The sequence below is a fragment of the Kitasatospora sp. NBC_01250 genome (assembly GCF_036226465.1).
Taxonomy (GTDB): Bacteria; Actinomycetota; Actinomycetes; order Streptomycetales; family Streptomycetaceae; genus Kitasatospora.
This window is the reverse complement of record NZ_CP108476.1, coordinates 1312055-1423705: the sequence shown is the minus strand read 5'-3', so window position 1 is coordinate 1423705 and position 111651 is coordinate 1312055. Positions and strand designations below refer to the sequence as shown.

Genomic DNA, 111651 nt, shown 5'->3' with positions numbered 1-111651 from the left:
CGCACTTCTGGCTCGGCGCGCCGCTGCCGCTGGCCGCGCTGCTGGGAGCGTTCGGCATCATCGCGGCGAACTCCTGGATGAACACCCCGCAGGGCTTCACCCTCGACGCCCAGGGCAATCCGGTCGACGTCACCGTGCGGCAGGCGATCTTCACGCCGATCTTCGGTCCGGAGTACTGGCACTTCGCGGTGGCGATGTTCCTGACCGCCGGCTACGTGGTCGCCGGGGTCTACGCGGTCGGCTGGCTGCGCGGACGCCGCGACCGTTACCACAGGCTCGGCTTCACCGTGCCGTTCACCGTCGCCGCGATCCTCACCCCCGTCCAGTTCTTCCTGGGCGACAACCTCGCCCGGCAGGTCTTCCACAAACAGCCGGTCAAGTTCGCCGCCGCCGAGATGGTCTGGAACACCGACACCCACGTGCCGGAGTACCTGTTCGGGCGCCTCAACGAGGACGGAACGATCTCCGGCGGCATCAAGATCCCCCAACTCGACTCGATCCTGGCCGGATTCAAGCCCAGCACCCAGGTCACCGGCCTGACCTCGGTGGCCGCCGACGACCGCCCCACCGCCACCCAGGCGACCATCGTCCACTGGACCTTCGACATCATGGCCACCATCGGCAGCCTGCTGATCCTGCTCGCCCTCTGGTACGCGTGGTGCTGGTGGCGCCGCCGTGACCTCCCCCGGTCCCGGTGGTTCTTCCGCTGCGCCGCCGTCGCCGGGGCCGCCAGTCTGCTGACCGTGGAGTGCGGCTGGATCACCACCGAGGTCGGCCGCCAACCCTGGATCGTCTACTTCAACATGCGGGTCTCCGACGCGGTCACCGCCACCCGCGCGAGTTCACTGTGGACGATGTTCGGCATCGTGGTGGCCGTGTACGTGCTCATTTTCGGCGCCTTCCTCGCCGTGCTGCTGAAGATGCGCACCCGCTGGCGGATCGCCGACGAGAGCCCGGCCGGGCGGGCCGGCGCGATCGGTCCGGAGGCCGGCACTCCGTACGGCCCAAGGGAAGCGACCGCGGCAACCACCGGAGCCGCGCCGGATCCCGGCACGCCGCGGCCACCTGGTGGCACGTCATGATGGCCGACGCGATCTCCTGGGTGCTGGTGCTGGCAATCGCCGCCTACGCCTGCGCCGGGGGCACCGACTACGGCGCCGGCTTCTGGGACCTGCTGTCCGGGGGAGCCGAGCGCGGCGAGCGCCCCCGCTGGCTGATCGACCATGCCATGGCACCCGTCTGGGAGGCCAACAACGTCTGGCTGATCTTCGTCTTCATCATCATGTGGACCGGCTTCCCCACGATGTTCCAGGCCGTTTTCGACGCCATGTGGCTGCCACTGGCCCTGGCCGCCATCGGCCTGGTCCTGCGCGGCGCAGGCTTCGCCCTGCGCAAGCCGACCCGGCGCCTGGCCGGACGGCGGATCTACGGCGCGGTCTTCGCGGTCTCCTCACTGCTCACCCCCTTCTTCTTCGGCGTGGTCATCGGCGGCATCGCCGCCGGCCGGGTCGCGCCCGGGACCACGGCCTCCTCCGACGCCTGGGCCAATCCCACCTCCATCGTTGCCGGGCTGCTCACTGTCGCGGCCACCGCGTACCTCGGCGCCGTCTTCCTCACCGCGGACGCGCGCCGCTTCGGAGCCGAGGACCTGGTCCGGTACTTCCGGCTCCGAGCGCTCTGCAGCCTCGGAGTCATCGTGGTGCTGGCGGTCATCGGCATCCCCGTCACCCACCACGACGCCGCCTACGTCCGGCACGGCCTCACCCATGGGGCCGGGTTGGCGCTCGTGATCCTCGCTGCCCTCGCCGCCGCCCTCACCGCGCTGCTGCTCGCGCGGCGGGAGTACCGCTGGTGCCGCTGCACCTCGGTGGCCGGCGTCGCCCTGACCGTGGGCGCCTGGGGCCTCGCCCAGCGCCCGTACCTGCTGCCCACCTCGTTGACGGTGGCACAGGCCGCTGGAGCCGCCCACACGTTGCGCTGGTTGGCGATCGTCACGGTGATCGCGGTCGTGGTGGTCGGGCCGGCCCTCGTCCTGCTCTACCGTCTCGACACGCTCGGAGAGCTGGAACCCCTCACCGACTCCGATACGCGAGGGGCTCAGGCACCGGGCGACAACCTCTAGCCCGACCGGGGCCCCTCCGGTTCGGCCGCTGTCCGGCGCGGACCAGTGGGCGTTCAGCGCAGCCGGTCGATCGGGTTGCCGTCGTGGTGGCGCAGCTCGCCGAAGTCCTGGGGGCGCAGCCGGAAGAGCGCCGCCCGTAGAACTTGGTGTTGCCATGGGCTCCCGTTCTCGGGTGTTCGCACGTCACAGGACCGCGATGGGATTGACCGGTGATCCGGTGGCGCCGGGAAGCCGGAGCGGGGCGATCACGCAGAGGAACGACCAGCGGCCCTGCTCCTCGCAGATCGGCACCAGATCCTCGAACTGCAGGTAGTCCAGCAGGTGCAGGCCCATGGCGTGGATGCCGAGAACGTGCACCGGGAAGGCCACCCCCTCCGTGGTGCTGGGAGCGGTGTCGCTGTTGCCGTCGCTGCCGAGCGCCGCGACCTGCCGGTCCGCCAGGAACCCCATGGCCGTGGGGTGGAGCCCGGCGCGAGCCTCGGCCGCGTTCCACGGCCCGAGTTCGCGCTGACGGCGGCGATGGCCGACCCGCACGAAGAGCAGGTCCCCCCGGGTGACCCGCAGATGCTGCGCGCTCTCGGCGGCGGCCAGTTCCTCTCCGGTCACGTGGTCGCCGGGTTCGAGCCACGGCACGCCGCGCAGACGAGGAATGTCGAGCAGCACGCCGCGGCCGACGATTCCGTCCCGCGCCACGTCGATGGACAGCTTCGTCGCCCCGGTCGCGGTCAGGCTGCTCGCGGCCACGCCGTTGTGCAGGGTGCCGTCGTAGACGACGTGGCACAGGGCGTCGATGTGGCCGTCGGCGTCGCCGTGCACGTTCATGGCGAAGCGGTCCGAGGCGAACTGCAGGGCGTTCGCCTCGCTGGTAGAGCGCGCGGAACTCGGCCGAACTCAGCGGTGGTGGGCCGGGGGATCCTGTGCGGGTCGCCATGGATGCTCAGCGAGCCTGTTCCCGGTCGAGTGCCGCGTCGAGGGTGGTGGCGGCCATGATCAGCGAGAGATGGGTGAACGCCTGGGGGAAGTTGCCCAGTTGCTCCCCGCTCGGCCCGATCTCCTCGGCGAAGAGACCGACGTGGTTGGCGTAGGTCTGCATCTTCTCGAAGGCGTAGCGCCCCTGCTCGGTCCGGCCGGCCCGGGCCATCGCATCGACGTAGAGGAAGGTGCAGAGGCTGAACGTGCCCTCGGAGCCTCGTAGACCGTCGGGCGAGGCGGCCGGGTCGTAGCGGTAGACGAGGCTGTCGGAGACGAGTTTGCGGTCGATGGCGTCCAGCGTGGACAGCCAGCCCGGGCCCTTGGGCGCGAGGAAGCCGACCCGGGGGATGAGCAGCAAGGACGCGTCCAGCACGTCCCCGTCGTAGTGCTGGACGAGAGCCTGCTCCTTGTCGCTCCACCCGCGGGTCATCACCTGCTCGAGGATGGCGTCGCGGGCGGTGGTCCAGCGCGCGAGGTCGGCGGGCCTGCTGAACTCGGTGGCCAGACGGAGCCCGGCGTCGAAGGCGGCCCAGCACATCACCCGGCTGTAGGTGAAGTCCTTGCGTCCGCCGCGGGTCTCCCAGATGCCCTCGTCGGGACGGTCCCAGGAGTCGGCGAGCCAGTCCAGGGCGGCGGCGAGCCCCTTCCACCCGTGATAGCCCGTGTGCTGGCCCACGGTGCCGCCCTCGGCCAGGGCGTAGAGCACCTCGCCGTAGATGTCGAGCTGCAACTGGTCCATGGCGGCGTTGCCGGCCCGGACCGGGGCCGAGCCGCGGTAGCCCTCGAAGTGGTCGAGGATCACCTCGGGGATGTCGGGATCGCCGTCGACCCGGTACATGATCTGCAGACGCTCGCCGTCGGACCCCGCTCGTTCGGCCAGGCGGTCGCGCAGCCAGTGGGTGAACCGGGTGGCCTCCTCGGCGAATCCGAGGTCGAGCAGCGCTCGGACGGACAGCGAGCCGTCACGGACCCAGGTGTAGCGGTAGTCCCAGTTGCGCTCGCCACCGATCTGCTCGGGAAGGCCCATGGTCGCCGCGGCGACCGGGGCGCCCGTGGGGTGGTAGGTGAGGAGTTTGAGCGTGATGGCGGAGCGGCCCACCATGTTCGGCCATCGGCCGCGGTAGGTGGAGGTGCGCAGCCAGCCCTGCCAGAAGTTGCCGATGTCGAAGAGCCGGTCACTGAGCTCCTCCACGGTGATCGGCGCGGGCGGGGCCCCGTCCGGGACGCAGACGGTGAAGGCGGCACCCGCCAGCTCCCCGGCGTTCAGCGTGACCTCTCCGCGCACGTCGTTCCCGTTGCGTTCCACGGGGAAGGTGCTCTGCAGGTATCCGGCCAGTTCCGGGGCGTGGAACACCGCGGTCTCGCCCTGGAGATCGAGTTCGTGAGGGGCACGGCCGTAGTCGAACCGCGGACGGCAGTCCAGGACGAACCGCACAGTGCCCCGCACCGCGCGCACGACGCGAATCAGCGTGTGCCGGTCGGTGGGCGTGCCCGTCCGGTCGGGTGGCATGCAGTCGATCACCTCGCCGACCCCGTCGGGGGACATGAACCGGGTCACCAGGACGGCGGTGTCGGGGTAGTAGAGCTGCTTGTACGTGACATCCGCCTCCTCCGGGGCGAAGAGGAAGTAGCCGCCCCGGTCGTGGTCGAGCAGGGCGGCGAAGATGCTGGGTGAGTCGAACCGAGGAGCTGCGAACCAGTCGACGACCCCTTGGGACGAGACCAGCGCGGCGGTCTGCAGGTCGCCCACCAGACCGTGGTCGGCGATAGGCGGATAGCGGTCCATGGTGTCTCCGCGATCTCGGGAAGATCCCCCGCGTCCCACTATCCGACCAGCCGCGAGCATGCGCTCCACGTCTGTTGCCGATGATCCCGGAATCCGCTGTGACCAGGCAGGACGTGCCTGCCCACCGGGTACTCCGGATGGACCAGTCACGTGCCTGCCAGGCATCGGCGGGCACGACCGGGACAGGCCGCGGCCTGTCCCGGTCGTGCCCGGAGAGCGGTACCGGACGAGCCGCTCGGCTTGCCGACGATCGTCCCCGCGGTGGGTGTCCTCACGCTCAGGTTCCAACGAGCGGTCTGGCGGCGGATCAGCATCCGAACCGGCCGCTGACACCCCCGGCGGCACTGCGGGAGGCGACAGCCCACGAGTGCTCGGAGGATCGTGGCATGGCAACGAAGCGCGCGGATCCACCGCGCCGGACGACGATCCTCGTGGTTCTGGGCGTTTCCGGGTCAGGCAAGAGCACGGTGGCGGCCATGCTGGCCGAACGGCTCGGGCTGTCCTTCCTGGAGACGGACGACCTCCACACCCCACAGGACCGGGCCAGGATGGCCGCCGGTCATCCGCTCGCCGATGCGGACCGGTGGCCGTGGCTCGGCCGGGTCACGCGGTGGATGGATGAACAGATCGCAAGCGGCGCGTCGGGCGTCGTGGCCTGCTCGGCGCTGAAGCGATCGTACCGGGACTATCTGCGGGACGGGCGGCCGGAGGTTCGGCTGCTGTACCTGCAGGGGAGCCGGGAGCTCATCGCGTCGCGGCTGGCCGCGCGGCGGGGCCACTTCTTCCCGGTCGAGCTGCTGGCGAGTCAGTTCGAGGACTTCGAGGAGCCGGCGGCGGACGAGCACCCGTACGTGGTGCCGCTCGCGGGTTCCCCGGAGCAGACCGTCGCCAGGGCGTTGGAGCTGCTCGGTGCCGACGGGCTCAGAACGTCACCGGACAGCTGAAGGGCGCCCGGCGCGCCAGGAATCGTCTCAAAGGGCGAACCCGCCGAGCTGTTCCGGAGGCGGGATCGTGTCTCGCTTGATTTGGACCCTGCGTGCCCGCACCCTGCCGATCGAGGGGCCCGGACTCGTCGGGCCGCCACGGCGCTCGGGCTCGTGGGTTGGATCCGCCCTCAGGCAGTGCGAGGAGGCCGCGTGCGCGAGAGCCGGACCGGACGGCAGCTGACACTGCGTCATGGGAGCCAGTCCGTGGTCGTCGTCGAGCTGGGCGGCGCCCTTCGGCACTACGCGATCGGCGAACGTCCGGTTCTCGACGGCTTCGCTGCCGACGGCCGGATCACGGGAGGACGCGGCCAACTCCTGGTGCCGTGGCCGAACCGGGTCGGGGGCGGCCGCTACCGGTGGCACGGGCAGGACCTGCAACTTCCGCTGACCGAGCCGGTGAACGGCAACGCGATCCACGGTCTGCTCCGCTGGACCTCGTGGCAGGTACTGGAGGTGGCGGACAGCCGAGCCGTGCTGGAAGTCACGTTGTGGCCGCAGCCCGGCTACCCCTTCCACCTGCGGATCCGAGCCGAGTACGTCCTGGGCGACGAGGGCCTCGAGGTGGCCGTGACCGCGCTGAACCAGGGCGCGAGCGTCGCGCCGTACGGCGTCGGCCAGCATCCTTACCTCACCGTCGGTACGGCCGCGGTCGACGAAGCGGTGCTGACCGTGCCGGCGCGGAGTTGGCTCCGTACCGACGACCTGGGCCTGCCCGTGGCCGCCGAACCGGTTGCGGGCACCCCGTACGACTTCCGCACACCGAGGGCGATCGGCGCCCAGCACCTGGACACCCCGTTCGGCGATCTCGACCGGGACGCCCGCGGTCGCGCCGTGGTACGCCTGGCCCACCCGTCGGGGGAACAGGGTACGGATGTCTGGCTCGGCGAGGGGGCGGACTTCCTGCAGGTGTACACCGGCGACACCCTGCCGGAGAGGGAACGTCGTCGGGCGGTCGCCATCGAACCGATGTCCTGCCCGCCGGACGCCTTCCGCAGCGGTACGTCGATCGTCGCCCTCGGACCGGGCGAGCGGCACACCGTCAGATGGGGCATCTCGCCATGGGAGAAGTGACTGCGGCCCATGCTCCTCGACCTCGTCCTCACCGGCCTGCCCACCTGAGGTACGCGGCCGCGCTCGTGACGTTGCTCTGCGCGACGTTCGCGCCCGCTCCGGCGGGAGCCGGCACGAGCCTCTATCAGCTCGTCCAGTGAATCGTCCTGGCCGGAGGGGACGTGAGGACGAACCGGATCCTCATCGGGGCGGTCCTGATCCTGGTGCTCGCCGTCGGCTCGCAGATCCTGGCGAGCCGGCTGCACAGCCCCGCCCTGATCGTCCTCCTGCCTGTCGGCTTCACCGCAGGCGCGCTGACCAGCGACGTCAATCCCCAGCGACTGGCCCCGAGCATCACGGCCGCTCCGTAGTCCAGGCTGAGCAGCGCACTCGTCTTCCACGCGGTCGACGCCAGTACCAGGGGTCGGTCCGGCAGGCGGGTTCAGCCCGTGCGGTCCGCCCGCGCGGCCTGAGGCCGGAAGGCGAACACGATGCCAGGGTGTTCGACGGCCCGAGGGTGACCAGCAGCGCTTCGGCCTCGTCCACGTCGACTTCGCGACGCGGCGGCGAACACCGAAGGCGTCGTACGCCTGGTGCCGGGACCTGATCGACCATCACCGACACCGGCACTCAAGGCAGCTCCGGGGTCCTTGGAGGGGCCGGGAGAGGATCTTGCTGTGCTCGCAGGCAGGGTGCATGCGCCGCACTCCCGACGGCTTCCGTCGCCCGTTCCCCGGATGGATACTTCTCGCCGTGACCTGATCACCCGGAGCCGGCAAGGCAGTTGAGCACTCCCGACGGAGCGGGAGGCGAGCGCCCCGCTCCGGACCCACCTGACCCGGCCGGAAGTGAGTACTGCTCATGATCAGTGGCGAGCCCGCGGGGCCCGGGAGAGCGACCGAGCCGGCCGTGCCGGTGCCGGTGGTGGCGGTGGCCGAGCTCCGGGGCCGGGTCGGCGGCGGCTGGATCGGTGCGCTGAGCCTGGCCAACCTGGCCGTCTTCCTGGGGTTCTTCACGCCGATCCAGATCCTGCTGCCGCTCCAGCTCGAACGCCTCGACGCCGCGCACAAGGCCGACTTGCTGTCGTGGGTCACCGGGGTCGGCGCGCTCGTCGCGATGCTCGTCAACCCGCTGGCCGGTGCGGTCTCGGACCGCACCACCTCCCGCTTCGGACGTCGTCGGCCGTGGATCGTGCTGGGTGCGCTGCTCGGCGCGGGCGGCCTGCTGTACACGGCGGGCCGGCACTCGCTGCCCGGTGTCATCGTCGGGTGGGCGCTGGCGCAGGCAGGGCTGAACGTCATGCTGGCGGGGGTCACCACGCCGGTCGTCGACCAAGTCCCGGTCGGGCAGCGGGCCGTGGTCTCCGGCTGGACGGGGATCAGCCAGTCGCTGGGGCTGGTGGCGGGCGCGGGGCTGGTGACGGTGCTCGGCGGCGGCGTCCTGGCCGGCTACGGCGGGACCGCGATCGCGGTCGTCGTGCTCGGGCTGCCCTTCGTCCTCTTCTGCCGCGACCCGGTTCTCCCGCCCGCGGCGCGTGCCCCGTTCCGCCTCCGGACGCTGGCCGCCGGCTACTGGGTCAGCCCCCGCCGGTACCCCGACTTCGGCTGGGCCTTCCTCACCCGTCTGCTGATCAATCTGGGCAACGCGATCGGCACCCTGTACCTGCTCTACTACCTGACCGACGCCGTGCACTACCCGTCGCCCGACAGCGGCGTCCTCGTCCTCACCGCCGTCTACACCGCGGCCGCGCTGCTCACCGCGATCCCCGCTGGTGCGATCTCGGACCGCACCGGCCGCCGCCGGGCGCTGGTCGTCGTCTCCTGCGTGGTGATGGCCGCCGCCGCGCTGCTCCTGGCGCTGTTCCACAGCTGGCCGGTCACCATCGTGGCGGCGTTCGTGCTCGGCGCGGGGTACGGCATCTATCTGGCCGTCGACCAGGCCCTGGTCACCCAGGTGCTGCCGGTGGCCGCCGACCACGCCAAGGACCTGGGCGTCATCAACATCGCCAACTCCGGTCCCCAGGTGCTCGCTCCGGCCCTGGCCGCTCCCGTCGTGTCCCACCTGGGCGGCTACGGCGGTCTCTACGCCCTCACCGCCGTGGTCACCCTGCTCGCCGCCCCGCTGGTCCACCGCATCCGCGGCGTCGCCTGAACTCCGGCCGCCGACGGCGTAATTCGCTTGCCGTCGGCGGACGACGGCATCGACAATCCGGCCATGAGCGAGCAACGGGCCGGTGCGAAGGCCGCTTTCAGTGAGAAGCCCACGCTGGTCGGCGAGCGGGTGCTGCTGCGTCCCTTCCAACTGGCAACGGACATCGACGTGCTGCGCGGCATGCTGGCCGACCCCGAGGTCGCCCGCTTCGCCAACGGGGACCCCGGCAACACCCCGCCCCCGCCCTGGGACGAGGACGCCGAGCGGCGGATGCGGGCGTGGTACGGCAGCCGCGCCGAGCAGGCCGACCGGCTGGACCTGGCGGTGGTCGACCGCGCCACCGGTCACTGTGTCGGCGAGGTGGTGCTCAACGAGTGGGAACCCGCCAACCGCAGTTGCAACTTCCGGATCGTCCTGGCCGAAGCCGGTCGCGACCGGGGCCTCGGCACCGAGGCGCTGCGCCTGATCGTCGGCCATGGCTTCGAGCGCCTGGGGCTGCACCGCATCTCGCTCGGTCTCTTCTCCTTCAATCCGCGCGCGCGACGCTGCTACGAGAAGGCCGGCTTCGTCCTGGAGGGCGTGCGTCGCCAGGCACACCGGTTCGGGGACGAGTGGGCGGACGATCTGGTGATGGCGATCCTGGCTCCCGAATGGGAGCAGCACCGCGGCCACCCGCAGGGGCGGTGACCGACGTGCTGGCCGGGCACCGTGCGGGAGCGTCGTCACCGCGCGGGCGCGCCTGGTCCGTAGGCTGACCGGCATGTCTGAGTCGTCGAACGCCGATCGGTCCACCACCGGGCAGGGCGCCGCCGAGCCGTCGGTCGCGTCCGCTGCCACCGGCGTCCTGCGCGGCGCCCGGGTGCTGCTGCGCCCGGCCACCGCCGAGGACGTCCCGGCGCTGGTCGCGATCCGCCGCACCCCCGAGGTGTACGAGCGCTGGCGCGGCGGCGAGGACCTGGCGGCGGCCGTGGCCGAGGACCTCGCCGAGCCGGGCAGCCACCCGCTCGCGATCCTCCACCGGGGCCGGGTGGCCGGGGCGATCCAGTGGTCGGAGGAGACCGAGCCGGAGTACCGCCATGCGAGCATCGACATCTACCTCGACCCGGCCCTGCACGGTCGCGGCCTCGGCACGGACGCCGTGCGCACGCTGGCCCGCCACTTGATCACCGACCGGGGCCACCACCGGCTGGTGATCGACCCGGCCGCGGACAACGCGCCGGCCATCCGCTGCTACACCAAGGTCGGCTTCCGCCCGGTCGGCGTGATGCGCCGCTACGAGCGTGGCGCGGACGGCAGTTGGCACGACGGCCTGCTGATGGATCTGCTCGCCGACGAGCTCACCCCCGACGAGCCGGACCGTGCCGAACCGGCCCCCGGCGAGCCGGTTCCCGGGGGAGCCGGCGGACAATGACCGGACCCACCCGGTGCCTCCCCGGCGGTCCGGGGCTAACCTGCACGGTCAGGGCCAACCGCAGTACCGGGGTTGGCCAATGGTCTAACAGGGGGTGGTGTGAGTGCAGGACGCGAACTCGGGCACCGTGGACGAGTGGCCCAGCGACGGCTCGACGTACCAGGCACCGACGGCCTGTCCGCTCTGCGCGGGCGAGCTGCGGCAGGTCGAGGTCGACGCGCACACCGACAGATCCGGCCGTCTGCTGGTGAAGGCCTTCGTGCCCGGGCGGGTCTTCGCGCGCAAGAGTTCCGTGGAGGCGCTGGCCTGCCGCGGTTGCGGGCACCTGATGCTCTTCATGGCGAACCCCGAGATCATGGACGGCCCGCCGCCGCGCACTCGTCGCTGGCGCTGACGGCCGGCAACGTGGGCTGCGGCTGCGGCTGCGGCTGCGGTGCCGGGGCCGGGTCGGGGCTGGGGTCGGGGCTGGGCGAGCGGATTTCCCGGACGCCCGACCGGTGATGCCTACCGGCCGGTAGGTTGTGCTGTGGTGATCGCACCATCAGGCATTCGATGGCCTGGAGCCCAGGCACGATCGAGAGCGAGACCGGGAGAGGTGGGCGTCGGATGGCGGAGGACCAGCAGCGCGCGGCAGGCCGGGACGCGGCAACGGCTCCCGGTGCCGCCCCGGGTACGGCGGCCGAGGCCGCCGGGGTCACCGCGTTCTGGCAGCGGCTCGGCCTGCCCGGCCTGATCGACGTGCACACCCACTTCATGCCCGAGAACGTGCTGGCCAAGGTGTGGGCCTACTTCGATGCGGCCGGTCCGCTGATCGGCCGGGAGTGGGGCATCACCTACCGCGAGGACGAGGCCGAACGCCTGGCTGTGCTGCGGGGCTTCGGCGTCCGCGCGTTCACCGCGATGCTCTACCCGCACAAGGCGGGGATGGCCGAGTGGCTCAACGGCTGGGCGGCCGGGTTCGCCGCGCGGACCCCGGACTGCCTGCACACCGCGACCTTCTTCCCGGAGCCGGGCGCCGAGCGCTACGTGGCCGAGGCGGTCGACGGCGGTGCCCGGGTCTTCAAGGCCCACCTCCAGGTGGGCGGCTACGACCCGACCGATCCGCTGTTGGACGGCGTCTGGGGTCTGCTCGCCGAGCGCGGGATCCCGGTGGTCACCCACTGCGGCTCCGGGCCGGCACCGGGCAAGCACACCGGGCCCGGCCCGATGGCCGAGGTGATGGCCCGCCATCCGGCGCTCCCGCTGATCGTGGCCCATCTCGGACTGCCCGAGTACGCCGAGTTCCTCGACCTGGCGGCCAGGTACCCGGCGGTCCACCTGGACACCACGATGGCCTTCACCGAGTTCACCGAGCGGCATTCGCCGTTCCCGCCCGACCTTCGGCCGCGCCTGCTGGAGTTGGGGGACCGGATCCTGCTCGGCACCGACTACCCGAACATCCCGTACCCCTACCTGCACGCGCTGGACTCGCTGGCCGGGCTCGACCTCGGCGACGACTGGCTCCGCGCGGTCTGCTATCAGAACGCCGCCCGGCTCTTCGGGAGGTGAGCCCCGGGCCCGGTGCGTCCCGGCCCGCCCTTTCAGCCCGCGAGGTGCCGTTCCAGCGAGGCCATCTTCCGGGTCAGCCCGTCGGTGACGCCGGCCCGGTCGTCGATCTTGATCACCGTGCTGACCCGGCTGGCGAAGGGCTTCACCGCCTCCACGGCCTCCTTGATCACGCTCATCACCTCGTCCCAGTCGCCCTCGATCGAGGTGAACATCGCGTCGGTCTGATTCGGCAGCCCACTGGCCCGGACGACCCGTACGGCGGCGGCCACGGCCTCGGCCACGTCCTCACCGATGCCGAGCGGGGTGACGCTGAACGCGGCGATCATGATTCCTCCAAAGCGACGAGTGAGTCCGGCCCTGGGCAGCGGCCTGACGATTCGAGCCGGTCGCCAGCATGCTGTCACACCCGGGACGGGCAACCGGTGTTCGCCCACGGGCCGTCAGCCACCGTAGACACCGCGGCAGATCCTGGCCTGATCGGAGTCGGCCGGCCACTGCCCGTAGGTCTGTGCCAAGCCGCAGACCCCGGTGCCGCCTGCCCCGCCTGCCCCGCCGGTCCCGCCGCCGACCGCGGGGCCGCCACCGGCCGGTGTGCCGGGCGCCGAGCCGCCCGCGGACCCGGGCCCGCTGTCGGACGGCCTGGGCGGCGGCGCCGGTGAGGGCGCCGGACGAGCCGCGGTCGGCGGCCCGCCACGCCCGGGACGGCTCGCATGTCCGGCCGGGCCCCGCGTCGCCCCCGAGCCCGACCCATCGGGGTGCGCGGGCCGGAGCGGTGGAGGTCCGGTCGGTCCGGGTGACTGGTCGTCCTCGGCCGTCGAACTGCTGCCCGGCGTCTCGGCCCGGTTCGGCTCGGCCGAACCGCCCGACGGGGCCGAGGGGGAGCCGGGGCTGTCGGCCGTCGACGACAGCCCGGTCCCAGCGCCGGGCGACACCGGCGCGCTGCCCGCCCGCTGCTCCTCGCGCAGCTCGAAGCTGTCGCTCGGCGCCACGTGCGACCGAACGGGCGGCGGCGCCCCGGCCGTGGCCGTCCCGCTCGGCCCGGGCGACCCGGCAAGGGACGACATCGGAGTCGCAGGGTCGTCGAGCCGGGCGGGCACCTGCTCCTCGCAGCCCGCCACGGTCAGCGCGACGGCGCAGCCCAGTCCGGCGACGACGGCCCGCAGCAGCGCGCGGCGCAGCGGCCGGGGCATGCGTCGGTCATCGCGGGCCGGACGGGGGAGAGAAGCGAGGTCATGGTCCATGCCGGTTCAACGAGCCGGCGGGCCGGCAGGAGACCGGCCGTCAACTCCCGTCCCCCGACGTCATCCGCCAGTCCCCGGGCCCGCCCAGGTTTCCCGGTGTTTCCCCGCGGTGTTTCCTGCCACCGGTCGCACGGTGTTTCCCACCGGGTTTCCCGCAGGGCCCGTTTCCCAGCCTCGACGGGAAACGGGAAACCCATCGACACCGCCTGCGGACTGCCGCATGTTGGTCGTGTCGGAACCACCGGCCCCGCAGAGACTCCCGGAGAGGCACCCACCATGAACGATCCCGCCGCCACCGTCAGCTCCAGCCTCCGGGCCCGGTCGCCTCGCCGCAGGTGACCGAGCTCGGCCCGATCCTCGATCCTTCTCAACTCCACAGCGGATTCCACCGGCCCGGGCGCTCCGCAGTCGAACGGGCACGTTGGTACCGGCCGCTCCGTTGTCAGGACGGGATGAACGCCGCCGAGGCGGCAGCAGTGGAGCAACCAGGCAGGCCGACATCTTCGGCAGGCGGCATCTTCAGTCGGAAGTGGGCGATGAACATATTCCTCGGGGTGGTGGCGGCGGTACCCGCGCTGCTCCTCATCGATCAGGCCTTGCTGTGGATGGAGCGGCACGGCTGGATCTACTGGCGAAAACGCGAGGCTGAAGTCGGCGCCGGGTCGATGTTCAGCGTGATCAACGAGATTCACACCCTGCTCTCCCCGAGCCAGCGGCACGTGGCCGAGGAGAAGGAGCGGCGACTGGTCCTTCGTGAGGACGCGGAGCCGGGCGCTCCGCTCGATCGCCGGATCGACCTCGGCTCCGGGCGTGTGGTCATCCGCCGGCCGCCGCCCGTTGTTGCGGACCGGCACGAGACACCCTGATCGGCCGTCCTGGTCGAGCCCACTGAACGACCGACCCCGGCTCCCACCCCGCCACCGGTCTGCGGCAGACTTCGACCGTGCGTACCGACTCCGAGGAGCCCAGGCGGCTACGGGCCATCCGTCACGTCGCTGCCCGGTCCACCGGAGTACCGGTCGATCCGCAGCTGCGGCTGACGCTGAACTTCCACCCCGACCGCTTGGTGGGCGGTCGGCCCATCCTGCGCGCGATGGCGGCCGACGGGGTGTACCGGTCGCAGTTCGTGACCGGGACCAGCAATGGCGGGTTGACCGCCCGTCAGGGCGGCGACCGCTGGCGGTGGGAGCAGCGGATCTTCGGCGGGGCCTATGACGACGCGCCCGCCGATGAGCGCCCGATCTACGGGGCGCTGAACTTCCGACGCCAAGTGGTGGGTGCGGCGCCGCGGTTCGGGTCGGCGCACTTCCGCCTGGCGTGCGAAGCACTCACCCGGGCCACCTTCTGCTACCCGGACAGCGCCGCCGAGCCCGAGGACTTCGGCGTCGCGTCGGCCATGTCACTGGTGGAGCTGGCCGCCGCCGACAGCAGGGACGCCCTGGACGACTACATCGAGGCCCAGGTGCACGGGCCCGTCCTGTTCGACCAGCATGTGGAGGCGCTGGTTCTGGACCCGTGCTACCAGGGGACGGAGGTCGAGGCCGCCGCTCGCCTGCTGCCCTGCCGGGTCGAGTGGCACGGCGGCTACCGGCTCGGAGTCGAGGAACTCCGGCGCCACCCGGAGTTCCGGGGGCAGGAGTTCGTGGACCTCGGGGCCGAGCTGGCCGAGGACGGGCTCCTCGACCCGGGCATCATCGGAGCAGCCGCACGCACCGGCCGCTACGACGAGCAGGCACTCAAGCGGGTCTGGCACTACCTGGCTCGCTTCGGCGCCGCACCCGCCGCGGCCGTCCCACCTGGCCCGGCCACCGAGGCTGCCCCCATCGTCCACGTGGCCTGAGCGGCCGGAGCCCTGGACCGGCGCCCCGGAGGCCTCAGCCGGCCGCGATGCCGAGGGCAGCGTGGATCGCGCGGACGATCCGCTCGTCCGTTCCGTTCATGGCCATCCGATTCTTCGTCAGCGCGAAGGAGAAGCGGTGCAGCGGATCGGCGTAGGCCCCGCTGCCCCCGGAGCCGCTCATGCCGAACGCCTGGTCACCGGTGCGGATGCCCGATCCTGGACCGCCGAGCATGAAGCCGTAGGACTTCGGTATCGGCAGTCCGAGTATCCGGTCGACCCCGAGGGTGCGCGGGGCGGTGGCCGTCTTCAGCGCGGCGTCGGAGAGCAGCCGGACGCCGTCGACCTCGCCACAGGCGAGCATCGCGTACATCCGGGCGGCGGCCCGGGCGGTCAGGGTGCTGTTGGCCGGCAGCGCGGTACGCCGGAAGTCGGCCCGGTTCGCGAGTTCGGCCACCGGGGAGACCGTCCGCGGCGCGCACACCAGGAAGGGCGAGTCGTCCGGCATGGCGGCCAGCCGGGCCGCCCAGGTGCCGTCGTAGCAGGTGGCCAGCCGGGGCAGCAGCTGGTCGGGGACCGAGAAGAGCAGGGTGTCGGCGACGCCGAGCGGGGCGGCGAGTTCGTCGCGGAGCAGCTGCTCACAGCTGCGGCCAGTACTCCGGTGCAGGATCTCGGCGAGCAGCACGCCAAAGGTCCATGCGTGGTAGCCCGTGGCGGTGCCCGGGGCCCACAGCGGTGGCTGCGCGGCCAGCCACGCGGCGACGGTCGGTGGGTCGAGCAGTTCCTCCGGGGACAGGTCGGGGCGCAGCTGCGGCACTCCGGCGGAGTGCGAGAGCAACTGGCCCAGGGTGATCTGCTGCTTGCCCTGCGCCCCGAACTCCGGCCAGTAGCTGCTGATCGGAGCGTCGTAGTCGAGTATCCGCTGGTCGACCAGGACGGCCACCAGCGTTGCGGCGACCCCCTTGCCGGTCGACCAGGAGGGCACCAGGGTCTCGCCCTCCATCAGCGCCCCGCTCGCCACGTCGGCGAGGCCCGACCAGGCGTCGACCACGAGCTCCCCGTCAAGGTAGGCGGCGACCTGGATGCCGGTCTCCTCGCCGGTGACGGTGAGTTCGTCGAGGATCTCCTGCACCCTGGTCTGTGCCGGGTTGCTCGGTGCTGTCACAGTCAAGTCCGCCTCCGGATCCGTGTGATCGGGTCTGCTGACGACCCGTCACGGATCCTAGCCCCCGGCCTTGCGCTCAGAACCGTGGGATCACAACTGTGCGCTCAGAACTGTGGGATCACAGCTGTGGGATCACCGCGCTGCCGTACAGGTCGATGGTCGTCTCGATCGCGTCGTGCATCGCGTAGACGGCGAACTGGTCGACGCCGAGCGAGCGCAACTGCTCCAGCCGGGCGAGGTGGGCGGCCGGCGGGCCGATCAGGCAGAACCGGTCCACGATCTCGTCCGGTACGAACCCGGTGTCGGGGTTGTCCGCGCGTCCGTGGTGGCTGTAGTCGTAGCCCTGCCGGTCCTTGATGTAGGCGGTGAGCGCCTCCGGGACCAGGTCCGAGTGCTCGCCGTAGTGGGTGACCAGGTCGGCGACGTGGTTGCCCACCATGCCCCCGAACCAGCGGCACTGTTCACGGGCGTGGGCCAGCGCGGCCGGAGAGTCGTCCGCCGTGACGTAGGCCGGGGCCGCGACGCAGATGCGCACCGAGTCCGGGTCTCGACCGGCGGCCGTCGCGGCCGACCGCACCGCCTTGATCATGTATTCGGTCAGATACGGGTCGGCCAGTTGCAGGATGAAGCCGTCCGCCTGGCGGCCGGTCAGCTCCAGGGCCCTGGGGCCGTAGGCGCCCATCCAGATCGGCAGGTGGCCGTCCCTGACCCAGGGCAGGCGCAGTTCGGTGCCGTCGACCACCACCGGGCGTCCCTCGGCCAGCTCCTTGATCGCGTGCATGGCCTCGCTGAGCCGGGCCAGGGTGGCCGGGCGCCGCCCGGCCACCCGCATCGCGGAGTCCCCGCGCCCGATGCCGCAGACGGTCCGGTTGCCGAACATGTCGTTGAGGGTCGCGAAGAGCGAGGCGGTCACCTCCCAGGTCCGGGTGGAGGGATTGGTGACCATCGGCCCCACTGTCAGCCGCTCGGTCCGAGCGAGGATCTGACTGTAGATCACGAAGGGTTCCTGCCAGAGCACACAGGAGTCGAAGGTCCAGCCATGGCTGAAGCCGGCCGCCTCGGCGCGTTGCATCCGCTCCACCAGCAGTCGGGCGGGCGGGTCGGTCTGCAGCACGAGTCCGATGTCCATGCACGGGGTCCGTTCGTCGAAGGGGTGGGCAACCCGGAGCGGGCACCCGGGTTCGGTGCGGGGACGTGGTGCGCGGGAAGGCCTGCCCGGGTCAGCCCAGGTACTGGCAGGTACCCCGTCGCAGGAAACCCCCGTGCCCGGCGCGGCCGAGCCAGCGGCCGTCCTCCAGGATCACGGTGCCGCGCGACAGCACGGTCTCCACCCGGCCGGTGACCTGCCGTCCCTCGTAGGCGGAGTAGTCGACGTTCATGTGGTGGGTGGCGGCCGAGATGGTCTGGGTCGCGGCGGGGTCGTAGATCACCACGTCGGCGTCGGCGCCGGGCGCGATGGTGCCCTTGCGCGGGTAGAGGCCGAACATCCGGGCGGGCGCGGCGCAGGCGATCTCGATCCAGCGCCGTCGGGAGATCCGGCCCTCCACCACCGCCTGGTGCAGCAGGTCCATCCGGTTCTCCACGCCGGGCAGCCCGTTGGGGATCTTCGAGAAGTCCCCGCGCCCCAGGTCCTTCTGGCCGACGAAGCAGAACGGGCAGTGGTCGGTCGAGACGACCTGGAGGTCGTCCGTGCGCAGGCCCTTCCACAGCTCCGCCTGGTGTTCGCGCGGGCGCAGCGGGGTGGAGCAGACGTACTTGGCGCCCTCGAAGTCGGGCTCGGCGAGGTTGTCGGTGGAGAGGAAGAGGTACTGCGGGCAGGTCTCGCCGAAGACCGGCAGCCCCTGGTCCCGGGCCGCGGTCAGCTCGGCCAGTGCGGAGGCGGCGGAGACGTGCACCACGTAGAGCGGTGAGCCGGCCACCTGGGCGAGCTTGATCGCCCGGTGGGTCGCTTCCGCCTCCAACAGCTCCCGGCGCACCTCGCCGTGATAGCGCGGGTCGGTGTGGCCGGCCGCCAGTGCCTGCGCGACCAGGACGTCGATCGCGATGCCGTTCTCGGCGTGCATCATGATCAGCCCGCCGTTTCCGGCGCAGCGCTGCATCGCCCGCAGGATCCTGCCGTCGTCGCTGTAGAAGACGCCGGGGTAGGCCATGAAGAGCTTGAAGGAGGTCGATTCACCGCTCTCGGTGAGCAGGTCCAGTTCCTTCAGCACGTCGTCGGTGACGTCCGAGACGATGGTGTGGAAGGCGTAGTCGATCGCGCAGTTGCCCTCGGCCTTGGCGTGCCAGCTGTCCAGTCCCGCCCGCAGCGAGCCGCCCACCTGCTGCACGGCGAAGTCCACGATGGTCGTGGTGCCGCCCCAGGCTGCCGCCCGGGTACCGGTCTCGAAGCTGTCCGACGCTTTGGTCCCGCCGAACGGCAATTCCATATGGGTGTGGGCATCCACCCCGCCGGGGATGACGTACCGCCCCTGGGCGTCGATCACCCGGTCCGCCTGCCAGCCGGCCGCCACCTCGCTGCCGGTGCTGGCGAGTGCCACGATCCGCTGGTCCTCGATCAGCACGTCCGCCGTGAGTTCCTCGGCGGCGGTGATCACCAGTCCGCCGCTGATCAGGGTGCGCGTCATGCTCCTGCCTCCGTTCCGGCGGCGGCCCGCCGCAGCGCCTCGATGAGCAGCTCCGCGCCCTCGCGGGCCTCGTCCTCGGTGAGGGAGAGCGGCGGGGCGATCCGCAGCGCGTCCCCGGCCCGGCCGCCCTTGCCGATCAGCAGCCCGAGGGACCGCGCGTGTTCGAGGACGGCGGTGGCTGCGGCGGCATCCGTCAGCGCGACGCCGAGCATCAGGCCGCGGCCCCGGATCTCGCGCACGATCGGTGACTCCAGCCGGGCGGCCTCCAGTTGGGCCCGCAGCAGTGCTCCGGTGCGGCGGGCGTTGGCCTGCAGGTCGTGCTCCAGCAGGTAGCGCAGGTTGGCCAGGGCGGCCACGCAGGTGATGGGGCTGCCGCCGAAGGTGGAGATGGAGTTGGCGCCCAGGCAGTCCATCACCTCCGCGCGGGCCACCACCCCGCCCATGGACATCCCGTTCGCGATGCCCTTGGCGAAGGTGAGGATGTCCGGTGGGCCTGCCTGGCCGTGCGCCTGCCAGCCCCAGAAGTGGTCACCGGTACGGCCCCAGCCGGTCTGCACCTCATCGCTGATCCACAGGATGCCGTGCTGGTCCAGGACCTCCTTGAAGGCGGCGAGCAGACCGTCCGGCCCGTGGGTGAAGCCGCCGACACCCTGGATCGGCTCGGCGATCAGCGCGGCCACCGTCCCCTCGGCCTGGCCCAGCATCTCCTTGAGGTCCGTCACGCAGGCCGCGATGAACTCGGCGTCGGTCAGCCGCGCGTAGGGCCCGCTGTCACGGACCCCGCCGTGCACGAAGAGGGTCTGCAGCGGCGAGAGGCTGGTGGGGGACCAGCTGGTGTTGCCGGTGATGCCCACGGTGGAGAAGGAGCGGCCGTGGTAGCTGTTGCGCAGCGCGAGGATCTGGTTGGAGCGCCGGAAGGTGGTGGCCAGCAGCAGTGCGGCGTCATTGGCCTCCGTGCCCGAGGAGGTGAAGAACACCTTGGCGTCCGGGATGCCGGACAACGCGGCGATCTCCTCGGCCAGTTCGACCATCGCCGAGGAGAGGTAGAGGGTGGATGTGTGCAGGATCCGGCCGGCCTGCTCGGCCACCGCCTTGGTCACCTCGGGCAGCGCGTGAGCCGTCATCGTGGTCAGGATGCCGCCGAAGAAGTCCAGGTAGCGGTTGCCCTCGGCATCCCAGACGTACCGGCCCTCGCCGTGCGTCAGCTCGATCGGCTCGCGGTAGTAGGTGGCCAGCCAGGCCGGCAGCACGGCTCGGTGCCGCGCCCGCAGGCCGGCGGTCGGGAGGTCGGTCGTGGTCATCGGATGGAGCCCTCCTCGGTCTGCGGGTTCGCATGCGTGCGGCGTCGCCGTCTGCGGGGGTCGAGTGCCTGCGCGGTCGACTGGCCTGGTCGAGTGCGCGGCGCCGGTCGCTCAGGCCTGGGTGAGCGGCCCGTACGCGTCGGGCCTGCGGTCGCGGTAGAACGCCCACTGCTGGCGGACCTCTTCGATCAGCCCGAGGTCCAGGTCCCGGACCAGCAGCTCCTCCTCCTTGTCGGAGGCCACCTCGCCGACGAACTGACCGCGCGGGTCCACGAAGTACGAGCTGCCGTAGAAGTCGTTGTCGCCGTACTCCTCCACGCCGACCCGGTTGATCGCCGCCACGAAGTACTCGTTGGCCACGGCCGCGGCCGGCTGTTCCAGCTGCCACAGATAGCCGGACAGGCCGCGGCTGGTCGCGGAGGGGTTGTAGACGATCTGCGCCCCGGCCAGCCCGAGCGCCCGCCAGCCCTCGGGGAAGTGCCGGTCGTAGCAGATGTAGACACCGACCTTGCCGACCGCGGTGTCGAAGACCGGCCAGCCGAGGTTGCCGGGCTTGAAGTAGTACTTCTCCCAGAAGCCCTTGACCTGCGGGATGTGGTGCTTGCGGTACTTGCCCAGGAAGGTGCCGTCGGCGTCGATCACGGCGGCGGTGTTGTAGTACACCCCGCTCTGCTCCACCTCGTAGACGGGCACGACCATGACCAGGCCCAGTTCGGCGGCCAACGCGCACATCCGGGTCACGGTGGGCCCGTCCGGGACGGGCTCGGCCCACCGGTAGTGCTCCGGCTCCTGGACCTGGCAGAAGTAGGGGGCGTTGAAGACCTCCTGGAACCCGATGATCCGCGCCCCCTGGGCGGCCGCCTCCCGGGCGTACCGCTCATGGAGATCCAGCATCGAGGACTGCTCGCCCGTCCAACGGGTCTGGACGAGGGCGGCGCGGACGATCTGGGACTGCGACATGGGAAGCGCTCCTGAATCAGTGAGAGCTGATGGGGCCTGGAGCTGTCGGGGCCGGGGCCGTCGGGACGGGTCGTTGACGTGCCAACGACCTGGACGTCCCCGCGTCACTCCGACGTTCGGGTGACAGTCGGCGATCGAGTGACCGACCGGGAACCGGGGGACGGCTGTGACGGGAGGCTGCGACGGGTGTCCTTGCAGACTCCCCAGTCGGCAGCGGACCGAACCCCGACAACCTGTCAGGTCTCCCCGCCTCTCGCTCCCACCCGGCTGACATCCCGCCAGTGGACGCGCCGGCGGGGCACCGGGTGCGAGCCGCCGGTCCCGGTCCCCGCTTCACGGGGAGGCCTTCTGCATCTCGGCGGTCCTGCTCCCACAGGCGTTCGGCAGCGAGGGATGGCGCCCGAGGACCACCACGCCTCCCAGCATCGCCAGCAGCCCGACCACCTCCCAGGCCAGCGCCCCCGGTGTGACCCGCAGCCGGTCGCCGAGGAACCCCACCGCGCAGACGATCCCGGCCAGCGGCTGCGCCGCGGTCAGCGCCGGCAGCGACATCCGCAGCGGTGCCACCTCGAAGGCGCTCTGCACCAGGAGCAGTCCGAAAGCCCCGAGGCCCACCACCGCGTACGGCTCCCAGTGGCCCAGCACCGCCGCCACCCCGCCGGCGTCGATCCGGCTGGCGGTGGCGCGGGTGAGCGCGTCCTGCAGGCCGTAGAGCAGCCCGGCCGCCAGGGCGAGGACGGTCGCCTCCTCGAAGCGCGGCAGGCGCCGCCCGAAGGAGACCAGCAGCAGGGCCAGACCCGCCACCACGCCGAAGACCAGCCAGTGCCGCAGCTCGCCCGCCTGCGGCCTGCCCTCCCGGGGATCACCGGCCAGGATGAACGCCGTCACCCCGAGGCCCAGCACCACCACCCCGCCCCAGCCCGAACGCCCCAGCCGCTGTCTGCTCAGCACGCTGGCCAGGGCCATGGCGAAGGCGAGATTGGTGGTGAGCAGCGGCTCCACCAGGGAGACCTCACCCAGGGCGAGCGCCCAGGCGCTGAGCACCAGGCCGGTCACCATGGCTGCGATGCCCGCCAGCCACTCGGGCATCTTCAGCAGGTCCAGCAGCAGCCGCCAACGCAGCAGGTCGGCGCGCGGGGCCCGCTGCGCCGCGTGCTGCTGGAGCACGAAGCCCAGGCCCAGGCAGCAGCCCGCGCCGATCGCCAACAGGAAGACCGTCACGCAGGATCACCCGGTCGTCGTGTGGTCCGAGCGCGTCGCGCCGGGACCGGCCGCAGCCGGTTCGGCACGACGCTCGATTGGCGGCCAGCCTACCGCCACCCCGATGGTGCGGCGCCGTGCGTGCGGGAGGGAGCACGCGTCGGGAGGCGGCGCCCAGTGGCCGGGCCGGGTGGGCGTCGATAATGGAGGTGGACTCTCCGTGGGTGGCCTCTGGGGCCGACGTTTCCGGGGGCTGCCGGCCTCCCGCCGGCCGGGCTGGTGGAGGAGGTAACGATGATCGTCCGGATCTGGGAGGCGCGGGTCGCGCCGAAGCTGGTGACCGAGTTCTGCGCGGTGATCCAGTCGGAGATGCTGCCGCAGTTGGCGGGACTCGACGGCTGTCTCGGCGGCGAACTGCTGTGCTCGCTCTCCGGAGGCCCGCACCGGGTGCTGGTGGTGACCAGGTGGCGGGACGAGGAGGCGCTGCGCGGCTACGCCGGTCCGGCATGGGCGAAGCGGCCGGTCTGGTCGGACGAGGAACGGACCTATCTGGAGCAGCCGCCCGAGGTGGCTCACTTCACGGTGCTCAGCAGCCCGTGACCGCGGGGCGATCGCGCCGGAGTCCCAGGGTCCGGACGCCGCCCGTGCAGCCCGAGCCATCGGCCACCAGCGCTCACCCCGTGCTCACCGGCCGGCGGACCGTAGGCTGAGCGCATGACCGCCCCTGACGCTCCTGCCGTCGCCACCCCAGTCACAGCCCCAACCCCAGCCCCTGCCGGTGTCGATGCCGCGCCCGTGCTCAGCGCGGAGTTCCTCGCCTTCTGGGCGGAGCGCCACCTCTGCACCCTGACCACGCTGCGGCCCAACGGCACCCCGCACGTTGTCCCGGTCGGCGCCACCTACGACCCGGCCACCGGCATCGCCCGGGTGATCACCAGCAGCGGCAGCCGCAAGGCGCGCAACGTCCTGGCGGCCGGGGAGGCGGGCGCGCGGGTGGCGCTCTGTCAGGTGGACGGCGCCCGGTGGGCGACCCTCGAAGGTCGGGCCGTGGTGCGCCAGGACGCCGAGTCGGTGGCCGATGCCGAGGAGCGCTACACACGGCGCTACCGCGCGCCGCGCCCCAACCCGGAGCGGGTGGTGATCGAGGTCAAGGTGACCCGGGTGCTCGGCCGCGGCACCGGCCCGGGTCCGGCGGCCTCCTGACCCGGCCGTCTCCTGCCCCGGCCGTCCTCGGCCGCCTCTTACCGATGCCCGAGCGACCGGGGCCCGGGCGATCGGACCCGACGCCTCACGGCCTCCCGGACGGGCCCTTGCCGGCCGGTCCGGCGGCGGCCTCCCGCAGGGCGCGCAGCACCGTCGCCTCGATGCCCAGCGTGCGGGCCCGGACCAGCACCGGGTGGGCCCGCACCGCTGCCCCGGCCCGCACATAGGCCTCCCAGCGGCGGTCGAACTCGGCCTGCTCGCCCGCCTCCCAGGTGCACCGCTGGACGGCCTGCCAGGTCGCGGGGAACGCCGCGCGCCGTCGGCCGCGCACGGCGAGTGCATGGTCGCCGACCGCCCGGTCGGCGCTGAGCACCTCCTGCTGAAGGGCTATCAGATCGGCTGGCAGCGAGAGGAGTTCGGTCGGCGCGGTGATCACGGCGGATACCTTAGACGCCGTCACTGACAATCAACTGACAATCGCTGGAGCCCCGCTGGAACCCGCCCCGCGGTGACGCCCTGGGCTCGATTGTCGGTGCGCTCTGGCACGATCGCGCGCATGAACGAGATCCCGCCGCAGAACCTCGCACCGAGCTGGCCCTCGAGCCTCGACACCCGCATGCCGCTGCCCCGGGTCGCCGATGAGCGCGAGATGCTGACCGCCTTCCTCGACTGGCACCGCGCCACCTTCGAACTGAAGTGTGCCGAGCTGGTGGCCGCCCAGCTGGCGGAGAAGAGCGTGGCGCCCTCCGGGCTGAGCCTGCACGGCATGGTGCGGCACCTGGCCGGCGTCGAGCGCTGGTGGTTCGGCCGCCAGTTCGCCGGCCAGGAGCTCCCGCACCTCTACTACGCGGATGACGACCCGGACCAGGACTTCGAGTTCACCGGAGCGGACGCGGCGCACGACTTCGCCGTCTGGCGGGCGGAGTGCGATCGTTCCCGCGCGATCGTGGCCACCGCGCCCTCGCTGGACGCGCTCGCCACCGCGCCGATGAGCGGCGAGCCGATCTCGCTGCGCCGCATCCTGGTGGGCATGGTCGCCGAGTACGCCCGGCACAACGGCCACGCCGACCTGCTGCGCGAGCGGTTGGACGGAGCGACCGGCTACTGACCCGCGCCGCCCGCCCCGCCCGCGCCGGTGCGCCCGGGGAACCGGCTCCCCGGGCGGTAGCCGGCGCGGATCACAGGCCGCTCGGCCAGGCGTAGCCGCTGGGCACGGAGACCTGGGCGTTCTCGGTGCTCGTGCCGTAGACGAGGGCGATCTCGTCGTGCGCGCCTAGCTTGATGGCGGCCGGATCCCCGGTCACCGGCCTGCCGTTGACGTAGGCCGTCAGCGTGTGGGCGGCATCGGTCCGGGCGCCGCCCAGATGGTCGGCGGCCAGCGACACCTGCCACTCGGTCATGAACTGGCCGAGGGTGAAGTCCGCCCGGACCGGGGACTCGATGTGGATCACCCCGCTGGTGTCGTGGGTATGCAGCGGGCTGATCCGCTGGGCGCCCTCGTCGATGCCCACCAGCGCGGGGACGGCGACCGCCCGGCCGTCCAGGTAGATGTCCAGATGGGCGTGGATGTGCTCGACGGTGCCCTCGGAGCCCAGCATCGGCAGACCCGCCGCCGTGACCGCCGCCGCCGGATCGGCGGGTGCCTCCCACGGCGGCGCGCCGGTGCGGCCCTCGGCGGTGGTACGCGGCTGGGGCGGTATCCCGGTGCCGGTGCCGGTGCCGGTGCCCGGACCCGGGTCCGTGCCCGTGGCCGTGGCGGTGCCGTTGCCGCGGTCGCTCACCACGACGGCGGCCAGGCCGCCGAGCATCGCGAGCCCGAGCACCCCGACCGCCGAGCGGAGCAGCAGCCGACGCCGCTGCTCCGCCCGCCGGGCCGCAGCCCGGGCCGTGGCAGCCCTTGTGCGACGGTCGGCGGGCTGCTGGGCGGGCCGGTCGATGGGGGAGCGGCGGGGCGGCGAGACCATGATCGGCGTCCTTTGCGTCGGCTGCTGGGAGCAGTGATTCGAATTTGAACTAAAGTCGACGGTACCTTGTGATTGAAGTGTGAACAAAAGGTGCGGGAGTGCCGTGTCCGAAATCCGCCGGTCCAGCCCGTCCGGAGGCGGCACAGTAGAGGGGTACAGCGCATCCAGCGAGAGAGGTCGGCTGCCGTGACCAGCACCGTTTACACCACCATCGAGAGCCCGCTCGGCGAGCTGCTGCTGGTCGGCGAGGAGTCCGCAACCGCGCCGGGCGGGACGGCGCTGTGCTCGCTGTCGATGACGGGGCAGCGTCGCGCGCCCACCGTCCAGCCGGACTGGCGGGCCGACCCGGCCGCTTTCGCGGAGATCACCGAGCAACTGCGCCGGTACTTCGCCGGGGACCTGAAGGACTTCGCGGTGGAGTTCCGCACCCGGGGCTCCGAGTTCCAGGAGCGGGTCTGGCAGGCGATCGACGCCATCCCCTACGGCGCCACCACCAGCTACGGCCGGCTGGCCGAGCAGCTCGGCCTGGCGCGCCCCGCGGTCCGCGCGGTCGGCACCGCGATCGGAGCCAACCCGCTGCTGATCCTGCGCCCCTGCCACCGGGTGATCGGCGCCAACGGCTCACTCACCGGGTATGCGGGCGGGCTGGAGCGCAAGGAGTACCTGCTGGCTCGCGAGGGCGCCTGGCCGACCGCGCTCGGCTGACCGGGCCCGAATCGGCCGGTTGGCGCCGATGCCTCGAACTTCCCCAGCATGTCTGCTGGTTCTCGGGTACGCAGGAGTGGGCTTTGCCAGATTCGGCTTCCCAGGGGTCGGATTCTCGGGACCGTGCGCCCCAGGACCGGACCACGCCCCCTGGGACGTCGGCACCCGCTACGCGGACACGCTCGCCGAACGGGTGCTGCTACCCCTCGGGTCGACACGGACGGGGTGCGGGCCCGACCTGGAAGCGTCGGCCGTCGGCCACTGGCACGGCCGGCTGCTGGCGCCCTGGCGGATTCCGGGGCTGCCCGGAGCGGGTGCCGTGCGCTCCACGGCCCGCGACCTGGCCCGGTGTCTGCGGGCCCACCTGGCTGCCGCCGGCGGCAGTTCGGGATGGGTGGAGCCGCAGACGCCGGGCCTCCCGCTCGCCCGGGCACTGCGGGAGGTCCAACGTCCGCGCCTGGTGCGGCCCAGGACTCCGAACCGTGACGAGCTCTGTCTGGTCTGGAACCTGCGCCGGGCCGGCGGACGCGCGTTGGTGCTCCACACCGGTGCCACCCGGGGCTTCACCGCGTTCGTCGGTTTCTGCCCGTCGACGGGAACCGGGCTCGCGGCACTGGCCAACAGCGGGCCGAGCCTGGACGGACGCTTCCTGCAGGCGGCGTACGACCAGTTGAAGGAGCTCGGAGGCGCCGGCACCTCAGCGGGGCCCGCGCCTCAGCCGGGACGGCCTAGCACCAGCCGGGACGGCCTACCACCAGTCGGTGCAGGTGATGACCTGGTCGAGGGTCAGGCCGCAGGCGCGGAAGCGGTAGTTGGGGTCGGCGCTGGTGGCCTGGGACGGGGAGGTCTTGGAGGAGTTGTCGCCGCGGTCGACGTTGAACGGGCCGCACTGCAGCCAGGTGTGCCCACCGTCGCGGGTCCAGTCCATCCAGACGCTCTCACCGGAGCGGGTCGTGCCCTCGATCTTGGCGAAACCACGACCGCCGGCGGACTGCAGGCTGATGGTGTCGCCATCGTGGGAGGCGGAGCGCTGGACGGTGCCGGTGGCGTTGTCGGAGACGTCGACGAAGCCGTTGGCCCCACCGGCGCAGTCACCGGCCGAGGCGGCGGCCGGACCGGCCGGCGCGGCGATCAGGAGGGCGGCGCCCAGGGCGATGGCGGCCCCGGCGGCGGCCGTGCGCAGCCAGGAGGTGCCGGTGGTGCTGACCGGGCAGGAGGTGTTGGTCATGGGAGTGCTCCTCAGCAGGTGGGGACGGAGTCGAGCCAGGCCGGACCCTGGAGGTAGATGTTGCTGATCCAGGCCTGGTAATCGGGGAGGAAGGACCAGGCGTCGTTGGTCAGGCCTTCGGCCGTGACGCTCTGGGCGTGCTTCTGGCAGGTGACCCGCACGGTGGTGGAGTCCGCGAAGGCGTAGACGCGCGGGCTGTCGGTGGACGCCTGGGCGTGGGTCCAGACGCCGGTGCCCCAGGTCTGGGCGGTGGGTCCGGTCACCGGGCCCGGGTCGATCCGCACGGCGCCGAAGTAGTCGCCGCCCAGCCGCACCGGGCTGACCATGATGTGCGTGCCCGACTGGCGGGCCTCGACCATCTGGCCGGCGCCGAGGTAGACGGCGACGTGGTGGAGGTTGTCGGAGCTGCCGTAGGCGAGCAGGTCGCCGGGGAGCAGCGGGGCGGTGCCCTGGTCGGCGGTGAAGCGCTGGGCCGCGTGCAGGGTGTAGAACTGCTGGCCGGCGTCGCCGTTCAGCTCGTCCTGGCCGGTGGCCTGGGCGTAGGCGTACCGGACCAGGCCGGAACAGTCGAAACCCAGGCGCTGGCCGTCGTCGTTGCTGGCCGGGTCGACCCCGTCGGGATGGCCGTAGGTCGCTCCGGGCGTGGGGCCGTGACCGCCGCCCCAGCTGTACCAGACACCGAGTTGGCTGCAGGCGGCGCGCACCGCGCTCTCGGCCGTGGCGGAGGCACCCGGGGCGAGCACCGCGCAGTCGGTGGCGGGCCCGGCTCTGTCCTGCGATGCCCGGGCCCAGGCATCGAATGCCGGACCGGTCAGCAACAGGAGGCTGGCGAGGGCGGCGGCGGAGGTGGTCTTCAGCTTGCTCGGGCGGGACATGGTGGGCTCCAGGGCAGGGGAGAGTGGCTGACCAGGCAGCAGGAGGACGGGCCGTCAGAGCGGGGCCGTCTCAGCGGGTGACCGCCGATGCATCGAGAGTGATCGCCGACGGCAGGGCGTGTCCAGACGATCGCCGTCGCCCAATCGTCAGGAAACGGGAAACACTTTGGGAAACCCCCGCTGACCTGCTGTGTCGTGGAACTCGGTGGAGGTCGGTGGAGGTCAGCAGCCGGGCTTGTACGGCTGATCGGGCAGCAGTCGGGCCCAGTGCTCGGGGCTGACGACGCCGACCACCCGACAGATCCCGGCCGTGCGGTCCTGGGTGCTGGAGTCCCACAGCCGGATCGTGCCGTCGCTGCCGCTGCTGGCCAGCGTGCGGCCGTCGGGGCTGAAGGCGACCGACCAGACGGCGTCGGTGTGTCCGGTCAGGGTGGCGGTGAGCGTGTGGTCCCGGGTGTCCCAGGTGCGGACGGTGCCGTCGTTGCCGGCGCTGGCCAGGGTGCGCCCGTCGGGGGCGAACGCGATGCCGCGCACCGAGCCGGTGTGTCCGGTCAGGGTGGCGGTGAGGCTGTGGTCCTGGCTGTCCCAGGTGCGTACGGTGCCGTCGTTGCCGGCGCTGGCCAGGGTGCGCCCGTCAGGGGCGAACGCGACCGCGCGCACCGAACCCCGGTGGCCGCTGAGCGTGGCGAGCGGTCGCCTGGTCCGGGCCTCCCAGAGCCGCACCGTCAGGTCGTCGCTGCCGGAGGCGATCAGGCGGCCGTCCGGGCTGAACGCCACCGCGTTGACGAAGTCGGTGTGCCCGCTCAGCACGCCGATCGGCTGCCGGGAGCCGACGTCCCAGAGCCGTACCGTGCGGTCCTCGCCGGCCGAGGCCAGCAGACGCCCGTCGGGGCTGAACGCCACGGCGAAGACCGATCCCTGATGACCGGTGAGCACCGCGAGCTGGGCATGGGTCGCCAGGTCCCAGAGCCGGACGGTCTGGTCGGCCCCGGCCGAGGCCAGGGTGCGCCCGTCGGGGCTGAAGGCGACGCCGAAGACGGAGCCGGTGTGCCCCGCGAGCGCCCCGGTGACGGCATGCCGGGCGACATCCCACAGCCGCACGGTGTGTGCGGCGTCCGCCGCGGCCAGGGTGCGCCCGTCGGGGCTGAACGCGCTCTGCCAGATCTCGGTGAACGGATGCACGGTCAGGGCTTCCGCGCCGACCTCCCAGAGCGCCGCGGTCTGGTCGAAGCCGGCGGTGGCGATCAGCTTGCCGTCCGCGCTGACGGCCACGCCCTGGACGTAGTCGGTGTGTCCGCAGAGCGTGGCGATGACCCGGTGGGCGGTCAGGTCCCAGAGCCGCACGGTGCCGTCGCCGCTCGCGCTCACCAGGGTCGTGCCGCCGTCGGTGAAGGCCACGCCGTTCACGTCGTCGCTGTGGCCGGTGAGGGTGGTGAGCAGGGTGTGGCTGGCAGTGTCCCAGAGCCGCACCGTGCGGTCGGCGCTGCCCGAGGCGATGGTGCGTCCGTCGGGGCTGAACGCCACACCGAGCACCTCGTCGCCGTGGCCGGTGAGGGTGCCCACCTGCGCGTGCGTGGTGGTGTCCCAGAGCCGCACCGTGCGGTCCTCGCCGGCCGAGGCCAGCAGTCGGCCGTCCGGGCTGAACGCCACGCCGACCACCTCGTCGGTGTGACCGCTCATGGCGGCGATCAGGGTGTGACTGGTGGTGTCCCACAGCCGCACCGTGCGATCGGCCCCGGCGGAGGCCAGGGTCTGCCCGTCGGGGCTGAACGCCACGGCCCGCACCGCGCCGCCGTTGCCGAAGAGCGTGACCGGGAGCCGGCGGCCCGGCATGTCCCACAGCCGCACCGTGCCGTCCGAGCTGCCGGAGGCGATGGTCTGGCCGTCCGGGGCGAAGGCGACGGCGCGCACCGGACCGCCGTGCCCGGTCAGCGTGGTGTCGAGCCGGCGGTCGGCAGCGCTCCAGATCTTCACCGTCCCGTCCGAGCTGGCCGTTGCCAGGCGGCTGGAGTCGGGGCTGAAGGCCACCGCGTTGACCGGCCCGGCATGGCCGAAGAGCCGGCCGGCGAAGGCCTGGGACTGGGTGCTCAGCAGCGCGCCACGGGCCTCGGTGGTCGGCGCGGTCCGGAACGCCTCGTCGGCCAGTAGCATCGACTCCTCGGGGCGGCCGGCCGCGAGGGCGGCCGATTCGGCGGCGAGTGCCTTGGAGAGTGCGGTCCGGCGCTCCATGAGTGCCTCGGCCCGCTGCCGGTAGGCGACGCTGCCGGCGGTGATGGCGAGCAGCAGCAGCCCCACGAGGGTGACCAGCAGTTGCCGCCGTCGGCGCAGCTGCCGCCGCTGCGTCCGTTGCCGCTCCGCCTCCTCGGCCTGGCCGGCTCGCAGGAAGGCGGCCTCGGCGGGTGTCAGCTCCGCTCGGCGCCGCGGATCGCGCAGGTGCTCGGAGGCGACCGCGAGCCGGGTGCCGCGGTAGAGCGCCGTCGGATCGCGCCCTTCGCGCTCCCAGTCGGCGGCGGCCTCGGCGAGCTGCTGGCGCACCAGCAGACCGGCCCGGTCGGCGTGGATCCACCCGCGCAGCCGCGGCCAGGCCCGGATCAGCGCCTCATGGGTGATCAGCACGGTCTGGCTGTCGACGGTGACCAGCCGGGCCTGGACGAAGGCGTCGAGCACCGCCGTGGCCCGGTGGCCGGGGCCGCCCTGCGGGGTGCGCGGCGCGGGCACGGGCGTGGCGGCGGTGCGGGGCAGCAGCCGGCGCGGCGCCCATCGGTGCAGCTGTGGGCGCGATCGTGCGAGCGGCCCGGTGGGTCGGGACCCAGGCAGGCCGGCCAGACCGAGCAGAGCAGGCAGACCAGGCAGAGCAGCCAGATCCGCCGGATCGGCGAGAGCGGCCGGATCGCCCTGCTCGACCGCCGGGTCGGGTGCGGAGAGCCAGGCCAGCAACTGCTGGTGGGCCAGCGGGTGGCGGGTCGGCTCGCTCTCCTCGCTCAGGTGGATCAGGCGGAGCAGCAGGTGCCGAGCCGTCCGCCGGCCCTCGGCGGACAGGCCGGCGAAGAGGTTCTCGGCGGTGGCCGCGATCGCACCGTGCACCCCGCCGGTGCGCAGGTAGCCCGCGACGGTCAGGGCACGCCCCTCGCGCTGTTGCCAGGTGGCGAGCAGCGCGTGCGAGAGCAGCGGGAGCACGCCCGCCGCACCCGGCTGGAGGGGGAGGACGGCGGCCTCGGCGCGCGGGTGGGGCGGGTCGGCGGGCAGCGGCAGCTCCACCGGCCCGAGGTCGCGCAGCAGGATTTCGGCCAGCCCCGGCTCCAGCAGCAGGCCGGCCTCCGTCGCCGGGCGGGTGATCGCTTCGTGGAGTTCCGCGCTGGTCATCGGACCGAGCGCGAGCAGGCCGCGGGTGAAGACGGGGACCAGCTGCGGATGGTCGAGGCAGCGTCCGCAGAAGTCGGCGCGCACGCCCAGCACGACGAGGGTGGCCTCGGCCGCCGGCCGGTCGTCCGGGACGGTGGCGAGCTCGCAGAGGGCCTGGATGAAGGCGTGCCGCTCGGCGGGATCGGGGCAGAGGGTGAAGACCTCCTCGAACTGGTCCACGATCAGGGCCGGCCCGAGGGCCGGGGCAGCCGACTGCGCCGGGCGGGGCACGCCGGAGGGCGAGGGTGAAGGTGGAGTGGAGGGTGAGAGTTCCGGCTCGGCCATTGGTGTCGGCGGGGCTTCGGCGCTGGGCGGCGGAAGCGCGACGAGCCGGGGTGCGGCCTCGGCATCGGAGACTGACAAGGTGTCAAGAAGCTGACGCAGGACGGAGAGCGGTCGCGCACCCGGCGTGCAGACCAGGACACGGCGGGCCCCCGGGTGGGCGGACGGCAGGTCGCCGCGCTGGAGGGCGGGCAGCAGGCCGGCCCGCAGCAGGGAGGACTTGCCCGCGCCCGAGGGGGCGACCAGTGCGAGCGGTCCCCGTCCCGCGCGCTCGGCCAGCCGGTCGAGCAACGCGGCGAGGGCGTGGTCGCGCCCGGCGAACCAGTGGGCGTCCTGCGGGCCGAAGGCGGCCAGCCCGGGGTAGGGGCAGGGCAGGTCGAGTGCCGGTGGCACGGCGAGCGCGTGGCCGGCAGCGGTCGGCAGGGCACTGTCGGTGGCTGGCCCGCTTGACCCGGGCCCGGCCGGGCCGGCCCCCGTCGGCCCGGGCTCGGCGGCTTCGGTCAGCCGCAGCAGCGAACCGTCGGCGCGCAGCAGCTCGTCGCAGCGGCGCGCCAGGTCATGGCCCGCCGGCTTGCTGCCGTTCTCGATCTTGCTGAGGTAGCCCTTGCTGTAGTGCAGCAGGCGGGAGAGGGCACTGAGCGACAGTCCGCGCTCGGTGCGCAGCCGGCGCAGCTCGGCACCGAAGCACTCGTCCCGGGAGCGGGCGGCAGTCGGAGGATGGGCAGTCGGCCGGCCGTGAGCGGGCGCGGCGCCGGGCGCTTGGTCGGCAGTGGCCCGGGGAGCCCCGTCCGCCGGTGGAATCAGGTCCATGCGCACCCCGCGACGCCAGCCAGGCCGCGCTTGGCGACTTCTCGGATCTGTCGTCGACAGGTTACCGGCTGTGACCAGCCCGTCTGGCATGCTGTGATCTCGATCGGCGCGGGTCCAGTGGCGGCGCCAGTGGCACATATGTTGTAATACGCAACCACCATGGGAGAGGAAGAGGTCACGCGTGTCGGGTCGAGACGAGTCGATCGAGATCATCCAGCGCGAGCTGACCGCCTTCGCCCGGCGGGCCCGGCACAAGGCCTCGCAGCTGCACCCGGGGCTCTCCCTGGTGACGTACAGCATCCTCGACCTGATGAACGAGCGCGGTGGCTGCCGGGCGGCCGACCTGGCCGCGTACTTCATGCTCGACAAGTCGACCGTGAGCCGGCAGGTCGGCGCTCTGGAGAAGCTGGGGCTGCTCAGCCGCGAGGTGGATCCGGAGGATCACCGCGGGCAGATCCTGCGCCCCAGCGAGCAGGGGATGGCGCTGCTGCGGCACGCGTACGAGATGCGCCGGGAGTCGTTCACCGAGCGGTTCACGGAGTGGACCGACGAGGACGTCGCGCGGCTGGCGGGCTATCTGGTGCGGTACGGCGCGGCGGACTGACGCCGGATCGCACGGCGGGCCGGCGCCCGGCAGCTGACGAGCGGGGCGCAGCCCGTCGCTGCGACAGCGCGCCAACAGCCCGGCACACCAACAGCCGGCACACAAAAGGCCCGGCACACCAACAGCCCGGCACACAAAAGGCCCGGCACACCAACAGCCCGGCACACAAAAGGCCCGGCACACCAACAGCCCGGCACGCCGAAGGCCCAGCGAGCCAAGAGCCAGGCGCGCCAAAGCCGTCGGCCGGCCACAGGTGGGAAACCCGTGGCCGGCCGACGGCTGCGGACGATCCGCCGAGCGCTACCGCCCGATGGGGGCGGGCCGGCGGCCGTTGATCACCGGGGTGATCAGTACGCCTGGTGGGCCTGCCAGAAGACCCAGGCCTGGTTCGGGCTGCCGTAGGTCTGGTTCATGTACTGCAGCGCCCACTTGATCTGGGTGGCGGGGTTGGTCGCCCAGTCCGAGCCGGCCGAGGCCATCTTGTTGCCGGGCAGGGCCTGCGGCAGGCCGTAGGCACCGGAGCTCGGGTTGGTGGCGGTGACGTTCCAGCCGCTCTCGTGGGTGATGATCTGGTCGAACGACGCCAGCTGGTCGGCCGGGACGATCGAGGCGGCGAGCGCCTGCAGCGAGGCGACGCTGGCGTTGGCGCTCAGCGCCGGGGTGGCCGGAGCGGCCGCGGCAGCCGGAGCGGCGGGGGCAGCCGGAGCCGGGGCGGTGGCCGGAGCCTGGGCCGGGGCGGGGGTCTGCGCCGGGGCCTGGGCCTGGGCGTCGCCGAGCGCGAGGTGCTGGCCGGGGTAGATCACGTCCGGACCGTCGGCGAGCACCGACTTGTTCAGGTCGTAGAGCTTCTGCCAGCCGCCCTGCACGTTGTGGCTGGTGGCGATCTTGGACAGCCAGTCGCCGTCCTGCACGGTGTAGCCGGCGGGAGCCTGGGCGGCCGGGGCGGCGGCCGGAGCGGCGGCGGCCGACTCGTGCTGCGCGGTGTAGCCGTGCGAACCGGAGTGGATCGGCGTGGCGCTGGCGCCACCGGCGGTGATCATGGGCAGACCGGCGCCGGCGCCGACGATGACGGCGGTGGCGATCGCGCGCTTGATGGCGGCGCGGCTGGGCAGGCTGGGGCGACCGTTGACGGACAGCATGAAAAGCGTTTCCTCTCCCACGCCTGCGAGGTGAGCTGTCGGATTCGGGCTGGAGTTGCCCGGCCGCGCAATGCGCGGCTTCACCCCAAGCCCCGCCCGGAGCCTTGCTCCAGGTGGGGCGACTTACCTTGGGTCCCCCGCCCCTGCCGTGGTGCTTCAGTGCACAGTGCCCGTTCCATCCGGCGGCAGGATTCGGCGTTCCGGGGAGCGGGGTTCGTGTGGAGACGAACGGCATGCACCGTAGACAGGTCGAAGGTCCCATCTCAAGCCAGGAGGCGCTGTCACAGGGCAATGTGAGGTGTCTCATGCCGAAGCTGGAGGGGCGATAACGATTCGCATCGTTATCGCCCCGTGATATGAATTTTCGTCAGCCCGCACCGCGTCAGTCAGTCAGTCAGCCAGCCAGTCAGCCAGCCAGCGCCGCGTCAGCCGACGCCGAGCCCGCCCGCGCCGCGTCAGCCCGCGTGCCACCCCTGCGGGTCGACGTCGCCGGGCACCACCGCGGCCGGCTGGTAGGCGCCGCGGGTCAGCACGAAGCCCGCCACGTCGAGGTGGCTGACCGAGCCGTCCTCGGCGCGCACCACGCGCAGCGGCTCGCCCGCGTAGTAGCCGTCGAGCCCGACCCAGCTGCCGTCCGGCTCGGGCAGGAAGCGGGAGGTGCGGGCGGGGCCGCTCAGCGCGGTGAGCTCCAGGGCCCGGTCCGCCCGCAGGTGCAGGGCCAGCGCGGTGGGTCCCCAGTACCAGGGGCCGGTCAGTGCGAGCAGGTCGGGATCGGCGTCGGTGAACGGGCGCCAGGCGGTGGGCAGCAGCGGTTCGCGCTCGGCGACGATCCGGATCAGGTCGGGGGCCACCGTCCCGAGCCCGGAGCCGGCGGTGACATTGGTGAGGGTGATCGCTGCCACGTCGTCCTCGGGGCTGAACCACAGGCCGGCCAGGAAGCCGGGCATCGAGCCGCCGTGGCCGACCAGCAGCCGCCCGTCCTGCCGGGACAGCTGCAGGCCCAGTCCGAAGCAGGAGGTCCAGTCGTCACGGTCCGGGCCGGCGGCGGGGCGGCGCATCTCGGCCAGCGTGGCGGGGGCCAGGACCTTCTCCGCGCCGCCCGGGAGCGTGCCGGCCAGGAAGGAGGCCCAGCGGGCGAGGTCGGCGGCGGTGGACCAGAGCTGCCCGGCCGGCGCCATCAGGCCGGTGTCGGTGAGCGGCTCGGGGAGCATCACGTCCGCCCACGGGTGCACGGCGAACCCGCCCGCGTGCGGGGCCTGCGGCAGCAGCGTGGTGCGGGTCAGGCCGAGCGGATCGAGCACCTCCTGGCGCAGCACCTCGCCCCACGGCAGCCGACGCACCTTGGCCACCAGCGCGCCGAGCAGCGCGTAGCCGGGGTTGGAGTAGTGGTGGCGCTCGCCGGCCGGGTGGCGGAACGGCTGCTCCTCCAGCAGGTTGCCCAGCTCCGGGCGGTGCGAGCCGTCGGTCCGCTCCCACCACGGGCCCGGCGTCTCGGCGGCCAGCCCGGCCGTGTGGCTGAGCAGTTCGCGGATCGTGGCCCGCCCGGCCGAGGTGCCCGGCAGGTGCTGCTCCAGCGGATCGGCCAGGTCGAGCAGGCCCTCGTCGCGCAGGCGCAGCACCAGCACCGCGGCGAAGGACTTGGTGATCGAGCCGATCCGGTACTGCGTGTTCTCGTCCGGCGCGTGGCCCTCGATCATGCTCCGGCCACCGCTCCAGACCCGGTGGCCGCCGCGCGCCACCAGGCCGACCAGCGAGGGCGTCCGGCCCTGTGCCTGTCCGACGGCGAGGCGGTGCAGCAGGGCCCGGCGCGTCTCGGGCAGCAGCTCGTCCGCGGCCACGGCAGGGATGGGCAACTCGTCGGCCCGTGCCTGGTTGATCGGCAACTCGCCCGACTGGTAGGTCATCTGATCTCACATTCGCAGCTGGGGGGCTGGAGAAGGTCGAACCGCTCGACCCTACCGGCGCCCGCCCCGCATGGCTCGGCAATAAGCGGGTCCGCCGGCGGGCGGGGCGGGCTCCCTTCGAGCGTCCCCGGCAACGACGCCCGGGAACCCCCGCCGACCAGCCCGGATTCTGCGGCCCGCTATGCTGCCCCCGGCCGCGCGACCACGGGCCGCAGGATCAGAGGGGGAGACGGTGCACCAGTCCGGACACGACAGCGACATGACGCGGCTTCAGACGGACCGCCCGCACCCCGCGCGCATCTACGACTACTGGCTCGGCGGCAAGGACAACTTCCCGCCGGACCGTCAGGCGGCCGAGCACGCGATCAGCGCCTCGGCGGACATACCCGCGGCGGCCCGCGAGAACCGGGCCTTCCTGCGGCGGGCGGTGCGGCTGGCGGCCGAGGCCGGCATCCGGCAGTTCATCGACATCGGCGCCGGCCTGCCCTCGCCCGGCAACGTGCACGAGGTGGTGCAGACCGTCGCCCCCGACGCCCGGGTGGTGTACGTCGACAACGACCCGATCGTGCTCACCCACGGGCGCGCGCTGCTGGCCGACAACCGCAGCACCACGGTGCTGACCGGGGACGTCCGGGAGCTGGACGAGCTCTTCGAACGCCCGGAGCTGCGCACCCTGGTGGACTTCTCGCAGCCGGTGGCCGTGCTGCTGCTGGCGCTGCTGCACTTCGTCAGCGACGAGCAGGCGCGGCACGCGGTGGACCAGGTGCGCGAGCGGGTGGCGCCGGGCAGCTACCTGCTGCTCTCGCACAGCACCCACGAGGGCAATCCCGAGCGCGCCGCCGAGGTGGCCAAGACCTGGGACAAGACCGCCTCGGGCATTCGGCTGCGCGGTCGCGAGGAGGTGACCGGGCTCTTCGACGGCTGGGAGCTGCTGGAGCCCGGTGTCGAATTCGTGCCGCTCTGGCGCCCGGACGCCGCCACCGAGGCCACCACCCGCTGGATGTACGCGGGGGTCGGCCGCAAGGCCTGACCGGTGCTCAGGACAGTGCCGCGGCCAGCTCGCGGTGGTCGGGCGGATTGGCCCCGGCGCGGGAGACCGTGACGGCCGCCGCCGCACCGGCGTGCCGCAGCACGGCGGCCAGCGTCGCCCCGGTGAGGCTGCGCAGCGAAGCGCGGGCGGCGGCGCCGAGCAGGGCGCGGGCGGCGAGCGCGTCCAGCGTCGCGGACATGAAGGAGTCGCCGGCACCGACCGTGTCCACCACCTCGGCCGCCGTGGCCGGACCCTCGGCCCGCGCGTCGCGGGTGACGGCGAGGGCGCCCGCGCCGCCCCTGGTCACCAGCACCAGGGCCGGGCCGAGGGTGAGCCAGTGCGCGGCGGCCTGCTCGGGGGAGCGGCCCGGGTAGAGCCACTGGAGGTCCTCGTCGCTGGCCTTGACCAGGTCGCTGAGCGCCACGCAGCGCTCCACCCGGGCGCGCACCTCGGTGGGCGAGGAGAGCAGGGCCGGGCGGATGTTGGGGTCGTAGCTGACCGTCGCGCCCGCGCGCAGCCCGGCGACCAGGGCGGCGGTGGCCTCGGCGCCGGGTGCGAGCAGCGCGGCGAGCGAGCCGAAGTGCACATGCGGGGCCGTGACGGCCAGGGCCGTGGGGGCGAGCGACCAGTGGATGTCGAAGGTGTAGTCGGCCCGCCCCCGGTCGTCCAGCGTGACGATCGCGCTCGGGGTGGCGGCCGGCGGCCGTCCGTCGGTGAGCAGCTCGACGCCGGCCGAGCGCAGGTGGGCGGTGATCAGCTCGCCGAGCCGGTCGGTGCCCAGCTGGGTGAGCAGCGCGGTAGGGTGCCCGAGCCGGCCCAGGCCGTAGGCGACGTTGGCCGGGCTGCCGCCGGGGTGTGTGACATCGGGCCGGCCGGGGGTGCGGACGATGTCCGCGACGCACTCACCGATGACGAGGAAGTCGGTCATCCTGCTCAGGCTCCCGGGCTGGTCGTGACGGGGGTACCCATCTTCGCGGGCCGGCGGGCGGCGCGGAACACCCGGGGGTCGCGGCGGGCCGTAGGCTTGCCGGAATGAGACGCAGGACGAAGCCGGTGCCCGCCCCCCTGCCGCAGCGGAACGGCGTGGACCCGGTCCGGGTGCGGCTGCCGGCCGAGGGCCGCTGGGCGACGGTGGCCGAGTACCTGGCGCACCGGTTGCCGGACGAGGTGGCGGACCGGCTGGCGCAGATGCTGCGGGCCGGTGAGATCGTCGGGGCGGACGGACCGGTCGGCCCCGACAGCCGCTACCTCCCCGGCACCAGCGTCTGGTTCCACCGCGACCTGCCGCCCGAGGTGCCGGTGCCCTTCGAGCTGGAGGTGATCCATCGCGACGAGCACCTGGTGGTGGTCGACAAGCCGCACTTCCTGGCCACCACGCCGCGCGGCAGCCACGTGGTGCAGACGGCGCTCTCCCGGCTGCGCCACGAGCTCGACCTGCCCGAGCTCAGCCCCGCGCACCGGCTGGACCGGCTGACGGCCGGCCTCGTCATGTTCGTCGCCGATCCGCGGGCCCGCGGCGCCTACCAGACGCTCTTCCGGGACCGCCTGGTGACCAAGGAGTACGAGGCCGTCGCCCGCCACGACCCGCGGGTGGCGCTGCCCCGCACGGTGCGCAGCCGGATCGTCAAGGAGCGCGGGGTGATCGCGGCCCGCGAGGAGGACGGACCGGTGAACGCCGAGAGCCGGATCGAGCTGATCGAGCACCGCGGCGGCCTGGCCCGCTACCGGCTGACCCCGCTGACCGGCCGGACCCACCAGCTGCGGCTGCACATGAGCGGGCTCGGCCTGCCGATCCTCGGCGATCCGGTCTACCCCGAGGTGCTGCCCGAGGCGGCGCCGGACGACTTTCGCAGGCCGCTGCAACTGCTCGCGGCCACGCTGGCGTTCACCGATCCGCTGACCGGACGGCCGGTGCTGCTCCGCTCGCGCCGGAGGCTGGCGGCCTGGGCGGAGCAGGGCACGGGCGAGGGCCTGGCAGAGGTGGCGGCATGACCACGGAAGAGCACGCACAGACACCCGGACAGCGCCTGACGGCCCTGCGCGAGCTGCTGATCCACCGGCCGCCGATGGCGCGCGAGCTGCCGGGCTTCGAGCCGACGCAGGCGCCGGCGGAGCCGGTGGAGCTGTTCGTCCGCTGGCTGCTGGCGGCGATGCGCGACGGCGTCCCGGACGCGCAGGTGCTCACGCTCGGCACGACCGGGCTCGACGGCACCCCGGACGCGCGGATCGTGACCCTGCGCGACGTGGACCCGGCGGCGGGCGAGTGGTGGTTCTGGGGCGAGACCGACAGCCCCAAGGGCCGCCAGCTGGCCGCCGACCCGCGGGCGGCGCTGACCTGGTACTGGCCGGCCTTCGGGCGCCAGGTCCGGGTGCGCGGCGCGGTGCGGACCGGGGACGCGGGGGCGGCGGCGGGGACGTTCCAGCTGCTGAGCCCCAAGTCGCGGGCGGCCTCGCTGGTGGGGCGCCAGAGCGAACCGCTGGCGGAGGTGGCGCAGTTCCGGTCGGCCTGGGCGGCGGCGGAGCACGAGCTGGCGGCGGATCAGGGGATCGTCGCGGCGGGCTACACGCAGTACGCGGTGCGGGCCGAGGAGGTCGAGTTCTGGCAGGGCGCGGGCGACCGGCGCCATGTGCGGCTGGCGTACCGCAGGCCGGCCGGCGCGGGGGAGTGGACCCGGGGGATGCTCTGGCCGTGAGTCCCTGTCCGATGATCCGACAAGATCCGCCGGACAGGCCCCAGTTGGCTGGCTAGGCTGAGGCCGCACCCGCCTACCGAGGAGTCATCGTGGTCCATGCGGTCAAGCACAGCCAGGTCGAGGTCAACGGCATCCGCCTGCACGTCGCCGAGCAGGGCGAGGGACCGCTGGTCCTGCTGCTGCACGGCTTCCCGGAGAGCTGGTACTCCTGGCGCCACCAGTTCGCGCCGCTGGCCGCGGCGGGCTACCGGGTGGTGGCGCCCGACCAGCGCGGCTACGCCCGCAGTGACCGGCCGCTGGACGTGGACTCCTACACCCTGCCGCACCTGGTCGGTGACGTGGTCGGGCTGATCGAGGCGCTCGGGGCCGAGCAGGCCGTGGTGGTCGGCCACGACTGGGGCGCGCCGGTGGCCTGGGCCAGCGCGATGCTGCGGCCCGATCTGGTGCGCGCGGTCGCCGGCCTGAGCGTGCCGCCGCGGCTGCCGGCCGGGATCGGCTCGCTGGCCGCTGCCCGGCACGTCTACGGCGACGGCTTCTACCAGAACTACTTCCAGCAGCCGGGTGTCGCCGATGCCGAGTTGGCGCGGGACCTGCGGGCCACCTTCCGCGCCACGCTGTTCGGCGTCTCGGGCGACAACCCCGCGCAGCCCAGCCCGTGGATCATCCCCGAGGGCAGCACCCTGCTCGACACCCTGCCCGAGCCGAAGGAGCTGCCCGGCTGGCTCACCGAGGAGGACGTCGAGGCCTTCGCCGCCGACTACGCCGGGCACGGCGAGCACGCCTTCACCGGGCCGCTGAACTGGTACCGCAACATCGACCGCAACCAGGAGCTGATGGCGGCCTTCCGGGGCCTGGGCATCACCGTCCCCGCGCTCTACGTCATCGGCGACCGCGACATGGTCGGCGTGCTGCGCGGGGTGGACAAGCTGATCGGGTCGCTGCCGAGCATCCTGCCCCGGCTGTTCCGCAGCGTCACGCTCCCGGGCTGCGGCCACTGGACCCAGCAGGAGCGGCCCGCCGAGGTGAACCGCGAGCTGCTGGACTTCCTCGCCCACCTCGACGCTTAGGGCCGGCTCCGGGCCCCCTGGAGACCGGCCGTGCGCTCGCGCGGCAGGCGGGCGTGGCCGGTGCCAAGGGGTGGGAATACAGTCGGGTGCGTCAGCATCTTGTCCGACCATGCCGGAAGAGGATCATGAGCACCACGCATTACGACGTCGTCGTCCTGGGAGCGGGCCCGGGCGGGTACACCGCTGCCGTCCGTTCCGCCCAGCTCGGCCTGAAGGCGGCCGTGATCGAGGAGAAGTACTGGGGCGGGGTCTGCCTCAACGTCGGCTGCATCCCCTCCAAGGCACTGCTGCGCAACGCCGAGCTGGCCACCCTCTTCACCCGCGAGGCGAAGACCTACGGCATCAAGGTCGAGGGCCAGGTCACCTTCGACTACCGCGAGGCCTACCTGCGCAGCCGCAAGGTGGCCGACGGCCGGGTGGCCGGCATCCACTACCTGATGAAGAAGAACGCGATCGACGAGTACGACGGTCGCGGCACCTTCATCGACGACCACACCCTGCAGGTGGCCCTGAGCGCGGGCGGCTTCGCCACCGTCACCTTCGACCACGTGATCATCGCCACCGGTGCGACCACCCGCCTGCTGCCGGGCACCTCGCTCAGCGACCGGGTGGTGACCTACGAGGAGCAGATCCTCACCGACACGCTGCCCGAGAGCATCATCATCGCCGGCGCCGGCGCGATCGGCGTCGAGTTCGCCTACGTGCTGAACAGCTACGGCGTGCAGGTCACGATCGTGGAGTTCCTGGACCGGATGGTCCCGCTGGAGGACGCGGACGTCTCCGCCGAGCTGGCCAAGCAGTACAAGAAGCTCGGCATCCAGGTCCTCACCTCGACCCGGGTGGACTCGATCGACGACAGCGACCCGAACGCCAAGGTCAGGGTGACCGTCACCCGCAACGGGCAGCAGGAGGTGCTGGAGGCCGACAAGGTGCTCCAGGCGATCGGCTTCGCGCCCCGGGTCCAGGGCTACGGCCTGGAGGCCACCGGCGTGGCGCTGACCGAGCGCGGCGCGATCGCGGTGGACGGGCGCGGCCGCACCAACGTGCCGCACGTCTTCGCCATCGGCGACGTGACGGCCAAGCTGATGCTGGCGCACGCGGCCGAGGCGATGGCCGTCATCGCGGCCGAGACGATCGGCGGCGCGGAGACCATGGAGGTGGACTTCGCGATGATCCCGCGCGCCACCTACTGCCAGCCGCAGGTGGCCAGCTTCGGCTACACCGAGGCGCAGGCCCGTGACCTGGGCCACGACGTCAAGGTCGCCAAGTTCCCGTTCACCGCGAACGGCAAGGCGCACGGCCTGGGCCACCCGATCGGCTTCGTCAAGGTGATCAGCGACGCCAAGTACGGCGAGCTGCTGGGCGCCCACCTGATCGGCCCCGAGGTCACCGAGCTGCTGCCCGAGCTGACGCTGGCGCAGCAGTGGGACCTGACGGTGCACGAGGTGGCCCGCAACGTGCACGCCCACCCGACGCTGGGCGAGGCGGTCAAGGAGGCCATCCACGGCCTGTCCGGGCACATGATCAACTTCTGATGCCGAAGCCGGCCCGGCCCGCTGACCAGGTGTCAGCGGGCCGGGCCGTGCCGTGCCGTCCGGCGCACCGTCAGGGCCGGGTGGCAACCGAGACGTACTTCACCCGCATCGGGTGCCCCGGCTCGGTGGCCGGTGACACCGAGCCGCCGAACGCGGCGGGCAGGCCGCCGCCGACCGCGACGTCCAGGATCAGGAACAGCCCGTGGTGCACGGCCTTGTCCCAGGTCGCCGGGTCCATCTGGGCCGCCGTGACCCGGTGGTACTCCTTGCCGTCCAGGTACCAGCGCACCTGCTCGGGGCTGGTGGAGAAGTCCACCTCGACCGCGTAGGTGTGGAAGCCGCCCTGGCAGGCGGGGCAGGGCTGTTCACCCGAGCCCAGGCCCTGCGGCTCCTGGCAGGGCCCGCCCTGGGCGGTGCCGCAGTGCATGGTGCCGAAGACCGAGCCGGCGCCGTTGACCGACTCCATCACGTCCAGCTCGCCGATTCCGGGCCAGCCGGTGAAGCCGTCGCGCAGGCCCGCGCCCAGGGTCCAGAAGGCGGGCCAGTAGCCGGCCGCGGCCGGGCCGCTGACCTGGGGCAGCTGGATCGAGGCCTCGATCCGCAGCACCCCGCCGGGCGGCGGCGTGAAGTCGGCGCGCTTGGAGGTCAGGCGTCCCGAACTCCACTGCCCGTTCTGCCGGGTGGGGGTGATCTCCAGGACGCCTTGGCCGTCGAGGCGGACGTTGGCGGTGGAGTCGGTCATCGTCTCCTGTTCGCCGGTGCCCCACTGGGCGGCCGGGCAGCCCGGGTAGCAGGTCCCGGTGTCGTACTGCCAGAGCTGGTCCGAGGGCCTGGCACCGGCCGGCCCCTGGAAGTCGTCGCGCAGCAGCTGGGTCCAGCCGGCCTGCGGGGCCGGCCCGGTGGACCCGGTGGACGGCGCGCCCTGGGCCGGCACCAGGCCGGCGTCCACCAGCAGCCGCTCCAGGCGCGGGGTGAGCACCACCGCCGCGACGTTGGTCAGGTGCGCGTCGTCGCGGTAGAGCAGGATCCGCTGCAGCACCGCTGGGCAACTGGGCCCCGAGCCCGGGCAGAGCACCTGGTTGACCGAGACCGCCTGGATCCCGGGCTCGTGTCCGGCGGCGATCGCGTCGGCCAGCGGGTCCGGCCAGGTGGCCTTGGACCGGGGGAAGTCGCAGGCGCCGGGATCGGCGGTGTGGCCCGAGACGCAGGCCGGGATGTCCTGGCCGGGGATCGGGGTGTCCGTCAGGTAGACGATCGGCACGCCCAGCGCGCGCAGCGGGGTGAGGGTCTGTTCCCAGGCCTGGGCGAGCAGCCGACCGTCCTCGGTGTAGCGGTTGAGCGAGCCGACCACGATCAGCTTCGGCCTGGGCTCGCGCTGCAGCCGCGCCAGGCTGTCCGCCCGCCAGCTGTCGCACTCCCGGTAGGTGCGCCCCAACTGCGGGTTGGTCACCGTGAGTTGCGGAAGCGGGCAGCCCTGCTTGACCAACTCCTCCAGCGCCCAGTGCCGTTCGGCCGCGATCGCGAGCACGGAGGAGAACCACTGGCCCGCGTGCGAGTCGCCGAGCAGCACGATCCGGTCGCTGCTCGCGGTGTCGCCGAACAGGCAGGGCGGGCTGCTGGTGGCCGCCGGGGCGACCTCGCAGGCGCCGTCCGGCGGGAAGTCCTTGCGGGCCTGGGCGGCGCTCGGCACGATGGTCGTCGCGGCGTGCGCATCGGCCGGCAGCAGCAGCGAACTCCCGGTGGCCGCGCCCGGAGGCAGGCCCGCCAGGTCCACCGGGGTGCCCGGACCGAGCACCCGCAGCGTGCCGGTGCCCACCACCAGCGCGAGCAGCACCGGGATGATGATCGCGCTCAGGCCCAACGAGAGCCCTCGGCGCGGGAGTTCGTTGACCACCGGATTGCGGCGCAGTGGCCGCTCGACCCAGCGCATGGCGGCCAGCGCGGGCAGCGCGGCCCCCGCCGTGAGGGCCACCTTGACCGGCCAGCCCAGGGTGCCGAACCTGGCCTCCGCCAGCACCAGCACCGGCCAGTGCCACAGGTAGAGGTTGTAGGACAGGCGCCCGACGGCGCGCGGGCCAGCCGTCGCCAGCAGTCGGCCGGGCCCGATGGGCCGGGTGTGCGGGGCCTCGCCGCGGCCCGGTATGCCGGCCAGGATCACTGCCGCGGTGCCGAGGGTGGGCGCCAGCGCGGCCCAGCCGGGATAGGGCGTGGCGGCCGTGTACGTAACCGCCGACCAGGCGATCAGCGCCGCGCCGGCCCAGCCCACCAGGGCGCGCAGCGGGCGCGGTCCGGGCAGCCGGTGCCAGGGCAGCAGCGCGAGCAGCGCGCCGATGCCGAACTGCCAGACCCGGGAGGGCGTGCCGAGATAGGCCAGCGACACCTCGCGGTGCGTCCAGCCCAGCGCCAGCACGAACGAGACGGCGGTGGCCAGCGCGGTGGCGGTGACCACGGTGCTCCGGATCGCCAGTCCGCGGCGCAGCTGACGGTGCGTCAGAAGCACGAGCAGGGCCAGCAGTGGCGCCCAGAGCAGGTAGAACTGCTCCTCCACCGCGAGCGACCAGAAGTGCAGCAGCGGGCTGGGATCGCGGCCGGCGGCCAGGTAGTCGGTCTGCTGGGCGACGAAGCGCCAGTTGGCCACCGAGAGCGCCGAGGCCAGCACGTCGTACTCCAGGTCGGTGCGACGCAGCGGCGCGGTGAGCCAGACACCCGCCAGCGCCACCACCGTCAGCACCAGGGCCGCCGAGGGCAGCAGCCGCCGGGCCCGGCGGGAGAAGAACTCGGCCAGCCGGATCCGCCCGGTGGCCACCGCCTCGCGCAGCAGCAGGCCGGTGATCAGATAGCCGGAGATCACGAAGAAGACGTCCACGCCGACGAAGCCGCCGGCCAGGTGCGGCACACCTGCGTGGAAGGCGAGGACGGCCAGCAGCGCCACGGCGCGCAGCCCCTCGATATCGGGTCGGAAGCCCGGGGTCCCGGTCCGGACGGCCCCGCTCGTCCCCGGTCCGGAGCGCGGTTCGCGGGTGGAGAGAATACTCGCAGTCACAGTGGCACGTTCCTTCAGCCGAGCCAGGTCAGCATGGGGCTGACCCAGCCGGAGGCGAGCAGTGCGGTCAGGGTGAGGGCGGCGGTCACGGCCAGGCCCTCCGGCCAGCGCCGGGGCAGCACGGCGGTGCCGGCGGCGCCCTCGGTGCGGCCCGCGCGGCCCGGGCGGCCGATCCGGGCGAGCAGCGGCAGCCGGCGCCGGGCCGACGGAGCCCGGGTGGTGCGCAGTTGGGCCACCAGGTCGCGGATCAGCGGCAGGCCGATCTGGCACTGCACCACGAGGTAGAGGGCCAGGCCCCAGGTGGGCCCCCAGCCCTGCCCGGCCACGTCCAGCGCGAGGCCGACGGCGGCGGCCAGGATCGAGCAGGCCGTCCAGCCGAGCGCGACCAGCACCACCCGCCGGGCCAGTCCGCCGGGCCTGGTCGCGCCGGCGCCGGTGGGCACCCAGGCGGCGCTGCGCCCGCGCAGCGTGTGCAGGACGGCGGCGCCGGCGGCCACGCTCATCAGCACATTGGCCCGGATCACCTCCACCCGCCAGCGGGTGCGGCTGACCCGGGGCAGCAGCACGTGCCAGAGCCAGAGCGGGGCGAGCAGCGGCAGCACGTGCCAGGGCCGGATCTGCCCGGGGTAGCAGTACATCATCACCAGCGGCGGCAGCGGGGCGGCGAAGAGGTTCAGCGTCATCGTCAGGTAGCCCACGACGCCCTCGTAGAAGCACAGGCGCATCCGCCAGGGCGCGCGCATCCGCTTCAGGTCGCGGCTGGTGAGCAGGTGCAGGTTGCCCATCGCCCAGCGGTACTGCTGGTTGACGAAGGAGGACAGGCTGTCCGGCGAGGTGCCCTTGGCGAGCAGCACCGGCACGTAGAGGGTGCGGAAACCCCGTTCGTAGAGCGCGAGTCCGGTGTACATGTCCTCGCTGTGGTCGAGCTTGGCGAAGCCGCCGGCCGCCTCGATCGCGGTGCGCCGGTAGACGGCGTTGCTGCCGCAGCAGATGGCCGCGTCGCTGGCGTCCCGGGAGGGCTGGATCCAGCGGAAGAACCACTCCTGGGCGGAGCCGGCGGCGCGTTCGATCCAGCTCATCGAGGCGTCGGTGTCGAAGCACTGCGGGCTCTGCACGATGCCGATCGCCGGATCGGCGAAGTACGGCACCAGGTGGTGCAGGAAGTCCGCGCGCGGGGCGAAGTCGGCGTCCAGGATGGCGATGTACTCGGCCTGACCAAGGGTCAGCGCGTGGTTCAGGTTGCCTGCCTTCTTCAGCGTGCCGCGGTCCGGGCGGACCACGTACCGGTAGCCGAACCCGGCGGCCAGCTCGGCGACGTCAGTGCGGTCCGCGTCGTCGAGCACCCAGACGGTCAACTCGCCCGGCCAGGAAACCTGGTGGACGGCCCGGTAGGCGTTCGCCAGCACCTCCAGCGGCTCGCCGCAGGTGGGCAGGTACAGGTCGACGCTCGGCGCCTCGGTCGGTCGCCAGGCCCGCACCAGCACCTCGTGCGACTGCCGGGTGAGCCGGCGCTGGCGCAGGCTGTTGAGCGAGGAGAGCGCGAGCGCCAGCACGTTGAGCGCCAGCACCGCGAGGAAGGCCCAGAGCGCGGGTGTGCGCAGGGCGAAGGTGAGCATGGTCGCCGCCGTGAGAACGAAGGCGAGAGAGGTGCAGAGCAGGACCCACCGGCGTTGCGGACCGAAGTACCAGTACAGCTCCTGGTCGTTCGGTGGCGCCGGAAGGTGATGGACAGTCATATGGCCCCCACAGCCGTGTCGACAGCTTCCGGGGTCCACAGTAGCCGATTGGTATAGACCACTGTGACGTGGCAGGTGAACAGCGTGCAACGATCGGAGTGGGGTGAGACGTCGGCAGCCCCCACCGTCGGGCGGTGGGGGCTGCCTGGCCGGTGACCGTGGCCGGCGGGGAGGGTGCTGCTCAGCCGATCGCGTGCGAGAGCAGCGCGCCGTCGCCGTTGCCCTGGGTGGTGTGGCCCACGTTGCAGATCTGGTGCTGCTGCTGGTTGGCGATCGGCACGTCCACCTGGACCGGGACCAGGATGCCGACCTGCACGTGGTGCACCTCGGGCAGGCAGAGGTTGGTGTTGTCCAGGGTGTGGTACGCCGCGCTGTGGTTGCCGTGGGTGCCGTCGTTGTTGGTGCCCCCGTCGCCCGAGATCGAGGCGGCCGAGCCGTCGGCGTTGCCGATGGCCATCGCCGGGGAGGCCAGCGCGGCCAGCGACGCGACGGCGATACCGGTGCTCGCCAGAGCCTTCTTGAGCATGGGTCATGTCCTCTCTACAGGACCGGCGGCGGCGCGAAACCACCGCGGCGCCGGCATTGGTGCGACGTCGCGTTCAACGCGCTGACCTGCGCGAGGACACTGCCCGACAGTCGGACTCACCCATCCGGAGGGGGTGGCGCCGGGCGTCAGCCGACCGGGCCGACCGGCCAGTGCCGACGGCCCAGGCTGATCAGCCGCAGCTGGTCGCGGGCGAGCGCGGCGATCCGGCGCTCGGTGGCGGGGGAGTCGGCGGGGGCCTCCAAAAACGCGGCGGCGGTGGCCACCAGGTGCTCGACGTAGAGCCCGGCGAGCATCCGCAGATCGGCGGCGCTCCAGCCGGCGCTCTGCGGCTGGGTGCCGAGTGCGGCGGCGGTCTCGTCGGTGAAGGCCGCCAGCTCCGCCGCGATGGCCTCGCGCACCCGCTGCACCCCGCCGTGCCGCTCGCGGGCCAGGAAGCGGATGTGGGCCCGGTGTTCGCGCACGTGCCGGGCGACCACCGCGATCGTTCCGTCGATCAGCTGCTCGGCGTCCCCCTGTCCGGCCAGGATCGTCCGGATCATCAGGTGCAGGCTCTGCAGCGACTCGGTGACCAGGATCACGCCGAGCTCGTCCAGGTCGCGGAAGTGGCGGTAGAAGCCGGCGGGGGAGAGCCCGGCCTCCCGGGTCACCTCCCGAACGCCGAGGCCACTGAGGTTCTGGTGCTCCAGCAGCCGCAGTCCGGCGTCGAGCAGGGCGCGGCGGCTCTGCTCCTTCTGGGCGGCTCTGGTTCCGGGGGTGTGACTCACGTCATTCAGTAAACAACTGTTTGCCGACCTGCGCCAGCGTAGAGTGGAGATGTCGGCGAACACTTGTTAGCTCAAATCGCCGACCGGTCGGCCGGAGCCCCGGTCGCACGCCCCTGCCAGCCGAAGGGTCGCCTCATGTTCTTCTTTTTCGCGCTTGCCGCCGCGGGGGTCCTGCTGGGTGCCGCCGCGCACACCACCATGCCGCAGTTCCTGCTCGCCGGTGCGGTCATCGGCCTCTGGCTGCTGGCCTTCGGCGTCCGTGAGGGCGTCGGCCGGCTGCGTCACCGCTGACCGGCCCGACCCCGCCCGGACCCATCTGATCCATCTGATCCACCTGATCCGCCGCCAACAAGCCCTGCTCGTCCCAGAAGGGGGAAATCCCATGGAAGCCCGGACCCTGACCCGGGAGGCCGACGGGATGGCCGTCGCCTCGTTCGTCCTCGGTCTGATCGGCCTGCTGCTCTTCAACCTCGTCTTCGGGCCGCTCGCGCTGGTCCTCGGTTCGCTCGCGCTGGTGCGCGGCACCGACCGGCGTGGCCGCGCGCTGCTCGGCCTGGCCCTCGGCGCGGCCGACCTGGCGGTGCTCGCCGCGGAGCTCGTCAGCAGCCACGGCGCGCTGTGGCAGATCGGCTGACCCACCGTCAACTACGAGCAGGACGAGCAGCCGTACGCATGCAGCGGCCCGGCTCCCGCCGGCTGGCGGGAGCCGGGCCGCGGTCGTTCACAGCGGCAGCAGGTCGGGCCGCTTGGCCTCGACGTGGTCGCCCGAGGACTCGCCGCGCAGCCGCCGGCCGACCCAGGGCAGCAGGTAGTCCCGCGCCCACTGGAGGTTCTCCCGGCGCTGTTCGGCAGCGGTGTGCGACTCCTCGGCGGGCCACGGCGCGGCCGGGTCCTCCGCCGTTTCCAGGCCCAGCGCCCGGGCCGCGAGCAGTGCCACCCGCTGGTGGCCCTCGGGGGACAGGTGCAGCCGGTCCTCGCTCCAGGCCTGGCGGCTCTGCAGCGTGCGCAGCGACCAGAGGTCGGCCACCGCGCAGTCGTTGCGGTCCGCGATCGCCCGCAGGTGCACGTTGTACGTCGCGATCTTGCCGCGCAGGTGCTTGAGCACCGTCATGCCCCGGGTGTCGAAACCGGTGGAGATCAGCACCGTGCCCGCGGACTCGCGCAGCCGCACGACGGCCGCCTCGAAGCGCTCGGCGACCAGGTCCGGGTCGCTGCCCGGGCGCAGGATGTCGTTGCCGCCGGCCACGAACGTCACCAGGTCGGGCTGGATCCGCTGGACCTGCGGCACCTGCTCGGCGACGATCTGGTCGAGCAGCCGGCCGCGCACCGCGAGGTTCGCGTACCGGAACTCGCCCTCGGGCCGCCCCGCCGCCAGCATCCAGGCCAGCCGGTCGGCCCAGCCGGCGAAGGTTCCGTCGGGGGACGGGTCGTTCAGGCCCTCGGTGAAGCTGTCGCCGAGGGCTACGTAGGAGTTGAACTCAAGGATCTCCAGATGGTCAGCCATGGGATCAGATACTTCACTGTCTCAAGTGACCTACGCCACCGTAGGTGTGGGGTGGCGGAGCGTGACATTGGCCACCTGCCCGGCGGGAATACTTCATGCGGGCCGGGTCCAGCCGGCTCCCGAGCCGACCGAGCGCAGCGCCGCCGCCACGACCGACGCCGCCAGTGCCGCCGGCACCGCCAGCGAGAGGGGCTGGGTGCCGTGCAGCACCAGCAGTGCGCCGGCCACGGCGCCCAGGATCAGGGTGAGCACGGAGATCAGCCGCCGCCCGGTCGGCTCGCCCCAGCGTCCCGCGTCCTCGGGGGCGGCGAAGATGCCGGTGATGGTCCGGGTCAGCACGGTGGTGGTCAGGTCGGGGACGGCGAGCACGGCCACGGTCGCGTTCTGGATGCCCATCCCGACGGCCGCCACCGCGATGGCGAGGTAGCGGGAACTGCTCGACTGGCCGAGCGTGACCACCGGCTCCGCCGCGAGGAGCACCGCCACGGCGGCCAGCAGCAGGGTCTCGGCCGCCGTCCCGCGCAGCAGCACCTGCCCTCGGTGCGGCAGCCCCGCCAGCAGCCGGCCGCCGAGGAAGGCGCCGCAGGCGAAGGCGGTCACCGCCGTCAGCGAGGCGGCCAGCGAGAAGCCGGGGGCACCGGCCAGCGCGAAACCGAGGAAGACCACGTTGCCGGTCATGTTGGAGACGAAGACATGGCCCAGCGTCAGATAGCTGACCGCGTCGATCATTCCGCTGACCACGGTGAGCACGAGCAGCAGCGGTGGCAGCGGGCCGTGCCGGTCGCCGGGCAGCGGCACGGCGGTCCGCAGGGCCCCGTGTGCCACCGCCCGTGCCCGGAGCCCGCGCCGGATGCGGTCCGGCTCGCCGCGGGTCAGGGACGGACCTCCACGCCGCGCCAGAACGCCACCCGGCCGCGGATCTGCTCCGCCTCCGGCTTGGGGTCGGGGTAGTACCAGACGGCGTCCTCGTTCCGCTCGCCGTCCACCACCAGGGTGTAGTAGCTCGCGGTGCCCTTCCACGGGCAGAACGAGGTGGTCTCGGAGGGGACCAGGTAGTGGGCCGGTACGGCCGAGACGGGGAAGTAGTGGTTCTGCTCGACGACCACGGTGTCCTCGCTCTCGGCGATCACCTGGCCGTTCCAGTACGCGGTCGGCATGACGGATCCTCTCGTCCGGTGGCTGCGGTCCAGCCTAGGGCCTGCCCGGGAGCGGCGGACGGTACCGCGGGGGCGGGCGGGTTACGGGTGCTCACCCGGACGGGACGGCGCTGCGGCCGGTCGCCGCAGGGGCGGCTGGGCCCGGCGGGTGATCGGCCTCGGCGACGGTGTGACGGGCGGTTACCGGCGGGGCGAGCTGGCGACACTGCCCTCAGGCCGTTCGCTCACGATCGGAAGAGGTGGCCGCCATGACCCTGACCGTGCTCCTGTTGACCGTTCCGCCGCTGCTCGCCCTGTTGCTCTGCCTGACCGACCCCGCGCGCTCCCGCGAGACCGCTTCCCGCCTGGCCCGCCGCCACCGGCGCCGGGCGCGCGGACGGCACGCGGCACCGTCCGCGCGCCGGGCCGAGGCGGCGCTGAGCCGGCTGGCCTGACAGCTCCTGACGGAGCGTCGATCCTGCCGCCGGCTCAGGCCAGCGCGGGGCGGGCGAGCAGCGAGGTGACGCAGAGGCTGGTCTCGGCCGCCGAGCCGACGAACGGCACCCGCAGCCGGCGCAGCGAGTAGTGGTAGGCCTCGCGCTCGCGGGCGTCGGCGAAGTACCGCTGGTGCCGCGGGGTCGGGTCGGGCCGGGTGACGGTGAGGCGGTGGCCGGCCAGGCAGCGGGCGATCTCCTCGGTGGGCTGGCCGTAGAGCGGCCAGCCCAGCACCACCGGCGGGGTGCTCTGCAGCGCGAGGACGCGTTCCAGGGTGGCGATGCCCAGGTGGCTGAACGCGCCGGTGGCCAGCACCAGATCGGCTCCGGCGAGCACGGCCTGGTCGGCCGGCGTGGGGTCGTACCGCTCCAGGTCGGTGTTGACGGCGGCGTCGATCAGACCGGCGGCCAGCGCGTACTCGGTGGCCGGGAGCGAGACGTCCAGGCCCACCACGGTCAGCTCGGTGTCGTGCGCCCTGGACCGCAGGAAGGCGGCGTCCCGGCTGACGGCCTCGTCGGTGACGTGGACCGGGCCCGCCGCCTGCGGGGCGCTCGCGGTCGGTGCCGCGGTGCGGGCGGGGTGCAGCGGGTAGCGCCGGGCGAAGGTCGCGAAGTCGACCCCGAATTTGAGCAGCGCGCTGTTGATCCCGTAGCCGCAGGCCAGGTCGAGGATCTTCAGCTGCCGGCGCCCGGTGCGCCGGCGCAGCTCCGCGATGGTGCCGGGCAGCAGGCGGCGGGCGAAGTCGGGGGAGCGGTAGCGCAGCGGCGCCAGGTGACGGAAGTAGCCGGCGGGGAGCGGCTGCTGGTAGAGCGATTCGAACGACTGCTTGGCGAAGATTCGCACGCGGCCTCCTGGATCTGGCGCCCGTCGCCGAGGCGGCGAGGGCTGGACCTGATGGCCGGTCAATTTTGACATGGCCAGGGCGGCTCAGGGCATCGGCGCTCCGGGCCGCCGTGTAACTCGACCGGAACCGATCCGGAACCCGGAGGAAACCCGGCGCCGGTCCCGGTGCCGAGGTACGGGACGGGATCGGCGGGCCGCGACCCGTGCCGCGGGGGGTGGAGGCGACCGGCGCACGACCCGCTCACGGCCTGTCAAGGATTCATCAGAGCGAGTGAACGTGCTTGCCCCGGGTGAACCGGCTGACTTGAATGAGCGTCATGGACAGCCCGACCCGCCATCACGACCGACCGCCGCAGCCGCGCGCGGGTTCGGGCCGGTGCGGCTGTCCGCGCGCCGCGGTAGTGCTGCCTCCCCGTAGCTGAGTGGTCGCGCCGCGGGTGGGCCCGCCCGGCCCACCCGCGCCTCCCCTTCCCGCGCCCGCTGGGGTTCGTACCCCCGCTCAGGCCACCAGTGCGGCCAGGGTCAGCGCGGTCAGCACGATGGCGGCGCCGGCGGCCATGAAGACGTACTCGATCGCCCGCCGTTCCCGGCCCTGGACCAGGATCTGGCGCGGATCGGCCGGGTCGTAGCGGACCGGCACCGCGCGCCCGGCGGTCAGCGGCTGGGCCCGGCTGGGTCCGACGGGGGAGGGGACCTCCAGAACCAGCCCCTCCCGGGTGGCGAACTGGAGCAGCGGCCGTCCGGGGCCGTCCGCGTCGCTCGCGCGCCGGGCGACGAGCGCGGAGGCGGGCACCCCCACCTGCCGCAACCGACGGGTCTCGGCCAGCCCGGTGGCCCCGGCGAGGTAGGCGAGCACGCCGCCGACCAGCAGGTTGAGCGTGAGCAGTGCGAACACGGCAGCCGTCCCCTCAGCCGGCCGGTCCTGGCAGTGCCGGCTTCCTCTACGGTAGTCCGGCGCCGGGAGCGCCGACACCCCACCGGTGTGCCCGGTGGGGTGTCGGCGCTCCGCGGTGCGCTGCTACTCGTAGCGCAGTCCCGCCGGCTTGGTCCGGCGCCACAGCACCGGCAGGCTCAGCGCCGTGATCAGCAACACCGCCGCCGCGCCCGCGCCGGACATCAGGGCGATCTCACCCCAGACGAAGCCGATCGGCACCTTGGCCAGGAAGAGCAGTGCGCTGCCCAGCGCGAGGCCGCAGACCACGGCGAGCGCCAGGCCGAGCACGACCGGGACGATGCTCTGACAGAGCAGCGCGCCGGCCAGCGTGCGGGTGCGGGTACCGAAGGCGGTGAGCACCGCCAGGGTGCGCCTGCGCTCGCGCAGTTGCTCCAGCAGACCGACCAGCATGCCGGCGCCGATCAGCGTCAGGATCGCCACCGTCCCGGCCGTCAGCGCGTTGCGCACGCTGAGGAACTGGGCGTCCGGCAGCCTGCTCGTGGGGTTGTAGACGCTGCTCTCCACGCTGATCAGCGCCGCGTCGGTGCGGATCCGGTCCTCGGCGTCCGGCGTGCCGGGCACCGGGTGCACGTCGGCGCTGGCGGTCTGGGTGCGCAGCAGGGCGGCCGGGAGCACGGACGGGGTGGCCAGGATGGTGTCCAGGTAGTGCGGGCGGCCGTCGTGCGCGGGCTGTTCGACCGTGGCGCGGGAGGCCGGCAGCTGCCAGGCGCTCTTCGGCTCGCCGATCGGCTCCAACTGCACCGGTCCGCCGGCCGCGAGCGGGCTGCGGCCGGCCGAGGCGGAGGTGATGCCCAGGGCGGTGAACACGTTCCCGTCGGCGCAGTCGGTGATGTGTTCCATGGCCTTCAGGGTCGCGCAGTCGGCCACCCGGATGGTGAAGAGCTGCTCGCCCGCGCTGGCGTAGACGTCGGTGTAGCCGGTTGCGTCGGCGACCCCGGGGCTGTGGCGCAGCTGGTCGGCGAGCTGCCCGGCGCGGTCGCCGGCTCCTTCGAAGCTGACGGACAGCAGGGTGTGGTCCTTGGTGGCCAGTTCGTCGGTGGCGGGGGTGCGCGCGGCGGCGACCGAGCCGATCAGGGTCTGCAGGGCGATCGCGCCGGCCACCGTCACCACGATGCCGGTCACCGGCCGGGACGCGCTCTCCGGGCTGAACCGCAGCCGGCCGAGTGCCAGTTGCCAGGCCGGCGGCCCGCTGACCCGGCGCAGCGCGCGGGAGGCGAGCGCGACCAGCGGCGGCAGCAGCAGGGTGGCACCGACCAGCAGCAGGAGCAGGCCGGTGATCAGGATGGCCAGCGCCTGGCTGTTGTCGAGCGAGGTGAGCCTGCCGCGCTGGGTGAGGAGCAGGCCGAGGCCGAGCAGCGGCAGCAGCACGCGCCACCAGATCGCCCGTCGCCGGGTCCCGGCGCCGCGCACCACGCCGAGCGGCTCGGCGGCGATCCGGCGCATGGTCAGCATGGTGACGGTGACGGCCAGCAGCGGGACCACGACGAGCACCAGGGCCGCCAGCACCGGCTGCGGCTGGAGGTCGTCGGCGAAGACGCTCAGTCCGGCGACGGTCACCCTCGCCACCAGCTGACGGCCGATCAGGAAGAAGACCGTGCCGAGTCCCAGGCCCACGAGCGCGCCGGCCAGCGACTCGCCGGCCGAGATCCGTGCGGTGGTGGAGCGGTCGGCGCCCGCCAGTCGCAGGGCGGCCAGCCGGCGGTCGCGCGCCTCGCTGCCGAACCGGGCGGCGGCGGCGATGAACACGGCCACCGGGCTGAGCAGGATCACCACGCCGGCCACGGTGAGCAGCAGCAGGACCGGGTCGGTCGGCTTGGGCGGCAGCTTGTCCTCGAAGTGGTCGATCCGCAGCGTCGACGGATCGGTGTCGGTCAGCTTGTCGCTGCCCAGGTAGAGCGCGTAGTCGCCGGGCCCGGCCAGGCCGGCGGGGCCGATCGTGCCGGTGATCGGCTGTGGGTAGCGCTCGCGCAGCAGTGCCGCGCCGGACGAGTGCAGCAGCTCGGCCAGCGCCGGCGAGACGGCGAGCGTGCCGGGGGCCGGATAGGCGCTCAGGCCCGGCGGCAGCGGGGCGTTCGGCCCCTCGGGCTGGACGATCCGGCCGAAGAAGGTCCGGCCCTGGTACACGCCGGGGGCGTCGTGGATCAGCAGGCTGTGGTCGGAGCGCGGTGCGATGACGGCGGAGACCACCGCGCCGCTCTGGGTGCGCAGCTTGTCGTCCCGGTGCGCGCGCACGGCGGGGAAGGAGGCGGCCAGCAGCAGGGTGGCCACCCCGAGGCCGACGCCGATCGCGGTCAGCGCGGTGCGCAGCCGGCTGTCCCGGCCGCCGGCGAACGCCAGCCGCAGGCCGAGCGCCAGGTCGGTGACCAGGCGGGAGAGCGGACGGTCGGTCATCGGCCGTCTCCGGGCTCGCGGGTGCGCCCGTCGCGCACCACCACCTCGCGGTCGGCGTAGGCGGCCACCCGCATGTCGTGGGTGACCAGCAGCACGGCCGCACCGGACTCCCGGGCGGCGGCGGTGAGCAGCGCCATCACCTGCTCGCCGTGCAGCGAGTCGAGCGCGCCGGTCGGCTCGTCGGCGAAGATCACCGCCGGATCGGTGACCAGCGCGCGGGCGATCGCGGCCCGCTGGCCCTGGCCGCCGGACAGCTCGCCCGGCCGCTTGTCGGCCAGGTCGGCCACGTCCAGCCGCTCCAGCCACTGCCTGGCCCGCTCCTCGGCGGGGCGCCGGCGGATGCCGTTCAGCCGCAGCGGGAGCGCGGTGTTCTCCAGGCAGGAGAGTTCGGGCACCAGCTGGCCGAACTGGAAGACGAAGCCGAAGTCGGCCCGGCGCAGCGCGCTGCGGACGCCGTCGGAGAGGGTGGCCAGGTCCTGGCCGCGGTAGCTGACGGTGCCGGACTCGGGCCTGATCAGGCCGGCCAGGCAGTGCAGCAGGGTGGACTTGCCGGAGCCGGAGGTGCCCAGCACGGCGACCAGCTCGCCGGGGGAGATGGTCAGCGAGGCGCCGTCCAGCGCCTGGGTGAGGCCGAAGCTCTTGTGGACGTCGACGGCGGTCAGCAGCGCGCCCTCGGCTGCCGGTCCGGTGGCGCGGGCGGTGGTGGTGGGAGCGGTGGACATCAGGCGCGCACCTTCCTGGCCAGGTCGTCGAGTCGGGCCGCGGTCAGCTCCAGCCAGCGCAGGTCGGCCTCCAGGTGGAACAGCGCGTGGTCGCAGAGCAGCTGGTCGGCGAGGTCGCCGGCCAGCTTGCGGCGGGTCAGCTCGCGCATGTGGCGCAGGTGCTCGGTGCGCTGGGTCTCCAGCACCTCCTGGGCGGGGCGCCCGGTCAGCAGGGCCAGCACCACCTTGGTGTAGAGGGTGCTCTGCAGGTAGGAGGCGGGGCTCTCGGGCTCGGCCAGCCAGCGGCTGACGTCGGTGATCCCGGCCTCGGTGATCACGTAGCGCTTGCGTTCGGGGCCCTCGCCCTGCTCGGTGCCGTCGACCTCGACCAGGCCGTTCTTCAGCAGGCGCGAGAGGGTGGCGTAGACCTGGCCGTAGGGCAGCGCGCGGGTCTGGCCGAAGCGCTCGTCGTAGGCGCGCTTGAGGTCGTAGCCGTGGCGCGGATGGGACTCCAGGAGCCCCAGGATGGTGTGACCGAGTGACATGCGGGCGACTATACACAAGGTGTATACATCAAACGCATAGTGGGGTGACCTCAGCTGACGCCAGCTCAGGACGGCCCTCCCCGGCTTCTGCTCGTTCGTCACGCTGTACGGCCGCGGTCCGGACGCTGTGCACCCGCTCCGCGTGCCGTGGTGCGTGGAGGGGGCGGGCACGGCAGGCTGGGGGCTGTTCACCGTGCTGCCGGACCAGCGACTTGGAGTCATCTGAATGAGCGCGCAGGAGTCTGCCGACATCGGCGTCACCGGACTGGCCGTCATGGGCCGCAACCTGGCCCGGAACTTCGCCCGGCACGGCCACCGGGTCGCCCTGCACAACCGCAGTAACGCCCGGACCAGCGCGCTGATGGCCGAGTTCGGCCACGAGGGCGCGTTCGTCCCCAGCGAGACGACGGCGCAGTTCGTGGCCTCGCTGGCCCGCCCGCGGCGGATCGTCATCATGGTCAAGGCGGGCGAGCCCACCGACGCGGTGATCGACGAACTGGTCCCGCTGCTCGAAGCCGGCGACATCGTGGTCGACGGCGGCAACGCGCACTTCATGGACACCCGCCGGCGCGAGGCGGCGCTGCGCGAACACGGCCTGCACTTCGTCGGCACCGGCATCTCCGGCGGCGAGGAGGGCGCGCTGCTGGGCCCGAGCATCATGCCGGGCGGCACCGCCGAGGCCTACCGCTCGCTCGGGCCGGTGCTGGAGTCGATCGCGGCCCAGGTGGACGGGCAGCCCTGCTGCACCCACGTCGGCCCGGACGGCGCCGGACACTTCGTCAAGATGGTGCACAACGGCATCGAGTACGCCGACATGCAGCTGATCGCCGAGGCCTACGACCTGCTGCGGCACGGCGCCGGGCGCCAGCCCGCCGAGATCGCCCGGACCTTCCGGACCTGGAACGAGGACCGGCTCAACTCCTATCTGATCGAGATCACCGCCGAGGTGCTCGGCCACACCGACGCCGCCACCGGGCGCCCGTTCGTCGACATCGTCCAGGACCGGGCCGAGCAGAAGGGCACCGGCCGGTGGACGGTGCAGAGCGCGCTCGAACTCGGCGTGCCGGTCTCCGGCATCGCCGAGGCGGTCTTCGCCCGCTCGCTCTCGGGCAGCGCGGCGCTGCGCGAGGCGGCCCGCGACCTGCCCGGCCCCACCGAGACCTGGCTGGACAGCGCGGCGGCCGACCGGTTCGCCGGTGACGTGGAGCAGGCGCTGTACGCCTCGAAGATCGTCGCCTACGCCCAGGGCTTCAACCAGATCCAGGCCGGCAGCGCGGAGTACGGGTGGGGGATCGCACCCGGTGCGATGGCCTCGATCTGGCGCGGCGGCTGCATCATCAGGGCGAGGTTCCTGGACCGGATCGAGGCCGCCTACCAGGCGGACCCCGAACTGCCCACCCTGCTCACCGACGAGTACTTCCGCAAGGCGCTCGGCGAGGCGCAGTCCGCCTGGCGCCGGGTGGTCTCCACCGCCGCCCAACTCGGCGTGCCGGTACCCGGATTCGCCACCGCACTGGCCTACTACGACGCGCTGCGCGCCGGGCGGCTGCCGGCCGCGCTGATCCAGGGCCAGCGGGACTTCTTCGGCGCCCACACCTACCGGCGCACCGACCGGGACGGGGTGTTCCACACGCTCTGGGCCGGCGACCGCAGCGAGCAGCAGCAGTGACGGCGGCCGACGGGCCGGAGCAGCCCCGCGGGCCGGCGGCCCCGCGTCCGCAGGCCGTCCGGGCTCCGCTCAGCTGCGCCGCGCGCTTCCTGGTGCTCACCGTGCGCCCGGGCGGCGAGCAGGCGGTGCGCGACCTGCTGCCGGACGTCGCCGCGCTGCGCAGGTCGGTCGGCTTCCGCGGCGCCGACACCGGGCTCAGCTGCGTGCTCGGCATCGGCTCGCAGCTCTGGGACCGGCTCTTCGCCCCGCCGCGCCCCGCCGGGCTGCACCCCTTCCGCGAGCTGCGCGGCGAGCGGCACACCGCCCCCGCCACCCCCGGCGACCTGCTGCTGCACCTGCGTGCCGAACGCCAGGACGCCTGCTTCGACCTGGCCGGCCTGCTGCTGGAGCGGCTGCGCGGCGCGGTGGACGTGGTGGACGAGGTGACCGGCTTCGGCTACGTCGACCGGCGCGACCTGCTCGGTTTCGTCGACGGCACCGAGAACCCCGAGGGCGCCGACGCCGACCGGGCGGCGCTGATCGGCGCCGAGGACCCGGACTTCGCCGGCGGCAGCTACGTGATCGTCCAGAAGTACCTGCACGACCTGGCCCGCTGGCGGGCGCTGCCGGTCGAGCAGCAGGAGCGCGCGGTGGGGCGCACCAAGCTCGAGGACGTCGAACTGCCCGGGGCCGAGCAGCCGGCCGACTCGCACGTGGCCCTCACCAGCCTCGATCCGGTGGACGGCCGCGAGCGCGAGATCGTCCGGCTGAACATGCCGTTCGGCTCCTATGCCGACGGGGAGTGCGGCACCTACTTCATCGGTTACTGCCACACCCCGGCGGTGACCGAGGAGATGCTGGAGAACATGTTCCTCGGGCGGTCACCGGGCCGCCACGACCGGCTGCTCGACTTCTCGACGGCCGTCACCGGCGGGCTCTTCTTCGTCCCCTCCGCCGATCTGCTCGACGACCCGCCGCCCGCCGCCGGGACGGCCGCCGCGCGCACCGCCCCCGCCGGGGCGGACGGCTCGCTCGGCATCGGCAGTCTCAAGCAGCAGCCCACCGCCCTCGCCGGACCGCAAAGGAGTGGCACCCGATGAACAACCTGCACCGCGACCTGGCCCCGATCTCCACCGGGGCCTGGGCGCAGATCGAGGAGGAGGCCCGGCGCACCTTCACCCTGCACCTGGCCGGGCGCCGGGTGGTCGACCTGGTGGGTCCGGTGGGCCCGGACCTCGCCGCGGTCGGCTCCGGCCACCTGCAGTCGATCGCGGCGCTGGTCCCGGGGACGTCGGCGCACGCCCGCGAGTCCCGCCCGGTGGTCGAGCTGCGGGTGCCGTTCACCCTGGACCGCCAGGCCGTGGACGACGTGGAGCGCGGCTCGCAGGACTCCGACTGGCAGCCCGTCAAGGACGCGGCCCGCACCATGGCGCAGGCCGAGGACACCGCGATCTTCGAGGGCTGGCCGGCGGCGGGCATCACCGGGGTGCGGATCGGCTCCGACAACCCGACGGTCACCCTGCCGGGCGAGGTCACCGACTACCCGGACGCGGTCAGCCGGGCGCTGACCACGCTGCGGCTGGCCGGCGTGGACGGCCCGTACTCGCTGCTGCTGGGCGCCGACGCCTACACGGCGGTCAACGAGACCTCCAACCACGGCTATCCGGTGCGCCAGCACCTGGCCCGGGTGGTCACCGGGGAGATCATCTGGGCGCCGGCCCTGCAGGGCGCCGTGGTGCTCTCCACCCGGGGCGGCGACTTCGAGCTGCACCTGGGCCAGGACCTGTCGATCGGCTACCTGTCGCACGACGCCCACGCGGTGCGGCTCTACCTCCAGGAGTCGCTGACCTTCGCGCTGCACTCCCCGGAGGCGGCGGTCACGCTCGTCAACGCCTGAGGCCCTCGGGGCCCGTCCGGCGGTCGGCCCGGGACCCGCCTACGGGCTGACCGCCAGCACCACGTAGGCCGCCAGCACCGACAGGTGCACCCCGCCCTGCAGCGGGGTGGCCCGGCCCGGGATCACGGTCAGCGTGCCCACCGCCACGGTGAGCGCGAGCAGCACCAGGTGCGAGGCGCTCAGGCCCAGCACCAGCGGCCCGCTCAGCCAGACGGAGGCGAGCGCGACCGCCGGGATGGTCAGGCCGATGCTGGCCATCGCCGAGCCGAGCGCCAGGTTCAGCCCGGTCTGCACCTCGTCGCGCCGGGCGGCCCGGACCGCCGCGATGGTCTCCGGCAGCAGCACCAGCATCGCGATCACCACGCCCATCACCGAGGCCGGCAGCCCGGCCGCCGTGACCCCGTGTTCGATGGTCGGCGAGACCGTCTTGGCCAGGCCGACCACGGCCACCAGCGCGACCATCAGCAGCACCAGGCTGGTCGCGGTCTCCCGGTTCGTGGGGAGTTCGTCATGGGTCTCGCCGTGCTGCGGGTCGGCCGCGGGCCGGTCGATCAGCTCCGGCGGCAGGAAGTACTCCCGGTGGCGCACCGTCTGGGTGGTCACGAAGAGGCCGTAGAGCACCAGGGCGGCCACCGAGGCGAAGGTGAGCTGGGTGGGGGAGAAGTTCGGCCCGGGGGTGCTGGTGGTGAAGGAGGGCAGCGCCAGGCTGAGCGTGGCGAGGGTGGCCACCGTGGCCAGCGCGGCGCCGGTGCCCTCCGGGTTGAAGACCGCGACCCGGGTGCGCAGCGAGCCGAGCAGCAGGCAGAGCCCGACGATCCCGTTGCAGGTGATCATGACCGCGGCGAAGACGGTGTCCCGCGCCAGGGTGGCGTTCTTCGCCGCGGAGTCGACCATCAGGGTGACGATCAGCGCCACCTCGATCACCGTGACCGCCACCGCCAGCACCAGCGACCCGAGCGGCTCGCCGACCCGGTGCGCCACCACCTCCGCGTGGTGCACCGCCGCCAGCACCGCCAGGACGAGCACCAGCCCGGCGACCGTGGCCACCGCGTTCGGCAGCGTGCGCCCCCAGACCAGCGCGAGCAGCACGGCCGCCAGCGGTGGCAGCAGGAGGGTCCACCGGCCGAGGACGGCGGTCAGCATCTGGGGCAGCGATGGTCGGGTCATCGGGGAGAGCTTGGCAGACCCGACGTCTGATGGAAGGTCAGAAACGCCGCAGGCGCCGCCCGGTCGAGCTAGGCCCCGCTCCCCGCCAGATGGGCCCGGGCCAGCGCCAGGGTCGGCGGCAGCTGGGAGTGCACCGGTGCGGGCAGTTCGTCCTCGGCGAACCAGCCGAGCGCGTCGAACTTGTGCGGCTCGCCGATGGCCACCGCCGCCGGGTCGACCCGCACCGCGCAGACGACGGCGACCCAGTGCGAGTCCACCGGGTTCCCGCGCAGCACGTTGCGCACCCCGAGCACGGTGATCGCGAGCGGCTCGGCCGTGTACTCCTCGCGCACCTCGCGGGCCACCGCGGCCTCGAACTCCTCGCCGAACTCCAGTGCCCCGGCGCCGCAGTCCCACGGCCCCGGCTCGTCGCGGGCCGCTGCCGCACGCCGGGCGAGCAGCACCCGCCCGGCGCCGTCGTGGCAGACGAAGACGCAGGAGACCGCGGGCTGACGGTCCGTCATCAGAAGTGCTCCCCCAGCTCGGTGAAGGCGGTCAGCCGCAGGACGCCGCCGTCCGCGGGGTCCAGCTCGGCGGCCTCCAGCGTCCAGGTGTGCTGGTGCGGGATGAACACCGCGTTCAGCCCGGCCGCGCGGGCCGGCAGGATGTCCGACTTCGGCGAGTTGCCGATCATCCAGGTGCGCTCCGGCGGCAGCGGGTGGGTGCCGATCAGCTGCTGATAGGCCGCCACGTCCTTCTCCGCGACGATGTGCACCGCCTTGAAGTGGCCGGCCAGCCCCGAGGCGTCGATCTTCGCCTGCTGCTCCGCCCGGTCGCCCTTGGTGAGCAGCAGCAGCTCGTGCCGCCGGGCGAGCCTGGCCAGCGTCTGGGCCACGCCGGGGATCAGCTCCACCTCGGCACCAGTGATCGAGGCGGCCAGCGCCGCCAGGCGCTCCCGCTGCGCCGCACTGGGTGCCCGGCCGTGCAGCTGCTCATGGCACTCGCCGAGGCTGCGCAGGAAGACCTGGGCGCCGTAGCCGTGGCGGGCCGCGTTGGCCGCCTCGATCCGGTCGAGAGCCGCACGCGCGGCGGCGCGACTGGGCGCGGGCGGGGCCACCTCGTCGAGGAAGGCCTCGATCGCCCGCTCGAAGCGGACGTTGTTCTCCCACAGGGTGTCGTCGGCGTCGAAGACGAGCACCTGTTCGTCGTGTCGCATCCGGCCACCGTAGGCGGGGGGGATCGCGGCGTCAGGTGGTTTTCGCCCGGCCGGGCGGGCGCTGCGGCGCCGCCGGTGTCACCGCCGGGTCAGGGTCAGGTGGGTGACGCCGCTGGGAGAGCTCACCGACTCGACGTCGAAGCGCTCCTCCAGTCCGCCGAGGCCGTCCCAGAGCAGCTCGCCGCAGCCCAGCACGATCGGGACGACCACCAGGTGCAGCCGGTCGATCAGGTCCGCGGCCAGGAACGCGCGCACCGTGCTCGGCCCGCCGCCGATCCGCACGTCGAGGTCGCCCGCGGCCTCGCGCGCCAGGTGCACCGCCTCCTGGGGCGTGGCGTCGACGAAGTGGAAGGTGGTCCCGCCGGCCATCTCCACCGAGGGGCGCGGGTGGTGGGTGAGCACGAACACCGGCGTGTGGAACGGCGGGTTCTCGCCCCACCAGCCGTTCCACTCCTGGTCCTGCCACGGCCCGCGGTGCGGACCGAACTTGTTGCGCCCCATGATCTCGGCGCCGATGCCCGCGTCCCAGGTGCGGGCCAGCGCGTCGTCGACCCCGGTGCTGCCGCCGTCCTCACCGTGCATCCGGCGGAAGGTCCTGGTCTGGAAGAACCAGTCGTGCAGCCGCAGCCCGGCATGGCCGAACGGTGCGTCCAGCCGCTGACCGGCGCCGGTGCCGAAGCCGTCGAGGGAGATCGAGAAGTTGTGGACTCTCACCAGGGACATGGGTGCCTCTCCTGCCTCGGGAACCAGGGGTCCGGAACGATCCGTTCAGCGCAGCTCGGCCCGCAGCGCGGAGACCCGGGCCAGTGCGGCGTCGAATCCCGCGCGGTCGAGCTTGTCGGTGGTCAGTGCGTCGGCCAGCGCGGTGGTGGCGTCCTCGCCCTGGTCGGGGTCCTGGGCCGAGCAGAGGATCAGGTCCATGCCCGCCCCGGCGGCCGCCACCGCCCGCTGCCCGGTGCTGCCCCAGGCGCGCAGCGCACCGGCCTCCAGCGCGTCGGTGATGGTCACGCCGTGGAAGCCGAGCCGGTCGCGCAGCTCGCCGTTGACCACGGAGGGGGACAGGCCGGCCGGATGGTCGGGGTCGAGCGCGGGGTAGACGGCCCAGGAGACCATCACCAGATCGACCCCGGCAGCGATGGCCGCCGGGTAGGGCGCCTCGTCGGTCCCGGTGAGCCGCTGCTTGTCGGCGTTGAGCGTGACCGGACCGGTGTCGGTGTTGCTGTCGGCGGGCGCGGTGCCCAGGCCCGGGAAGTGCTTGGCGGTGGCGGCCACGCCCGCGCGCTGCTGGGCGGTGATGAAGGCGCTGCCGAGGCCGGCCGCGGCAGCCGGGTCGCTGCTGTAGGAGCGCTCGGTCCGGTCGATGAAGTTGCCGTCCTGGTCGTGCACGTCGAGCACCGGGGCGAGGTTGACGTTCATGCCGTGCGCGGTGAGGTTGCGGGCAGCCGCGTCACCCGCGGCTGCGGCGGCGGCCACCGCGTCCGGGCCCTGCCCGATCGCCCGCTCGGACTGCTCCGGCGCACCGGGCAGGCGGCGGATCCGTCCGCCCTCCTGGTCGGTCATCAGCAGCAGCGGCAGCCGCACGGGGCTCTGCTGCTGGGCCTGGCGCAGGGCGGCGACGGCGCGGCCGAGCGCGTCGGGGTCGGCCGTGTTGGAGCCGAAGAAGATCACCCCGGCGGCCCGGCCGGAGCGCACCGCACTGAGCAGGGAGGCCGGGACGGTGGGGCCGGTGTAGGAGTAGACGACCCGCTGGCCGGCCAACTGGTCCGGGGTCAGCACGGGCAGCGCCGGTGCCCGGGCACCGGCCAGCACGGCTGGCGAGCCCTGCGGCGCCAGGCCGGCCGCGGTGCCGCCGCGCGGCTGCCCGGGGGCGCCGCAGGCGGTGAGCAGCAGGGCGAGACACCCGAGCAGCCGGCGGGCGGGTGAGCGCATCGGACCTTCTTTCGCAACGGCCGGCTCCTGGACGGACGCGGCACCTGGTGGTCGGCGTCCAGCGGGATCCCCCGAGGACGAGCATCGCTCATCGGAGTGAAGGTGCGGTGCAAGCATGGGCAAACGTGTTCGTGTCGCGTTCGTGCGATCGGACGGCCGGGGCTGCTGTCCGGCCGTCCGACGGATCGTCAGTCCGGCGGCGGCAGGATCCGGCACAGGGCGTCCAGGGCCGCCTCCCAGGCGTGCTCGGCGGCGGCCGCGTAGCCGATCACCAGGCCGTCCGCGGCCGGCTGCGCGGCCCTGGGGTGCCGGAAGGCGGCCAGGCCGTCCAGGGCGATGCCCTGGGCCGCGGCCGTCCGGACGGTGGCCGCCTCGGTGCCCGAGGGCAGGGGGAGTACGGCGTGCAGTCCCGCCGCGATGCCGGTGGGCGCCAGGTGCGGGGCCCGCTCGGCCAAGGTGGCCACCACCTGGTCGCGGCGGCGCCGGTAGCGCTGGCGCATCCGGCGGATGTGGCGGTCGTAGGAGCCGGACTCGATGAAGTCGGCGAGCGTGAGCTGGTCCGGCACGCTGGTCCAGGCCTCCCGTTCGCCCTTGGCCGCGAGCACCGGATCGACCAGGTGCTCGGGCAGTACCAGCCAGCCGAGCCGCAGCGCCGGTGACAGGCTCTTGCTGACCGAGCCCAGGTAGAGCACCCGGTCGGGGGCCAGGCCCTGCAGCGCGCCGACCGGCTGCCGGTCGTGGCGGAACTCGCCGTCGTAGTCGTCCTCCAGGACCAGGGCGTCGGCGCCGCGCGCCCAGTCGACCGCCGCCGCCCGGCGGCCGGGGTGCAGCGCCACGCCGGTGGGGAACTGGTGGGCCGGGGTCAACAGGACGGCGCGCGGGTGCGGCAGCGTGGCCAGCTCGGCCGTCCGGGCGCCGTGCTCGTCCACCGTCAGCGGCTCGGTGCGCAGTCCGGCCCGTTCCAGCAGCTCGCGGTGGAACGGAAGGCCGTAGCCCTCCACCGCCAGCCGGCCGCGCAGGACCGCGCCGCCGCTCAGCAGCCGCAGCGCGTGCGCGAAGCCCGCGCAGACCACGATCCGCTCGGGGTCGGCGCGCACCCCGCGCACCCGGGCCAGGTAGTCGGCCAGCGCCCGGCGCAGCTCGGGGCGGCCCCGCGGATCGCCCGGGCCGAAGGCCTCGGCGGGTGCGGCGGTCAGCGCCCGGCGGCCTGCAGCGAGCCAGGCACCGCGCGGGAAGGAGGCGGGGTCCGGGTGGCCCTGGCGCAGGTCGTGCCGGGGCGGCCCGGGCACCGCTGCGGTCCCGGTGCGTGTGGGGGCGGTGGGCGCGGCGGTGCGGTTCGGCCGGTGTCTGCCCGAGCCGTCGGCCGCGGGCGCCCCGAGGGCGACCCGGGTGCCGGAGCCCTGGCGGGCCGTCAGCCAGCCCTCCGCCACCAGTTCCGCGTACGCGTCGGCCACCGTGTTGCGGGCCAGCCCCAGGTCCGCGGCGAGCGAGCGGTAGGGCGGCAGCCGGGTGCCGGGCGCGAGCCGCCCCGCGCGCACCGCCTCGCGCAGCGCGCGGGTCAGCACGGTGCGCCGGCTGCCCGGTCCGACCAGCTCGAGGTGCAGATCGAGGCCGATCCGCCGTGCCGAATTGACCCAGGATTCCGCCATGGAAGTGCACCTTATCCAAGGTCGAACAGAGTCCGTAGATTCATGATCATGACGAACGAGAGCAGCATCGAGAACCCCGGCGCGACCCCCACCGCCACCGGCGCGAACCGCCTGAACCTGGCCCAGGCCGCCCCGAAGGTCTTCAAGGCGGTCCTCGGCCTGGATGCGGCAGCCCGCGAAGGCATCGACCCGGTCCTGGTCGAGCTGGTCCAGATCCGGGTCTCGCAGCTGAACGGCTGCGCCTACTGCCTGCACATGCACACCAGCGACGCCCGCAAGGCCGGCGAGAGCGAGGAGCGGCTGCACCTGGTGGCCCTGTGGCGCGAGGCCGCCCACTTCTTCACCGCCAAGGAGCAGGCGGCGCTCGCGCTGGCCGAGTCGGTCACCCGGCTCGCGGAGGGCGGCGTGCCGCAGGCCGTCCACGACCGGGCGGCCGAGCACTTCGAGCAGGCCGAGCTGGCCCAGTTGGTGGCGGTGATCCTGACCATCAACACCTGGAACCGGATCGCGCTCACCTCGGCCAAGGTCGCGGGGACCGACGAGCGCGGCCGCTGAACCTCGCGGTTCAGCGGCCGGATCGGCGCGGGCGGGAGGTCAGCTGATCGGGCCGCCCCAGACCTCGCGGCCCGGTGGTACGGCCGAGGCCGCGGCGCGGGCCTGGGGCAGCGGGACGGCGTGCAGGCACTGGTGCTGGTGGCCCTCGACGGCGTCCAGCAGGCTGGCCACCCCGCTGTCGGTGTCGATGACGACCTCGAACGCACCGGTGTCGTCGGCGTAGACGCAGTGGCCGCCGTTGGTCCTCGGCGTCCAGTGCACCACGACCACGGTGGCGGGCCCGTGCTGACCGACCGGGCCGGGAAGAGAGACTGCGTAGCGCTGGACGGGTTCCACGATCGGACCTCCTCTGGACCGGGCGCACCGGCGGGGCCCGGACCGCCGTCCGGGCCGATCCCTGAGCATCTGCCCAGCGATGTGCCTTTCAATCCCATTTTGGCATGACCATTGCGCCGTCGATCATGGTGTGCCGGACGGGCCGGCCGACCGGGCCGGGAATCCTGCAACGCGGCCACGGAGCACGGTCGTTCGGGCACGCTCAGCTGTCGGGGGACGATCGCTGCGGTGGCTCCGGTTCCGCCCCGGAACCGTGCGCGGCGGCGCCCCGCGCGGCCGGAGCCGGGGTCGGGTCCGAGGGCGGGACCGGGTCCGAGGCCGGCGGGGCGGCCGGGTCCTGATCGGGGCGCGCCGCGGGCGGGCGGACCGGTGCGGTCGGCGCCGCGCGGGTGCGCCGGCGGCTGCGCCACCACAGCACCAGGAGCGCTGCCAGCAGCACCCCGCCCACGGCGGCCACCCCGGCCAGGCCGATGGTGTGCAGCAGGCGCTGGGCGGAGGCGCCCAGGAAGTAGCCGAGTGCCACGTTGCCCAGTCCCCAGGCGAACGAGGCTCCCGCACTGAAGGCCAGGAAGCGGCGGTAGGGCATCTTGGCGGCGCCGGCGGCGAAGGGCACGAAGGAGCGGACGAAGCCGATGAAGCGCCCGGTGAAGACGGCGGGGCCGCCGCGTTCGCGCAGGTACCCGCCGGCCCGGTCGATCCGCCCGCCGGGGCGGATCCGGTGGCCGTGGTGCCGGGCGGTGACCCGCTTGCCGAGCAGCCGGCCCAGTGCGTAGCCGGTGCTGTCCCCGACGATCCCGCCGCTCACCACGGCGATGGCCAGCGGCACCGGGTTGAGCGTGCCGTGCGCGGAGAGCGCGGCGGCGAAGAGGATCACCGTCTCGCTGGGCAGGATCAGGCCGACGAAGGCGCTGGTCTCGGCGGCGGTCAGGGCGAAGATCAGCGCATAGGACCACAGGCCCGCGGCTTGGACCAGCGAGGTCAGCGAGCCCATCAGCCTCTCCTTGCCGAGTCACCCCGTCCGCCCGGTCGGGCCCCCTTTCGCATCGTCCCCCTTCGCCCCAACGCGTGCTGCCGAACGGTTCATTCCGGTGCCCGGTGGGATCGCGACCTGGGGCTTTCGCCGAGCCGTCGAATTATGTCATCATCTGAAGACATCACATGGAGACATCATTCGACGGCTCATGGCCGTCTTGGTAAGGGAGGGCGCGTCCATGGACACCCCGATCGGGCCCCCGGCCTGGCGCGAACGGGCCTTGGTGCCCGTCCTGGTCTTTCTCGGCACCGTGGTGGCGGTGATCAGCAGCCTCGGCGCACCGCTGGTCCCGACCATCGCCACCGTCGACCACGTGTCGCTGTCCGACGCCCAGTGGTCGCTGACCATCACCATGCTGGTCGGCGCCGTCGCCACCCCCGTGATGGGGCGCCTGGGCGACGGCCCGCGGCGGCGCACGGTGACCCTGGCGGCCGCCGCCGTGGTGGTGGCCGGCAGCGTGCTGGCGGCGCTGCCGCTCGGCTTCGGCTGGCTGGTGGTCGGCCGCGGGCTGCAGGGGATCGGCCTCGGGCTCACCCCGCTGGCCATCGCCACCGCCCGGGACAGCCTGCCCGCCGAGGCCTCGCGCTCGGCGGTGGCGCTGCTCTCGATCACCACGGTGGCCGGCGTCGGCCTCGGCTACCCGATCACCGGGCTGATCGCCGAGTCCTTCGGGATCCACGCCGGCTTCTGGTTCGGCGCCGTGATCAGCGCGCTCGCGCTGCTGCTCGCCGCCCTGGTGCTGCCGGCCACCACCCATCGCAGGCAGCGCCCGCTGGACACCCTCGGCGCCGCCCTGCTCGGCCTCGCGCTCGCCGGGCTGCTGCTGGTGCTCAGCGAGGGCGAGAGCTGGGGCTGGGCCGCGCCGCGCCTGTGGGCGCTGGCGGCGCTCGCGGTGCTGCTGCTGGCCTGCTGGATCCGCCACGAGCTGCGCACCGAGCACCCCCTGGTGGAGCTGCGCACGCTGCGCAACCGGATCGTGCTCACCGCGGACGTGGCCGGACTGGTCGCCGGTGTCGGGATGTACCTGCTGATGTCGCTGGTGATCCGCTTCGTGCAGACCCCCGCCTCCACCGGCTACGGACTGGGCGGCTCGGTGGTGGTCGCGGGCCTGGTGCTGCTGCCCTTCTCGGCGCTGAGCGTGCTGTCCAGCAAGGTGGTGCCGCTGCTGATCCGGCGCACCTCCACCGCCCTGGTACTGCCGCTGGGCTGCGCGATCTCGCTGGTCTCGGTGCTCGTCTTCCTGTTCGCCCGGGGCCACCTGTGGGAGCTGCTGGTGGTGATGGCGATCGCCGGGCTCGGCGTCGGCTGCACCTTCGCCGTGATGCCCGGTCTGATCGTCGCCGCGGTGGCGGCCGACGAGGTCGGCAGCGCGGTCAGCTTCAACCAGGTGCTGCGCTACGTCGGCTACTCCACCGGCAGCGCGCTGTGCGGCGCGGTGCTCCAGGCGCACACCGCGCCGGGGCAGCTGCTGCCCGGCAACGACGGCTACCGGTTCGCCGCGCTGATCAGTTGTGCGGTGTGGGTGGTGATCGGGCTGGTTACCATCGTGCTGCCCCGGCGCGCTGCCGTGGCGGCCCAGGTGGCGACGGTGGACGAGGAGCTGATGGTGGACGAGAGCATCGCCGATATCGCACCCGGCGAGGACGAGGTGCCCTTCAGCCCGGCGCGGGCCGAGTCGTGACCGAGTCGGCCCAGGCCGAGCCGGCGGAGCGGTCCGAGTCGGCGGAGCGCTGCGGTGCGGACGCCGCGCCGCCGGTCCGGCGCCGGGACGCGGCCCGCAGCAGGGAGTTGCTCATCACGGCGGCGATGGAGCTCTTCGCCGACCGCGGCTTCGAACGCACCACCACCCGGGAGATCGGCGAACGGGCGGGCGTGGACCCCGCGCTGATCGCCCGGTACTTCGGCGGCAAGATGCAGCTCTACCTGGCCGCCGTCCGGGTCGAGCAGGGTGACGCGGCCCCCGCCGACCTGCTCGACGAGGACCGGCTGCGCGAGCTGCTGGACCGCTTCGACCGGCGCGGTCCGGGGCCGTCCTTCCAGGCCGCGGTGCTGCCGGGGGACAGCACCGAGGTGCAGCAGGCCGCCCGGGCGCACCTGCGCGAGCGGCTGGTCGATCCGCTGCGGGACCGGTTCGCCGCCGAGGGCGTGCAGCAGGCCCAGCTGCGCGCCGAGCTGGCGGCGGCGGCCTTCGCCGGGGTGATCCTGGCCCGTACCAGCGGCGCCTTCGGCGAGCTGGCCGGGACCGATCCGGCGGAGCTGCTGCCGTTGCTGCGCGAGCTGTTGGGGGCCACCCGCCCGGCACAGTGAAACTGCCTCCCGCGGGGGCGGGAGGCAGTTCCACGGGGCAGCGGGGCCGGGTTTCAGGCGAGCGCGGCTCCGCCGCCGGCCTTGACCGCGTTGACGGCCGCCTGGTGCAGATCACGGGCGATCTGCTCCTCGGTCACCGCCTGTGGGCTGCCCTGCAGGGTGAACCAGTCCAGGGCGTCCGTGTACTGCACGGTGAGGATCGCCTCGGTGCCGGTCCAGGTGGTGTGCACGCTCAGGTCGCCGGTGAGCTTCACGCCCTCGACGGTGAGCACACCGCCTGGCCCTGATCGAACGTTCTTGGTGGTCCAGGCCGCCCAGCAGGCCGGTTCCTCAGCCATTGCGTTCTCTCCGCTCCGGGGGAAGCACGAGAATATCGGGATCTCGTGTCGGGGATCTCGTGTCGGGGGTCTTGTGGGGATCGTGCGCGGTGCGCCAGGGGCGGCAACGGTACCGCCCGTCACGATCTGACAACCGGTCACATGCTAGCCGCAGGCACTGGGCCGCGCCCACCGGGCATCCCGGTCCGGGCGGCCGGTGTCGGCCCGGACGACGCCTACTGGGGGTGCAGGTTGATCACCTCGAAGGCCGCCGCGAACCGGGTGCCCAGCCGGGTGCCGGTGGCACGGCCCATCGACTCCAGGAACCCGCGGGCGTCGGACATCTGGCCGCCGAGGCCGGCGAGGTAGGCGGCGTGGGCCTCCAGCGAGGCGACGCCGGCCTCGAAGTGGTCGGTGGTGTCGACGCCGTGCCCGGACAGCGGGGAGCCGGCCGCCCAGACCTGCCGCACGCCGTTCCACGGCTCCAGCCCCTCGGCGGTCAGCTCGCGGAAGACCCAGCGGTTGCCCGCGTCGCGCGCCGCGTCGAGGGCGGCCCGCCCGGTGGCGATGTGGTCGGCCTGGTTGGGGAAGACCCCGCCGTAGGTCTCCCGGAAGTTGGTGGTCAGCACGATCTCCGGGCGGTGCCGGCGCACCAGCCGCGCGATGTCGCGGCGCAGCGGCAGCCCGTACTCCACCACCCCGTCCGGGTGGCGCAGGAACTCCACGGTGTCGACGCCGACCAGCTCGGCCGAGGCGATCTGCTCGGCCTCGCGCAGTGGCGCGCACCGGGCCGGGTCGAGCGAGTCGATGCCGGCCTCGCCGCTGGTGACCATGGCGTAGACGACCGTCCTGCCCTGGGCCGTCCAGCGGGCCACGGCCGCCGCGGCGCCGTACTCCATGTCGTCCGGGTGGGCGACCACCGCCAGCGCGCGCTGCCAGTTCTCGTCGATGGCGGCCAGGGGGCTGGGGGGCGCTTCGGTCATCGTGCCGCTCCTCGGGGCTGGGTCCGGTCCACTGCTTGATCGTTGATCACCGTCTCGACCAGCCACTATCGCGCACGTCTGACGCCGTGTCAGCCGGGCGGGGGCGGGCGCGCCGAGCCTGCGTGGGCGGTGGGCGGTGGGCGGTGGGCGGTGTGCGGGGCCGGGGCCGGCGCGAGGCGATCGGCCGGGGCGGTGGCGTGTATGCCTTGACAGGCATATAACCCGCGAGGCACGCTGGAGGGGTGACATCGGTATTCGACGTGCTGGCCGAGCCGCGTCGTCGGCGGATACTCGACCTGGTCCGTGGCGGCGAGCGGTCGGTCGGCGAGCTGGCGCAGGCCCTGCAGGCCAGCCAGCCGGCCGTCTCCAAGCACCTGCGGGTGCTGCGCGAGGCCGGGCTGGTCGAGGTGCGGGTGGCCGAGCAGCGCCGGCTCTACCGGCTGAGCCCGGCGCCGCTGCTCGAACTGGAGGAGTGGCTGGCGCCCTACCGCGCCCTCTGGAACACCGGTCTGGACCGGCTCGAAGACCACCTGGAGACGATGGACGGTCCCCCGGGACCGCCGGACACCCTACGGAGCTCCCCATGAACGACCTCGGCACCCTGGAGCCGGCCGGTGACCGCTGGCGGCTGCGCTTCACCCGCGACCTCGCCCACGCGCCGGAGCGGGTCTGGCGCGCCCTCACCGAACCCGAGCACCTGGCGGCCTGGTTCCCCCATCGCATCAGCGGCGAATGGCGGGTGGGCGCCACCTTGACCTTCACCGACCCGCTCGACCGGGCCCCCGCCTTCGAGGGCCGGGTGCTCGCCTGCGTCCCGCCCACGCTGCTGGAGTTCGAGTGGGGCACCGACGTGATCCGCCTGGAGCTGACCGAGCGCGCGGGCGGCTGCACCCTGGTGCTGCTGGACACCCTGGACGAGCGCGGCAAGGCCGCCCGGGACGGCGCCGGCTGGCACGAGTGCCTGGACCGGCTCGCCGCGGCGCTGGACGGAACGGACGGATCCGGGCCCGGCTGGGCCGAGTTGAACAAGCGGTACGTGGCCGCGCTCGGTCCCGGGGCCTCGACGATCGGGCCGCCGCCCGGCTACTGAGCCACCGTCGGCCCGACGGCCCGTGCCGGTGGCCCGCCCCGGCCGACTCCTCCCGCAGGTCAGCCGTGTTGCATAGAGTGGCTGCGGCAGAGGACGACCTGACGACGACACGGTGACGGCCCCGGAGGCATCGATGAACTCGCGCCCGCCGACGGGTGCCGCATCCCAGGGCGGGCCGCAGGTGGCGCAGCCCTGGAACCGGCAGCGGCTGCGCAGCAACAACGAGTGGCTGCTGCTGGAGCACCTGCGCACCGGCGGAGCGGCGTCCCGGGCCCAACTCGCCCGGGACACGGGGCTGTCCAAGCCCACCGTGTCCGCCGCGCTGGCGATGCTGGCCCGGGCCGGTCTGGTCCGCGAGGCCGGGCTGCTGGCGCCCGAGCGCGGGCGGGTGGCGGTGCTCTACGAGCCCGAGCCGCGGGCCGGCCATGTGCTCGGGGTGGATGTCGGGCGGGCCCGGCTGCGGGTGGCCGTGGCCGACCTGGCCGGGCGGATCGTGGCCCGGCGCGACGTGCCCAACCGGGGGCGCAGCGCCAACGCGGTCGCGGACGCGGTCGTCGCCGCGGCGCGCGAGACCACCGAGGAGGCCGGACTGCGCCCGTCCGAGGTGGTGCACGCGGCGATCGGCTCGCCCGGCGTGTGGGACGCGTCGCAGCGCCGGGTGCACTACGCCGGCAACCTGCCGGGCTGGGGACGGCGCGGGCTGTTCGAGCGGATCGCGGCCGGCCTGGAGACCGGGATCAGCGTGCACAACGACGCCAATCTCGCCGCGCTGGGCGAGTACGCCGACGGGGTGGGCGCCGGCAGCCGGGTCTTCGTCTACCTGCTGATCGGCACCGGCCTGGGCATGGGCGTGGTGGTCGACGGCGAACTCCAGCCGGGCGCCGGGGGTGCGGCCGGTGAGATCGGGCTGCTGCCGATGCCGGGCGGCGCGCACACCCTGGAGGACACCGCCGCCGCGGAGTCCGTGGTGCGCTCGGCCCGGGAGCTGGGCATGCGCGGGACTCTGACGGCCAAGCGGGTCTTCGAGGCGGCCCGGTCGGGCGAACCGGCCGCGCGGGCGGCCGTGCTGCGCGAGGCGGAGCACCTGGCCTTCGCGGTCGCGGTGGTGGCCGCCGTGCTGGATCCGGACCTGGTGGTGCTGGGCGGCGGTCTCGGCCACGGCGCCGACCTGCTGATCGAACCGCTGGAGCGTGAGCTGCACCGGCTCACTCCGCTGCGGCCGCGGGTGGCGGCCGGCCTGCTGGGGGACGAGGCGGTGCTGCGCGGGGCGCTGGCCACCGCGCTGGCGGGCGCCCGGCCCGAGGTGTTCGAGCGCCGGACGGCGGCGGTGGGGTAGCGGGTCGGCGCGGCTGACACCCCCGGCCGGTGCACCGGGGCTGCCCTCACTGACCGCCGAGTGCGGCCTCCTGGCGGTCGAGGTCGTGCTGCAGGCTTCGACGGGTGGCGTCACTGATGCGGTGTTCGTCGTAGAGGTGGCGCAGTTGGGCGTTCTGGACGGCCAGCACCTCGTGGCGCAGCGCGCGCAGGGCGGCATCGACGGAGGTGCCGTCCGGTGCCTCGTCGTCCCGGTCGAGGCGGGACTGCAGGGCGCGCCGGACCCGGTCGATGACCGGCTCGGGCATGGCTTCGAGGGTGTCGAGGTGGTCGACGTGGGTGAGCGCGGCGCGGGTGAGGCTGTCGCGGGCGTCGTCCTCCTCGCGCGCGGTGTGCTCGGGTTCCAGGGCCAGTCCGGAGCGGTGGACCACGGCGGCCAGGCTCAGGCCCTGGACGACGAGGGTGAACACCACGACCGCCGTGGTCAGCACCAGCAGCAGCGGCCGTCCGGTCAGCGCGGTGCCATCGCCCGCGGTGAGCGGGATGGACAGGGCGGCGGCCAGCGGCATCACGCCGCGGGTGCCGGCCCAGGTGACCACCCCGGCGACCCGCCAGGACAGCCCGCCGCCGCTGGGCTTGACCGCGCGGGTCAGCGGCAGGGTCGACAGCACCCGGACGGTGATCAGCACGCCGGCCAGGGTCAGGGCCTGCAACGGCCACCAGCCGCTGCCCCCGGGCAGCGCGTGCACCAGCGTGGGCAGCTCCAGGCCGACGATGCTGAAGACGACGCTCTCCAGCAGGAACACCACGACCGCGTAGACCGCGTGCAGTTGCAGGCGGCTGTGGGCGTCGGTGAGCCGGTGGCCGGAGCGGCCGAGCAGGACGCCCGCGACGACGACCGAGGTGATGCCTGAGGTGTGCGCGGACTCCGCGAGGACGTAGGCCGCGTACGGGGTGACCAGGGCGATCACCGTCTCCAGCACCGGGTCGGTGGTCCGCCGGCGGATCAGCCACACCAGCCCGGCGACCGCCGCGCCGATCACGCTGCCGCCGCCTGCGAGCAGCAGGAACTCGCCGCCGGCCGCGGGCAGGCTTACCGCGCCGCCCGCGGCGACCGCGATGCCGACGGCGACCTTGAAGAGCACCAGCGAGGTGGCGTCGTTGAACAGGCTCTCCGCCTGTACCAGCACCTGGACCCGGCCCGGCAGCGCGAGCCGGCGGCCGAGCGCCGTGACGGCCACCGGGTCGGTACTGGCCAGCACGGCCCCCAGCACGAAGGCCATCGCGGGCGGCAGCCCGGTGACCGCGACCGCCACGAACCCCACCGCTGCCGCCGAGACGAAGACCAGCCCGAAGGCGAGGATCGTCACCGGCCGCCACACCATCCGCAGATCGCGCAGCGACAACTCCTCGGCGGAGGCGTACAGCAGCGGGGGCAGCACCACCAACGCGATCACCTGGGGCGGGACGTGCAGCGCGGGTACCCCGGGTATCAGCGCCACCCCGAGCCCGGCCAGCACCAGCAGCGAGGGAGCGGGCACCCGCCAGCGCCGGGCGAAGGTGGCCACGGCGGTGGCGAGAACGACGAGGAACAGGACGATCCCCACGGCGCGCATCTACGAACGACCTCATCACGACGACGGGGTCGCCGCCGCTCGATCGCTGCAGTCGTCCCCCGAGCCGACCAGACTTCCCGGCACACCGCCCATCATCTTATCGGGTTTCTAGCGGGCCTAGGCAGGTCATCGGCCGATGCACTCCGCAACTCGGCGGAGCTGTGCGCATGTTTCCCGTATTTCCGACATTCCGTCACATATCGTCACGAGATACCGAAACCCGATCCCGTAAGAGGCAACGACCATGCACCGAATCACTCGTCTCGCCCTGGCCTGCGCCACCGCGCTCGCGGCGGTGGGCTCCGTCGCCCCCTCCGCCACCGCGGCGGTCCCCAGGGACGACAGCCACCACGGCGGCCACCACGCCGTGTTCGTCCAGACCGACAACCCCGCCGGCAACCAGATCGTCGCCTACCGCCGCGCGGACGACGGCACGCTGACCCAGGACGGCCGCTACGACACCGGCGGGCTCGGCGGCGTGCTCGACGGTTCGGTCGCCGACCACCTGGCCTCGCAGGGCTCGTTGACCTACGACGAGCAGCACGGCCTGCTCTACGCCGTCAACGCCGGAAGCAACACCGTGACGGTCTTCGCCGTCGACGGCGACCGGCTGGAGAGGCGCCAGGTCGTCGGCTCCGGTGGCCGCTTCCCGGTGAGCGTCGCCGTCCACGGCGACGTGGTCTACGTCCTCAACGCCCTGGACGGCGGCTCGATCCAGGGCTACACCGTCCAGCAGGGACGCCTGCACACGCAGGACGGCTGGAACCGCTGCCTCGGGCTGGACCCGAACGCCACGCCGCAGTTCACCAACACCCCCGGGCAGGTCGGCTTCGTCTCCGACGGCTCGCAACTGGTGGTCACCACCAAGGCCAACGGCAACAACCTCGACGTCTTCCGGCTCGACCACGACGGCGCGCCCGCCGACACCCCGGTGGTCACCAATCTGCCCGGCGCGGTGCCCTTCGGGTTCGTCCCCGACGGCCGCCACGGCATCTTCCTGGCCGAGGCCGGCCCGAACGCGCTGGCCACCCTGACCATCCACCCCGACGGCACCGCCACCCAGGACGCGTTCGCGGCCACCGGTCAGGCGGCCACCTGCTGGGTGGTCGCCGTGCGCGACCTGCTCTACGCCTCGAACGCCGGCAGCTCGACGCTCAGCGGCTTCCGCACCGCCGACCACGGCCGTCGGTTGACCGCCCTGGGCAATACCCCCACCGACCCCGGCACGGTCGACGCCGCGGTCTCCGCCAACGGGCACTTCCTCTACGCCCAGACCGGTGTCAACGGAATCGTCGACGAATTCGCCGTCAACGACGACGGATCGCTCACCGCGCTCGGCTCCCAGGCCGTCCCCGACGGCGTCGGCGGCGAAGGCATCGTCGCGTTCTGACCCGTCACCGCACGACCGACCGCGCCCTGCCGTGCTGCGGGGGCGCGGTCGGTCGGCTCGCGGTGATGGAGCGTCAGATCTGCGCCGCCCGGGCCGAGTCGGCGTCGGCAGTCCGGCGGAACCTCTCGTGGATCTCGACCGGGGCGAAGGGCCAGATCCGTTCGAACCTGGACCAGAGGAGGAAGGCCGCGCCGCCGGCTGCCACCCAGACCAGTGACCACTCGATCGGGTGGTAGCCCGGGGCGTTGCGGTCCGCGTAGCTGTAGACCACCAGCCAGCCGGTGGCCGCGATCAGGCTGGGCAGCGGGTAGCGCCACATCCGGTAGGGCCGGGGCAGGTCCGGCTGGCGGCGGCGCAGCACGGTGACGGCGAGCACCTGGGCGAAGGACTGGACGATCACCATCACCGTGGTGAGCAGGTTGATCAGGGTGTTCAGGTCGGTGTGCCGCCCGATCAGGAAGCCGACCGCGGTGACCGCCCCCATGGTGAGCAGGCCCAGGGTCGGGAACTCGTGCTTGCGGTGCAGGCGGGAGTAGGAGCGGAAGAAGACCCCGTCGCGGGCCGCGTCGTACGGCACCCGGGAGCCGCCGAGCAGACCGGTGAGGACCGAGGCGAAGGCGGTCACCAGGATCAGCACGGTGACCACGTCGGCGGCCGACTTCCCCCAGGTCTGCTGGAGCACCGCGGAGGCCACCGAGGAGGAGGCGATGGAGTGCGGGTCCAGCATCTCGTGCCAGTCGAGCGCACCGAGCACGCCGACCTGGAGCAGCAGGTAGATGACCATGATGCCGAGGATCGAGAAGATGATCGAGCGCGGCATCACCCGGCCCGGGTTCTTGATCTCGGCGCCGAGGTAGGCGGTGGTGTTGTAGCCCAGGTAGTCGTAGATGCCGATGGTCAGCCCGGCCGCGAAGCCGAGCCAGAAGTGGCCGTGCGTCACGTCGACGGCGTGTGCGGGCCAGGTGAAGGCGCGGCTCGGCGAGAAGTGGGTGTACGAGGCGAGGATCACCGAGAGGACGGCTGCCAGCATGACGCCCCACATCGCGGTCGCGATCCTGGCGATGCGCTCCACCCGGCGCCAGAGCAGCAGGACCACCAGGACGATCACGGCCAGGCCGACCAGATCTCCCTGACTCTTCGTCATGCCCGGCCACAGGTAGCCGAGGTACTGGACGAAGCCGACCACACCGGTGGACATGATCAGCGGGATGAAGAGCATCGCGGTCCAGACGAACAGGAACGGCATCAGCCGTCCGGTCCGGTACTGGAACGCCTCGCGGAGGTAGCCGTAGCTGCCGCCGGAGCCCGGCATCGCGGCGCCGAGTTCGGCCCAGACCAGGCCGTCGACCAGGGCGAGCACCGCGCCGGCCAGCCAGCCGATCACCGCCTGCGGGCCGCCGAAGGCGGCGACCATCAGCGGGATGGTGACGAACGGCCCGATGCCGCACATCTGGCTCATGTTGATGGCTACGGCCTGGAACAGGCCGATCCGTCTGCTGAGGGTTGCGGACACAAGGGGGCTCCGGTGGCTCTGGGGAGGGTGAGCGCGCGCGTGGGGTGCCCATAAGTTAAGTTTCCTAACTTGATGAGTCAAGGCCTGGGGAGGCTGCGACTGCGGGCCGCGGCCTCCCCGGATCCGGCGTCGTCAGTGGCCGCGGCGCTGCAGGACGCCGCGGATGAAGGCGGCCTGGCCCGCGTGCTGGAGGTCCTCCGTGATCACACTGACCAGCCGCACGCCGAGCGTCACGGGCGGCTCCCAGGCCTCGTCCACCACCTGGTCCAGGTCCTCGGCGGTCACGGTGCGCAGAAAGCGCAGGGTCTGCCGGTGCACGGCGTCGTAGTAGCCGGTCAGCAGCGAGCGGGAGGCGACCTGGACGTCGGCCACCTGGGTCGCGTCGTGACCGTAGCCGGTCTCCTCCTGGGGGAAGGGCAGGTCGAACTTGGCGGCCCAGCCGTCGGCGGTCCAGACCTGCTCGGCGCCGGTGAGGTCGGCCAGGTGGTCGTCCTGCACCCGGGTCAGGTGCCAGATCAGCCAGGCCACGCTGTTCGCCTCCTCGTCCAGCCTGGCCGACAGCTGCTTCGGGCCCAGGCCCCGGACGGCCTCGTGAACGGCCTCCTTGACCCGGTCGAGGGCATCGGCCAGCAGCTCGGCGCTCTTCATGGACAACTCCTTTGACAGCGAAGGTGACTGGTTCCGGTCAGGGTGGTCCGGCGGGCGGTGGGCCGGGGTGCGGGACCGGGGGTGTGCAGCAGGCATCCCCCGTCGGGCGCCGGACCGAGCGCGGCCGTTCGGGTGAGCGGGACTTCGCCCCCGGAGCGCCCCGGGAGCGGCGCCGGGGGAGGATGGCACGCGGGGCGCTGACCGGCGGGGGCCGACGGGGTGGCCGAGGAGGCTGGAGCACGTGATCACTCTGCAGGGGCTCACCATCGCATTCCTGACCGCTCCCGAGGGCGTGGAACAGGTCGAACTCACCGAGCCGTGGCAGGCGGTCCTGGAGGCCGGCGGGACACCGCGGCTGTTCTCCACCCGGCCCGGCCGGATCCAGGCCTACCGGCACCTGGAGCGCGCGGACACCTTCGGCGTCGACGCGGTGGTGGCCGCGCGTGACGGGGGCGACGGGGGCGACGGGGGAGACGGTGCGGGAGAGGGCGACGACGGGTCGGGGGGTGACCGGCCCGGCGAAGGTGAGCACGGCGAGGGCGGCGAGGTGGCGGACGGTGACGCCGGCTGTGCCGCGCTGGTGCTGCCGGGCGGGGTGGCCAACCCCGATCTGCTGCGGGTCGAGCCCGCCGCGGTGTCGCTGGTCCGGGCCTTCTTCACGGCGGGCAAGCCGGTCGCGGCGATCTGCCACGCGCCCTGGCTGCTGATCGAGGCCGACGTCGTGCGGGGGCGGACGCTGACCTCCTGGCCCAGTCTGCGCACCGACCTGGTGAACGCCGGTGCCCACTGGGTGGACGAGGAGGTGCGGCTCTGCACCGCGGGCCCGAACACCCTGATCACCAGCCGCAAGCCGGACGACCTGCCGCTCTTCAACGACGCGCTGGTCACCGAGTTCGCCAAGGAGCGCCGCTGAGGCCGGGGCAGAGGGCTGAGGACAGGGGCAGGCCGGCCGGTGGGCCGGTGGGCCGGTGGGCCGGGCAGCCGTGAGGCCGTGCCCGGCCTACCGGCCGGCGGGGTGTCTGAGGGCGGTCAGCGGGTGGCGGCGTCGAGGGCCTCCTGGATGGCGGAGGGGCCGGCGGGGCGACCCGGGTCCTGGTCGAGACGGGCCTGCTGGTCCTTCAGGTACGGCAGGCCGTAGGCGGGGGTGCCGGGCTGGAAGCGCCAGCTGTCGCCGAGCGTTCCGGCGTCCACCGCGAGGTAGCCGAGGGTGTCGAGCAGCTCGGTGACCCGCTGCTTGGCCGCGGCGTCGTCCCCCGCGATCGGGAGTGCGGAGCGGTCGGGGGCGCCGCTGGGGCGGGCCAGGCTCAGCAGGTGGCCGAAGTAGATGTTGTTGAACACCTTGACGACCGTGGCGCCGGCCAGGTGGCGCTGGACCAGCTCGCTGCTGGTGAATTCGCCGGAGTCGAGCTCGGCGAAGTGGCCGTCGCGGTCGGGGTAGTAGTTGCCGGTGTCGAGCACCAGACGGCCGGCCAGCGGGGCGGCGTCGAGCTCGAAGGCGTTCTTCAGCGGGATGGTCACCACCACCCAGTCGCCGGCCTCCGCAGCCTCGGCCGGGGTGGCGGCGCGAGCTCGCGGGCCCAGCTCCGCCACCAGGTCTGCGAGGGTCTCGGGGCCGCGCGAGTTGCTGAGCACCACGTCGAGGCCGGCGTTCACCGCGAGCCGGGCCAGGGAGCCGCCGATGTGTCCGCTGCCGATCAGTCCAAGAGTAGCCATGCCGATCACAGTGCCCGGCGCGGTCGCCGTATTCCTGGGAGGGCGTCAGTTCACCCGATCGGATCAGCAGCAAGTGCCGCCCGCAGCAGGTCGGCGGTCCGGCTCGCCTCGGCCTCGTCCGCGTACCGGCGCCGGGGCCAGAAGAAGCCGCGCAGCCCGTCCTTCGGATTGCGCGGCACCACGTGCACATGCAGGTGCGGCACGGACTGGCTCACCCGGTTGTTCATCGCGACGAACGAGCCCCTGGCCGCCATCGCCCGCTCGGTGGCCCCGGTCAGACGCCGCACCCGGTCGAAGAACGGGCCGACCAGTTCGGCGGGCAGCTCGGTCAGCGTCGGGACGTGGGCGACGGGCACCACCAGCAGGTGGCCGGGAAAGAGCGGCCGGTGGTCCAGGAACGCCAGGGCCACCTCGTCCCGCAGGACCGTGTGGATCGGTGGCTCCGGGTCCGCCAGGAAGGCACAGAAGAGGCAGTCCATCCGGCCATCAGACCACGGCGGAAGCCGCCGGACGGGTCGGCCCACCGGGCGCCCGTCCCGTCCGGCCGTGCCCGGGTAGTGTTCGTCACCGCCGGTCACGGCGCTCTGCGAGGTCTTCGCGGGTGCCGGAGAGGCCGTGCTCAGCGCGGGCGCCCGTCGTGCGGCGGCGCGGCGCGAGGCGGCCTTCCGCGAACTGGTCGAGGTCTGGGCCCGGCGCAGCGGGCCGGTCGGCGCCGCGTGGTTCGCCCAGGCGGTGGAGCGGGGCTGTTCGGACGTCTACCCGCAGACCAAAGCCTGGGCCGCCAGCCTCGGTTGTCCCTCGCCGCAGCCCGCCCCGGCGGCCCGTCCCTGGTCCGGTGGGCAACTCCCGCCGGTGGAGCTGCGACTGGCCCGGTACAGCGCCCCGTACCTGCGCTACGGGCAGCCGCACGATGCCTCGGCCCTGCTGCACTTCGCGCTGCCGCCCCGCCCTGCCGAGGATCCGGCGGGGCCGTGGTGGCTGCGGTCCATGGAGCTCGGCGCCCCGGAGAGCTTCCGGCTGGACACTGCCGCCTTCGCCGGCCCGGGCACGCTCGAACTGAGCCGGGAGCCGGACCGGATCGGCGCGGTCTCGCTGCACGCGGCCGCGCTGGCCGTCGTCGTGGCGTCGGCGCCCGGCTGAGCCGGCGTCGACGTCACTCGCCGCGGTTGCCGTACTGGAAGACGAAGCCGGCGACGCCAGCGGCCGTGATCCCGGCGCCGATCAGCATCAGCCAGACGCCGAAGGCCATGCCGAGCGCGATCACCGCGGCCCCGGCGGCCGTCAGGGGCGGGTACCAGCTGTGCGGCGCGAAGAAGTCCAGCGGCCCGGCGGTCTCCGCCACCGCAACCTCGCGGCGGTCCTGTGCGCGCGGGCCCCGGCGGCGGTACTGGATGAAGAAGAAGGCCGAGATCAGCGCGGACATCAGGAAGGCGAAGGCGAGCGCGGCCTTGCCCGCCGGCTCCTTGGCGAACCAGTCGTAGATGCCGCCCATCACGGCGAAGAAGAGCGCGACACCGGCGAAGAGGAAGGCCTCGAACCTCATCGCCCACCCGCCGATCCGGCCGCACCCGGGGTGGTGGGCGCCGGGTCCCTGGAGAGCAGGTCGGTGTCCTCGGCCTCGCTGCGCGGGTGGTTGATGTCGAAGGCGGGGCTGTCGGAGCGGATCCTGGGCAGCGCACGGAAGTTGTGCCGCGGCGGCGGGCAGGAGGTGGCCCACTCCAGCGACCGGCCCCACCCCCACGGGTCGTCGACACCCACCGGGCGGGCGTACCTGGTGGTGTGCCAGACGTTGTAGAGGAACGGCAGCGTGGACACGCCGAGCAGGAACGCGCCGGCGCTGGAGATGGTGTTGAGGGTGGTGAAGCCGTCCGAGGGCAGGTAGTCGGCGTACCGGCGCGGCATGCCCTCGGCACCCAGCCAGTGCTGCACCAGGAAGGTCAGGTGGAAGCCGACGAAGAGCAGGACGAAGTGGACCCGGCCCAGCCGCTCGTCCAGCCGGCGGCCGGTGAACTTCGGCCACCAGAAGTAGAAGCCGCCGAAGGTCGCGAACACCACCGTGCCGAAGAGCACGTAGTGCATGTGGGCCACCACGAAGTAGGAGTCGGTGACGTGGAAGTCGATCGGCGGCGCCGCCAGCAGCACCCCGGACAGGCCGCCGAACAGGAAGGTGACCAGGAAGCCGATGGCCCACAGCATCGGCGTCTCGAAGGAGAGCGAGCCGCCCCACATGGTGCCGATCCAGTTGAAGAACTTCACCCCGGTCGGCACCGCGATCAGGAACGAGGTGAGCGAGAAGAACGGCAGCAGCACCTGCCCGGTGGCGAACATGTGGTGGGCCCAGACCACCGCCGACAGCCCGGTGATCGCGATGGTCGCCCCGACCAGCCCGAGGTAGCCGAAGATCGGCTTCCGGCTGAAGACCGGCAGGATCTCGCTGACGATCCCGAAGAACGGCAGCGCGACGATGTAGACCTCCGGGTGTCCGAAGAACCAGAACAGGTGCTGCCAGAGCAGCGCGCCGCCGCTGTCCGCGTCGAAGGCGTGCGCGCCGAGCCGGCGGTCGGCCAGCAGCACCAGCAGCGCGGCGGTCAGCACGGGGAAGGCGAAGAGCGCCAGGATCGAGGTGAAGAGCACGTTCCAGGTGAAGATGGGCATCCGGAAGAGCGTCATCCCCGGTGCGCGCAGGCAGGCGATCGTGGTGACGAAGTTGACCGCGCCGAGGATGGTGCTCAGGCCCGCCACCGCCAGCCCGGCCGCCCACAGGTCCCCGCCGGTCCCGGGCGAGTGGACGGCGTCGTTCAGCGGGGCGTAGGCGAACCAGCCGAAGGCGGCGGCGCCGTCCGCGGTGAAGAAGCCGCTCAGCACGATCAGGCCGCCGAACAGGAACACCCAGTAGGTGAAGGCGTTCAGCCGGGGGAAGGCGACGTCGGGCGAGCCGATCTGCAGGGGCATGATCCAGTTCGCGAAGCCGGTGAAGGTCGGGGTCGCGAAGAGCAGCAGCATGATCGTGCCGTGCATGGTGAACAGCTGGTTGTACTGCGCGTCGGTGACCACCTGCATGCCGGGTCTGGCCAGTTCGGCGCGCATCACCATCGCGAGCACCCCGCCGACCAGGAAGAAGCCGAAGGAGGTGGCCAGGTAGAGGGTGCCGATCAGCTTGTGGTCGGTGGTGGTCAGCCAGCCCAGCACGGTGCTGCCGCGCCGTACCCGGGTCACCGTGCCGGGGGCGAGTTCCGGCGCCGGCCGCTCCGGCTGCTCCACGACGGTCATCCGTCCTCCAGGTGGTTGGTCGGCCGACCGGATGCCCCCGTCCCGCGTGCTGCTCGCGGACGGTCACGGACGGTCGGCGGGTCGGGGACCATGCTGGGCCCGGCGGGCGGCCGGGTGGCCGGCGCAGCGCGGGGGAACGGACGCGGTTAGCCCGGACGGCGGCAGGGGGCGTGGGCCGGTCGCCGCCGGGTGTGGCGGGGGCCACGACGGGGCCGATTTCTGACGGAGGGTAGCGCTCTGATTGCGTGGTGCTGATCCCGTGCGAGGTCCGGCGGGTGGCGTGCGTCACGGAGAGGCGGGGGTGATGGGGGTGTTTTGGCTGCTTTTCGATGCTTTAGGGCTGATTTGAGCCGCAGGTTACCTCGGGTAATGGGTGCTGGCCTGGGGATTCGCCAAGCGGTTGAGGGCGGACCGCGGGTTGCCTAGCTTCGTTCTCGGTGCAGCGAGCACCACCCGGCACCACCGAGCCCCGAAGGCGGGGGGTGGGTCAGGGCGCCGGAACCCTTCCCGTGACGTGGTCTGTGGGGGCGTGGTTCCGTGCGGCCCGGTCCGGGGCCTGCGACATGGGAGATCCTTTGACTTTCCGTAACGAGAACACCGTCACCACCGCTGTCAAGGCCGCCAAGCGCAACCGCGTCCGGCTGGCCGTCCTGGGCGGGGCGGTCGCCGTCCTGCCGGTGGCGGGCCTCGTCACGGCGACGACGGCTTCGGCCGCGTCGGCCTCGACCTGGGACGCGGTCGCGCAGTGCGAGAGCACCGGCAACTGGAACATCAGCTCCGGCAACGGCTTCTCGGGCGGCCTGCAGTTCACGCCGAGCACCTGGGCGGCGTACGGCGGCACGCAGTACGCGGCGAGCGCGGCGCAGGCCACGCAGGGCCAGCAGATCGCGGTGGCGGAGAAGGTGCTGGCGGACCAGGGTCCGGGTGCCTGGCCGGTCTGCTCGGCCAAGGCGGGCCTGACGGCGGGCGGTGCCCCGGCGCAGGTCGACACCGGCAGCAGCACCCGTGGCACCGGCGACAGCGCCCCGGCCCCGGCCGGCCCGGCCGCCGCCGCGCCGGCCGAGCAGGCGCCGAAGCCGACCCAGCAGCAGGCGCCGAAGCAGGCGCCCAAGCAGGCCCAGAAGGACGTCCGGAAGCATGCCCCGGTCCAGCGCGGCGCCGACTCCTACACCGTCAAGAGCGGCGACACGCTGAGTGCGATCGCCGCCGCGCACGGCACCAGCGTGGCCGAGCTGCACGCGCAGAACGCCCGGATCATCGGCGCCAACCCGGACGTCATCCTGCCCGGCCAGGTGCTGAGCGTCTGATCGCGTCCGCTGTCGCGATGAGGTCGGGCCGACCGTCAGGCCGCTCCCGGGGGGGAGGGCCTGACGGTCGGTCGATTCAGCTCGCCGTGGCGGTGGCCGGCGCGTGCAGCCCTGGAGCCAGGGCCAGCGTCACCGCCAGCGAGGCCGCTGCCAGCAGCGCCATCGCCGGGGCGGGGGAGCAGTGTTCGGCCAGGGGCTCGGCTCGGTGGGGCGGCATCTGAGGGTGCTGCTGGACGCCGGCCTGGTGGGCCGGCGGCGGGCCGGGCGCTCGGTGCTCTACCAGTGGACCGGGGCCGGCGAGACGCTGGTGCGGGCCGCGAAAGGCTGACGAAAGTGACGGGTGTTGCGTGATGTGGCCTGTGGGACAACGTGAGGTCCGACGGGCCTGGGGGAGCCGGACCGGCGGCCCGAGGAGCCGTCCGCACGTCCCGAAGACCCCCCCAGGCACCCACAACGCCGACCGCCGGCCCGGTGGCCCTCGCCGCAGCGGGCGGGATGGGGCCACCGGACCGGCGGTCGGTGGGAGCGTTCGAGGCGGTCCGCTGCGGCGCAGGGGTCAGAGCGACTGCCAGGCCGGCTTGGCGGCGTAGGTGGCGCGGAAGTAGTCCGCCAGCTTGAGCCGGGAGGCCGCCGCCTCGTCCACCACGACCGTCGCGTGCGGGTGCAGCTGCAGGGCGGAGGCGGGCACGAACGCGGAGAGCGGACCCTCGACGGCCTGCGCGACGGCCTCGGCCTTGGCCTCGCCGGTGGCCAGCAGCACCAGGTGGCGGGCCTCCAGGATGGTGCCGATGCCCTGGGTGATCACGTGGTGCGGCACCTGGTCGATGCTGTCGAAGAACCGGGCGTTGTCCACCCGGGTCTGCTCGGTCAGCGTCTTGATCCGGGTGCGCGAGGCCAGCGAGGAGCACGGCTCGTTGAAGCCGATGTGCCCGTCGGTGCCGATCCCGAGCAGCTGCAGGTCCACGCCGCCCGCCTCGGCCAGCGCGTGGTCGTACGCCGTGGCGGCGGCGGCGATGTCGTCGGCGGAGCCGTCGGGGCCCAGGAAGGCGCTCTCGGCGATGCCCAGCGGCTCCAGCACCTCACGCAGGACGACCGAGCGGTAGGACTCCGGATGGCCCTGGGGCAGGCCGACGTACTCGTCGAGCTGGCAGATCCGGGCCCGCGAGACGTCCAGCGCCCCGGCCCGCACCTTGGCGGCCAGCGCCTGGTAGATCGGCAGCGGCGTCGACCCGGTGGCCACGCCGACCAGCGCGTCGGGCTTGCCGGTGAGCAGCTCCGCGATCGCCGTGGCGATCAACTCGCCGCCGGCGGCAGCGTCGGGAACGATCACAATCTCCATCTTGACCAACCGTCCGAAAGCGTGTATGTAGTGGTCTAGACCAATATAGGCTGGGCTGAGCTTATCGCAGCTGGTGACCGGTTCGAAAGCTCATCTCCAGGATGGGTCGCACCAGCCGGAACGGCGGCCGGACCAGGGCAGCCCGTCGGGCGCGACTTGAGTTATCCGCCGGTGCCGTGGATGCTGGCCGGACGGACGACCGGAGGACGGGGCAGCAGTGAGCGGGACCGTGCGCAGTGAGACCGTTCGCGACGAGAACAGCAAGCGCAGGGCGGCGCTGATCCGGGCCGGTATCTACATCGCGGGCACGCATTTCTTCGCGTTCTTCGTGATGCTGCTCTTCTATCTTGGCAACCACCACCACTGAACGCACCGCTGGAGCCGCCCCGCCGGGGCTCGAGCCGAGGGTTCGGACCGGGGGCGGCTCAGGCCGGGCGGCTCATCAAGCCGGGGGCTCAGGCCGAGCGGTGGCTCAGGCCGCGCCCTGCCACTTGCTGTCGCGCGGCTCGGGGGAGCGCAGCAGCGACCGCAGCTCGGTGGGGCTGACCCCCTCGTAGAAGTGCATGAAGACGGCGCGGCCCGAGCGGCCCATCGGTGTGGCGGCGCCGATCCACAGGGAGCCGGCGCCGTAGCGGGCGTGGATCAGCGGCCGGATGTCGCCGTCGGGGCCCGCGCGCCCGGCCGAGTGCAGCGGAGTGCCCAGCGTCTCCTCGGTCCAGCGCGCCAGTTCCGCGAGCGCGGGGTGGTCCGGGCACTCCTGCAGCTGGATGTCCAGCTGCGGCACCGCACGGCGCAGCCAGTACTTCGTGTGGTCGGGCAGCTGGGCGCGGCCCTCCCACACCATCCACTTGAAGATGTTCTCCGGCACCCGCCGCCGGAAGAACGTCTCCTCGAACGCGTCGTTGTAGGCGATCACCCGCCACGCCGCGTCGACCGCGTAGGCGATCGGGCCGACCAGTTTGAGACCGGGCGCGTGCTCGCTGACCCGCGCGACGGTGTTGCGGACGAGCGTGGCCCACGTGTCGCGGGCGTCCGCGTTGGTTGTGCCGATGGGATGCTCCTCCGGGTACGTCATGGACACGATTGTGCCTGCCGGGTCGGGAGTTCTGCCAGGGAGGTCCCGGGTCGGCGCGGGCGTTCACCAGCCGCTCGCCCGGAGCCGACGGACCCCGGTGACGGTGCGCTGCCGTCGCTCTGACGGCCTGTGATCTGATGCCATCGATCCTGTCCCCGTGCCCGGCGTACTCCCCGATGCCGCGGTCCCGGGGGGCGCAGGCACTCGACAGTCGAAGGAAGTCAATGGGACCCGTATATGTCAGCCGGCCGGCCGTGGTGCTCCCGCCCCACCAGGTACCACGCCAGCTGATCACCGACGACATCATCACCAGGCACGCCGCGCAGCTCCCGCCCCGGCTGCCCGAGCACCTGGCCCAGCTGCCCGCGAACCGCCACTACAGCCGCCCCCTGCCGGCCGTCCTCGGCGAGTGGGGCATCGAGGAGCGCAACCAGGCCGTGGTCACCGACCTGGTGGCGATCGGCCTGGACGCCGCCCGGGCCGCGATCGACGCCGCGGGCCTGCGGCCGGCCGACATCGACTGCCTGATCACCGGGCACGCCACGGGCTTCCTGCTGCCCGGCCTCGATGTCGCGCTGCACAACGCACTGGGACTGCGGCCCGACGCCGCCTGCCGACCGGCCACCGAACTGGGCTGCGCCGGCGGCGCGTACGCGCTGCTCGCCGCCCGCGAGTACCTGGCCGCCCACCCGGGCGCGACGGTGGTGGTGGTGGCTGCCGAGATCCTCAGCCTCGCGGTGTACCACCATGAGGACAGCAGCATCGACCACCTGATCTACAAGGCGCTCTGGGGCGACGGCGCGGTCGCCGCGCTGGTCACCGACCGGCCGCTCGGCCCCGGCCTGCGGATCGACGGCAGCTGGGAGCACCTGCTGCCGGCCACCGCCGCGCGCTACCGGGCCCGGCTGGACGCGGTCGGCCACCACTTCGACTCGGACCACAGCGCGCTGAACTCGGTGCCCGAGGTGCTGCCCGCGCTGCGCGAGCACCTGGCGGCCGAGGGCGGGCGGCTCGACTTCGTGGTCTGTCACCCCGGTGGTCCGAAGATCCTCAAGCAGCTCGCGCACGGCCTGGGGATCGATCCCGAGCTGCTGCGGCACGCCCGCGCCTGCCTCGACGAGCACGGCAACCTCGGCGGGCCCTCGGTGCTCGCGGTGCTGGAGCGCACCCACACGGCGCCGCCGGCCCACGGTGAGCAGGGCGTCCTGGTGGCGGTCGGCCCCGGGTTCCGCTGCATCGCGCTGCGTGCCACCTGGTGGGCCCCGCCGTCGGTGGGCTGACTGCTGGTGGCCTGATGGCCGGGGGCCGGGCAGCCACCCCTGGGGACCGGCGGCCCGCCGCGCGGGAGAGCGGCGGGCCGGGCGGGTTCCGGGGGACGGGAACCGGGTGAACGGGGGAAGCCACAACGGGGGAGCGACCCGCAACGGGGGAGCAACGGGGAAACGGAGCCGGCCGTCGCGATGGTGAGATCGTGGCGGCCGGCTCCCGTTGTGTCCGGGACCGCGCTGCCCGACCACCCGCACCGCCCTTTCGCACCGTCCTTAACACGAACGTCAACTGACACACCATTGACAAGGAGCGCATCCTGCGATGGCCTGGACACCTCAAATTCCGAGAGGGGATCCGCCGTGCCCATGTCCGCTCGTCTGCGACTCGCCGCCACCGCGGCGGCGGGAGCCTTCGCGCTCGCCGCGCTGCCGACCGTGGCCCAGTCCGCCGCCGCGCCGCTGCCGGCCGTGCACCTGCTGCGGAACGCGGGCAGCGCCGACGACCCGGTGCTCGCGGCGCCGCTGGCCACCAGCGACTGCGTCACCCAGCTGCACCGCGCCTGCTACTCGCCGTTGCAGTACCGCACCGCGTACGACCTCGACCCCCTCTACCAGCAGGGGATCACCGGCGCGGGCCGGACGATCGTGATCGCCGATTCCTTCGGCTCGCCGACGATCCAGCACGACCTGGACGTCTACTCGGCGCACTGGGGTATCCCCAGCACCCAGGTCGAGGTGGTGAAGTGGGGGCAGGTGCCGCCGTTCGACCCGAAGAACGCCGACATGGACGGCTGGGCCGGCGAGACCACCCTGGACGTGGAGGCCGCCCACTCCCTGGCGCCCGGGGCGAAGATCGTGCTGCTGGAGACCGGGGTCGCCGAGACCGAGGGCCCGGTGGGCGTGCCGGAGCTGATGAGCGGCATCAACCACCTGGTCAACAGCGACGACGCCGACGTGGTCTCGATGAGCTGGGCCACCAGCGAGGGCCAGTTCCCCGGCTTCGACCAGGGCGACTACACCAGCCTGACCACGCTGCGTTACGCCTTCGTCAACGCGGCCAAGCACGGCGTCACGCTGACCGCCAGCTCCGGCGACGGCGGCGGCGACTCGAAGAAGCTGGACGCGGCCTGGCCGGCCGGTGACCCGCTGGTCACCGCCGTCGGCGGCACCGAGCTGGCGCTGAACGACCAGGGCACCCGCACCACCCCGGACATCGCCTGGTCGGGCAGCGGCGGCGAGCAGTCCAAGGTCTTCGCCCGCCCCCGCTACCAGGACCCGGTGCGCTCGGTGGTCGGCGACCACCGCGGCACCCCGGACGTCAGCATGGCCGGCTCGCCCAACGGCGCGCTCTGGCTCTACTCCAGCTTCGACCCGGCCAACACCGGCTGGACGGCGGACGGCGCGGGCACCAGCGAGTCCTCGCCGCTGTTCGCCGCCGTGGTGGCGCTGGCCGACCAGGCCGCCGGCCACCGGCTCGGCCAGATCGACAACGACCTCTACCGGCTCTACGCCCACCACTCGGCCGGCCTGGTGGACGTCACCAGCGGGTCGACCGGCGCGGACGGCTACACCGCCGGACCGGGCTACGACCAGGCCACCGGCGTGGGCACGGTGGACGGCGCCAAGCTGGTGCGGGCGCTGGCGCACGGTGACCGTGCGTGACGGGCGGACCACGCGGGTGCGTCTGACGGCTCCCTGAGGGGCCCGGCGCGGGCGGCGGCGAAACTCGACGCAGCCGCCGCCCGCCGCTGGGCGCAGACTGGTACCAGAGGCCTGTCGGTGGCGTCCGGCGGCCGCCCGTCGAGTACCGAGGAGGCGTGCCATGTCAGCCGCATCCCTCTCGCATCGGTCCGCGGTCGGCCATGTGCCCGTGAGCTGCCACCTTCGGCGGGCCGTCGGACGGGAGCACAACCCGCTCTGCCGCCCGGTCGACCGCTCCCGCAGCCGCCTGCTGATCGCGCTGGTGGCGGCGGTGGCACTCTCCCTCGCGGTCGGCGCGGTGGTCTTCGCGGTCCTGCTGGGCGGCGCCCGGGCGCACGCCCAGCAGTCGGCGCTGCACCGCCACGAGGTCACCGCGACCACCCTGGCGGCCTCGACCGCGAGCCCGACCGGCTCCCCGTGGGCGGCGCAGGCCCAGGCCAGCTGGGCCTATCCGGGCGGCGATACGCACACCGGCGTGATCGGGGTGCCGGGCGACACCCCGGCCGGCAGTCACCTGCTGCTCTGGGTCGGCGACAGCGGGATCCCCAGCACACCGCCGGAGCCCTACGGAGAGTTGGCCGCAGCCGCCGCACTGTACGGGCTGGGCGCGCTGGCCGTGGTCGACGGTGCGGCCTGGATCGGCTACGGCCTGCGGCAGCGGGCCCTGGAGCGGCGCGGCGAGGCGGCCTGGGAGGCCGACTGGGAGCGGGTCGAGCCGCAGTGGACCGGGCGTAGCCACTGACCACCGGAGCGTGTCCGCGCCCTGTTCTTCGGGTGAGCGGAGCGGTTACCGTTGCGGACGGAGGGGGAGGGGACACCGCCATGCAACCACCACCGCCGCACCGGCCGCCGCCAGCGGGGCAACCGCCCGACCGGCCGGCGCCGGAGCGCGAACCGCTCTGTCTGACGCCCAGACTCGCGCCGCCGCTCGCCTCGGTCCTGGCAGCGACCGAACTGCTGCACTCACTGACCGATGCCCTGGGCTCACCGCTCAACCTGGTGCTGCCCGAACAACTCGCCGAGAACGTCGAGGGGTTCCGCGCCGTCTACCGCAGCCACCACCTCGCCGGGGAGATCTTCTTCGCGCACAAGGCCAACCGGTCCAGTGCGCTGGCCCGCCAACTCGCCGCGCTGGAGGTGGGGATGGACGTCGCCTCGGTGGCTGAGCTGCAGCACGCGCTGGGCGCCGGTTTCACCCCGGCGCGGATCATGGCCACCGGCCCCAAGGACCCGGAGTTCCTCTGGCTGGCCGCCCGGCTGGGCGTCACCGTCAACCTCGACTCGCGCGCCGAACTGGAGGAACTGGCCGCACTGGTGCGCAAACACGGGCTGCCCCGGGTTCCGGTGCTGCTGCGGCTGTCGGGCTTCCACGGCCCGGGCGTGACGCTGCTCAGCCGGCCGAGCCGGTTCGGCACCGACCTGGCCGAGCTGGACGAGCTGCTGGACGCGGTGGAGCGGCACCAGGACGTGGTCGAACTCACCGGCGCCGCCTACCACCTGGACACCGTGGGCCTGCCGGAGAAGGCGATCGCCCTGGAGGCCTGCATCGGCGCGCTGGACGCCTGCCGCCGGCGCGGCCTGAGCCCGCGCGCGGTCGACGTGGGCGGCGGCTACGGGGTCAACTACCTGGCCGACCAGGCCCAGTGGGAGCGCTACGGCACCGAGCTGACCAACGCCGTGCTGGGCCGCAGGCCACCGCTGACCTGGCAGGGCCACGGCTACGGGCTGCGCGCCGAGTCCGGCACCGTGCGCGGCACGCTCGGCCTCTACCCCGCCCACCGGTCGCTCGCCGCCGGGGGCTACCTGGACGAACTGCTGAACCTGCCGGCCCCCGAGCTGGGGCGTCCGCTGGCCACCCTGCTGCTGGAGAGCCTCTACGACCTGGTCGTCGAACCCGGTCGCGCGCTGGTCGACCAGTGCGGCGCGGTGCTGGCACGGGTCGTCGAGGTCCGCCGGAGCGCGGCCGGCGAGCCGCTGGTGCGCCTGGCGGCGAATGCCGGCGACATCGGCCTCGAGCAGCACGGAGTCCTGGTGGACCCGCTGCTGATCCCCCGGGGCGGCGGGCCGGTTGCGGACGGGGACGGCCCGGTGGGCGTCTACCTGGCCGGAAACCTTTGCCTGGAGAGCGATCTGATCACCCGTCGGCTGGTCTTCCTGCCCGGCCTGCCCCAGCCCGGCGACCTGCTGGCCTTCGCCAACACGGCCGGTTACTGCATGGACTTCACCGCCCACCACGCGATGGGCCAACCGCTCGCCCGCACCGCCGCGCTCTACCGGGCGGACGGCCGCTGGCGCTGGCGGCTGGACGACGAGTACTGGCCCATCTATGGGACAAGGGAGAACAGTTGAGGTACGAGAGCATCACCGAGGCGATCGGCGAAACCCCACTGGTCAGGATCAGCCCGGCGGTGCACGGACTGCGCACCATCGACCTCTACGCCAAGTTGGAGATGCTCAACCCGTTCGGCTCGGTGAAGGACCGCGCGGCCTGGCGGATGACCCGCGCCGCCCTCCCGGAGGCGGTCGAACGCGGCGACACCATCGTGGAGTTGTCCAGCGGCAACACCGCCAAGGCGCTGGCGCTGATCGCCGGCCTGCACGGACTGCGGTTCAAGAGCGTGACCAACCGGATGAAGGTCCCGGAGATCAAGGAACTGCTCCTGCTGCTCGGCGCGGAGATCGAGGAACTGCCGGGCCAGGCGGAGTGCCTGGACCCCACCGACACCGACGACCCGCTCACCCGGATGCACCGGATGCTCACCGAGGCGGGCGGCGGCTACCTGCACACCGACCAGTACTACAGCGCCCTGAACACCGAGGCGCACCTGACCGGCACCGGTCCGGAGATCCTGCGCGACCTGGACGGGCGGGCGCCGGACCACTTCATCGCCTGCGTCGGCACCGCCGGCTCCTCCACCGGCGTCGCCGCCGCACTGCGCGCGGGCAACCCCGGCCTCGGTGTGCTCGGCCTGGTCGCCCACAAGTCGGACTTCATCCCCGGCATCCGCACCATCGACGAGGTGCACGAGGTCGGCCTCTTCGACCCCGCCACCTATGACGCCATCGAGTCGGTGACGGCCGACCAGGCGATCGACGGCATGGTCACCCTGATCCGCCGCTGCGGCCTGCTGGCCGGTCCCACCGGCGGAGCGGCCTACTTCGGCGCGGTCCGCCACCTGCGCCGCCTGGAGGACGAACAGCAGGCACAGGCCGCGCGGACCGGTGACCCGGACGGTGCACCGGTGCCGCGGCAGACTGCCGTCTTCATCGTCTGCGACCGGGTGGAGAGCTACCTGAGCTACATCCGCCGCCGCCGCCCCGAACTGCTCGGCCAGCCGCCGCGCCGCAACTCCCTCGCCTCGCTCACCCCCGCCGAACTCGCCGCCGCCCCAGCCGTCGACCTGGAGGCGGCCCGCAAGTGGATCGCCGCCGAGCACCCGCTGGTGATCGACCTGCGCGGCCCCTCCGCCTACGCCGCGCTGCACATCGAGGGCTCGATCAACATCGTGGATCAGCTGTTCGACGAACTCCTGCACGGCGGCCTGCCGTTCAGCACCCGTCAGCCGGTACTGCTGGCCTGCCCGGTGGGCGAGAAGTCGCTCGGCTACGCCGCCCTGCTGACCCGGATGGGCCACCGGGACGCACGCAGCCTGACCGGCGGCATCGTCGGCTGGCGGGATGCCGGCGCCCCGCTGGTGCGGGACTGAGGCGCCGCGAAGTGACGACCAGCGACGAGGAGTTGGCGAGTCTGGCGGAGTGGCAGCGGGAGCTGCGCGAGCAGTTCCCGATCATCGTGGCCAACCCGGGGCTCGCCTACCTGGACAGCGCGGCCACCGCGCAGAAGCCGCAGGCCGTCCTCACGGCCGTGCAGACCTATCTGACCACTGAGAACGCCAATGCGGGACGCGGCAGTTACCCCTGGGCCAACCGGACCACCGCACTGCTGGCCCAGGCCCGGCAGCGGGTCGCCGGGTTCCTCGGCGACCACGACCCGGACGGGCCCTCGGCCGTCCACTTCGTCAGCGGCACCACCGAGGGCCTGCGCACGGTCGCCCGCGACTGGCTCACCACCCTGTTGACCGACGGCGACGAGATCGTCGTCCCGTTCGCCGACCACCAGGCGAACCTGCTGCCGTGGCTGGAGGCCGAGCGGCTGCTCGCCGCCCGGGGCGTGCGGATCGCCGTCCGCCCGCTGCCCTACCAGGCCTCCTCGCAGGACTACGACACCGCCGCGCTCGCCGAACTGGTGGGCGAGCGCACCGCGTTCGTCGCCGCCACGCACGTCCACCACGTCTACGGCGGCAACCTGAACGTGCACCGGATCCGCGAGGCGGTCGGCCCCCGGGTGCCGATCTGCCTGGACGCCGCCCAGTCGGTCGGCCACCTGCCGCTGGACGTCGGCACGCTCGACGTCGACTTCGTGGTCTTCTCCGGCCACAAGGCGATGGCGCTGCCGGGCAGCGGCGCGGTGTGGGCCCGCAACACCCGTGGCCCGCGCTTCGAGCCCGGCGGCTGGTCCGGCACCCCGAACACCGTCGGCGCCGTCGCGCTGACCGCGGCGCTGGACTGGCTGGCCGCCGCCGGTGAGGCCCGGATCGAGCGCTGGACGGTGGCACTGGCCGCCCGCCTCACCGAGGGACTGCGCCGGCTGGCCGACTACGAGGTGCTCGGCTGCCAGCTGAGTCTGGCCGCGGATTCGACCGTCCAGCGGCGGCAGGGGATCGTGACCTTCCGGCACCAGGGCATCAAGTCCGACGACCTCGGGTTCGTGCTGGCCGCGCACGGCTTCCTGGTCCGCTCCGACAGCCTCTGCCAGGCGGGCCGGGACGAGCGGGAGGGCTCGGTGCGGGTCAGCCTGCACGTCCACAACACGCCGGCCGAGATCGACCGGCTGGTGGAGGTGCTGGGTTCGCTCTGACCGTCGGCTCGGCGCCGGACGGCGATCGGCTGCTGCCGGAACCGGAACCGGAACCGGAACCGGAACCGGAACCGGAACCGGCAGCAGAGCGCGGGGTGCCGGTGGCCGTGTCGGGCTCGCCCGTTCTGTGCGGATATCGCTATCTTCGGGCGGCAGCGGGCCTTTTGTCACCGCCGCTGTTCCGCACCCCCGAGAGGACGTCCCCGGATGACCGCCGCCACGCAGCACGAGCCCCACACCGACCACCCGCACCAGCACGGCGAGGGCTGCGGCCACGTCGCGATCCCGCACGGCGACCACGTCGACTACGCCCACGACCGGCACCTGCACCGGGTCCACGAGGGCCATGTGGACGAGTGCGCCACCGGCGGACACGAGGTGCACCCGGGGCACGAGGGCCACCAGCACGGCACGGACTGCGGCCATGTCGCCGTGCCGCACGGCGACCACGTGGACTATGTGCACGACGGACACCGCCACGCCGCCCACGAGGGCCACTGGGACGACCACTGACGGACCTGTCGCCGATCGTCCCGCCGTACCGGGACACCCTCCCTCACGCACGGTGGTCGCCGCCGAGCTGCACGTGACGATCACCTCGCCTAGCGTCGTCAAGGAGCGCCGGAGACCCGGCCGGGCGACCCGCCCGGCCCCGCCCGGGGCCGGCAGCCGCCGCGCGTGTTGGAGGGACGAGCATGACTGGCTACCGCAGAGCGCTGGGGCCGCGCCCCGCGCGTCCGGGGCCGCTCGCGCCCGACCTGGCCGGGTGGCCGGCGGAGGGCGCGGCCCCCGGCGCGTCGGTGCTGCTCTCCCAGCTCGCCACCACCTGGCCCGGCGCCGAGCTGCGCGGCGGTGACGCCGCCGTGGTCGACTGCACCCACGACAGCCGCCAGGTCCGCCCCGGCTGGCTGTTCTGCGCGCTGACCGGCACCCGGACGGATGGCCACCACCACGCGGCCGCCGCCGTCGCGGCCGGTGCCCGGGCCCTGCTGGTGCAGCGCTTCCTCGAACTCGACGTGCCGCAGCTGCGGGTGCCGAACGTGCGCTGGGCGATCGGCCCGATAGCCGCGGCCCTGCACGGGTGTCCGGCCGAACGGCTGTCGATAGCCGGAGTGACCGGCACCAACGGCAAGACCACCACCAGCTACCTGCTGCACGCGGCCTTCGTCGCCGCGGGCTGGCGGGCCGGGCAGCTCGGCACGGTGGAGACCCGGATCGGCGAGCACCGCTGGGCCTCGGCCCTGACCACCCTGGAGGCGCCGGACCTGCAGCGGGTCTTCGCCCGGATGCGCGCCGAGCGGGTGCGGGCCGCCGCGATGGAGGTCTCCTCGCACGCCCTGGACCAGCACCGGGTGGCCGGGATCGCCTTCGACGTGGGCGTCTTCACCAACCTGTCGGCCGAACACCTGGACTACCACGGCACGATGGAGCAGTACTACTACACCAAGTCGCTGCTCTTCGTCCCCGGCCGCTGCCGGCAGGCACTGGTCTGCGTGGACGACGAGTGGGGCCGGCGACTGGCCGCCCAGGCACCGGTGCCGGTGCTCACCTTCGGCCACAGCGAAGGGGCCGAGGCGCGGATCACCGAGACCTGCTGCGACCGGCACGGCACCCGGATCCGACTGGACTGCGCGGACGGCCTGGTCGAGCTCTCCGCCCCCGTGCTGGGCTCCTGCAACAGCACCAACCTCGCCGCCGCCTACCTGACGGCGCGCGCGATGCGGGTGCCGGCCGACGAGGCCGCGGCGGGCATGGCCGGCTGCGCGCCGATCCCCGGCCGCTCCGAACTCGTCGACGCCGGGCAGCCGTTCCTGGTCGTGGTCGACTACGCGCACACCCCCGGTGCGCTGGCGGGCCAGCTGGCCACCTGCCGCGACCTGGTGGGCCCCGGCGGCCGGGTGCACCTGGTGGTCGGCTGCCGCGGCGGGCGCGACCGGTACAAGCGCCCGGAGACCGGCCGGGTCGCCGCCGGCGCCGACACGGCCATCCTCACCAGCGACAGCCCCGGCGACGAGGATCCGCGGGTGATCGTCGAGCAGATGCTCATCGGCGTGCTGGACCGGCCGGACCACCGGGTGGTGCTGGAACCCGACCGGGCCGCCGCGATCCGGCTGGCCGTCGCCCGGGCCGAACCCGGTGACGCGGTGCTGGTGGTCGGCCGCGGTCACGAGACCACCCAGCAGGTGGCGGGCCGCGAACTGCCCTTCGACGACCGGGAGCACGCCCGCGCGGCGCTGGCGGCCCGTGGCTGGCCCCCGGCCCGGCGGTCGGCCGTCCGGCGGCGGCGCCGCGCGGAGCGCCGCGGGCACGGCGTGACGGTCGGCGATCTGACGCACGGCACGGTCGAGGAGGCGCGGCTCGGCTTCACCGATCCGGCCGACGAGGTCTCGCCGCGTGCGGTGCCGCCCCCGTGAGCGCCCCCGTGCTCGCCCCCGAGCAGCGCCGTGCCCGCCGGCCGCGCCCCGAACTGGCGATGGCCGCCGGCACCGCGCTGTCCCGGCTGACCGGCCTCGGCCGGGTCTTCGCGCTCTCCTACGCGCTCGGCGTCACCCCGCTCGCCGACGCCTACAACCTGGCCAACACCACGCCGAACATGATCTACGACCTGGTGCTCGGCGGCGTGCTGTCGGCCACCGTGGTCCCGGTCTTCGTCGCGCGCCTGCGGCCCGGCGGCGAGGCGCAGGACGAGCAGGACGGCTGGCGCGGCGTGTCCGCCGTGGTGACGCTCTGTCTGGTCGTGCTGGTCCTGATCACCGGCCTGGTCGCGGTCGGTGCAGGGCCGCTGATGCGCGGCTACACGCTGGCGGCCCCGAGCGGCACGGCCGGGACGGAACACGCGGTGGCGGTGCGGCTGCTGCGGCTGTTCGCCCCGCAGGTGCTGCTCTACGGGGTGATCGCGCTGGCCACGGCGGTGCTGAACAGCCTGCGCCGGTTCGCGCTGGCCGCCTTCGCCCCGATCGCCAACAACCTGGTGCTCATCGGCGTGCTGCTGCTCCTCTCCGACACCCTGCGGCACAGCTCGACCGGCCGGGCGCTGGCCGACCCGACGCTGCTGCTGGTCCTCGGACTCGGCACCACCGCCGGTGTCGCCGCGCAGACGCTGATCGTGCTCCTCGGGCTGCGCCGCAGCGGTGCCCGGCTGCGCTGGCACTGGGCCCCGCGCGAGCCGGCGGTGCGGCGGGTGGCCGGGCTCTCCGGCTGGACCTTCGCCATGGTCGCCGCCAACCAGGCCGCACTCTTCGCGGTGCTGCTGTTCGCCAACAGCCGGCCCGGCGGAGTGAGCGCCTACACCTACGCCTACAGCTTCTTCCAGGTGCCGTTCGGCGTGGTGGCGGTCTCCATCACCGGCGCGCGGCAGCCGGGTTGGGCCAGCGACTGGGCGGCCGGGCGGGTGCGCGAGCTGCGCACGGCGGTGACCGGCGGGCTGCGGCTGCTGGTCCTGCTGATGGTGCCGATCGCCGCGGTGCTGGCCGCGCTGGCGGACCCGATCGTGCGCCTGCTGCTCGGACACGGCGCGACCAGCGCGGCGGGTGCGGCGCTGACCGGGCAGGTGCTGACCGTGCTGGCGCTCGGGCTGCCCGGCTTCTCCGCCTACCTGTACTTCATCCGGGTCTTCCAGGCGATCCAGGACCTGCGTTCGGCGTTCGCGCTCTACGTGCTGAACAACGGGCTGACCGTGCTGCTGGCGCTGCTGCTCTACCGCTCGGCGGGGGTGCAGGGCGTGGCGGTGGCGGTCTCGGTGGGTTACGCGGTCGCCGCCGTCGCCGCCGCCGTGGTGCTGCGCCGGCGGATCGGCGTGCTGCCCGAGGAGCCGACGGTGCTGCCGGCGCTGGCCAGGGCGCTGGCCACCAGCCTGCCGGCCGCGCTGCTCGCCTGGCTGACGGTCCATGCGATGACGCCGGTGGCCGGTGTACGGGCGGTGCTGCCGCTGCTGGTCGGCCTGACCGTGGTGGCCAGCGCGCTGCCGGTGAGCCTGGGACTGGCGGCGCTGGCGCCGGCCGGCTTCTCGCTGCGTGACCGACTGCTGGGCGAGCGACTGCCGGGTGAGCGACTGCTGCGCGAGCGCCTGCTGGGTGAGCGATCGCTGGGTGGGCGACCGGCCGCCGGCCGCGGGTCCGCGGCTCAGCCCCGGCGCAGCCGGCGCCGCACCCGGCCGCCCAGGAAGGGGAGCAGGTAGCCCACGGCCGCGCCGGGCACGTGCCGGGCCAGGCCCGCCAGCCGTACCTCGCGCAGCACTCCCCGGGTGTGGTGCGGCTGACCGGCCAGCAGGAAGGCCAGCGCGAAGCGCAGGTGGTGCCAGGTCAGCACCCGGGCGAAGCCGACGGCGGTCAGTGTGGTCCCGTGCCGTTCGCGCTGCAGCATCGTCAGCATCCGCCGGTACAGCCGGGGCAGGTCCTTGCTGTAGCCGGTCGGCTCGTCGCGGTAGACCACCAGCGGGACGTCCAGCTTGACGGCCGGGCCCAGCTTGGCGCAGCGCAGCCACAGGTCCCAGTCCTCGGCGCCGTCGAGCGCCGGGTCGAAGCCGCCGCACGCGGTCAGCACCTCGGTGCGCACCAGGACGGTGGAGGTCTGGAACCGGTTGAGCACCAGCAGGTCCCCGTAGCCCAGCAGGGTCTCGGTCTCCGGCGCCATGGCGTTGCCGTCCGGACGCTGCGGCGTCGACGCCGTGCGGACCCAGTCGCCGGCCAGCAGCACGGCCTCGGGGCGCCGTCCGGCGATGGCGAGCTGCCGGGCCAGCTTGCCGGGCAGCCAGAGGTCGTCCGCGTCGAGGAAGGCCACCCAGGGCTGGCCGGCCGCGCGGATCCCGGTGTTGCGGGCCGCCGAGGGCCCCTGGTTCTGCTGCGTGATCAGCTCGACCCCGGCAAAGGCCGCGGCCACCGCGGCCGTGCCGTCCGTCGAGCCGTCGTCGACGACGACGACCTGGGCCGGCGGGGGGAGCTGCGCCAGTACGGAGGCCAGCGCCGGGCCCAGGGTCCGCTCCGCGTTGTACGCGGCGATCACCACGCTGACGGGTGCCGGCTGCTCGGCCATCGCGCATCTCCTCGTGCTCGGTCGGGGGCTGTCCACCCGGTCGCCGGGCCGTGGGGCGGCCGGCCGCCCTCATGGTGCGGGCACGACCGGCCGGGCCCGGGCAGCCGGCAGGCGTGGCGTGCGCGGCGCAAGCCATCCGGCGGACGCCAAGGCGCGTCGGAACGGCTGGGCCGGTGCCGGCGGCTAGCCTCTACTGCTTAGTCCCCCCACCCCGATGCCCCGGCCAGGGCCCACTGGCCGGGTCGTGTCCTGCTGACGGAGCGGAGCCGCCCGTGGTCCCCATGACGCTGCACGAGATCGCCGAGACCGTGGGCGGTGTGCTGTACGACGCACCCGACCCGGACGCGCTGGTCGACCGCCCGGCGGTGATCAACTCCCGGCTGGCCGAGCACGGATCGCTCTTCGTCGCGCTCCCCGGCGCGCACACCGACGGTCACCGCTTCGCGCGCGCGGCCGTCGCCGCCGGAGCGGTGGGCGTGCTGGCCGCCCGGCCGGTGGGGGTGCCGGCCGTGGTGGTCCCCGACGTGGTCGCCGCGCTGGCCGCGCTGGCCCAGGGGGTCTTCGCACGGCTGGAGGCCCCGACGGTGGTCGCGCTGACCGGCTCGGCCGGCAAGACCAGCACCAAGGACCTGCTCGCCCAGGTGCTGGAGACCATGGACACCACGGTGGCCACCCCGCGGTCGTTCAACAACGAGATCGGCCTGCCGCTGACCGTGCTCGGCGCGGAGCCGGGCACCCGCTACCTGGTGGCCGAGATGGGGGCCAGCCGGGCCGGGCACATCGCCTACCTGACCGGGATCCTGGCGCCGAACGTGGGCCTGGTGACCAACGTCGGCACCGCCCACATCGGCGAGTTCGGCGGCAGCAAGGAGGCGATCACCGCGGCGAAGAGCGAGTTGATCCAGGCGCTGCCGGCCGACGGCCTGGCGGTGCTCAACGCCGACGATCCGTACGTGATGTCGATGGCCTCGTGCTCCGCGGCCCCTGTCCTGACGTTCGGTCAGACCCAGGGCGACGTACGGGCCGTCGAGGTGATCCTGGACCGGGCCGGCCGGCCCTCCTTCACGCTGACCCACCACGGCGCCGCCGCCCGGGTCGAGTTGGGCATGTACGGGCTGCACCACGTGGCCAACGCCACCGCAGCCGCCGCCGTCGCGCTCGGCCTCGGCGCCGGACTCGACCAGGTCGCCGAAGCACTCTGTGCGGCACGGCAGTTGACGCCAGGACGAATGGAGGTCAGCGAGCGCCCGGACGGCGTCACGGTGGTCAACGACGCGTTCAACGCCAACCCCGACTCGATGGGGGCGGCACTGCGCGCGGTGGCCGCGATGGCCGACGGGCGCCGCCGGGTGGTCGCCGTCCTGGGTGAGATGCGCGAGCTGGGCGAGGACTCGGCGGCCCACCACACCGAGCTGGGCCGCCAGGTGGCGGCCACCGGCGTCACCGAGCTGATCGCGGTCGGCACCGACGAGGCCGCGCTGACCCACGCCCAGGCGCGGGCCCAGGGCGTGTCCAGCACCCTGGTCCCCGACCGCGATGCGGCGCTCGACCTGCTGCTCGCCTCGCTGCGCCCCGGCGACCTGGTGCTGCTCAAGGGCTCGCACACCGCGGGCCTGGAGGAGACGGCCGTGCGCCTGCGCGAGCCCGCGCAGGCACCGGCCGCGTTCTAGGCCGTGTCTCACAATTCGCGTCGCGCGCCTGGCGGGAATTGTGAGACACGGCCTCTAGGGCTCAGAGCTCGGTGAGCGGGACGTCCGGGTCGGCGAGGGCGGTCGCGTCGACGGGGCGGCGGGAGCGGACCAGTTCGCGGATCGGGTCGGTGACGTCCCAGACGTTGACGTTCATCCCGGCCAGCACCCGCTCGCCCGCCAGCCAGAAGGCGATGAACTCGCGGCCCGCGACATCGCCGCGGAAGACCACCCGGTCGTAGCCGCCGGGCTCGACGTAGCCGGTGTACTCCATGCCGAGGTCGTACTGATCCGTGTAGAAGTACGGAATTCGGTCGAAGGAGACGTCCTGGCCGAGCATGGCCCGGGCGGCGGCGCGCGGTTGGTGCATCGCGTTGGCCCAGTGCTCCAGGCGGATCCGGCGGTCGTAGAACGGGTGGTGGGCGTCGGCGACGTCGCCGGCCGCGAAGACGTCGGGGTCCGAGGTGCGCAGGCTCTGGTCGGTGGCGATGCCGTTGCTGACGGTCAGGCCGGCCGCCTCGGCCAGGGCGGTGTTCGGGGCGATGCCGATGCCGACCACCACGGCCTCGGCGGGCACCAGCGAGCCGTCCGCCAGCCGCACGCCCGTCACCGTCCCGCCGTCGCCGACGAGTTCCGCCACCTGCACGTTGAACCGCAGGTCGACGCCGTGCTCGCGGTGCAGGTCGGCGAAGACCTCGGCGGCCTCGCGGCCCAGCACGCGCAGCAGCGGCAGCTCCAGGGACTCCAGCACGGTGACGCCGACGCCCGCGGCCCGGGCGGCGGCGGTCACCTCCAGGCCGATCCAGCCGGCGCCGATCACCACGATCTGCTTGGCCGTGCGGAAGAGGGTGCGCAGTTCGTCGCTCTCCGCCAGCCGGCGCAGGTAGTGCACGCCCGCCAGGTCGGCGCCCGGCACCGGCAGGCGGCGGGCGGAGGCGCCGGTGGTGAGCAGCAGCTTCGCGTAGTCGAGCGTGTCGCCGCCGGCCAGGGTGAGGCGGTGCGCCGCGAGGTCCAGACCGGTGACGGCCGTCCCCAGCCGCAGCTCGATCCGCTGCTCCCGGTACCACTCCTCGGGGTGCACGAAGACCGCGTCCCGCGGGTCCTTGCCCAGCAGGTAGCCCTTCGACAACGGCGGCCGCTCGTAGGGGATCTCGCTCTCCTCGCCGACCAGGACCAGCGGGCCCTGGTAGCCCTCCTCGCGCAGGGTCCCGGCGGCCCGGGCCCCCGCCAGGCCGGCGCCGACGATGACGTGGGGCGCGGTGGTGTCCATGCGTGCTCCTTGCTGCCGCTCGGGTACTGATCGGTGGTCAGGGCCGGTGCGGGTCGAGTCCATCACAGCGCCCGGAGCCTGGGAAGGGGCAGTGGGGGAGCGCGGGAGCCGCGCCGACTGGGTCCGCCTACGGCGCGCTGGTCGCCGGGCCGCCCAGTGCGTTGCGGCGCTCGGGCATCCGCAGGGTGGTCATCCGGCGCCAGCCGCCGAGCTGTTCGTAGCGGTAGACCGCGTGGATGCCGCCGGCGAGCACGGCGGACTTGGCGCGCGGCCAGTGCAGGATCGCGGCCAGGTGCGCCATCACCGCGAGGCTGACGTCGCGGTAGGTGCGGATCTCGGCGCGCGCCGTCTGCTGGAGGGTGTGCAGGATCAGCCGTCCGTGGCCGGCCGCGGCCAGCCGCAGCAGCTCCTCGTGACAGTAGGCGAGGTGGTTGTCCTCGTCCTCGGAGATCATCCGCACGGCGCAACCGACCTCGGGATGGCCGCCGAAGACCTTGCGCAGCAGTTGCATCTGCTCGGCGGCGCGCTGCTCGGTGACCCGGCTGTGCGCCAGGTAGGTGATCACGTCCCGCTCGGTGAGCGGCTCGTCCCGGCGCAGCCGGTTGTGGGTCAGGCCGATGCCCTGGCGTTCCAGGAGCATCGTGTAGTCGGTCTCGTCGGGGACCGGGACGGCGCCCAGGCCGCGCTTGTGCAGCAGCGCGTTGAAGATGCGGCCGTGCTTCTCCTCGTCGGCGCCGTGCCGGGCGATCTTCGGGGCGAGTGCCTGGTCCGCCACCAGCAGAGCGATCCGTCCGTTCTCCCAGCCGCCCTGGTCCTCGCCCTTGGCGGCGATCGAGCAGAAGAGCTGGAACGCCTTGTCGTTGCTGTGGATCTCCTGGAACAGACTGCGGGCTGACAGCACCTGCACCACCCTCGCGCGGCCGGCCTGGGCCGGGATTCGGAGTCGGAACTCCGATCAGTGAATGCAGCCCGTGCGGCCGGGGCAACCGCTGACCCGCGCGTTTGCCCCGTTCGGGGGATGACGGATGGCGCGGACGGGGCAACAGGCCCGTCCGCGCCATCCCCTGGTGCGGGCGGGCCTGTCAGACCTCCAGGTCGGCCTCGATCTTGGCCAGCTGGTGGCGTGCCATGGCGAGGTTGGCCCGGCGCTTGTCGAGCGCCAGGTAGAGGAAGAGGCCCTTGCCGCTGCGGCTGGTCAGCGGCCTGATCAGGTGGTACTGGCTGCTGAGCGTGATCAGGATGTCCTCGATGCCCTCGTTGAGCCCGAGCATCTCCATGGTGCGCAGCTTGGCCCGCACGACGTCCGTGTTGCCGGCGGCGGCGACCGTCAGGTCCAGCCCGCCGCCGCCGTCCACGGTGCCCAGCGCCATCCCGCTGCCGTAGTCCACCAGGGCGGCGCCGATCGCGCCTTCCACGGTACTCATCGCCTGGCGCAGCGAGCTGTCGGCGTCTGCCATGTCGTTTCTCCCAAGGTTGCTGGTGTGGTGGGGTCGGGTGGTGCGGTGGTGCAGGGAAGGCGGGGAGCGAAGGTGGGGGTGGTCAGGGGGTGCTCTGGAGCAGTTCGCCCAGCCGCTGCGCCGAGCGCCGCGCCTCCAGGTGCAGGCGGCCGACGCTCACGTCTGGGTGGGAGAGCAGCGTCAGGACGCAGACCGGGCCGGCCGCGTAGGTCGCCACGTAGCCGTGTTCGCCGCGGACCAGCGACTCGCGGAAGTCGCCCTGGCCGGTGGCCTCGGCCAGCCGCCGGGCCACCCCGAGGGTGGCGGCGGTCAGTGCGGCCAGGCTGTCCGGCTCGGTGCCGTGCGTGTCGTGGGCGAGCAGCAGGCCGTCCACGCTGGCGACCAGGCCGCCGGCCAGGTGCGGCACCCGCTGGCGCAGCACCCGCAGCTCGGCGAGCAGGGCGTTCTCCAGGGCCGCCGAGTGGCGCCGTTCGCCGCGCGGTTTCAGTGCCCGCCTCATGACCGGGTGCGGGGGGCGGCGGGTGGAGAGGGGGTCACAGTCGAGCCTCCAGGGCGGTTCGGATCCGGAGCAGCAGGGCGGTCTCCGGGGCGTGGGCGGACAGCTGGTCGTCGGCCGCGCGGCACCGGGAGGCGCCGCGGGTGCGCCACGGGAGCGGTTGGGGGAGCGGTTGCGGGCGTTCGTCGGGGTGGGGCGGTGCGGGGCGCGACAGCGCGTCGCCCGCGCAGGTGGCGGTGCCCCTCGGCAGGGCGGCCGGGTGCACGGCGGCCGGGTGCGCGGGGGCCGGCGGTGTGACGGCTGGGGGTGTGGCGATCAGGCCGGCCGCGGCGAGCCGGCGGACCTCCAGCACGGTGGCGTAGCTGGAGCGGCCCAGCAGACGGGCCAGGTCGGCCGGGGTGCGGCGGCCGTCGGCGTGCTCCAGGATCTCGCGCCGCCGACAGCCGGGCGGCAGTGCGCCGGGCAGGGTCCGGCCGGTGCGCACCACCGGCGCCGAGTCGACCTGCGGCCAGGGCCAGACCCGCTGGAGCAGCAGGCGGCGGCGGACGACCTCGCGGTGCAGCAGCCGCGGTGCCACGGCGTTCACCGGACCCAGCCAGTGGCGCGCCCCGGGCTCGAAGCCGGTGTGACGCGAGCCGGGGCCGAGCGCGAAGTAGCCGGCGTCGTACAGCGCGGCAACCGAGCAGGCCTCCAACTCGCCTGTGGTGACCACCCCTTGGGCGACGAGCAGACGCCCGATCCGGTGCTCGCCGGCGAACCGGTCCAGCAGGCGCTGCCAGGCGTCCGGGGTGATCCGTCCGCAGCCGATCAGCAGCTCGCCGAGGCCCAGGCAGTGCGGGCTCTCCGCGTGGACCACGGCGCCTTGGTGGAGGAAGAGGGTGCCGGTCTCGGTGTGCAGCGCTCCGGTGGCCCGCCGGTCGGCCAGCCGCGCCACGGCGGCCGCGTCCTCGTCGAAGGCGGTGCCGTCGACGTTGGTGCCGTCGACGTCGGCCCTGGCAACGTTGGTGCTGTCGGTGCTGGTGGCGTCGATGCCGGTGGCGCCGCGGACGGGGACGGCGGCGGTGGTGTTCACCCGAGCACCAGCTCCTCCGCGAGGGCCTGCAGCCGCAGCCGCGCGCCGGCCAGGTTGGCCTGGTCGCGATCCAGCCACAGGTGCAGCAGCAGCCGGCTGTCGAAGACCGTGCCGATCAGCCAGAACAGGTGGTAGCTGCGGGTGCTGGTGAGGATCAGGTCCTGCAGGGGCAGCCGCGGATCGCCCGGGTCCGCGAAGCTCAGGCTCTCCGCGGCCAGCCTGACCAGGTCGGTCGCCTCGGTGGCGGTGGTCTCGTGGTCCTCGGCCGCGCTGGCGCCCGCCGTGCCCAGCGCCAGTCCGCTGCCCCAGTCGAACAGACCTGCCCCGCGGGCGCCGGGTATCCGCAGGGCCGCGGACAAACAGTCGTCGATCCCCGGCACCTGACGCTCCTTCGGATGGTGACAGCGGTTGGGCAGGGCGGCGCGAGGCCGAACGTCCGCTACGACGCGTCGCTCTTCTGACACGGAAGGCTACTGAGTGACGCCTGCGTTATGACAATGCCATTGGCATATCCATAGAGGGGGCGTCGATTTCAGGCCAGCCCGTTGGTCCGCCGTTTTCCCGACCGCAACGCCCCGGCGTGGCGCTTCTGCGGCCGGGCGGGTCGGCCGGAGCCCCATGGCGGGTGGGGAGTTGGCCGGTTCTCGACCGGCTGCGCGGCGCCCCGCTGCGGGTTACGGTGGCCGGGTCGAGTCGTTCGGGGGGAGACTGAATGGCACAACAGGTGTACGACCGGCTGGAGTTCGACGCCGCAGCAGGCCGGGGCGGAGTGCGGACCATCGACCTGCGGGTCGGCACCGGCCCTGAGGGGAGCTGGGAGCTGGTCCGGGCCGCGCCCGCGGGCGCCCCCGGCTCCGGCGTGGCGGGCTACCGCGGCTACCGGCTCGCCCTGCACCGGCCGCAGCGCCGGCTGGAGGTGCCCAGCGGACTGGTCACCCTGCTCCTCGAGTTCGGCGGTTCGCTGCGGCTCGGCCGGGTCGGGCGCTCGCTGACGGGCGACCCGCAGGCCGGCTGGACCCGTCTCGACTCGCTCTTCGCCGGTCTGCAGACCGAGCCGACGGTGGCCGAGCACGACGGGCGGCTGTGCGGGATCGAGGTGCTGCTGGAGCCCTGGCTGGCCTACACCGTGCTCGGCGTCGGCCTGCACGAGCTGCACGGCGTCGCGGTGCCGGTGCGCGATCTGCTGGGGTGGCAGGGGGCGTTGCTGGCCGAGCGGTTGGCCGGGACGCCGCGCTGGTCGGACCGGTTCGCCCTGGTGGACGCGTTCCTGCTGGAGCGCGTCGCGTGCGGCCGGCCCGCCGCGGAGCAGGTGGTGCACGCCTGGCGGCAGGTGGTCCGGTCGGGAGGTGACGGGTGTGTCGGCGGTCTGGGAGCGGCGGTGGGGTGGAGCGAGCGCCACCTGGAGCTGCGCTTCCGCGAGCAGATCGGCCTCTCGCCCAAGCGGGCCGCCCGGTTGCTGCGACTGCGACACTCGCTGCGCCTCCTGGAGGCCGGCTGCCCACCGGCCCGGATCGCGGTCGCCTGCGGCTTCTACGACCAGGCCCATTACGCACGGGAGTTCAAGGCGATGACGGGCTGCACGCCGGCCGGTCTGCGCCAGCTGCGTGCCATGCCCGAGCGTCCGGTGGACCGCCTGCCGGGCCGGGCCACCAGCGTACTGCTGCGCGGCCGCCCGGCGAACTCCGCTCGGCCGGAGAGCCGTTAGCGGATTTCTCCAAGACCGGACGGCGGGGCTGCTGGCATGTTGGCGTGCGCACGGCGCACTGTCCTTCCAAGCGTCCATCACGGACGCCGAACTGATGGAGAATCAGATGCAGATCGGACGCAGGGTCGCTGCGGTCCTGACCTCGGCGGTGCTCTTCGGGGGCGTGGCCGGCCTCGCCGGGGCCACCGGTGCGAGCGCGGCGGCGCCGTCGGTGCTGAAGCCCGCGATCAGCTGCAGCGGCTGGTCGACCAGCCACACCGACCCCGGCACCTACGCCTACCTGACCGGCACCTACAACCTCAAGGTCGGCCCGTACGCGAGCTGCGGGAACGTGGCCTCGGTGAGCTCGGGCACCGAGCTGTGGATCTGGTGCTACGCCACCAACGACTACGACAACGTCTGGTACTACGGGCGGATCGCGGGCACCAACACCACGGGCTGGATGTCGGGCGACAACCTGACCAACTGGGGCGGCAACTTCGGCTACAGCCAGTGCTGATCCGTTCCCGCTGACCACCGCCCGGCCGCTCCTCGGCCGGGCGGGATGGTCGAAGTTCTAGAGCGGGGGCGCCAGTTGGGCCCAAGGGCGGGCGGTCTCCAGCTGGGCGGCGAGGGCGAGCAGGGTGCCCTCGCCGCCCAGCGGGCCGACGAACTGCACGCCCAGCGGCAGCCCGTCCGGGGTGCGGTGGGTGGGGACGCTCATCGCGGGGCGGCCGGTGAGGTTGGCCAGTTGGGTGTACGGGGTGGCCGAGAGGTTGGCCACGACGGCGCGCTCCCAGGCCTTCGTCCCCGACAGGGTGCCCAGCAGGCCCAGCCGCAGCAGGACCCGGGCCACCGCGCGGACCGGGCGCGGGGTGTCCAGCTCGCCGATCCGCACCGCCGGGCGGGCCAGCGTCGGGGTGAGCAGCAGGTCGTAGCGCTGGTGGAAGGCGGCCAGCGCGCGGTTGTAGGTGTTCCAGCGCTGGCGGGTGCCGTGGTGGTCGCAGGCCCGCTGTGCCCGGCCCGCGGCGGCCAGCAGGAGGGTGTCCAGCTCGAAGCCCTCCGGACCGGCACCGGTGATGCGCCGGGTCTCGGCCACCGCGTGGGCGGTCTGGACGCACCACATGCTCAGGAAGTCCAGGGCCATGCGGTGTTCGTCGATGCCGGTCTCGGCGGGCTCGACCTCGTGGCCGAGTCCGGCGAGCAGCGCGGCGGCGTCCTCGACGGCGGCCACCGCCTGCGGGTGCACCGGGGTGCCGAGCGGGGAGCGGGTGCTGAAGCCGATCCGCAGCCGTCCCGGTTCGCGCCGGGCGAGTTCGGCGTACGGCAGCTCCGGGCGGGCGGCGAGGTAGGGGCCGCCGGGGTCGGGCGTGCCGGTGAGGACGTCGAGCATCGCCGCGGTGTCGCGCACGCTGCGCGAGATCACCCCGTTGGTCGCCGCGCCGTCCAGGTGTTCGGCGGACAGCGGGCCGGCCGGGACCAGGCCACGGCCCGGCTTGAGGCCGAAGAGCCCGCAACAGGCGGCGGGTATCCGGATCGAGCCGCCGCCGTCGCTGGCGCCCGCCACCGGCACGACGCCCGCGGCGACCGCGGCCGCCGAGCCGCCGGAGGAGCCGCCGGGGGTGCGGCCGAGGTCCCAGGGGTTGCGGGTGGGGCCGTTGGCCTCCGGCTCGGTGACGCCCTTGGCGCCGAACTCGGGGGTGTTGGTCTTGCCGAAGACCACCAGGCCGGCCTCCAGCCAGCGGCTGACCACGGTGCTGTGCTCGGCGGCGACCCGGTGCGCCAGCGCCCGGCAGCCACTGCCGGTGGGCAGCCCGGCGTAGTCCTGCTGGAGGTCCTTGAGCAGGAACGGCACACCCGCGAACGGCCCGGTCGGCGGCTGCGCGGCGCGGGCCCGGGCGAGCTCGTACATCGGGGTGACGATGGCGTTCAGCCGGCCGTTGACGGCCTCGGCCCGCGCGATCGCCAGGTCGAGCAGCTCGGTGGGCGACACCTCGCCCGCCGCCACCAGCTCGGCCAGGCCCACCGCGTCGTGTGTCCGGTACTCGGCGTAGTCCACCGGGTGGTGCCTCCTTCAGACAGGGCCTGGCGGCGCTGATCGACTGGAGGCGGACACTACACGCGCCCCGGCGCGGCACCAAGACCCCCGGTGCGCCCCGGCGGCTACCAGCGCACGCCGGTGAAGTCGATGGGCCTGGGCCGGAGTTGCCCGGTCCGTTCGGCCAGGCTGCGCAGCCGCTCGGCCATCTTGTCGGCGGGCAGCTGCCGCCGGTCGCCGTGGCCGGGCAGCAGCCACTCGAAGCGCAGCCTGGGCGCGGTG

109 protein-coding genes, 5 pseudogenes and 1 riboswitch (2 of these 115 only partly in view) are annotated in these 111651 nt (G+C 73.4%); of the genes and pseudogenes, 54 read left to right on the top strand and 60 right to left on the bottom strand.

All coding sequences use genetic code 11. The annotated features are described in order from the left end of the window. Positions 1-1082 carry the 3' portion of a cytochrome ubiquinol oxidase subunit I gene (locus OG500_RS06415; RefSeq protein ID WP_329577545.1) on the top strand. 400 nt of this gene lie to the left of the window's left edge, so 1082 of the gene's 1482 nt are visible here — the last part of the coding sequence; the start codon falls outside the window, past its left edge; the stop codon is at positions 1080-1082. Then, positions 1079-2122 (top strand): cytochrome d ubiquinol oxidase subunit II, encoded by a 1044-nt coding sequence (locus OG500_RS06410; protein WP_329577542.1) that lies wholly within the window; start codon positions 1079-1081, stop codon positions 2120-2122. The genes OG500_RS06415 and OG500_RS06410 overlap by 4 nt, the downstream gene beginning before the upstream one ends. A gap of 53 nt (positions 2123-2175) precedes the next feature. Here OG500_RS06410 and OG500_RS06405 read toward each other — a convergent pair whose 3' ends face one another. The 3 genes and pseudogenes from OG500_RS06405 to OG500_RS06395 all read right to left on the bottom strand — a co-directional run bounded on the left by OG500_RS06405 (position 2176) and on the right by OG500_RS06395 (position 4880). Then, entirely contained in the window at positions 2176-2304 is a 129-nt protein-coding gene (locus OG500_RS06405; RefSeq protein WP_327065411.1) for a hypothetical protein, read from the bottom strand. 1 nt (position 2305) lies between these two features. Beyond that, positions 2306-2980: pseudogene (locus OG500_RS06400) on the bottom strand (cyclase family protein); the annotation flags it as partial. Between the two features lie 79 nt (positions 2981-3059). Next, positions 3060-4880, bottom strand: coding sequence for a glycoside hydrolase family 15 protein (locus OG500_RS06395; protein WP_329577539.1), 1821 nt, complete (start codon positions 4878-4880; stop codon positions 3060-3062). A gap of 386 nt (positions 4881-5266) precedes the next feature. Here OG500_RS06395 and OG500_RS06390 point away from each other — a divergent pair, with 386 nt between their 5' ends. The 9 genes and pseudogenes from OG500_RS06390 to OG500_RS06350 all read left to right on the top strand — a co-directional run bounded on the left by OG500_RS06390 (position 5267) and on the right by OG500_RS06350 (position 12026). Further along, positions 5267-5824, top strand: a complete 558-nt coding sequence (locus tag OG500_RS06390; protein ID WP_327065408.1) for a gluconokinase — start codon at positions 5267-5269, stop codon at positions 5822-5824. Between the two features lie 192 nt (positions 5825-6016). Continuing rightward, complete coding sequence (locus OG500_RS06385; protein ID WP_327065407.1) at positions 6017-6937, top strand: aldose 1-epimerase family protein; 921 nt, start codon at positions 6017-6019, stop codon at positions 6935-6937. 161 nt (positions 6938-7098) lie between these two features. Further along, positions 7099-7287: a hypothetical protein gene (locus tag OG500_RS06380; RefSeq protein WP_329577536.1), complete on the top strand. Its 189-nt coding sequence runs from the start codon at positions 7099-7101 to the stop codon at positions 7285-7287. Between the two features lie 151 nt (positions 7288-7438). Beyond that, a pseudogene (locus OG500_RS06375) lies at positions 7439-7678 on the top strand (family 1 glycosylhydrolase); the annotation flags it as partial. A 99-nt stretch (positions 7679-7777) separates the two neighbouring features. Beyond that, complete coding sequence (locus tag OG500_RS06370) at positions 7778-9067, top strand: MFS transporter (protein WP_329577533.1); 1290 nt, start codon at positions 7778-7780, stop codon at positions 9065-9067. A 63-nt stretch (positions 9068-9130) separates the two neighbouring features. After that, the gene (locus OG500_RS06365; RefSeq protein ID WP_327065404.1) at positions 9131-9754 is read left to right on the top strand and encodes a GNAT family N-acetyltransferase; all 624 of its coding nucleotides are present in this window, start codon (positions 9131-9133) and stop codon (positions 9752-9754) included. Between the two features lie 73 nt (positions 9755-9827). Next, positions 9828-10409: pseudogene (locus OG500_RS06360) on the top strand (GNAT family N-acetyltransferase); the annotation flags it as partial. Positions 10410-10581: 172 nt separating this feature from the next. Beyond that, positions 10582-10872, top strand: coding sequence for a hypothetical protein (locus OG500_RS06355; protein ID WP_327065403.1), 291 nt, complete (start codon positions 10582-10584; stop codon positions 10870-10872). A gap of 212 nt (positions 10873-11084) precedes the next feature. Further along, positions 11085-12026 carry an amidohydrolase family protein gene (locus tag OG500_RS06350; protein ID WP_329577529.1) on the top strand — a complete coding sequence of 314 codons (942 nt, stop codon included), beginning with the start codon at positions 11085-11087 and terminating at the stop codon, positions 12024-12026. A gap of 32 nt (positions 12027-12058) precedes the next feature. Here the strand turns inward: OG500_RS06350 and OG500_RS06345 are convergent, their stop codons facing one another. Both OG500_RS06345 and OG500_RS06340 read right to left on the bottom strand, forming a co-directional pair. Continuing rightward, positions 12059-12352, bottom strand: a complete 294-nt coding sequence (locus OG500_RS06345) for an MTH1187 family thiamine-binding protein (RefSeq protein WP_329577525.1) — start codon at positions 12350-12352, stop codon at positions 12059-12061. Positions 12353-12466: 114 nt separating this feature from the next. After that, entirely contained in the window at positions 12467-13216 is a 750-nt protein-coding gene (locus OG500_RS06340) for a hypothetical protein (protein WP_329577521.1), read from the bottom strand. A gap of 386 nt (positions 13217-13602) precedes the next feature. Here OG500_RS06340 and OG500_RS06335 point away from each other — a divergent pair, with 386 nt between their 5' ends. Together OG500_RS06335 and OG500_RS06330 are read left to right on the top strand one after the other, a co-directional pair. Continuing rightward, positions 13603-14133 carry a DUF6191 domain-containing protein gene (locus tag OG500_RS06335; RefSeq protein ID WP_329577518.1) on the top strand — a complete coding sequence of 177 codons (531 nt, stop codon included), beginning with the start codon at positions 13603-13605 and terminating at the stop codon, positions 14131-14133. 77 nt (positions 14134-14210) lie between these two features. Continuing rightward, positions 14211-15107, top strand: coding sequence for a DUF3626 domain-containing protein (locus tag OG500_RS06330; protein WP_329577515.1), 897 nt, complete (start codon positions 14211-14213; stop codon positions 15105-15107). A gap of 34 nt (positions 15108-15141) precedes the next feature. Here the strand turns inward: OG500_RS06330 and OG500_RS06325 are convergent, their stop codons facing one another. The 6 genes from OG500_RS06325 to OG500_RS06300 form a co-directional block, all read right to left on the bottom strand. Further along, entirely contained in the window at positions 15142-16269 is a 1128-nt protein-coding gene (locus tag OG500_RS06325; RefSeq protein WP_327071456.1) for a serine hydrolase domain-containing protein, read from the bottom strand. 118 nt (positions 16270-16387) lie between these two features. Further along, positions 16388-17398, bottom strand: a complete 1011-nt coding sequence (locus tag OG500_RS06320) for a TIGR03842 family LLM class F420-dependent oxidoreductase (RefSeq protein WP_327065397.1) — start codon at positions 17396-17398, stop codon at positions 16388-16390. Between the two features lie 91 nt (positions 17399-17489). Then, entirely contained in the window at positions 17490-18893 is a 1404-nt protein-coding gene (gene hydA / locus OG500_RS06315) for a dihydropyrimidinase (RefSeq protein ID WP_327065396.1), read from the bottom strand. Beyond that, positions 18890-20194, bottom strand: coding sequence for an aspartate aminotransferase family protein (locus tag OG500_RS06310; RefSeq protein WP_327065395.1), 1305 nt, complete (start codon positions 20192-20194; stop codon positions 18890-18892). Before OG500_RS06310 ends, hydA begins: the two co-directional genes overlap by 4 nt. Positions 20195-20305: 111 nt before the next feature. After that, complete coding sequence (locus OG500_RS06305; RefSeq protein WP_327065394.1) at positions 20306-21154, bottom strand: nitrilase-related carbon-nitrogen hydrolase; 849 nt, start codon at positions 21152-21154, stop codon at positions 20306-20308. 333 nt (positions 21155-21487) lie between these two features. Next, positions 21488-22375, bottom strand: a complete 888-nt coding sequence (locus tag OG500_RS06300; protein WP_327065393.1) for a DMT family transporter — start codon at positions 22373-22375, stop codon at positions 21488-21490. 273 nt (positions 22376-22648) lie between these two features. On the opposite strand from OG500_RS06300, the gene OG500_RS06295 reads away from it, so the two are divergent. Both OG500_RS06295 and OG500_RS06290 read left to right on the top strand, forming a co-directional pair. Beyond that, entirely contained in the window at positions 22649-22954 is a 306-nt protein-coding gene (locus OG500_RS06295; protein ID WP_327065392.1) for an antibiotic biosynthesis monooxygenase family protein, read from the top strand. Positions 22955-23149: 195 nt separating this feature from the next. Beyond that, positions 23150-23557, top strand: coding sequence for a pyridoxamine 5'-phosphate oxidase family protein (locus OG500_RS06290; RefSeq protein ID WP_329577508.1), 408 nt, complete (start codon positions 23150-23152; stop codon positions 23555-23557). A gap of 85 nt (positions 23558-23642) precedes the next feature. Here OG500_RS06290 and OG500_RS06285 read toward each other — a convergent pair whose 3' ends face one another. Further along, a complete protein-coding gene (locus tag OG500_RS06285) occupies positions 23643-23993 on the bottom strand; it encodes a hypothetical protein (RefSeq protein ID WP_329577505.1) in 351 nt (116 codons plus the stop codon). 120 nt (positions 23994-24113) lie between these two features. Between OG500_RS06285 and OG500_RS06280 the strand changes: the two genes are divergently transcribed. Next, a complete protein-coding gene (locus tag OG500_RS06280) occupies positions 24114-24665 on the top strand; it encodes a DinB family protein (RefSeq protein ID WP_329577502.1) in 552 nt (183 codons plus the stop codon). A gap of 70 nt (positions 24666-24735) precedes the next feature. Here OG500_RS06280 and OG500_RS06275 read toward each other — a convergent pair whose 3' ends face one another. Continuing rightward, a complete protein-coding gene (locus tag OG500_RS06275) occupies positions 24736-25521 on the bottom strand; it encodes a hypothetical protein (protein WP_329577499.1) in 786 nt (261 codons plus the stop codon). A 186-nt stretch (positions 25522-25707) separates the two neighbouring features. On the opposite strand from OG500_RS06275, the gene OG500_RS06270 reads away from it, so the two are divergent. Both OG500_RS06270 and OG500_RS06265 read left to right on the top strand, forming a co-directional pair. Continuing rightward, positions 25708-26226, top strand: a complete 519-nt coding sequence (locus tag OG500_RS06270; protein WP_327065387.1) for a methylated-DNA--[protein]-cysteine S-methyltransferase — start codon at positions 25708-25710, stop codon at positions 26224-26226. Beyond that, positions 26156-26878: pseudogene (locus tag OG500_RS06265) on the top strand (serine hydrolase); the annotation flags it as partial. The gene OG500_RS06270 and the pseudogene OG500_RS06265, both read left to right, overlap by 71 nt. A 96-nt stretch (positions 26879-26974) precedes the next feature. On the opposite strand, the gene OG500_RS06260 reads toward OG500_RS06265, so the two are convergent. From OG500_RS06260 to OG500_RS06250, 3 genes are all read right to left on the bottom strand, one after another. Further along, complete coding sequence (locus tag OG500_RS06260; RefSeq protein ID WP_327065384.1) at positions 26975-27454, bottom strand: hypothetical protein; 480 nt, start codon at positions 27452-27454, stop codon at positions 26975-26977. Positions 27455-27465: 11 nt separating this feature from the next. Then, a complete protein-coding gene (locus OG500_RS06255) occupies positions 27466-28329 on the bottom strand; it encodes a C40 family peptidase (protein WP_327065383.1) in 864 nt (287 codons plus the stop codon). A gap of 222 nt (positions 28330-28551) precedes the next feature. Then, the gene (locus tag OG500_RS06250; RefSeq protein ID WP_327065382.1) at positions 28552-32823 is read right to left on the bottom strand and encodes an nSTAND1 domain-containing NTPase; all 4272 of its coding nucleotides are present in this window, start codon (positions 32821-32823) and stop codon (positions 28552-28554) included. Positions 32824-33004: 181 nt separating this feature from the next. On the opposite strand from OG500_RS06250, the gene OG500_RS06245 reads away from it, so the two are divergent. Next, positions 33005-33427 (top strand): MarR family winged helix-turn-helix transcriptional regulator, encoded by a 423-nt coding sequence (locus OG500_RS06245; protein WP_327065381.1) that lies wholly within the window; start codon positions 33005-33007, stop codon positions 33425-33427. A gap of 347 nt (positions 33428-33774) precedes the next feature. On the opposite strand, the gene OG500_RS06240 is transcribed toward OG500_RS06245, so the two are convergent. After that, a complete protein-coding gene (locus tag OG500_RS06240) occupies positions 33775-34566 on the bottom strand; it encodes a LysM peptidoglycan-binding domain-containing protein (RefSeq protein ID WP_329577490.1) in 792 nt (263 codons plus the stop codon). 5 nt (positions 34567-34571) lie between these two features. Then, positions 34572-34697, bottom strand: a riboswitch (cyclic di-AMP (ydaO/yuaA leader). Positions 34698-35021: 324 nt separating this feature from the next. Further along, positions 35022-36470 (bottom strand): serine hydrolase domain-containing protein, encoded by a 1449-nt coding sequence (locus OG500_RS06235; RefSeq protein ID WP_327065379.1) that lies wholly within the window; start codon positions 36468-36470, stop codon positions 35022-35024. A 259-nt stretch (positions 36471-36729) separates the two neighbouring features. Here OG500_RS06235 and OG500_RS06230 point away from each other — a divergent pair, with 259 nt between their 5' ends. Further along, positions 36730-37500: an SAM-dependent methyltransferase gene (locus OG500_RS06230; protein WP_327065378.1), complete on the top strand. Its 771-nt coding sequence runs from the start codon at positions 36730-36732 to the stop codon at positions 37498-37500. Between the two features lie 7 nt (positions 37501-37507). Here OG500_RS06230 and OG500_RS06225 read toward each other — a convergent pair whose 3' ends face one another. Next, the gene (locus OG500_RS06225; protein WP_329577487.1) at positions 37508-38428 is read right to left on the bottom strand and encodes a carbohydrate kinase family protein; all 921 of its coding nucleotides are present in this window, start codon (positions 38426-38428) and stop codon (positions 37508-37510) included. Positions 38429-38532: 104 nt separating this feature from the next. On the opposite strand from OG500_RS06225, the gene OG500_RS06220 reads away from it, so the two are divergent. The 4 genes from OG500_RS06220 to lpdA all read left to right on the top strand — a co-directional run bounded on the left by OG500_RS06220 (position 38533) and on the right by lpdA (position 42795). Continuing rightward, positions 38533-39492, top strand: coding sequence for a pseudouridine synthase (locus OG500_RS06220; RefSeq protein WP_327065376.1), 960 nt, complete (start codon positions 38533-38535; stop codon positions 39490-39492). After that, positions 39489-40193, top strand: coding sequence for a pyridoxine/pyridoxamine 5'-phosphate oxidase (locus OG500_RS06215; RefSeq protein ID WP_329577483.1), 705 nt, complete (start codon positions 39489-39491; stop codon positions 40191-40193). Before OG500_RS06220 ends, OG500_RS06215 begins: the two co-directional genes overlap by 4 nt. Before the next feature lie 89 nt (positions 40194-40282). Continuing rightward, a complete protein-coding gene (locus tag OG500_RS06210; RefSeq protein ID WP_329577480.1) occupies positions 40283-41260 on the top strand; it encodes an alpha/beta fold hydrolase in 978 nt (325 codons plus the stop codon). A gap of 125 nt (positions 41261-41385) precedes the next feature. Further along, positions 41386-42795 carry a dihydrolipoyl dehydrogenase gene (lpdA, locus tag OG500_RS06205; RefSeq protein WP_329577477.1) on the top strand — a complete coding sequence of 470 codons (1410 nt, stop codon included), beginning with the start codon at positions 41386-41388 and terminating at the stop codon, positions 42793-42795. 70 nt (positions 42796-42865) lie between these two features. Here the strand turns inward: lpdA and OG500_RS06200 are convergent, their stop codons facing one another. The 4 genes from OG500_RS06200 to OG500_RS06185 form a co-directional block, all read right to left on the bottom strand. After that, entirely contained in the window at positions 42866-45838 is a 2973-nt protein-coding gene (locus OG500_RS06200) for an SGNH hydrolase domain-containing protein (RefSeq protein WP_329577474.1), read from the bottom strand. Between the two features lie 14 nt (positions 45839-45852). Continuing rightward, a complete protein-coding gene (locus OG500_RS06195) occupies positions 45853-47574 on the bottom strand; it encodes a glycosyltransferase family 2 protein (protein ID WP_329577471.1) in 1722 nt (573 codons plus the stop codon). Positions 47575-47755: 181 nt separating this feature from the next. Then, positions 47756-48100 carry a rodlet layer protein gene (locus OG500_RS06190; RefSeq protein ID WP_329577468.1) on the bottom strand — a complete coding sequence of 115 codons (345 nt, stop codon included), beginning with the start codon at positions 48098-48100 and terminating at the stop codon, positions 47756-47758. A gap of 146 nt (positions 48101-48246) precedes the next feature. Then, a complete protein-coding gene (locus OG500_RS06185; RefSeq protein WP_329577464.1) occupies positions 48247-48885 on the bottom strand; it encodes a TetR family transcriptional regulator in 639 nt (212 codons plus the stop codon). Between the two features lie 135 nt (positions 48886-49020). Between OG500_RS06185 and OG500_RS06180 the strand changes: the two genes are divergently transcribed. Both OG500_RS06180 and OG500_RS06175 read left to right on the top strand, forming a co-directional pair. Then, a complete protein-coding gene (locus tag OG500_RS06180) occupies positions 49021-49176 on the top strand; it encodes a hypothetical protein (protein ID WP_327065368.1) in 156 nt (51 codons plus the stop codon). Between the two features lie 91 nt (positions 49177-49267). After that, entirely contained in the window at positions 49268-49519 is a 252-nt protein-coding gene (locus OG500_RS06175; RefSeq protein ID WP_327065367.1) for a DUF4190 domain-containing protein, read from the top strand. Between the two features lie 87 nt (positions 49520-49606). Here OG500_RS06175 and OG500_RS06170 read toward each other — a convergent pair whose 3' ends face one another. From OG500_RS06170 to OG500_RS06160, 3 genes are all read right to left on the bottom strand, one after another. Continuing rightward, complete coding sequence (locus tag OG500_RS06170) at positions 49607-50389, bottom strand: SGNH/GDSL hydrolase family protein (RefSeq protein WP_327065366.1); 783 nt, start codon at positions 50387-50389, stop codon at positions 49607-49609. A 93-nt stretch (positions 50390-50482) separates the two neighbouring features. Further along, complete coding sequence (locus OG500_RS06165) at positions 50483-51214, bottom strand: YoaK family protein (protein ID WP_329577460.1); 732 nt, start codon at positions 51212-51214, stop codon at positions 50483-50485. 47 nt (positions 51215-51261) lie between these two features. After that, a complete protein-coding gene (locus tag OG500_RS06160) occupies positions 51262-51546 on the bottom strand; it encodes a DUF427 domain-containing protein (RefSeq protein WP_327065364.1) in 285 nt (94 codons plus the stop codon). 248 nt (positions 51547-51794) lie between these two features. Between OG500_RS06160 and OG500_RS06155 the strand changes: the two genes are divergently transcribed. Next, a complete protein-coding gene (locus OG500_RS06155; protein ID WP_327065363.1) occupies positions 51795-51980 on the top strand; it encodes a hypothetical protein in 186 nt (61 codons plus the stop codon). A 34-nt stretch (positions 51981-52014) separates the two neighbouring features. Here OG500_RS06155 and OG500_RS06150 read toward each other — a convergent pair whose 3' ends face one another. The 5 genes from OG500_RS06150 to OG500_RS06130 all read right to left on the bottom strand — a co-directional run bounded on the left by OG500_RS06150 (position 52015) and on the right by OG500_RS06130 (position 57455). Continuing rightward, positions 52015-52863 (bottom strand): hypothetical protein, encoded by an 849-nt coding sequence (locus OG500_RS06150; protein WP_327065362.1) that lies wholly within the window; start codon positions 52861-52863, stop codon positions 52015-52017. Positions 52864-53362: 499 nt separating this feature from the next. After that, entirely contained in the window at positions 53363-53758 is a 396-nt protein-coding gene (locus tag OG500_RS06145; protein ID WP_329577453.1) for a DUF3592 domain-containing protein, read from the bottom strand. Positions 53759-53881: 123 nt separating this feature from the next. Next, on the bottom strand, positions 53882-56209 hold the full coding sequence (locus OG500_RS06140; RefSeq protein WP_329577450.1) for an ABC transporter permease: 2328 nt from the start codon (positions 56207-56209) through the stop codon (positions 53882-53884). Then, entirely contained in the window at positions 56206-56931 is a 726-nt protein-coding gene (locus tag OG500_RS06135) for an ABC transporter ATP-binding protein (RefSeq protein WP_329577447.1), read from the bottom strand. The genes OG500_RS06140 and OG500_RS06135 overlap by 4 nt, the downstream gene beginning before the upstream one ends. Continuing rightward, positions 56931-57455, bottom strand: a complete 525-nt coding sequence (locus OG500_RS06130; RefSeq protein WP_327065358.1) for a PadR family transcriptional regulator — start codon at positions 57453-57455, stop codon at positions 56931-56933. Before OG500_RS06130 ends, OG500_RS06135 begins: the two co-directional genes overlap by 1 nt. 226 nt (positions 57456-57681) lie before the next feature. On the opposite strand from OG500_RS06130, the gene gndA reads away from it, so the two are divergent. Genes gndA through OG500_RS06115 form a run of 3 tightly spaced genes read left to right on the top strand, consistent with a single transcriptional unit; the run spans position 57682 to position 61000 of the window. Continuing rightward, positions 57682-59124 carry an NADP-dependent phosphogluconate dehydrogenase gene (gene gndA / locus OG500_RS06125; protein ID WP_327065357.1) on the top strand — a complete coding sequence of 481 codons (1443 nt, stop codon included), beginning with the start codon at positions 57682-57684 and terminating at the stop codon, positions 59122-59124. After that, complete coding sequence (locus tag OG500_RS06120) at positions 59121-60203, top strand: Dyp-type peroxidase (RefSeq protein WP_327065356.1); 1083 nt, start codon at positions 59121-59123, stop codon at positions 60201-60203. Before gndA ends, OG500_RS06120 begins: the two co-directional genes overlap by 4 nt. Further along, a complete protein-coding gene (locus OG500_RS06115; RefSeq protein WP_327065355.1) occupies positions 60200-61000 on the top strand; it encodes a family 1 encapsulin nanocompartment shell protein in 801 nt (266 codons plus the stop codon). The genes OG500_RS06120 and OG500_RS06115 overlap by 4 nt, the downstream gene beginning before the upstream one ends. Positions 61001-61039: 39 nt before the next feature. On the opposite strand, the gene OG500_RS06110 is transcribed toward OG500_RS06115, so the two are convergent. From OG500_RS06110 to pdxR, 6 genes are all read right to left on the bottom strand, one after another. Then, positions 61040-62143 carry a calcium:proton antiporter gene (locus OG500_RS06110; protein ID WP_442907124.1) on the bottom strand — a complete coding sequence of 368 codons (1104 nt, stop codon included), beginning with the start codon at positions 62141-62143 and terminating at the stop codon, positions 61040-61042. A gap of 92 nt (positions 62144-62235) precedes the next feature. Further along, positions 62236-62670, bottom strand: coding sequence for an NUDIX domain-containing protein (locus OG500_RS06105; protein ID WP_329577437.1), 435 nt, complete (start codon positions 62668-62670; stop codon positions 62236-62238). Beyond that, positions 62670-63362, bottom strand: coding sequence for an HAD family hydrolase (locus OG500_RS06100; protein ID WP_327065353.1), 693 nt, complete (start codon positions 63360-63362; stop codon positions 62670-62672). Before OG500_RS06100 ends, OG500_RS06105 begins: the two co-directional genes overlap by 1 nt. A gap of 78 nt (positions 63363-63440) precedes the next feature. Then, a complete protein-coding gene (locus tag OG500_RS06095) occupies positions 63441-64085 on the bottom strand; it encodes a dihydrofolate reductase family protein (protein ID WP_327065352.1) in 645 nt (214 codons plus the stop codon). Positions 64086-64130: 45 nt separating this feature from the next. Continuing rightward, positions 64131-65291 (bottom strand): glycoside hydrolase family 3 N-terminal domain-containing protein, encoded by a 1161-nt coding sequence (locus tag OG500_RS06090; RefSeq protein WP_327065351.1) that lies wholly within the window; start codon positions 65289-65291, stop codon positions 64131-64133. 188 nt (positions 65292-65479) lie between these two features. Then, positions 65480-66940 carry a MocR-like pyridoxine biosynthesis transcription factor PdxR gene (gene pdxR / locus OG500_RS06085; RefSeq protein WP_329577432.1) on the bottom strand — a complete coding sequence of 487 codons (1461 nt, stop codon included), beginning with the start codon at positions 66938-66940 and terminating at the stop codon, positions 65480-65482. Between the two features lie 48 nt (positions 66941-66988). Between pdxR and OG500_RS06080 the strand changes: the two genes are divergently transcribed. Then, positions 66989-67495 (top strand): carboxymuconolactone decarboxylase family protein, encoded by a 507-nt coding sequence (locus tag OG500_RS06080; protein WP_329577429.1) that lies wholly within the window; start codon positions 66989-66991, stop codon positions 67493-67495. A 39-nt stretch (positions 67496-67534) separates the two neighbouring features. Here OG500_RS06080 and OG500_RS06075 read toward each other — a convergent pair whose 3' ends face one another. Together OG500_RS06075 and OG500_RS06070 are read right to left on the bottom strand one after the other, a co-directional pair. Next, positions 67535-67831 (bottom strand): DUF6296 family protein, encoded by a 297-nt coding sequence (locus OG500_RS06075; protein WP_327065348.1) that lies wholly within the window; start codon positions 67829-67831, stop codon positions 67535-67537. Positions 67832-68033: 202 nt separating this feature from the next. Then, the gene (locus tag OG500_RS06070) at positions 68034-68822 is read right to left on the bottom strand and encodes a DedA family protein (protein ID WP_329577425.1); all 789 of its coding nucleotides are present in this window, start codon (positions 68820-68822) and stop codon (positions 68034-68036) included. A 220-nt stretch (positions 68823-69042) separates the two neighbouring features. Between OG500_RS06070 and OG500_RS06065 the strand changes: the two genes are divergently transcribed. Beyond that, on the top strand, positions 69043-70545 hold the full coding sequence (locus OG500_RS06065; RefSeq protein WP_329577422.1) for an MFS transporter: 1503 nt from the start codon (positions 69043-69045) through the stop codon (positions 70543-70545). After that, positions 70542-71171: a TetR/AcrR family transcriptional regulator gene (locus OG500_RS06060; protein ID WP_329577419.1), complete on the top strand. Its 630-nt coding sequence runs from the start codon at positions 70542-70544 to the stop codon at positions 71169-71171. Before OG500_RS06065 ends, OG500_RS06060 begins: the two co-directional genes overlap by 4 nt. A 53-nt stretch (positions 71172-71224) precedes the next feature. On the opposite strand, the gene OG500_RS06055 is transcribed toward OG500_RS06060, so the two are convergent. Together OG500_RS06055 and OG500_RS06050 are read right to left on the bottom strand one after the other, a co-directional pair. After that, positions 71225-71509 carry a hypothetical protein gene (locus OG500_RS06055; protein WP_327065344.1) on the bottom strand — a complete coding sequence of 95 codons (285 nt, stop codon included), beginning with the start codon at positions 71507-71509 and terminating at the stop codon, positions 71225-71227. A gap of 215 nt (positions 71510-71724) precedes the next feature. Next, positions 71725-72471: a PIG-L deacetylase family protein gene (locus tag OG500_RS06050; protein ID WP_329577414.1), complete on the bottom strand. Its 747-nt coding sequence runs from the start codon at positions 72469-72471 to the stop codon at positions 71725-71727. 242 nt (positions 72472-72713) lie between these two features. Here OG500_RS06050 and OG500_RS06045 point away from each other — a divergent pair, with 242 nt between their 5' ends. The 3 genes from OG500_RS06045 (at position 72714) to OG500_RS06035 (ending at position 74897) form a co-directional block, all read left to right on the top strand. Next, positions 72714-73058 (top strand): ArsR/SmtB family transcription factor, encoded by a 345-nt coding sequence (locus tag OG500_RS06045; RefSeq protein WP_329577411.1) that lies wholly within the window; start codon positions 72714-72716, stop codon positions 73056-73058. Continuing rightward, positions 73055-73561 (top strand): SRPBCC family protein, encoded by a 507-nt coding sequence (locus OG500_RS06040; protein WP_327065341.1) that lies wholly within the window; start codon positions 73055-73057, stop codon positions 73559-73561. Before OG500_RS06045 ends, OG500_RS06040 begins: the two co-directional genes overlap by 4 nt. Positions 73562-73694: 133 nt before the next feature. Further along, entirely contained in the window at positions 73695-74897 is a 1203-nt protein-coding gene (locus OG500_RS06035; RefSeq protein ID WP_329577407.1) for an ROK family transcriptional regulator, read from the top strand. A 46-nt stretch (positions 74898-74943) separates the two neighbouring features. Here the strand turns inward: OG500_RS06035 and OG500_RS06030 are convergent, their stop codons facing one another. After that, entirely contained in the window at positions 74944-76491 is a 1548-nt protein-coding gene (locus OG500_RS06030) for a Na+/H+ antiporter (protein ID WP_327065339.1), read from the bottom strand. 244 nt (positions 76492-76735) lie between these two features. On the opposite strand from OG500_RS06030, the gene OG500_RS06025 reads away from it, so the two are divergent. Further along, a complete protein-coding gene (locus tag OG500_RS06025) occupies positions 76736-77881 on the top strand; it encodes a lactonase family protein (protein WP_329577404.1) in 1146 nt (381 codons plus the stop codon). 73 nt (positions 77882-77954) lie between these two features. On the opposite strand, the gene OG500_RS06020 is transcribed toward OG500_RS06025, so the two are convergent. Both OG500_RS06020 and OG500_RS06015 read right to left on the bottom strand, forming a co-directional pair. Then, positions 77955-79340, bottom strand: a complete 1386-nt coding sequence (locus tag OG500_RS06020; RefSeq protein WP_442907123.1) for an APC family permease — start codon at positions 79338-79340, stop codon at positions 77955-77957. 186 nt (positions 79341-79526) lie between these two features. Beyond that, positions 79527-80042, bottom strand: coding sequence for a mycothiol transferase (locus tag OG500_RS06015; RefSeq protein ID WP_327065336.1), 516 nt, complete (start codon positions 80040-80042; stop codon positions 79527-79529). A gap of 241 nt (positions 80043-80283) precedes the next feature. On the opposite strand from OG500_RS06015, the gene OG500_RS06010 reads away from it, so the two are divergent. Then, complete coding sequence (locus tag OG500_RS06010; RefSeq protein ID WP_442907002.1) at positions 80284-80955, top strand: type 1 glutamine amidotransferase domain-containing protein; 672 nt, start codon at positions 80284-80286, stop codon at positions 80953-80955. A gap of 116 nt (positions 80956-81071) precedes the next feature. Here OG500_RS06010 and OG500_RS06005 read toward each other — a convergent pair whose 3' ends face one another. Continuing rightward, a complete protein-coding gene (locus tag OG500_RS06005) occupies positions 81072-81755 on the bottom strand; it encodes an NADPH-dependent F420 reductase (protein ID WP_329577397.1) in 684 nt (227 codons plus the stop codon). A 50-nt stretch (positions 81756-81805) separates the two neighbouring features. Beyond that, positions 81806-82234, bottom strand: a complete 429-nt coding sequence (locus OG500_RS06000; protein ID WP_329577394.1) for an HIT family protein — start codon at positions 82232-82234, stop codon at positions 81806-81808. 136 nt (positions 82235-82370) lie between these two features. On the opposite strand from OG500_RS06000, the gene OG500_RS05995 reads away from it, so the two are divergent. Further along, a complete protein-coding gene (locus OG500_RS05995; RefSeq protein ID WP_329577391.1) occupies positions 82371-82895 on the top strand; it encodes a hypothetical protein in 525 nt (174 codons plus the stop codon). 13 nt (positions 82896-82908) lie between these two features. Here OG500_RS05995 and ctaF read toward each other — a convergent pair whose 3' ends face one another. Continuing rightward, entirely contained in the window at positions 82909-83298 is a 390-nt protein-coding gene (gene ctaF / locus OG500_RS05990) for an aa3-type cytochrome oxidase subunit IV (RefSeq protein ID WP_327065331.1), read from the bottom strand. Continuing rightward, the gene (ctaD, locus tag OG500_RS05985; protein WP_327065330.1) at positions 83295-85025 is read right to left on the bottom strand and encodes an aa3-type cytochrome oxidase subunit I; all 1731 of its coding nucleotides are present in this window, start codon (positions 85023-85025) and stop codon (positions 83295-83297) included. The genes ctaF and ctaD overlap by 4 nt, the downstream gene beginning before the upstream one ends. 575 nt (positions 85026-85600) lie before the next feature. Between ctaD and OG500_RS05980 the strand changes: the two genes are divergently transcribed. Further along, complete coding sequence (locus tag OG500_RS05980) at positions 85601-86332, top strand: LysM peptidoglycan-binding domain-containing protein (RefSeq protein WP_329577385.1); 732 nt, start codon at positions 85601-85603, stop codon at positions 86330-86332. A 76-nt stretch (positions 86333-86408) separates the two neighbouring features. On the opposite strand, the gene OG500_RS05975 is transcribed toward OG500_RS05980, so the two are convergent. After that, positions 86409-86549, bottom strand: coding sequence for a hypothetical protein (locus OG500_RS05975; protein ID WP_329587954.1), 141 nt, complete (start codon positions 86547-86549; stop codon positions 86409-86411). Here OG500_RS05975 and OG500_RS05970 point away from each other — a divergent pair. Further along, positions 86511-86660 (top strand): annotated as a pseudogene (locus OG500_RS05970) (transcriptional regulator); the annotation flags it as partial. The gene OG500_RS05975 and the pseudogene OG500_RS05970 overlap by 39 nt on opposite strands. A gap of 228 nt (positions 86661-86888) precedes the next feature. Here OG500_RS05970 and nagB read toward each other — a convergent pair. Then, complete coding sequence (gene nagB, locus OG500_RS05965) at positions 86889-87671, bottom strand: glucosamine-6-phosphate deaminase (protein WP_327065328.1); 783 nt, start codon at positions 87669-87671, stop codon at positions 86889-86891. A 229-nt stretch (positions 87672-87900) separates the two neighbouring features. Here nagB and OG500_RS05960 point away from each other — a divergent pair, with 229 nt between their 5' ends. Then, entirely contained in the window at positions 87901-88038 is a 138-nt protein-coding gene (locus OG500_RS05960) for a DUF6126 family protein (protein WP_327065327.1), read from the top strand. 105 nt (positions 88039-88143) lie between these two features. On the opposite strand, the gene OG500_RS05955 is transcribed toward OG500_RS05960, so the two are convergent. Next, on the bottom strand, positions 88144-88746 hold the full coding sequence (locus tag OG500_RS05955) for a hypothetical protein (protein WP_327065326.1): 603 nt from the start codon (positions 88744-88746) through the stop codon (positions 88144-88146). Positions 88747-88970: 224 nt separating this feature from the next. Here OG500_RS05955 and OG500_RS05950 point away from each other — a divergent pair, with 224 nt between their 5' ends. The 9 genes from OG500_RS05950 to murJ all read left to right on the top strand — a co-directional run bounded on the left by OG500_RS05950 (position 88971) and on the right by murJ (position 100810). Further along, positions 88971-90026, top strand: a complete 1056-nt coding sequence (locus OG500_RS05950; RefSeq protein ID WP_329577380.1) for a PhlD — start codon at positions 88971-88973, stop codon at positions 90024-90026. A gap of 354 nt (positions 90027-90380) precedes the next feature. Then, positions 90381-91676, top strand: a complete 1296-nt coding sequence (locus tag OG500_RS05945) for a S53 family peptidase (RefSeq protein WP_327065324.1) — start codon at positions 90381-90383, stop codon at positions 91674-91676. A gap of 160 nt (positions 91677-91836) precedes the next feature. Then, positions 91837-92457: an Rv1733c family protein gene (locus OG500_RS05940; protein WP_327065323.1), complete on the top strand. Its 621-nt coding sequence runs from the start codon at positions 91837-91839 to the stop codon at positions 92455-92457. A gap of 80 nt (positions 92458-92537) precedes the next feature. After that, positions 92538-94064, top strand: coding sequence for an alanine racemase (locus OG500_RS05935; protein WP_329577376.1), 1527 nt, complete (start codon positions 92538-92540; stop codon positions 94062-94064). After that, positions 94061-95422 carry a pyridoxal-phosphate dependent enzyme gene (locus OG500_RS05930; RefSeq protein ID WP_329577373.1) on the top strand — a complete coding sequence of 454 codons (1362 nt, stop codon included), beginning with the start codon at positions 94061-94063 and terminating at the stop codon, positions 95420-95422. The genes OG500_RS05935 and OG500_RS05930 overlap by 4 nt, the downstream gene beginning before the upstream one ends. An 11-nt stretch (positions 95423-95433) precedes the next feature. Beyond that, entirely contained in the window at positions 95434-96633 is a 1200-nt protein-coding gene (locus OG500_RS05925) for an aminotransferase class V-fold PLP-dependent enzyme (protein WP_327065320.1), read from the top strand. Between the two features lie 207 nt (positions 96634-96840). Next, positions 96841-97146 carry a hypothetical protein gene (locus tag OG500_RS05920; RefSeq protein ID WP_327065319.1) on the top strand — a complete coding sequence of 102 codons (306 nt, stop codon included), beginning with the start codon at positions 96841-96843 and terminating at the stop codon, positions 97144-97146. Positions 97147-97328: 182 nt separating this feature from the next. After that, the gene (locus OG500_RS05915; protein WP_329577369.1) at positions 97329-99047 is read left to right on the top strand and encodes a UDP-N-acetylmuramoyl-L-alanyl-D-glutamate--2,6-diaminopimelate ligase; all 1719 of its coding nucleotides are present in this window, start codon (positions 97329-97331) and stop codon (positions 99045-99047) included. Beyond that, the gene (gene murJ, locus OG500_RS05910) at positions 99044-100810 is read left to right on the top strand and encodes a murein biosynthesis integral membrane protein MurJ (protein ID WP_329577367.1); all 1767 of its coding nucleotides are present in this window, start codon (positions 99044-99046) and stop codon (positions 100808-100810) included. Before OG500_RS05915 ends, murJ begins: the two co-directional genes overlap by 4 nt. Here the strand turns inward: murJ and OG500_RS05905 are convergent. Then, positions 100756-101664, bottom strand: coding sequence for a glycosyltransferase family 2 protein (locus tag OG500_RS05905; RefSeq protein ID WP_327065316.1), 909 nt, complete (start codon positions 101662-101664; stop codon positions 100756-100758). The genes murJ and OG500_RS05905 overlap by 55 nt on opposite strands. A 272-nt stretch (positions 101665-101936) precedes the next feature. Between OG500_RS05905 and OG500_RS05900 the strand changes: the two genes are divergently transcribed. Next, positions 101937-103334, top strand: coding sequence for a UDP-N-acetylmuramoyl-tripeptide--D-alanyl-D-alanine ligase (locus OG500_RS05900; protein ID WP_327065315.1), 1398 nt, complete (start codon positions 101937-101939; stop codon positions 103332-103334). A gap of 61 nt (positions 103335-103395) precedes the next feature. On the opposite strand, the gene OG500_RS05895 is transcribed toward OG500_RS05900, so the two are convergent. The 6 genes from OG500_RS05895 to OG500_RS05870 form a co-directional block, all read right to left on the bottom strand. Continuing rightward, positions 103396-104622 carry an NAD(P)/FAD-dependent oxidoreductase gene (locus OG500_RS05895; protein ID WP_329577363.1) on the bottom strand — a complete coding sequence of 409 codons (1227 nt, stop codon included), beginning with the start codon at positions 104620-104622 and terminating at the stop codon, positions 103396-103398. 127 nt (positions 104623-104749) lie between these two features. Continuing rightward, positions 104750-105523 carry a ferritin-like domain-containing protein gene (locus OG500_RS05890; protein WP_329577360.1) on the bottom strand — a complete coding sequence of 258 codons (774 nt, stop codon included), beginning with the start codon at positions 105521-105523 and terminating at the stop codon, positions 104750-104752. A gap of 181 nt (positions 105524-105704) precedes the next feature. After that, positions 105705-106079, bottom strand: coding sequence for a hypothetical protein (locus OG500_RS05885; protein ID WP_327065310.1), 375 nt, complete (start codon positions 106077-106079; stop codon positions 105705-105707). Between the two features lie 82 nt (positions 106080-106161). After that, positions 106162-106578 carry a roadblock/LC7 domain-containing protein gene (locus OG500_RS05880; RefSeq protein WP_327065309.1) on the bottom strand — a complete coding sequence of 139 codons (417 nt, stop codon included), beginning with the start codon at positions 106576-106578 and terminating at the stop codon, positions 106162-106164. Between the two features lie 34 nt (positions 106579-106612). Further along, positions 106613-107647 (bottom strand): winged helix-turn-helix domain-containing protein, encoded by a 1035-nt coding sequence (locus OG500_RS05875; RefSeq protein ID WP_329577355.1) that lies wholly within the window; start codon positions 107645-107647, stop codon positions 106613-106615. Further along, positions 107644-108027, bottom strand: a complete 384-nt coding sequence (locus OG500_RS05870) for a hypothetical protein (RefSeq protein WP_327065307.1) — start codon at positions 108025-108027, stop codon at positions 107644-107646. Before OG500_RS05870 ends, OG500_RS05875 begins: the two co-directional genes overlap by 4 nt. Positions 108028-108359: 332 nt before the next feature. Between OG500_RS05870 and OG500_RS05865 the strand changes: the two genes are divergently transcribed. Continuing rightward, positions 108360-109352, top strand: a complete 993-nt coding sequence (locus OG500_RS05865; protein ID WP_442907001.1) for a helix-turn-helix domain-containing protein — start codon at positions 108360-108362, stop codon at positions 109350-109352. A gap of 106 nt (positions 109353-109458) precedes the next feature. Further along, positions 109459-109851 (top strand): hypothetical protein, encoded by a 393-nt coding sequence (locus OG500_RS05860; protein ID WP_327065306.1) that lies wholly within the window; start codon positions 109459-109461, stop codon positions 109849-109851. Between the two features lie 57 nt (positions 109852-109908). Here OG500_RS05860 and OG500_RS05855 read toward each other — a convergent pair whose 3' ends face one another. Together OG500_RS05855 and OG500_RS05850 are read right to left on the bottom strand one after the other, a co-directional pair. Continuing rightward, positions 109909-111390, bottom strand: coding sequence for an amidase (locus OG500_RS05855; protein WP_329577348.1), 1482 nt, complete (start codon positions 111388-111390; stop codon positions 109909-109911). A 104-nt stretch (positions 111391-111494) separates the two neighbouring features. Beyond that, positions 111495-111651, bottom strand: the 3' portion of a protein-coding gene (locus OG500_RS05850) for an MBL fold metallo-hydrolase (protein ID WP_329577345.1). The gene runs 731 nt beyond the window's last position; only the last 157 of its 888 coding nucleotides appear in the window; the start codon falls outside the window, past its right edge — the gene reads right to left on this strand; its stop codon occupies positions 111495-111497.

Excerpts from the sequence above, each read along its gene's own strand:
- OG500_RS06410 (WP_329577542.1), top strand. The coding sequence starts at position 1,079 with ATGATGGCCGACGCGATCTCCTGGGTGCTGGTGCTGGCAATCGCCGCC.
- OG500_RS06395 (WP_329577539.1), bottom strand. The coding sequence starts at position 4,880 with ATGGACCGCTATCCGCCTATCGCCGACCACGGTCTGGTGGGCGACCTG.
- OG500_RS06390 (WP_327065408.1), top strand. The coding sequence starts at position 5,267 with ATGGCAACGAAGCGCGCGGATCCACCGCGCCGGACGACGATCCTCGTG.
- OG500_RS06370 (WP_329577533.1), top strand. The coding sequence starts at position 7,778 with ATGATCAGTGGCGAGCCCGCGGGGCCCGGGAGAGCGACCGAGCCGGCC.
- OG500_RS06365 (WP_327065404.1), top strand. The coding sequence starts at position 9,131 with ATGAGCGAGCAACGGGCCGGTGCGAAGGCCGCTTTCAGTGAGAAGCCC.
- OG500_RS06350 (WP_329577529.1), top strand. The coding sequence starts at position 11,085 with ATGGCGGAGGACCAGCAGCGCGCGGCAGGCCGGGACGCGGCAACGGCT.
- OG500_RS06345 (WP_329577525.1), bottom strand. The coding sequence starts at position 12,352 with ATGATCGCCGCGTTCAGCGTCACCCCGCTCGGCATCGGTGAGGACGTG.
- OG500_RS06340 (WP_329577521.1), bottom strand. The coding sequence starts at position 13,216 with ATGCCCCGGCCGCTGCGCCGCGCGCTGCTGCGGGCCGTCGTCGCCGGA.
- OG500_RS06320 (WP_327065397.1), bottom strand. The coding sequence starts at position 17,398 with ATGGACATCGGACTCGTGCTGCAGACCGACCCGCCCGCCCGACTGCTG.
- hydA (WP_327065396.1), bottom strand. The coding sequence starts at position 18,893 with ATGACGCGCACCCTGATCAGCGGCGGACTGGTGATCACCGCCGCCGAG.
- OG500_RS06310 (WP_327065395.1), bottom strand. The coding sequence starts at position 20,194 with ATGACCACGACCGACCTCCCGACCGCCGGCCTGCGGGCGCGGCACCGA.
- OG500_RS06305 (WP_327065394.1), bottom strand. The coding sequence starts at position 21,154 with ATGTCGCAGTCCCAGATCGTCCGCGCCGCCCTCGTCCAGACCCGTTGG.
- OG500_RS06295 (WP_327065392.1), top strand. The coding sequence starts at position 22,649 with ATGATCGTCCGGATCTGGGAGGCGCGGGTCGCGCCGAAGCTGGTGACC.
- OG500_RS06280 (WP_329577502.1), top strand. The coding sequence starts at position 24,114 with ATGAACGAGATCCCGCCGCAGAACCTCGCACCGAGCTGGCCCTCGAGC.
- OG500_RS06275 (WP_329577499.1), bottom strand. The coding sequence starts at position 25,521 with ATGGTCTCGCCGCCCCGCCGCTCCCCCATCGACCGGCCCGCCCAGCAG.
- OG500_RS06260 (WP_327065384.1), bottom strand. The coding sequence starts at position 27,454 with ATGACCAACACCTCCTGCCCGGTCAGCACCACCGGCACCTCCTGGCTG.
- OG500_RS06255 (WP_327065383.1), bottom strand. The coding sequence starts at position 28,329 with ATGTCCCGCCCGAGCAAGCTGAAGACCACCTCCGCCGCCGCCCTCGCC.
- OG500_RS06250 (WP_327065382.1), bottom strand. The coding sequence starts at position 32,823 with ATGGACCTGATTCCACCGGCGGACGGGGCTCCCCGGGCCACTGCCGAC.
- OG500_RS06240 (WP_329577490.1), bottom strand. The coding sequence starts at position 34,566 with ATGCTGTCCGTCAACGGTCGCCCCAGCCTGCCCAGCCGCGCCGCCATC.
- OG500_RS06235 (WP_327065379.1), bottom strand. The coding sequence starts at position 36,470 with ATGACCTACCAGTCGGGCGAGTTGCCGATCAACCAGGCACGGGCCGAC.
- OG500_RS06230 (WP_327065378.1), top strand. The coding sequence starts at position 36,730 with ATGACGCGGCTTCAGACGGACCGCCCGCACCCCGCGCGCATCTACGAC.
- OG500_RS06225 (WP_329577487.1), bottom strand. The coding sequence starts at position 38,428 with ATGACCGACTTCCTCGTCATCGGTGAGTGCGTCGCGGACATCGTCCGC.
- OG500_RS06220 (WP_327065376.1), top strand. The coding sequence starts at position 38,533 with ATGAGACGCAGGACGAAGCCGGTGCCCGCCCCCCTGCCGCAGCGGAAC.
- OG500_RS06215 (WP_329577483.1), top strand. The coding sequence starts at position 39,489 with ATGACCACGGAAGAGCACGCACAGACACCCGGACAGCGCCTGACGGCC.
- lpdA (WP_329577477.1), top strand. The coding sequence starts at position 41,386 with ATGAGCACCACGCATTACGACGTCGTCGTCCTGGGAGCGGGCCCGGGC.
- OG500_RS06195 (WP_329577471.1), bottom strand. The coding sequence starts at position 47,574 with ATGACTGTCCATCACCTTCCGGCGCCACCGAACGACCAGGAGCTGTAC.
- OG500_RS06190 (WP_329577468.1), bottom strand. The coding sequence starts at position 48,100 with ATGCTCAAGAAGGCTCTGGCGAGCACCGGTATCGCCGTCGCGTCGCTG.
- OG500_RS06180 (WP_327065368.1), top strand. The coding sequence starts at position 49,021 with ATGTTCTTCTTTTTCGCGCTTGCCGCCGCGGGGGTCCTGCTGGGTGCC.
- OG500_RS06175 (WP_327065367.1), top strand. The coding sequence starts at position 49,268 with ATGGAAGCCCGGACCCTGACCCGGGAGGCCGACGGGATGGCCGTCGCC.
- OG500_RS06170 (WP_327065366.1), bottom strand. The coding sequence starts at position 50,389 with ATGGCTGACCATCTGGAGATCCTTGAGTTCAACTCCTACGTAGCCCTC.
- OG500_RS06160 (WP_327065364.1), bottom strand. The coding sequence starts at position 51,546 with ATGCCGACCGCGTACTGGAACGGCCAGGTGATCGCCGAGAGCGAGGAC.
- OG500_RS06155 (WP_327065363.1), top strand. The coding sequence starts at position 51,795 with ATGACCCTGACCGTGCTCCTGTTGACCGTTCCGCCGCTGCTCGCCCTG.
- OG500_RS06140 (WP_329577450.1), bottom strand. The coding sequence starts at position 56,209 with ATGACCGACCGTCCGCTCTCCCGCCTGGTCACCGACCTGGCGCTCGGC.
- OG500_RS06135 (WP_329577447.1), bottom strand. The coding sequence starts at position 56,931 with ATGTCCACCGCTCCCACCACCACCGCCCGCGCCACCGGACCGGCAGCC.
- OG500_RS06130 (WP_327065358.1), bottom strand. The coding sequence starts at position 57,455 with ATGTCACTCGGTCACACCATCCTGGGGCTCCTGGAGTCCCATCCGCGC.
- gndA (WP_327065357.1), top strand. The coding sequence starts at position 57,682 with ATGAGCGCGCAGGAGTCTGCCGACATCGGCGTCACCGGACTGGCCGTC.
- OG500_RS06115 (WP_327065355.1), top strand. The coding sequence starts at position 60,200 with ATGAACAACCTGCACCGCGACCTGGCCCCGATCTCCACCGGGGCCTGG.
- OG500_RS06110 (WP_442907124.1), bottom strand. The coding sequence starts at position 62,143 with ATGCTGACCGCCGTCCTCGGCCGGTGGACCCTCCTGCTGCCACCGCTG.
- OG500_RS06105 (WP_329577437.1), bottom strand. The coding sequence starts at position 62,670 with ATGACGGACCGTCAGCCCGCGGTCTCCTGCGTCTTCGTCTGCCACGAC.
- OG500_RS06100 (WP_327065353.1), bottom strand. The coding sequence starts at position 63,362 with ATGCGACACGACGAACAGGTGCTCGTCTTCGACGCCGACGACACCCTG.
- OG500_RS06095 (WP_327065352.1), bottom strand. The coding sequence starts at position 64,085 with ATGTCCCTGGTGAGAGTCCACAACTTCTCGATCTCCCTCGACGGCTTC.
- OG500_RS06090 (WP_327065351.1), bottom strand. The coding sequence starts at position 65,291 with ATGCGCTCACCCGCCCGCCGGCTGCTCGGGTGTCTCGCCCTGCTGCTC.
- pdxR (WP_329577432.1), bottom strand. The coding sequence starts at position 66,940 with ATGGCGGAATCCTGGGTCAATTCGGCACGGCGGATCGGCCTCGATCTG.
- OG500_RS06080 (WP_329577429.1), top strand. The coding sequence starts at position 66,989 with ATGACGAACGAGAGCAGCATCGAGAACCCCGGCGCGACCCCCACCGCC.
- OG500_RS06070 (WP_329577425.1), bottom strand. The coding sequence starts at position 68,822 with ATGGGCTCGCTGACCTCGCTGGTCCAAGCCGCGGGCCTGTGGTCCTAT.
- OG500_RS06065 (WP_329577422.1), top strand. The coding sequence starts at position 69,043 with ATGGACACCCCGATCGGGCCCCCGGCCTGGCGCGAACGGGCCTTGGTG.
- OG500_RS06055 (WP_327065344.1), bottom strand. The coding sequence starts at position 71,509 with ATGGCTGAGGAACCGGCCTGCTGGGCGGCCTGGACCACCAAGAACGTT.
- OG500_RS06050 (WP_329577414.1), bottom strand. The coding sequence starts at position 72,471 with ATGACCGAAGCGCCCCCCAGCCCCCTGGCCGCCATCGACGAGAACTGG.
- OG500_RS06040 (WP_327065341.1), top strand. The coding sequence starts at position 73,055 with ATGAACGACCTCGGCACCCTGGAGCCGGCCGGTGACCGCTGGCGGCTG.
- OG500_RS06035 (WP_329577407.1), top strand. The coding sequence starts at position 73,695 with ATGAACTCGCGCCCGCCGACGGGTGCCGCATCCCAGGGCGGGCCGCAG.
- OG500_RS06030 (WP_327065339.1), bottom strand. The coding sequence starts at position 76,491 with ATGCGCGCCGTGGGGATCGTCCTGTTCCTCGTCGTTCTCGCCACCGCC.
- OG500_RS06025 (WP_329577404.1), top strand. The coding sequence starts at position 76,736 with ATGCACCGAATCACTCGTCTCGCCCTGGCCTGCGCCACCGCGCTCGCG.
- OG500_RS06020 (WP_442907123.1), bottom strand. The coding sequence starts at position 79,340 with ATGAGCCAGATGTGCGGCATCGGGCCGTTCGTCACCATCCCGCTGATG.
- OG500_RS06015 (WP_327065336.1), bottom strand. The coding sequence starts at position 80,042 with ATGAAGAGCGCCGAGCTGCTGGCCGATGCCCTCGACCGGGTCAAGGAG.
- OG500_RS06005 (WP_329577397.1), bottom strand. The coding sequence starts at position 81,755 with ATGGCTACTCTTGGACTGATCGGCAGCGGACACATCGGCGGCTCCCTG.
- OG500_RS06000 (WP_329577394.1), bottom strand. The coding sequence starts at position 82,234 with ATGGACTGCCTCTTCTGTGCCTTCCTGGCGGACCCGGAGCCACCGATC.
- ctaF (WP_327065331.1), bottom strand. The coding sequence starts at position 83,298 with ATGAGGTTCGAGGCCTTCCTCTTCGCCGGTGTCGCGCTCTTCTTCGCC.
- ctaD (WP_327065330.1), bottom strand. The coding sequence starts at position 85,025 with ATGACCGTCGTGGAGCAGCCGGAGCGGCCGGCGCCGGAACTCGCCCCC.
- OG500_RS05975 (WP_329587954.1), bottom strand. The coding sequence starts at position 86,549 with ATGCCGCCCCACCGAGCCGAGCCCCTGGCCGAACACTGCTCCCCCGCC.
- nagB (WP_327065328.1), bottom strand. The coding sequence starts at position 87,671 with ATGGAGATTGTGATCGTTCCCGACGCTGCCGCCGGCGGCGAGTTGATC.
- OG500_RS05955 (WP_327065326.1), bottom strand. The coding sequence starts at position 88,746 with ATGACGTACCCGGAGGAGCATCCCATCGGCACAACCAACGCGGACGCC.
- OG500_RS05950 (WP_329577380.1), top strand. The coding sequence starts at position 88,971 with ATGGGACCCGTATATGTCAGCCGGCCGGCCGTGGTGCTCCCGCCCCAC.
- OG500_RS05945 (WP_327065324.1), top strand. The coding sequence starts at position 90,381 with ATGTCCGCTCGTCTGCGACTCGCCGCCACCGCGGCGGCGGGAGCCTTC.
- OG500_RS05940 (WP_327065323.1), top strand. The coding sequence starts at position 91,837 with ATGTCAGCCGCATCCCTCTCGCATCGGTCCGCGGTCGGCCATGTGCCC.
- OG500_RS05935 (WP_329577376.1), top strand. The coding sequence starts at position 92,538 with ATGCAACCACCACCGCCGCACCGGCCGCCGCCAGCGGGGCAACCGCCC.
- OG500_RS05920 (WP_327065319.1), top strand. The coding sequence starts at position 96,841 with ATGACCGCCGCCACGCAGCACGAGCCCCACACCGACCACCCGCACCAG.
- OG500_RS05915 (WP_329577369.1), top strand. The coding sequence starts at position 97,329 with ATGACTGGCTACCGCAGAGCGCTGGGGCCGCGCCCCGCGCGTCCGGGG.
- OG500_RS05905 (WP_327065316.1), bottom strand. The coding sequence starts at position 101,664 with ATGGCCGAGCAGCCGGCACCCGTCAGCGTGGTGATCGCCGCGTACAAC.
- OG500_RS05895 (WP_329577363.1), bottom strand. The coding sequence starts at position 104,622 with ATGGACACCACCGCGCCCCACGTCATCGTCGGCGCCGGCCTGGCGGGG.
- OG500_RS05885 (WP_327065310.1), bottom strand. The coding sequence starts at position 106,079 with ATGGCAGACGCCGACAGCTCGCTGCGCCAGGCGATGAGTACCGTGGAA.
- OG500_RS05880 (WP_327065309.1), bottom strand. The coding sequence starts at position 106,578 with ATGAGGCGGGCACTGAAACCGCGCGGCGAACGGCGCCACTCGGCGGCC.
- OG500_RS05865 (WP_442907001.1), top strand. The coding sequence starts at position 108,360 with ATGGCACAACAGGTGTACGACCGGCTGGAGTTCGACGCCGCAGCAGGC.
- OG500_RS05860 (WP_327065306.1), top strand. The coding sequence starts at position 109,459 with ATGCAGATCGGACGCAGGGTCGCTGCGGTCCTGACCTCGGCGGTGCTC.